Origin of the sequence: Paenibacillus sp. p3-SID867 (assembly GCF_025142895.1) — a bacterium.
Classification (GTDB): Bacteria; Bacillota; Bacilli; order Paenibacillales; family Paenibacillaceae; genus Paenibacillus_AQ.
The window spans coordinates 1-115,343 of sequence record NZ_JAMBDM010000010.1; the positions used below are offsets into that span (position 1 = coordinate 1).

The following is a 115,343-nucleotide window of genomic DNA, read 5'->3' on the forward strand; positions in this document are numbered from 1 at the left end:
CTGGGCGGCGCGGGCTTTGCGCGCCGCCAGCCGCTCGAGGCCGGCGTCACGCCCGGCCTCGCCGGCAGGTACCGGCCGCCTACGGAGCAGGGCGGTCAGCCTAGCGCCGATGGCGCCCCATGGCAGAGCCAGGCGCCGCACGGCGATGTCGGCGACCCACAGCAGCAGGGCCGCCGCCAGCAGCGGATAACTCCAATCATGGAGCTGCATCCGCGAGGCCGCCTGCCGGTCGAACACTTCGGCCGGGTTATCCCAGGATAGTACACGGCCCCCGGTTATCTCGGCCAGCCGCTTCATGGCTTCCTCGCCGCTGCCGGAAGATAGCCGGTATTCCGGCGAATACGGCACAACAAAACCGGTGCCCGGCGCGGCTTGCAGCGGCTCTTCCCCGCTCGCGTCCTCAAGGGACATGAGGAAGGCTCCCGGCTTGGATACGTTGACGAGTCCGGTATAACGGCCGGGCGCCTCCTGAATGAGCTCTACCGTCTGCTCGCCGGCTTCATCGTCCCCGATCACCGCATTCAGCTTCTCCGGCGGATTCTCGCCCTCTGCCATAACATGGAGCTTTACTTGGTTGCCGGCCGTCTCGGTAGTCACTTCATAGGGCGACGACGTAAACTGCGGGAATGTCCACTTCACGATTTCGGTCAACGTGTTGGCAAAGCCGGACCACGATACCCATTCCTTGGACCACTTTCCGCTTAAATCACTCGTCCATGCCACCGTTCGTCCGGATCCGTACTGCCAGCGTGACAGGATCGGGTCCGGCTCCGGACTGGACAGAATCGTCTGGGCGGAAGACTTCGGCGTTGTCGCTACATAACCATACAGCCCCGGAACGCCCTGCTGGAATAGACTTGCCCAATCGCCCGGGTTCTGAACGGCCGGGACAAAGGGTTTATCCACGATATAGGATTTGGCCAGCATGACTGCCTCCCGGCTGAATACCGCCGGCAGCGTCGTTTCATCCTCAACGAAGTAATAACGGCCCTTGGCCGCATCCGCCAAGGATTGAAGCAGGTTGGTATCGGCATCCATCCCGACCGCCACCGAAGACATCGTAATTTTGTTCTCCACCATCGTATCGGTCAGATCCTGATAACCGGAATTCATGGCGGACTGCCCGTCGGTCATCAGAATGATATGTCTGCGCTGGGTTTTAATCTTCAGCATTTCCTCAAGCGCCGAGGAAACGGCAGGATAGATGTTGGTCCCGCCTGCGCTCGGAATCGACTGGATGCTGCTGAGCACCTCTTCCTTGTCCCCGAGCTTCTGCGGCGGAACGACCCACCACGGCTGATCGTCAAAGGCGACAACGCCGACCGTATCCTTGGCTCTCAGCAGCTCCACCGTTCGCATCGCCGATTCCTTGGCCAATTCGATTTTGTTGCCGTCCATGCTCCCCGAACGGTCGATGACGAGTATGAGGCCCAGGGATGGAATCTCCCGCTTGCCTTCCAGCTCCATGGAGACCGGCAGCGCCTTTTCGATCGGGGTTTTAAAATATCCGCCCATCCCGAAGCTGTCCTCGCCGCCCGCCATCATAAACCCGATGCCAAAGCTGCGGACCGCCTGCTCGATCAGATCCATCTGCTTGCCGCCGACGTCACTGCCCGAAACGTTATTAAAGATGATACTGTCGTATACGGCATACTTGGCCGCTTCCAGCGGGAGCAGTTCCGGCGGAATCACCTCGGTGCCGATCATGCCGGACTCGAGGGCTGCCGTGATATTCCCCGACGTTCCCGGGGTTCCTTCCACGATCAGTACGTTCGGCGGACCTTCCACCCGGGTGAAATCGAACGCAGCATTATTGGCGGACGCTTCATCCCCGTCCATGAAGATTTCGGCACGGTAACGGTGAAGTCCCGGACTCTTGGCCAGGCCTTTCACGGCATACCGGTTCTCGCCCGGGGTGACGTCTACGCGTTCCCGGCCGATCTCACGGTTGTCCTCGTAAATGCGCAGCTCACCGGAGGTCTTAAACGTGCTGCGGATCATAACCTCCACATAGAAAGACTCCGCTTGATACAGCTTATCCGGTACTTTCAGTTCCTCCACCGCAACGTCACGGATGGCCTGCTTCGGCGTCGGAAGCACATCAACCGCAATGCCCCGGTCCTTCAGCAGCCTCCCGGCCGCTGCCATGCTGCCTACATTCTCTTCCCCGTCCGAGATCAACACAATTCTGGAATCGCTGTTGCCCTCGAACAGGCTCCCCGCGAGCTGAAGACCGGACTCCAGCCCCGTAAATTGCTGCTCCAGCAGCGCATTAAGAGAGGCTCCTGCATTCTCTGCAGAGGTTAACCGCCGTTCTACAGCGCCCTCAAGCCCCGTAGAAACAACGGCGGTGCCATCCTTCTCGCCTTTTGCCGTGAGAGAATCGTTAATCCAGCTCGCGATCCGGGCTGAATCCCCCATACTGTCGGAACGGTCGGCCAGATATACAACCTGTTTATCTCTCAGGACGGTAAAGCCATGCAAACCCGAAATCATAAGAATCAATAATAGAATGACGCAGGTTCTAAAGAATAAAGCCAGTTTCTTCCGAAAGCCGTTTAATCGAAAATCCGACTTGTATGCATAGTAGAGAAATAATCCTGCCGGAATCAACAGCAGCAGCAACCATGGTTGGCTAAATTGAACGCCCACGCTGGTACACCCCCCATTCTGCTGCGATCACAGCCAGTGCCAAGACAGCAAGCCATGGCATTAACGAGCCGGCGCGGTTTGCGGTTTCGTTGCTGCCGGATGTCCCGGCATGCTCTCCCGCTTCAGACTCATCCAAGTTCGGAGCCGCTTGACTTACGACCGGCCCCTGATCGTTGCTCCAATCCGCCTCGTATGGATCCGCCGTCACGGCCAGCCAGAACCTAAGCTTCTCACCCGCTTCATTTTGCTGTTCAAAAGCGTACAGCCCCGGATATTCCGGCACAAGCTGTACCGGCGATATCCCTTGCTCATTCCGGAGCGCTTCCGCAGCAGGGATGCCGCCAGTAAGAGCAAGACCGCTCGCAGGTACCCATTTTGCCGCTACCGTGTCCGCCGCAATCGGTATATCTGCTTGCGCGCCAGCCATATAGCGGCCAAGGCCGCTTCCCTTGCCCGAGGTCATCCACTCCAGTGCATTGCTGACCATGACCGGGAACTCCGGCGATAACGGAAGATCACTATCCTGTAGCAGGAAATTAAACGACAAGCGCGGTCGCCCGTTTTCGCTTCCCGCATAGACGATCGGTTGATCCCCCAGCTTTATAACGGGCTCTCCCCAGGCAGGGGCCTGTTCCAGTAGCGTGCCAAAATAGACGCCTGACAAGGTTACATAGGCGGTCACTGGATGCTTGGAAAGCACGGCGCGCCCCCCTTGGTTGCCGACTTTAGCACCTTCTCCGCCGATCGTCCAGAGCGGCGTTTTGGAGGCCAGTTCCGCCCACTTCCCTTGCTTGAACCCTTCCGGCACGTCCCCGTCGATGACGAGCAGATCAAATTCGCCTTCAGGCACGGGCGGTACATCCGCAGCTGTGCTGCCCTTACCCGCCTCCTTATCCGTACTGCCATTGTCCTCGGCGGTCTTGTCTTTGGACTCGTCCAAAGCAACCCGGGTGACTTCGGCTCCGCTTAGCTGCAAGGCCTTCTCCAGAAACAAGTTGCCCGAAGTCAGCAGAAGCACGCGCGAAGATCCATGACCCAAACCGAATGCAAAGGATTGATTGTCTGCGGCATATCCGTCATCCTGGGACAACTCGAGCCGGTACACTTCCGCAAACGGCAGATCGGAAAAGGATTCGGTTAATTTTTTACCAGGCTCCAGTTCAAGCATCCTGCTGGTCAATAGCTGTTCATCCCCGTAAAGATTCACTTCAGCCGACATCGATTCCTTGGCATTCGTGCTGAGGACAGACACCGCCCCATAGGATGAACCTGTTTCACCCTTGGGTGAAATGCCGAATTGGTCAATGGACACGTTAAGAGGGGGCTCTCCCTGCACCTTCTCAACAGATACCGGAACCTGAAACGTTATGGGAGCCGTATCCTGCTTCCAGTAGCTGTCCGTAAAAATAACGACCTCTGCATCCCGCTCTTCCCGTGTCAGAGCGGAAGCGAGCGATAAGGTTTCCCTGTAGGATGCCTGGCCGTAATAGGGCCGCAGCCCATCCACAGCCTGATCAATGACGGTGCGGTCGCTTTCATGGGAGACCAGCGTCATGGGACTTGCTCCCACGGACAGGAGGGTGATTTCGCTCCGTCTCCCTTGGTTCTTCACGTATTCCTTTATTCGTTCCTGCATCCATTGCAGCCTGGATGCGGCTTCGCCTTCAGCCGATGGCTGAATCTGCGCGCTCATGCTGCCCGAGGTATCGGCAACGATGACCACGTGGGCGCTGCCTCCGCCAGACACCTGCAGAAAAGGCTGCATCAGTGCGAAGACCATCAACGCAGCAGCAAGCAGCTGAAGCCACAGCAGAAGCCGGTTCTGCAGCTTCTGCCACGGCCTGTTGGCCTCCAGGTTCCGAAGCACCCGCTCCCACAGCAAATGGCTGGGAACGGTTGTATCGACATATTTTCGTTTGAACATATACATAAGCACGATGGCCGGCAGCGTTAAACCGAACCATAGGCTCAGCCAAGATTGAATCCCCAACGTGTCCCCTCCTTACTCCCGTGGACCCTGACTAACACGACTTGGACGTTTTCTCAAAGCATCGGATGAAGGCCTGTCATCTGTTCCTGTTTTATTTCAATGAGTTCTCTTCTTGTTTCTTCTATATAGATCACAGACAGGTGCTCGTGAAGCCCGCATTTCATAGATGTGTATTCACCGGTGTTCCCCTGTCTACCAGCTTCCCCAATACGTATGAAGCTCCTGCAGATGCTTGGATACGGGGCCCTGCATGGGATCCCGCTCTATCCAGTAACCAGGCCGGCTCCCGCAAGCACCCCGAACATCGCATCCGTAAGCGGCATATCCGCCGGAATGAGCACGTAAGACATCCCCCGCTCCGCGCACACGCGGGACAGCATCGTCCGGTACCGCTCCAGCTCCTCTTTGTAAGCATCGAGCACTTTACCCGTAAACGCCACTTCCTTGCCGCTCATCGTTTCACTGTCAACCAATCGCAAATCGCCGGTCAATTTAGGCTCCAGTTCTTCCCTCGACAACACATGCACCAGCACCACTTCCTGCCCGGTGCCGGATAAAAGGGAAAGCGCCCTGAACAACTCCTCCTCGCCGCCCTCGAGCCAAAAATCCGAGAACACCCAGGTCATCCCCGGCTGCCGGGGGAGTGCGCCAGGAACCGCAAGCGCTGCGCCCAAACTGCCCTCGCCTCCCGTTTCTGCCCCTTGCAGGAACGAAAACAGGCGATGGGCCGAGCCCTTTCCTCTCATGATCGGAAGGCGGGCGTTAATCGAACGGCTGTAACAGGCGATCTGCAGCCTGTCGTAAGAGGACAATGCCATGTAGCCGATGCTTGCGGCGAGTTGACGTGCGAGCAGCCATTTCGGACTTTCCTTCGTTCCTGCCGGATCTGCAGCAGATGGTTCGGATGACGATGACATGACAGCCCCCATCGATGCCGAGCAATCCACGAATAGACTGACCGTCAGCTCCTGCTCGTCCATGAATTGACGCACGAATGCTTTTCCCGTACGAGAATAGACGCCCCAGTCAAACCTGCGGACATCATCGCCGGGTGCATACACTCGATAATCGGCAAACTCGAGGGACGATCCGAGCCGGCGGGATCGCCTCTTTCCCTGCAGCGTCCCGGCAACCCGCCGCTTGGCATCCAGGCTCAGCCGCTCCAGACGCGGAAGCCATTCCGGAGGAAGCAGGTGCCCGCCCCCGCTCACGCGGATGCCTCCAGCGCTTGCAGAACCTCCTGAATGACATGGTCTGTCGTAATGCCGAGCGCCTGCCCCTCGAAATTCAGGAACAAACGGTGGCGCAGCGCAGATAAAGCCACGGCGCGAATATCCCCTGTCGATACATGCAACCGCCCGCTGCACAATGCACGGACCTTGCTCACTGATATGATGGACTGAATGCCCCGCGGTCCGGAACCGAACTGGACGTATTTTCGCACCGCCTCCGGGGCCGCTGCCTCTTCGGGATGCGTCATCATGAGCAGACGAACCGCATAGTCCAAAATCTCCTCGGCAACCAGCACTTCCCGGGCTCCGCGCTGGATTTCCAGCAGCTCGTCGCCGGTCATTTGCCGTTCCACCTGGAATTCGTGGGAGGATGTCGTTCGCTTCACGATTTCCTTCAGTTCATCCGCGCTTGGATACGACACTTCGATCTTCAGCAGAAAGCGGTCAAGCTGCGCCTCCGGCAATGGATACGTTCCCTCGTTTTCCAGCGGGTTTTGCGTCGCCAGAACAAAGAAAGGTTTGGGCAGCTGATGGGTTACCCCACCCACCGTGACGGTCTTCTCCTGCATGGCCTCCAGCAAGGCGCTCTGGGTTTTGGGCGTGGCCCGGTTAATTTCGTCGGCCAGCACGATGCTGCTGAACAGCGGACCCTTTTGAAAGGTCATCCCGGTGTCCCCATGCTGCCCGAACGATAGGATATTGGTGCCCGTTATATCGCTCGGCATCAAATCCGGCGTGAACTGTATACGGGAAAAGGATAGCTCCAACGCTTCCGACACCGTGCGGACGAGCATCGTTTTACCGAGACCCGGAATCCCCTCCAGGAGGGCGTGCCCTCCTGCAAAGATACACCAGAGCATTTGCTCCACAACATCCTGCTGCCCGACAATCACCTTGCCGATATGTTCCCGCAGGCCTGATATTTTCTCCATCCATTCCTGTGGTCTCACTGCTATATCCGACATGGACGAAACCTCCATCTTCTTGGTAAAGTTCAAGTACTCATTCTATATAAGTTGAACTAAAGATTCTTAGCCTGAGCATCACTACGAATGCGGATTATTCTTCCGATCGCTGTTGCCCCCAGATTTCTTCTATACATCCATAGCATGGTTAAAATCCGGGGACAGTATATGCTTCCGATGCGAGCTTTCCTTTGGAAAGCTTTCGGGCGACCTCTTCGTTTCTCCAGAATAATTCCGCCTTCTCCGTTGAAGTTCTTCTTTTCTTTAGTTTAATCTATATAGCTTTTCGTTATCGGTTCCTCGATCCCCTACGGATTCGGATTGATCTGTATGAAATATTCCTCGACCAACCCTTGCATCTGGTCAGGCAGCGGATTGCGATCTAACGTTTTGCGCGCTTCGGTCTCATAATCGCGGTACACTTCCTCATAAGGCCTGGACATGCCCGGAACGGTCGGCGAAACGCCGCCCTTCTGAATATCTCCGCCGCTGCCCTTGATCTCGCCGGAATCGTTCTGCACATTGCCGCTGCCCTTGAAATCCCTGGGGATCGTCACAAGCTCGCGACCACCTGAGCCGAGGCCGGCTCCGCTTCCGGTTCCGCTTCCCGATCCTCCGCTGCCGCCTGAGCCGGAGCCTGCTCCTGATCCAGAGCCGCTCCCCGAACCGGAACCACTGCCGGCGGCTTGACCTTGACCGGCCCCGGAGCCACCTTCTCCGGGACTTCCCTCCGAGCCTTCGCCTTCTGCTCCCGAGCCTTCCCCGGATCCCGCCTGCGCCAACGCCTCCGCACTGCCGCCGTTACTCCAGGCATCCGATACCGACATCCCGGCAGCCGTCATCTGATCGGCCAAGCTCAGTCCTTGCGAAGCAAGGGAGGACGCCAGCGAAGCGGCGGATTGCGATTGACTGTCGGATGCGGCTTTAGCTTGAGCCGCTTTAGCCAGCTCCTCGGCCAGCTGCTGGAGCGCTTCTTCCAGCTCTTTCGGCAGCTTGCCTTCCTTCAGCGAGTCTGCCGCTTTCTTGAGCTCTTGCTCGAGCTTCCCGTCCTCCAGTTGCTTGGCTGCTTCCTCTGCCAATTTTTTCAAAGCATCGGCCAACTCGTTCTTCTCTTCCTGGGACATCTTTTTTACCTGCTCGGTGAGTTTCTTCATTTCCTGCTTGAGCTCATCGGCCATGCCCTCGGCAAGCTTTTTCCCTACCTGGGACAACGCCTTCTCCTGCTGCATTTTTTGGGCCAGCTCCGACAATGCCTTCGCTTTTTCCTCCTGCTGTTTCGCCATTTTCTCCAGCTCTTTCATGGCTTCTTCCAGCTTCTCCAGCGCTTGCTCGGGATGCTTCTCAAGCTCCAGCGCTTTTTTCAAGGCATCCAGCTTCTCCTGCAGCTTCTTCCTGTCAGCAGGATCGATCGTTTCTTTCTGGAGTTCTTCCGCCAGCTTTTCGGTTTTGGCTGCCTGCTCCTTCATCCAGCTCTGCGCCTCTTTTGCCGCTTCCACCTTCTTATCCATCGGATTCGGAACAAAAACAAGGATGAGCACGGCAGCCAGCGAAGCGCCACAGATCAAGAGATGTCTTTTACGATTAGGGTAAGGAAGACGCTCCGGCAATTGCTCTGCAAAGCGTGCGCCATAGCGCTCCGCCTGCTCGCGCTGCCATTTTGCAGCCTGCGATTCCTCTTCTTTGAACGATAGTGCCGTCACCATCATGTCACTTCGCTCCGCTTCGTCAGGAACATGATCCATCACAGAAGCAGCCTCTTCGATCGGAACCCGGTGCAGCCATCCCCATAACAAACCTACGAATCCTGCCCCGACAGGAATGGCGACGAATGCAACGGGAAGCCAGGCTATGGGCACGAATCTCCCCAGCACCAGAAGCAGCAGCAGTGCGGCAAACCCTGCCATCAGTCCGTATAAAACATACGTTATGACGCGGAATCGCTGCAGCCGCCGTCTCGCGGCTTCGATAAAACGCATGATGTTGTCCATTGCTCTTCCTCCTTACCCTGCTCTTCTGCTTTAGGTTACGCTTCGTCCCGCGTCATTTCCGATACTTGCGGGAGCTGTTCTTCGTTCTTATCCTTACGCTTCCGCCTGGCGACAGGACGGATATTCCGTACGGCAACCCACAGGGCGAGAACGATCACAACCGAATAGACGATGAAAAATTCCAGCCACAATTCAATGGGAGCCTTGCTGTTCAAGCTTCCTCCGTGGAGCAGGAACACGTCTTTTGAGAAGGACGGGTTAAACAAACTCATCATCGCCCCAGCCGGATTCAAGCCCAGCAAATATCCGACCCAGGAATAGCTGCCTGGCGTTGGCGCCTGCCCGCTTTGATACATATTCTGCTGTTCAATTCCCATGAAGAACAAATACAGAAGTCCTGTTATAAGGAAGATAATCAGTCCCGCACCGTAGGTGACAATAATCGCGACGATGGTTCTTTTGAATAAAGTCGAGAACATCACCCCAAGCGAACCGAGCAGCAGCATCACGAATAAATAAAAAACAAAGACGGATATGAGCTGTTTCGGCGAAATCCCCCCATACAGGAAAACAATGCTGTATACCGGCAGGGTGGCCAGCACGATCAATGTCATGAAGCTGAGCGCCGACACCAGCTTGCTCAGTACAATCGTGGCCGAGCTCTGCTGCGTTGTCAGCAGCATGCTCAGCGTTTGCTTCTCCCGCTCGCTGCTGATGACACCGGCGGTAAGAGCCGGCGCCATGAATGCGATGAGGACAAGCTGGGCAAAACTCAGCACATAGAACATCATTTGGCTCATCTGCGGATCGAATCGCTGTGGTCCCCGCTGTCCCAAATATAAGAAGAGATAAATGAAGCCCATCGCAACGGCTCCGAGAGCCAATACATAAAACAACACCGACAGCATGGAACGCGTAGAACGCATCCGCAGCCGAAATTCCTTGTCAATAACCGGATTAATTAGCTTTCTGCTCCAATTCATTCGCGGGGCCCTCCTTTGGTAATTTCGAGGAATACATCCTCCAGATTGCTCTGCGCTTCCTGAAACGAGACAATCGGAATTTCCCAGGAGACCACCTGCCGAAGCAGAGCGCTTTGCTGCGTGTCATCCCCGCCGTAATGAACATGGACGCCGGTGTTATCCGTTAATACCGACGTGACAAACGGTTCGTCCCGCAGCTTCTCGGCCAGTTCCTCTTCACGCTCGAGCGTGCGGATGTGGATGACTTTTTTCACGCGGAGACGGCTCTGAATATCGGCCACCTTGCCTTGGGCAACCATCTCGCCGTGCTCGATCACGCCGATTTCATCCACCATCTCCGCCAGCTCAGGCAAAATATGCGACGAAATGATGATCGTCTTGCCCATCAGTTTCAATTCCTTCAATATTTCACGCATCTCGATCCGCGCCCGCGGATCCAGCCCCGAAGCCGGCTCATCCAGAATCAAGACGTCCGGATCATGCACCAGGCACCGGGCAAGGCATAACCGCTGCTTCATGCCCCGCGAGAGACTGTCGACGTAGGTATCCGCTTTGTCGCTCAGGTTGACAAGCTCCAGGAGCTGCGGAATGAGCTGTTCCCGCTCGGCGCGCGGAATGCCGTAACTTGCCCCGTAAAAATGCAAATATTCGGTAGACTTCAGCTGGTCATACACGCCAAAGAAATCGGGCATGTAGCCGATCCGCTTGCGGACCTCCTTGGGATGCTGGGTCACGTCGAAGCCGCCGACCTTGGCAACACCCGAGGTTGGCAGCATCAGGGTGGCCAATATGGACATCGTTGTGGATTTGCCGGCTCCGTTCGGACCGACAAATCCAAATACCGTCCCTTTTTCGATATGGAGACTGATGTCCTTCAACGCATGGAACGTTCCGTATTTTTTACTCAGGTTTCTAATCTCGATCATTGAGTGGCCTCCCCCTTCACAGACAGCTCCGGCATCATAAAGTTGGTCTGATCCTTGGCGGTGATCATGAAGCGGATCCGATTCCCCACGATATACTGCTCGGGATTCTTGGTAATGGTAAACACATTGTTCGCGTCTGTAACAGGCTCCCATGCGCTCTTCTTCGAGTTCCAGATCTCCATCGTAACGTTGTTGTTGAATTTGGTGCCTTTCATCGACAGTTCCGAATACTTCACGTTGCCTTCCGATATTAACGGGAATTCGGCGATCAAGCTGCCCTGTCCCATCTCGACCCCATGAGGGTAAACCCCGAACATAGGCGCATTCACCTGCGATATTTCGGGAGACAGGAAGCCGTAAGGAATGTTAATCTCCCCGTTCAGTCCCCAATCCATCTCCACCGGCTGTATCCAGAAATTGAGCTGATCACTGTCCACCTCAGCGCCTTTCAGCGTGTAATTCGTCAAATGGTCCTTGCTCCATCCCAAAATGTAAGCATCCCTGTTGACCATTCTGTTGGAATATCCGTATTGGGACATAATATCGCGCTCACGCTGTTTCGGATCATTCTGCGAATAAGGGTACAGCATCCCGGACAAGTCACCGCCCGTAAACTTGATGATTTGTTTCGGGTCCTGAGGAACGGCTGCAGCATCCCCCTTCTTGATATCTCCCAGCTTGTAGGCTTTGCCCCCGACAACCAGCACAACCTCGGTCAAATCGTTAATCGTGTCATTGGTGACCTTACCGTTTAATTCTCCTTTGGCATCCAGCTTCAAATCCATGCCCAGACGCCCCATCTCCTCGGTTCCTTGACGGTCCACCCAGACCTTGGCTAATGACCATTGGGACATGTCGCGTAGCTCCAGCGTCGTGGACGCCTGCTCCACTCGGACAAAACTCTTATTCTCGCCCATTCCTCCAAACCTGGTCTGGGACTGCCCCGTTTTCAAATACGTATTCTCCGGAAATTCCAAAGCATAGTTCCCGCTTCGAGGCGTGAAAAATGCGGAAGCCGTCGATTTAACCGCATCCCCCTGACCGTTTAGTTCAATCAAGTTGATGGTGTGCGCGAGTTCCCGCGTCTTGTCCGATGAACCGACCACGTAAACGGAACCGCTCGCGATGACGGCAATGATCGGGATCAAGAACCACGCCCATTCCCGCTTGTCCGCCTTCTTCAAGATATAGTAGAGCAGCGGGGCAACGACGACCGCATAAATAATGAGCATCCATAACAACAGGGTGAAGGAAGGCATCTTCAGCGATGGAAAATACTCCAGAACGTAATTCAAACTGTCCATCAGCGAATTGTAGTACATGCCATTCTGCGCGCCCACCATGGGAAGGTTATTGCGCAATATTGATGCCCATGCATCCGGATGGCCTGCCCATGAGCTCACCGGCTCCATAGCCAGATCATAGGCCGCATATTGAACACTCCCTTGGCCATAGGCTTTCGAGGCAAACAAAGGTTGTCCGTCCGCTTCAATTCCGATTTTGGAGCCTTCCACCGCTTTCGCTGTGGAAATGGTAAATGCCCCATCCAGGTTCAGCGGCTTCCCGCCAAGCTTCTCCAGCTCAGCCAGCGAATGAATGGTGGTGGTTCCATCCGCAACGACCGGCGTGATGTCGGCAAACGGCGCCGCTGTTTTGGCATATCCCGCGCCGCCGGCCAGAATCAGGGTGCCGCCGCCATTCACCCAATCTGTAATCGCCTTGCGTTGTGGCTCTGACAGCGTATCGGAAGCAAAATTGTTGATCACGATGGCGTCCAGTCCGTTCAGCAGCATTCCATCCGATGGAACGCTGGCGTTCTTAAGCGGGAACACGTTCACGCTGTTGCCCTTGCCGTTAAGGACATTCATGAAATTCATCGTATCCGGATCATCGGATAACACGGCAATGAGTGCGCCTTGATACGGAGAAGCCTGCACGTAATTTTTACCTGAGGCAAACGGAATCTGCTTCCCCTTGGTATAAGATCCTTCATAGAAGAGGATCTGGTTATTATCTTTATTCAGCACAGCCCCTGGAATGCCGATCACGACTTCCTTCGGCGTATCCTTCGGCAGGTCCACCTGCTGGACGTAGGAGGTTTGATATCCGAAGCCATTGTAGTTCTGAATCTGCACGACCACGTCACCGGATATATCCCGGTCACTGGTTAAGGTCAGTTTGAGCGGATTCCATTTATCATGTTTAATCTTGCCTTGATAACCCATTTCGGATTGAATGCCAATCTTCGCTCCGTCGGCGTAGACGTTTCCGGCCGGGAACGAGAAGGATAACGTTGCAACAATCAGCAGCGCCACCATCGGCAGCAACATCCACGTTTTTTTTGTATAAAACGACAACTGATGATTCCCCTCTCCACATATAAATTGCTTTCTCATGACAAATGACACCTATGTTCAGAAGACGTATGTAAAGGTTCTCTTCACAAGTTCAACTATATTGACGAGTCGAATCTATAAAAAGTTTGACGTTTCCTTCCATAAATAAAAATCCCACTCCAATAAGAGGAGCGGGATCAAGGGGTAATCCATTGCAGCGTTAAAGTGTTGGGCTGCTCCATTGTACTATCTATGATGAATCGTCCGAATACAGCCTCATATCTTACTTGTATCTCAGGCACAGGCCCGGTTACTCTGGCATCGCTCGCCATCGTGTTCGTGCTGTTTCCGAACCTGCTGGCTGTCTTCCTGTCTGATCATACGCACGCTTGCAAATCTTTTGCAGACCGTTAGTTGAATACAACCGTTTTATTGTTATGCACCAGAATCCGATCCTCAACATGCCATTTGACAGCTCTTGCAAGCACCACGCGTTCGATGGTACGGCCAATACGCTTCAACTCATTCACATCATCCCGGTGGCTAACGCGCTGCACGTCCTGCTCAATAATCGGCCCGCCATCCAGCTCTTCGGTTACATAATGGGCAGTTGCTCCGATAATTTTCACGCCGCGGTTATAGGCTTGCGCATAAGGCTTGCCGCCGACAAAGGCCGGAAGGAAGGAATGGTGAATGTTGATAATCCGGTTCCGGTAATGTTCGATAAAGGTTGGCGAAATAATCTGCATGTAACGCGCAAGGATAATCACGTCGATATCATCGCCGATCACATCCAGCTGACGTTGCTCCGCTTGAGGCTTCGTATCCGCCGTAACCGGAATGTGGTGATACGGGATACCGAACGATTCTACGTATTCCTTCATATCCAAGTGGTTGCTTACCACTAACGCAATATCCGCATCCAGATCGCCTGCCTGCCATTGCCACAACAGCTCTACAAGGCAGTGATCTTCTTTTGAAACAAAAATCGCCAGCCGTTTCTTACGGACCGCATGGTAGATATTCCATTCCATACGGAATTGATCCGCAACCTCCCGGAAGGAGTCCTCAAGCTTGGGAAGCTTGCTGTTCAAATCCTCCAGATCAAATTCCACCCGCATAAAAAACATGCCGCCGGCCGGATCCATTGTATATTGATCAGACTGGACAATGTTGGCACCATGCTGGTACAGAAACTGGGAGACCGCCGCCACAATTCCTGGTCCATCCGGACAGGAGATCAGCATGCGGGCACGATTAGGGTACTGACCTGCCGCAGACGACAGATCCTTCTTGATGTGAATTTCCATGAGACTTGGTGATCCTCCTTTTAAATCTGCAATTAACGTCAATCGGCCTCTCAGGAAAACATGCCGCGACTTGCGGACGTTATCCTGAGAATGCCTTAGTATTCTGATTATAAAGCCATTTAATGAAGCTTATGAAGTCAGGGAAACACCGGACAACCAAGCGATCAGGCGCTGATTGATCTGCTCCTCCGAAAGGTCGGACAGCAGGCCGGCTGCCATGACCATATCATACAGACGCTCCATCGGTTCGCGAGGATCCGCCTTTTTGGCTTTGGCATCATTCTTCAGAAGCGTCCAGGTATCCAGCACGAACGAACGGGAGTCGATGCCTTCCTTCGCAAAGAAAGCACCCAGTTCTTCTACTTGCTGAGCAAAAGTCGGCCCGAAACGGCCTTCCACATCCCCGCGCAGAAGCGCAATTTCGATCTCATACATCGGACGCTGCGTTTTCGGATCTTTACCGATCCACGGCGTCTCCAGAATGAACGGTCTGCCCTGAAGCTTCTCATGATGAACCACTCTTTGAATGGCTTCATAGCCGATCCATCCGGTTCCAATCGGCGTATGACGGTCTTTACCCGCTCCACGCGGATTCTTGCTGTCATTCACGTGCACGACCGTTAACCGGTCAAGTCCGATCAGCTTGTCGAACTGCTCCAGCACGCCGTCCAGATCATTTACGATATCGTAACCCGCATCATGAATATGGCAGGTGTCGAGGCAGATGGCCAAGCGGTCATTGTACTTCACCTTATCAATAATGGAAGCAATTTCTTCAAAACTGCGTCCCATCTCGGTGCCTTTACCTGCCATCGTCTCCAGTGCAATCTTCACTTCGGTCTCATCCGTACCGCCGAGCACTTCATTAAGGCCTTCGGCAATTCGGTCGATGCCGTATTCCGCATCCTTATCGGTATACGCACCGGGATGGAGAACGATATTCTTCACGCCGACCGCATGCGTACGGCGAATCTCCTCTTGCAAAAAGCTTACCGCCAGCTCAAACGTGTTGGGCTTGTACGATCCGAGGTTAATAATGTACGGCGCATGGACCACGATCTCCTCAATGCCGCTTTCCTGCATGGCGGCTTTGCCTTCTTCGATAAACATCGAATCGATCGGCTTGCGGCGCGTGTTTTGCGGCGCGCCGGTATATATCATGAACGAGCTTGAGCCATATGACGTGGCTTCAGCCGTCGCAGTCAGCAATCCCTTGTCCGAAAACGACACGTGGGAACCAATTTTCAACATGCTGCATCCCCCTTTTTTAACACACAATTACACCTATTTTAGCTTGTATATCGAAATAAATCTAGAAATGCGTTATAATTCTCATGAAAGTGTCATGTGACAATAATCATTGAGGTGATATACAGATGAAGAGCACAGGGGCCGTCATGGGCTATTTGTCGTCCAGTGCGCCGCCGTCATGGTTCATGAACTCCATTGCATTCTGGGGATGGGTCATGCTTGGGTTGATGGGCATCGGCGGATTTTTCATGTTCCGCAAGTTTCTCAAAGTGCTTCCCAAAGCCGACGGCAAATCAAAGCTCGATTGGCAAAATTACTGGGTAGAGCGAAGCCGCCCGCTATGGACGGATGAATCCAAAGCATTTCTGGACGAACTGGTGCAGCCTGTTCCGGGACCATTCCGGGATATCGCCAAACACTCCATTGCAGCCGAAATCGGCAAAATCGCCGTCGAATCCGGCGCAACCGAGGTAACCCGGGATCACTGCATCAAAGGTTACATCGTGGCAACGCCGAAACGGGATTACAAATTCCTGATGAATTTCCTCCAGAAGAAGGAAATCGACTACAAGCCCTATCAGCATTTGATTAATAAGTAATAATACAACTTCAAATGAAACGACGGTACCTGCCTCATTCAAATGTTCGGACAAACCGTTGGGTCCGAATCATATCTCCCCCTAATCCTCATACAGAGGATCAGGGGGATTCGTTTTTTATTTCGTTAAATTGAAGGGATACGAATGAACTTGGCCTGTTTTTCTCCAAGAAAATCATGGAAATAAATCATAGATCACGTATAATGGAGTGTTATAAGAATTCTAATCCGATAGTCCTAGGAGGAAAGAATGGCGTGAAGTTGAAATTAGCAATTATTATCGTTTTACTTTTTACATGTATCGTGCCGACCGCAGGAGCGGCGCAAGCCAATATCGTCAATGTGGATGGCGTTAAAGTGGGGCTGCGACAGGCCCCTATTTTGCGAGACGGGGTGACCTTGGTACAATTCGCTCCGATATTCAAAAGCTTGGGTCTCTCTGTAAAGTGGGATCCCGCTAAACAGCAGATTACAGGAACTAAAAAAGGGATCAACCTTGTGCTGACCGTTGGCAACAAAAACGCCTATGTAAACGGCTCACGAATGCTGCTCGAATCTCCTCCGGTATCCTTGAACGGAAACATTTTCGTTCCGCTTCGCTTCATTAGCGAAGCCACTGGAGCAACCCTGGCCGTAAATGGAAATACCATCAACATTACCAGTTACAAAGGGACAGAGCCTTTTGTTCCTAAGCCTACACCGATCCCGCCGGTAAAAACGAAAGCCGTAAAAATCGAAGAGGAGTTGGAATCCAAATACTCGAATCTCTCTTTCGGAAAATTGCACCTAAACAACTTAACTTATGGCGTAACCGACGATTCGGATACACTCACCATTGCCGTAGAGATTTCCGATGAACAAACGATGCAGAACATTATCGACACCTTTGACAGCAAACCTTCAACAGGGCATCTGCTGACCAAAAACATTGCCAACCATGTACATAAAAAATATGGCTACAAAAAAGTTAATATCTTTATTATTACTTTTTTTATCCACTCGTCTTATCCAAGCGGATATGATGCACAATATAATATCTTCGTTCCGGAATACAATGTGTACGTTACACGCTGGCCCTTATACGGAGGATCTTATAATTACTCAAAAAAGGTCGCTAACTGGTACCTGGACCCAACCGGAGATACGGAGTACCTGATCTATTCAAGCTCGTTATAAAAATTTCGAACTTACACTTCAATAATAATAAAAAAAGAACCCCGGGTATTATGTTAAGGCAGATGGCTGCCTTTCAAAATCCGGGGTTCTTTATGTACTAAATAATATTAACCCCTTCGCAGGGTAAACGACCATCCGGCAATAATAAAAACATCCCCCTCCATCAGAGGATATTCTTTGTAAGGCACCATGGGTTCCCCCTTCAGCACCGTACCATTTCTCGAACCCAGATCCTTCAGGACGTAACCTCCGCCTTCACGCGAAAGCTCGACATGCGCACGTGAAGTCCCCACACCCTGTGCGACGAATTGGGCTACGTCAGGGGATCGGCCGATGATGAAATGGGGCTGATATAGTTCAATCCGCTGCGGGGCGGCTGCATTCGGTTCGTTTAGCTCGAGGTAAGCACCTGCTGAATACTGCACGGCTGGACGGGCTGCAGCATCCGGACTTAGTAGGACGGTAGCTCCCTCACCTCCAGGGAACGAAAGCACCTCCGTCCGTTGGGACAACTGGGCATAATAATCCCCCACTTCCCCATATGGATCCGCGGCCGCAGCTTCTGCCTCAGATGAACGCGAATAAGCATGGCCCTGCGGAGATTGTGCGGAATATCCCCCTGAATGGTGATCTCTCTCGGAGTTGAATGGAGATTTAGGGGCCCGCCATCTCCAGTTCTCTTTCCCCTCCTCAAGCCCTGCTTCTGCATTTCCAGCGTCTGTTTCCGAGTTATCCCCAAGAAGACCCGATAAAGGGTCCGCCTGAAAACGCGGGACAGACTTCCACTTGGAATGCTCCTGCGGACTAAGCTCTGTTGACTCGAACATGGGCAAGGAACCGGACCAATCGCCGGATCTCCGTGAGAGCAGCTGGAGTTTACCTGTCCAGCCAAGCCAGGTTACCGCAGCAAGCAGAATCGTAATACCTACCGACAACCCCAGCATCAATGGAGTAGGCTGATTCATGTAAAGCAATCTCCAAGCTCCCGCTGCGGCGAGCAAACATCCTAACATAATATAGGTGCGAATCGGCGAAGTCTTCTCATTATCTGAAGCTTCTGAATTTGTCTCATCCGTATGAGGCAGCCACGAAGGAGTGGAACCCAATGGGCTTCGACCCGCATGAGAATTCATTTCCTCGCTCTTGTCTCTCCTCCCGAACATCTCATTCGTACGTTCCTTCAGACCTTGAATTAAACTCTGTTTATCTGTGTAGATGTCACTCTCCGTCTGTGGCACTGCTGTCCGTCCATGAGTCGGTTCTGCAAATGCGAATGCAGGCTTGGAGCGAATGTTGCTTGATTGACTATCGGTATAGGGCGATCCTTGATTCAGACCTGAAGGCACTGCTGCATTTGCTTGAGTTACAGTACGATGGTCTTCACCCTCTCCGGCTAACAGTTCAATCACAAGCTTCTTAAGGCCCGGCAGATTGAAGCTCTGTTCGCTGCAGAACGACATCAGTGCCTGTATCCCTCCCCCTTTTAGCTCCGTCACCGATGCAAGCAACCTTGTCATTAGTTCCTTGAGCATAAGCGGAAGACGAGTGCCGCTTGCTTCGATGGCTGCAACGGGAACATAAGTTAAATATAAAGTGCCAAGATGCAGGGAACCTTCAATAAACAGATAATCCTCATGCAAAATATAATTCTCCGGTTGAAGCATATACAACTTGCTGTCTTCCAGAGCCGTGACGATCTGCAGCAGCAATCCAAAATATTCGGTCAGCGTCATGCGCTCGCTCTTTAACGTTTGAGATAGCATTTTTTTGCCGGTGATATCATACTCCAGCGTTACCTTATAATCGACTTCTTTCATATGCAGCTTCAGAAAATGAGGGATTCTCGACGAACGGATCATCCCTAGCTGTACATGATTAAGTTCTGATGATTGGATTCCTTCAGCCCGATCCAGCACCATAATGGTTCCACCGTTCTGCATAAAATCCGCCTTTAATCCGAGCATAAATTCCCCCTCCTACAAGTGCAGTACCACATACGTGCTGATTACACCAGGAAGGACGGCAATCATAAAAGGGAATCGCAAGTGTTCCTCCTGGCTGTTGCGCCATGGCAACCAGCTCTTCATCACAAAAACGCCGGCGATACTGCCAACGACAGTGCGTATTCGCTTCATCGTTTCCCGACGCCAGAGCAGGATAAGCAAACCGATGACACCGGCAAAAAGGACAGAATACATAATGCCCTGCAAGGTAAACCATAAGCCGGTCCAGGCACCAATGCCCCCAAACAGCTTAACGTCACCCGCTCCTACAGCCCCTATAAAATACATGATCAACAAGATAAGAAATCCGGCTCCAAGCCCCTTCAAAGAAAAGAGCAGCCCCTCCCACCCGTCCAGAACGCCATGATAGACAGGGCCGGACAGCATAGCCGAAACAGTTAAAACATTCGGTATTTTCATGGAGCGAAGGTCTGTAATGAATGCGGCGATCAAATAAACAGCACAAACACCAAAAGCAACGGCCATAAAACATCATAACTCCCTTGCTAAACTATTCACTGGAATAGCCGTGGTAGGATTTTAACTATGGATGCACAACGAACGATTCTTCGAATGACTCTCTTAAACGCTTATTTGAAAGACTTCTTTGAAGCACTTCTCTGAAACGCTTCTTGGAACACTTGGAATCCTTCATTTCGAACTCTTGCTATCAAGCTTCAAGAACCCGACCGCGCGACCACCGTAAACGGCACCTCAATCCGCTGCCCGTCTGCTGTCTCAACGACAAACAGCCACGTTCCCGGCGTTGTATTAAAGCCTACGTTCCATTCCCATTCGATATAGCCGTTCTCGTCCGCGGTCTCCCAACCCAAATATTTAGCCGTACTCTGACCGCTCTTATAATAGACTGACAATTGAGCACTGCTGCCCGGCGCCACTCGTACTTTTACCTTAGCCTGCTTGCTGGCAACGGCCGGATTCGGCTTCTCCAACAGCTCAATCGCCCCGTTTGTCCCGGATCCATCCCCTGAACCCGTCCCTCCTTCACCGGTATCGCCAATCCATAATCTCTCCTGAGCTTTTGCCTGCAGCACGATGCGTTTGTTCAAGAAAGGAACCCGGATCGGAAGGGCGTAATTCACCTCAATGCCGAAATAGGGACTCGCTCCGCTCTTCAAATTGGGAATGTGAACATTGGACACATGGATTCGGTCATAATCCAGAAGGTGGTCAGGCATGAACGGTTTCATCATCGGCTTGACCACGGGATCGAGTACGGCTTCCACGGTTTGGTTCTTAAGCTGCTGCAGCGGCTCCTCGCCTGACGCTACAGCTTGCGTGATCCACTCATTGACAGGAGCAGGAAGAGAGTCGCTGTAATTCGAAACCCAATCAGAAAGTGATAATTTGGGAATCTCCCAATGGGATGTGCTTGGTGACCCTTCTCCTGTTCCATTACCACCAGCATTAGCCTGCACGGCTAGAGAGACAGGATACATATGAGCCGCCACAGTTTTGACCGTATCCGATACGGTACTCTGGAGCGCTGTCGATATCAATGTCATTTGCACGATATAAATGAGAAAAATAACAAAAAACATAAACATCGGCAGCACAAGTGCAGCTTCCACGACCATGCTTCCTTGTTCCGATGACGCTTTACCTTTACGGAGAGGTGTCTGTATTTCCGATAATCGTTTCATTCAACTACCCCTAATCCTAATAGGAAAAATCCGCCTTGCGCTTCACCATGTAACGACTTCCCTGAACTTCGTCCCCATCGCTTCCAAATACAACGCCGATCGCCTTCGTCACCCCTGGAAGAAACCATAAACGCATGGCCGTCCTGACCTCTCCTGAAGCATAGGTAAATCGCTCCGCAGGATTGGTGCCGGTGTTCAATCGAATCAACGCCAACATGCGTGACAGCTTCTTCTCGTTATTGCTGTGAATAAGCAGAAATATTCGCAAATGATCTCTGTAAGTGAGCTCAATGGGGGCATACTTGGATAGCTGAACGCTCCCCTTCTGACACAACTGGATCATATCCTCTATGGCCTTCTCAATCCCATACAGAATGGCCGCCGCCAAAATCGCCAGCGGATTTCCTAATTTACTATTCACAATGAATCCTTCCATCGTCCGGACCGCGAGTCTGGAAGAAAGAATCTCTGCATAGGCCGCAGATATATTCCCAGCGGGGTTATGAAATCCGTATAGAATATACTCCACTTCCTGGTTCCCAATGTCGAATTCCTGGACGACATCTCCGCCGGTGTTGGAACCATCAACCATTCCGGTTAATTTCCCAATATCAAAATGCTGATAATAATGAACGGCGTATTCATTTTGAAACAGTTCATCCCTGACACCGCCAAGTACGTTCCCCATAAATCCAAACATACCGTCCATATTATCCATTGCCTGTTTACCGGCATCATACGGATCATCATCCATAGGCTTTCCCTTACTCATGCTGTCCGCTTCGGCATTAAATTGAAGACTTTCGTCATAGTACTGCTGGAGTTCACGGAACTCATCCATAATCGCCTGATGTTGTCCATTCAACCCGTTAATTGACTCAATGACTTTGGATGCCTGCTTCAGCTTCTGATTGGCCTGCTTCTCCATCGCCTTCCGTTCCTTGTCCGATGTGCGGAACTGTTCCAATGACGCCTGCTGCCGATCTATAATATTCCCACTGCCTGATGCTCCATAATTAGAAACAAAACGCTCTAATGTGCGACTGGCTTCAAGCACCGTTCCCTTCATTCCTTCTCCCCCTAGAGAAGACTGAAGAGTGGTTACTGCACGTCCAACTTGTTGGTATCGACTCTCCTGGCTGTCAATCTCTTGCCGGAAGCCGTTCAAGAATTCATCGCTATGAATCAATTTGTCAGCTTGCTTCCGTATGGATTGAATCATCTCCGCTTCTGCCCCCGAAGAATCGTTAGACCCTGGCGTTACATCATTCGTGACCTGATCATATCCCCTATTAGATGAACGATTCTCGGAATCCTTGATGACCTGCTTCATCTCTTCATTCAGATTCCTTGCTTCCTCCCATAATTGATGTGCATCTGAGAGCAGCTTGTCATTCTCCCTCTGAATTCGGCTGGCCTCCCTCGAAATCTGTGAGCCAATGGAAGAAATTCCGCTCCGGTAAGCCATGAGCAGCAGCGTATACTGTTGTTCCCTGGGAGGCCTGTCCGCATCCTCCTGTTGTTTAGCCTTATAATCCTCGTATTGTGATGCCACATCAGCGGCGGTATACATCCTGCCCCCTAGCGAAGTGTCGGAGATCGATTGTCCCGGCGGATCCATAACCAGCTTCGAAAGCCGGATTGCGCCCTCCCCTGCCTTACGCTGCTTTGCCAGCATCTCATCCAGTGCCGCTTCCCGCTTGTCATACAATTTACGAAGCTTCTTAAGAACATCTACCGTATTGGAAGCTTCCTTCATGGACTGCGATAACGGTTTGAACTTGTTCACTAATTCCAAAGTGAAATCAATCGGCGCTTTATACTTCATATCCTCGATAATCTGCCGGTTGAATATGTCATAGGTCCCTAGCGGACGCTGCAGCTCAAGACCCGAACTATCGAGCTCCATTGCCATTAACCGGAATGCATCGCTCCGTTCTCCCGGATTCATGCTGTCATTCAGCACATTGCCCATAATGAGATCGCCGCTGGTGTCCCCAAGGGCATACAATCCATATTCCTTCTGAAGCTGCGGATCATAGGAGGACATCACGGAGCGTACGGCCGCTCTGGTCAGCCTTTCGCTCTGCACCTTCATCGCTGCTATGCGGGAATAATCAATAAAGATAGCTACAAACATGAATACAGCAGCCAGGGCGATAATCAAAAAAACAGATACAGATCCATCGGAAGATCGGTCGCCCTCTCTCCTTATCCGACTCGACCGTGCTTTCCTATGCTTCGTCATGACTATCGCGAACCTCCGAACTTTTGTAGAACTTCTCCGGCGGCAGCTTTATCCGTTCCGTTTCTCCCGCCTTGAAACTTCGATCCGTAATATCGCATTAGATCCACCGTGCGAATAAATTCAACAGGGTCCACCACGATCGATTGTGCGCTGACCTTGATTTGACCCCCATCGTCCAATATTCGGCTCAATGGCGTCAGAGATACCTGCTCATTTAACGAAGTCGTTACCTTTCGAATCAGCAGCTGATTGGTATAACTCATCTCTCCCGCCATGCTTGTGGGAACAGCCTTGCCGCCCTTGAACATTTTGAGTTCGGGCAGTTTCCCGCCCCCTTCTTCGCCATGCGGCAATGAAATAGACTTCGTTTTCTCACCCCCAGCCAAGTCGAATAGAGTTCCTATAACATGATCATCCGTCAACCGCCAATATAGCGAATCATATTGTCCCTGCTCTACGGATCCCGTGGCTGCATTCTTATGGCTGTTATCCCAGTTATACGCAGTCCGCTCGGATGCTGCAGCTGAAGCTTGGACCAGCAAAGACTGTTGATAGATGTACAAACATAGGAACAGCAGCAATACCGTCACCATCAACACGATGGGAAGAACCAGGGAGGCTTCCACCGTGAAGCTCCCCGTCTCGTCCTTCCATCTTCTCTTAAGCCGATTATTCAAGGAACTCTTTGCTCTTGTTGTTCACGTTTTTAAACAAGTTGTTCACCAAGGCCGTAATCTGATCTTTAAATATAAGGGCGATAATCAAAATAACGACTAGGATCAGGATCATCTCAAGCGTTCCGATCCCTTTCTCATCCTTCCAAAAAGCTTTCATCCCGTTCTTCGCCATGTTTAACATCATATTTCGCACACCGTTCCCTTCTACATGTTCATCATCATAAATGCAGGCGCTCCGAGCAAAACAATCACGATCATGAAGATGACCACCATTGGCAGTACCAGCTTCGAGGAGGCCTGCTCGCCCCTTGTTCTTGCAATGGCCTTGCGCTTCTCCCACAGCACTCGGGACAAATCCCGCAGTGCCAGGACAAAGTCATTCCCGCCGCGCCGAAAATTAAGCAAAACGGTTGTTGTAAATATCGATACTTCCTGAACGCCGCACCGTTTATTGAACTGTTCGAAGGCTTGCTGGAACGGATGGCCTCCCTCCCATTCAAGCACCATTCTCTTCAGCTCAGCATACAGGGGATGGTTTGCGTTCTTGTTCCGTTCCACGCAATGAATGATCGCCCGCTGCACCGTCTCGCCGGCCCCGACAAGCAAAACAATCTTGTTCAGAAGCTCCGGCAGCTCCATCACGATATCCTGCTCACGCAGCGTGACCTTTTTATGGAGGTCCTTCACCAAAGCGACGGGCAGCAATGCCCCCAATGCCAATCCAGCCAGAAGTCCGATTGCATCCCCGGACAGCAACGACCACAAGCAGCCGCCGATCAAAATAAGCCATGTATACGCAAGTGCCTCGGCCATAAACAACAACGTCATTTCCGCGCTGTGCCGCAGACCATGGATCTTCTGGACTGAGCCCTGCATCCGATAGAACACGATCGGAAAACGCATCGGAATCTTTCCCTGCTCCAGCAGGAACAACAGAGGCGGTGTTAACCGCTGCAGCCTGAGCCCATCCATGGGCACTTTGCTGAGACGATGGTATCGTTCGCCGCACATTTGATTCAGCACCACCCAACCACCCACAAGCAGAACCATCAGCGCACCGGATATCCATGTCAGCATCCCCGCCTCACCTCCTTACACCTTGATATTCATCATTTTGGTGATCCATAAGAAACATCCTCCTAAAGCCGCCAATGCAAAAGTAGAGATCATGATCCCCGATCCGCTATACATGGGCTCCATATAATCGGGAGACGTCAGGTTCATGAACAGCAGCAGCAGGAACGGCGCAGCCAGCAGCGCCTTGGATTCGAACCGCTTCTGGGCGATCATCACAGATATCTCCTGCTGAATATCCAGCTTTTCTCCGATGACTGAAGAAGTTCTCCGCACGACTTCAACCAGATCGCCGCCTGTGCGTTTGCAAGTTGAGAAGACATCGGCAAAATTCGTTAGATCCTCCATCCCCGCCCTCTGTGCAAAATCTTGCAGTGCCACTTCGATAGGCTCGCCGTACTCCAAACGGGACACAATGACTTTGAGTTCGAAGATCAGATCGCTACTGCCTCCGGGATCCAGCAGCAGCAAGTCCTGAACGGCATCCCTGAATCCGTTCTCCACGGAGCGGCCGGCCGACAGAGACGAGGACAAGGAGTAGAGAGCTTGCTTGAAGTGAAGATTCAGCGTCCTGCGTCTGCGTTCCAGCATAAACCGTCCCCAAAATTTAGGGATCGTCAGACCTGCCGTTCCAAGCAGCAGCGACAAAATCAGATCGTGATAAAACAGATAACCGATGGAGAAAAACATAAGACCGCCAAGGATAATGCATCCCATTCTCTGTCTCATCGAGAGATGATAGACGCCGTAATCCGGAAGAGTGTTGGTTCCAACTGGAGCAGCTTGCTCACGCTTTCCAGCTCCATTCCTCCTCTTGATCACCCGCTCACCTTGACCCTCTTCCGGGGTCAAGACCGAACCTTCAGATCGCTTCATGACGTCACCTCCATCATCTTCTGCAGCGGCCAAGCCGTAATCCCGGCCATATGAAGCTTGTCCGCCGATTGAAGCGGATTGCCGCAAGGCTCAAGAGACCCAATCACCCGGCCGCCCGATTCGTCCGTTTCACGGAACCGGTACAGCTGATTCAGCACCACCTCGCCATCGCTCATTCCGATCACTTCGCTAATCTCCGTTACGCGTCGCGATCGATCCCTAAGCCGGGATAAATGAACGAAAATATCGATCGCCGAGCTTATCTGCTGACGGACTACACTGATCGGAAGATCCGCGCCGCTCAGCACCATCGTTTCCAAACGGCTGATCATGTCCTGTGTGCTGTTAGCGTGCCCCGTCGACAGACTTCCGTCATGCCCGGTATTCATCGCCTGCAGCATATCCAGCGCCTCGCTTCCCCGCACCTCGCCCACTACGATCCGATTGGGGCGCATCCGCAGCGAGGAACGGATCAGATCGCGTATCGCGATTTCTCCCCGGCCTTCCGTGTTAGCATTCCGGGTCTCCAGCGACACGAGGTTCGGGACCGTCACGATCTTTAATTCCGCCGAATCCTCAATCGTGATGACACGCTCATCAGGCGGAATATACTGCGATAATGCATTCAGGAAAGTCGTCTTCCCCGAACCCGTCCCTCCGCCTATAAAAATGTTGTATTTCCCCTTAACCAGTATCCGAAGCTGCTCCGCTGCCTCCTCTGTCAGGGCGCCCCTTCGTACCAGGTCCTCCATCGTCATCGGCGATTCCGGAAACTTACGGATCGTCATGGTCGGCCCTTTCAGCGCTATGGGAGGAAGCACGATATTTACCCGCGAGCCATCCTTCAATCTGGCGTCAACGATGGGCGTGGATTCGTTCACCACCCGGTTTACCGTACCGACAATGCTCTGAATGATATCCTCCAGGCGGCTCTGCGATTCGAATTGGAGCGGCAGCTTCTTCACCTCCCCATCCTGCTCGATGAATATATCCTGGTGGCTGTTAATCATAATTTCCGTAATTCGAGGATTATCCACTAAGGGTTGAAGCACATCCAACCCACGAAAAGAATCAAATACCCTGCGCACCAGCCGCCGCTTCTCAGCGGCTGTCAGTTCCATGAGCTCGCGTCTTCTCCACACCATTTCCTCGATACGGGCCATTAATTCCGAATTGTTAATGCTCGCACTCATATCAAGCTCGGAACGAACCTGGTCACGAACCGACTTGAACGGATCCTCCATCATCACTGCCCACCACCCGCTTGCAACGCCATGATACCCGAGCCCTCCAGCAGCTGCTGGCAGAGCTTCAATACCTCTCTCTGATAGATGGGTGAGGACAACAGCAGTTCTTCCCGATGAAGCTGTTTCCATGAAGGAATATAAGGCAGTACGCTGTCTATGCTTATATCCTTGCGGGGGAATCCGTTAACAAGTTGTCCTGTGTACCGATTGACAATGAATTGGCTCCGCTTCTTCAGGCTCCCGAAAAGCGCGGGATCCTCAAGCTCCAATTGATCCATCCACACACCGCTCTTATACATACTCATGAGATCATCTAATAAAACCCAGATAAGCACCCCGGCCTGCTCAAGAACCGTCTGCATTCGTTCATCCATGCACCTCTCGGTATCCACGACAATGACATCATATTGATTACACGATACGAGGGAAGCCAGCAGCAAAGCCGTGTCCTCCATGGTCATCTCCGTGATTTCCTTTACATTGAAGCTGGGCTCAAAGGAATCGCACTTCAGGCCATGATGTCTGATGATATAAGGGGTTACTGACAAATCGGTCCCCGAAGCCGTTTCTTGTGAGGCCTTAATGTCGTACAACAATCTTGAAAAGCTCCCCTCCATGCCCACCGAACCGGAAGGAAATAATGCACTGCTGTTCACCGTCTCCAAATTGAGATAGAACACCTTTAATCCCAGCACGCCCAGCTGCTTCGCCATGTTCATTGCTATCGTTGACTTCCCGCTCCCGCTCAGGGGAGATACAATCCCAATCACCGAGGTTGTTCCGACATTCAATTTCTCCAGCGCTCCACCGCTTCGCTTACAGTGGGTGATGATGACTTCCATCAGCTGAGGCAGCGGTTGATACTTGAATGTACTGCTGCCGCCCTCTACAAGAGAAGAAGATGAATGACCTTCACTTAGAAGCAGCCAAGGAACCGAAGTCTCCCCCCGGTTAAGCCAGCTCTCCAGCATTTCCGTATCCCCCACGACCAGATTGGGCACTTCCCCCACTTCCATATAATGTAGAAATGAATCGATGCGGGTAAATGCGGTTACCTGAAGAGCCGATCCGTAAGAACTTCCATGCAAATAACTCAGCAGCGGTTCAACATACCGGGAATCCTGCACTGCCAGCACAAGTCGGGCCGGTATCATAAAGCCAATCCCTCTCTTCTGTAACAACGCCAAAAAGCACCGTCCAAGGCCGCAATATGCGGTCCATGAACGGTGCTTCCGTTGTCTGTTATAATTTGACATTAGAATATCACAGTTGCAGAAGAACGGCAAGATATTATTTTGATATACAGATAGCCCTTATTCACTATTGTCAAAACAAGGATATATGTCCTACTATATAGGCTTAGAACGAATGTTCTCTATATAAGAACTACTTATATAGAACCAACATTACATAAACTCCTAAACCATCTGAACCAAACTTCCAAGCCAGGAGAGTGACAACAAGTGAACAAACGAATGTTAACCGCTGTGCTAACCGCCTTGCTGCTATTATCAGGCTGCAGCCAGCCGCTGATGTCCCCGGCGACATCAAACGAAGGAACCGCAACAAGCGTTAAATCCGAAGCCAAGACCAACAACACCAGTACAACGAATTCCAAACAAACGACCTATCCAACCGATGATCTGAATCTTCCGCGGGCAGCCGTGGAACTGGTCAAAGCCGTTGACGGTGACACCATCAGCGTGATGTTCGAAGGGAAGAAGGAGAATGTCCGGATGCTCCTGATCGATACCCCCGAGACGAGTCATCCGAAGCTGGGCGTACAGCCATTCGGGCCCGAGGCCAAGGCTTTTACGAAGGATCTGGTGGAACAAGCCGACCTTCTTGAATTGGAATTTGATATCGGTCCGAACCGGGATAAATACTCCAGGCTGCTTGCGTATGTATATGCCGACGGAAAAATGGTCCAGGAATCGCTGCTTGAAGAAGGGCTCGCCCGCGTGGCCTATATCTACCCGCCCAACACCCGCTATGTGGACAAATTTGATGATTTGCAGCGGATCAGCCGGGACCAGGCGCTCGGGATATGGAGCGTAGAGAACTATGCCCAGGAAGACGGCTTCCATCCGGAGGAGCAGGACAACACAAACAACAAGAACAACAGTAGCCGTAATAACACAGCGGCAGCCCAAGCTCCGAAAGAGAACAGCCAAGCGTCCAAGCAAGGCTGCGACATCAAGGGCAACATCAACTCGAAGGGCGAGAAAATCTACCATACTCCCGAATCCCCATACTATGAGCGCACGAAGCAGGAGCAGTGGTTCTGCAGCGAGGCAGAAGCCGTCCAGGCCGGTTTCCGGGCCCCGAAGTAAACTCATCTGATATATGAAATGTACTCTCATGTTCATCTTATATAAATTTTAGCTTTAATTGAAAAGGAGCCACCAGCCATGGGGAACAAGAAACCTCCAGCAATCCAACCAAATGAAAGTCAACCGTCAAATCCAAGCTCTGCCGCATGGTACAAAACCGTCTGGAGATGGCATTTCTATGCCGGCATCATTTTTGCTCCCTTTCTGATCATCCTGGCGATCACCGGCTCCGTTTACTTATTTAAGCCTCAGATTGAACAAGCGCTATATCGGGACTACTACACGGTAACCCCTCAGGTTGAACGGGTAACGCCCAGCAAGCTGGTCGGACAAGTGAAAGAGCTCTACCCTGACGCTACGATCACGAAATACCGCCCCGGCGAGTCGGACTCCCGATCTACAGAGATCAGTTTGACCTCAGGGGGCGAATCCATGACCGTCTTCATGGACCCTTATACGGGAGAAAAGATTGGCGAGCTGAAAGACAAAGACCGCATCATGGACAAAATCGAGGAATTCCACGGCGAGCTGATGGTCGGGACCGTGGGGGACCGGATCGTGGAGCTAGCCGCCTGCTGGGCGATCGTGCTGATCATTACCGGATTATTTTTATGGTTTCCGAAAAATAAAAACAAAAGCAAAAAGAAAAGAAGCCTCGCGGGGATCCTGTACCCGAGGCTCGGCAAGGGCAAGCAGATTCTCCGCAGGGACCTGCACGCCGTTCCCGCCTTCTGGATCGCGGCAGGCATGCTGTTTCTCATTATGACCGGCTTGCCCTGGTCAGGCCTGTGGGGCAGCAATTTTCAAACCATGGCAACTAACACCGGCGCTGGTTATCCCCCTTCCATCTGGTCAGGCAGTGCGCCATCCTCCCATGTGGTTCAGACGAAGGAAGTCGCAGAGGTCCCTTGGGCGGCCGAAAATCTGGAGGTACCTAACTCCACCATCTCCGACTTTACGCCGCTTCCAATCGAAGATGTCATGTACGTAGCCCGAAGCGAGGGGATCCATCCTAGCTACACCATCAGCATTCCACAGCAAGCGGACGGGGTGTACACGTTGTCGGCCTATCCGCCGAAAGCCCAAGATGAGGCTACCATGCATATCGACCAGTACAGCGGCGCGGTGTTGGCGGATTATCGCTATGACCATTACGGGGTCGTTGGTAAAGCCGTTGCCCTAGGCATTACACTGCATAAAGGAACCCAATTCGGTATCGTTAACCAAATCTTCAGTTTGCTTATATGCATAGGAATCATTTTCATTGCGGTGAGCGGTCTGTACTTGTGGTGGAAGCGAAAACCGGAGCATGGACTGGGGGCGCCAAAAGCACCCGAGGTTAAAGCCAAGAACATGAAGGTATTCCTTCTGCTTCTCATCGCTTTGGGGATCCTGTTCCCGCTTGTGGGCTTGTCGCTCATCATCGTGTGGATCATCGATTATGTTATCGTTCGGAGGGTACCGGCGATCAAGACATTTCTGAATGCCTGATTCAGTCTATACTCTAACTACAATAAGGGGTGGCGGTTTCATGATCATGAAAAGCCGTTTTATATTATCCGCACTGCTATCGGTCCTGCTGCTGAGCGCTTGTTCGGCCAGTCCCGAAGCAGTCAACCGGTATGAAAAAGAAATCCCGCTGATCGCCGAGGTGAACATTCCGGAGACGTTATATGTTCATCAACCGGAGACCATTGAGATCATTCTCACCCAGGATGGCCAAAGGGTACCTGGTGCGGATTTTGTCCACTACGAACTGTGGAGCCATGACGGCTCCCTGCGGGATCCCATGACGGATGCGGTAGAGGTCGGTGATGGCGTGTATACGGTAACCAAGACCTTCGATAAAGAGGGACTGTATTTCATCAAATTGCACAGCGGCAACAACGGTTCCATCATCATTCCCCAGAAACCGTTCGCCGTCGGCAAACTGTCCGAGGCCGAGCTTGCCTACCTGCAAGCAGGAACTCCGACATTTCAAGAAGGTACGGCAGAACATCATCATTAATACAAGTGGATTAGGACAAGAACCGACGCCGAATGTCCGGCGTCGGGATCATGCATTCACTGGATTGCCCAAACCACCGGTAACGGTTCTTCGCTACCCAGCGGTACACCAGGTTCCGTAAGAACGGGGGAATCAGGATCAGAATATACGACAGCGGCCAAGGAAAGCGAAGACGCCGCGCAATCCGCAGAGCTCCCGTCGACCTTGTGTAATACCTCCCCTGTTCAATCAGCACCATCGTTTCCGTAGTATCTCCACGTAGCCCTCCCTGCCTCAACAGCTCCTGCCCAATCTCGGACTGCAGCGAAGCGAAACGAAAGGCACCAGCAGGATCTCTCTTGATAATGAACTGCGTCAGACCCTGGCACAAATGGCACACGCCATCAATCAGCACAATCGCATAGTCCTCATGATTATCGGTTGCACGATCCTTCATATATTTCCTGGCTCCCTTCAGGCCTAAAACAAGAAAAAACGCAGGAGCCCTCTCCTACGCTTGATCAAGTACGCTTATTGGTTTATTACTCAGCAGCTTTGTTCAGCCACTCGCCGTCTTTCATCTGCTGGTCGAATTCGTTCGAGAATTTCTCCATGCATTTGCATATGAAATCCTTACGACAAACCGGGCAAGGTACTTTCCCAAGTCGGCTAAGCGCAGTCAGTTTCCATTCCGGGAAGCGGTTATAGAATACGCGAATATCCGTTCCGTCAGCCGTGTGGATAATGAATTCGTAAAGCCCTTCTTTTTCATTGCTTCCAGCTGTGGTCACATTTGCAATCTGCGGTCTGTATGGCATGTTCATCACCCGTTTATTTTATTTAAATTCCCTATGACTGGTTTGTACTTTCTGGTACTTAGTCATATTAAAGAATTTTAGGGGTGATGTCAACCGAAGAACACATCCAGGATCGAGCCAAGCTGCCCCCTCTTTTTACCTTCTAATATATCCGGGTTGAACACTTCCACATATCCGCAGTTCGTACAGGAAACAAATAGGAAATGATTGTGCTGAATATCAAACATCTTGCTCAGCCCGGCCCCTGACATCGAGACCTCTTTCGTCTGGCAGTGATTCCCTCCGCATTTGCTGCATACAAACCGTTCCTCTATCATTTGTTCAATACTCATCTTAAGCGCCCCTTTCCAATTCATAGCTTTAACTGAAATACGGAGTATCATGTAAAAAGTTTCATATTCCGCATCGTAAGCCGACAAAAAAGGATGGCCCTCCATTTCAGAGGACCATCCGAATTCCTTTATGGTTAGCTTACGCTTAACTCCACGTCGATGTTGCCTCGGGTAGCCTTGGAATAAGGGCAGAACGCATGCGCCTTCTTCGCGAGGTCCTCCGCCTGGCTTCGTTCGATTCCCGGCATTTCGATCTTCAGCTTCACCGCAAGCTTAAAACCGTCAGCGCCATCGTCCTTTCCGATCATGACCTGAGAATGGATCACGACGTCCTTGAGCTCGATGCCCTCTTTTCGGGCGATATGAGCCAGGGCGCTTTCGTAACAGGCGCCATAGCCGGCCGCAAACAGCTGCTCCGGATTGGTTCCGTCACCGCCCGGTCCTCCAAGCTCCTTCGGCATGCTTAATTTGTGATTAAGAACCCCATCGGTAGATTCAACAGAGCCTTCACGCCCTCCAATGACTTTTACATCTGCTGTGTATAATGGTTTCATGCTCGTTCATCTCCTTCATGCCCTATTATGGTCTCTACATGTACTCTTTAAACTTGCAGCACAAATTGAAACGATAATTGGGCAAATTCGCATAAGAAACAGCATGTCCCAGCTTGCCAAGCAAACAAAAAAGCCGTTTATCAAAGGAAGAATTCCTCTTGATAAACAGCTTCTTCATAAAGTATGCGGTAGAGAGGACTCGAACCTCCACGGGTATACACCCACTACCCCCTCAAGATAGCGTGTCTGCCATTCCACCACTACCGCATGTTATAAGGGATGTTCTGTAGCGAACATTCCCTATTATACTGTTCCGTCACACAAAAGTAAAGATCCAAATTATGGGGGGGCGGTTAGACGCATGAGCAGCTAGGTCTTATCGTTTCGCTTTTCCTTCCGGTATGCTGAAAACTCGATATATTCCCGGATAAACTCCTTCTCATTCTCTGCCAATCCGGACATGAAGGGAAGATCGGATGATCCCGGGTCCACTTCATACTCCCCACGCGCTTCATTGACTCGGGTAGGGTTGCCCTTGCCAATAATCAACCAATCCAAGCTTACGGAAAAGAATGCAGCAATCTCAATCAATTTATTTGTACTCGGCGTTGTTTTCCCCCTCTTCCAATCACCAAAATTTCCTGTGCTGATCCCGAGGGTTTCACAAAACGCCTTCTTGGTCATACCTCGGCTTTCTATGAGATGTTCGATTCGTTGGTAAATAGACTGCATCAAACAACCGCCTTCCTAGTTCTCTTTGAAAGAAAATTACTTATGTACGTATTTTTATCTTGCAAAACCACTTATTTACGTGTATAATCAAATATATATTGCCTAAATTATACCATAGTACTCATGGATCGTTGTATCTTTTACTCATGAGTCTATTCCGTATGAGGAGCGAGTCATTTGCCCTACGATACCATGATCACATCCTGGAATAATGCGGTTCATTCCTTGAACAAAGGATTGATGATCATTACGCCGGATGGCATCATAGACAAAATTAACGATCCACTCATTACCATGGCCGGAAGATATGGTGTTTCCCCTGAGTTTGGATGGCAGGGGGCATCTTTTTTTAATCTCGCTTCCAAGTCCCTGAGTCTGGCTTCATTTGATCACTTTTTCCGTGAGTTGGATTTGCCCTCCGTAAGAGATGTTATGTTGGGGAAGCAATCTGATTATTCCTTTGAATATGCCGTACAATGGAACGGCCAAGAGAATTGGGTTTTATGTGAGGTACTGCCGCTGCTTATCAACAAGGACAGCCGTATTCACGGAGCTATGATATCATTTACGGATATTACGAAGTTCAAACGCAAGGAGCTGCTGCTGGAACAAGCGCTGGCTCACAGCTTTCCCCTTCCCGGGCATATTCCCATCTGCGCCGTATGCAAATACGTTCACCACGCGGAAGAGTGGGAGCCTGTGGAGAGCTATTTGGAGAGCCGCCTCCCCATTGAATTTACCCACGATATCTGTCCGGATTGCATTCGCAGATTATACCCAAAGTACTCTTCCATCCTTGATGATCCGGAAATACACGATTAACTCTCTGCCTATAAACAGCAACGCGGAATAAGCAGCTTCATGATCCGGCTTTATCCCTGGATATGAGGCTGCTTATTCATGCTTAAGGCATTTTTCTCATATTACGCGTTCACAAAACGAAGCAGAGGGCTTACCAGAGCAGGCAGCACCGAGACGTGGCCTTCTCCCTCAATTTCATGAAACGTAGTCTCCAGCACCTCATCATGCCCTTTGAGGAATGCATAGAGTTCCCTGGCGTCTTGAACCATGGACGGCTTCTCCTCAGCTCCAACGTACAGACGCAGCTCTTTACGCTGTCCGCTCTGTTGTAAACGGAGCTGCCCCTCTTCCCAGCGTTTGTACAGCACGTAGTTCTTCCACCATACGGAGGGACAAGCCGCAATATACCGCGAAAAGGCCTCCGGCCTGGTGAATAATGTATACAAGGTGAAAAAACCGCCGAGCGAGTGCCCGAACAGCGCCTGCTTCGAACGATTCACCGCGTATTGCCGCTCCACGGCCGGCTTCAGCTGAAACTCGATGAACGTAAGGAATGCTTCGACGCCGCCTGTTTCCGGCCAATCCAATCCGTTAGGGCGGACCGGCAATTCATGGTCATCAGCATATTCAGTAAAGTTGTAAAAACGCTCGCTGCTCACGATCGGACTGTCACTGTCAAAGCCGATTCCGACAATAAGCGCCGAGGGAATGCCGCGGGGGGTCCGGGATTGCAGTCGGATTGCCTCCGCAAGCGTTCCGAAGGTCGCATTGGCATCCAGCGAATATAATACAGGATAACCGCCTTCAGGTGGCGGTCCCATCGGTTCGGCAATGAAAATACGGTATTCGCGGCCCGTGGCGTCGGATTGCATGGACCATGTCACCGTTCCCGGTATGCAAAACAGAGGATCCTTTTCGAGGTAATTGCAGTTAGCTCGCACCATCTCGGATTCTTGGTCATATTCTTCCTTGACGAACAACCACCGCAGCGCATCCGGAAATCTTCTGGCCATAAAGATGGGATCATGGGTCCCATCAGGATCTACCGCCAGTTGGAGCCGCTCGGGGCTCACCCCTTGTTCGATCCAGAATCGATGGGCCTCGACGTTATTCGGATACATATGTTTCTGCGCATTGTTCTTATATGTGCCTTCCAATTGTCCAACGGACATATACACCCTCTGCCCGGTAGGCAATTCCCCTTGCTCCCTGATGTAATCCATAACCCCGTCATACCATAACGAAGCCGACAGCATTCCGATCCGGCCAAAGGTCTCAGGGCGCCAATACCCCGCGAACATCGAGATCATACCGCCAAAGGAACCACCAATGATGGCTGTATGTTCGGGCGCTGCGAGTGTGCGGTACTGTCTGTCTATGTACGCCTTGATGACATCCGCCACCTCATCGACATAAGTTCTGCCCTCCCCGCCGAAAGGCGGATTGCCCTCCAGCAGCGGCTCGGCCGGCCAAGGCGTGTACTCACGGTTCCGGTTTGTTGACGAAATCCCGACCAGGATGACCTCGACGAGTTGGCCTGCTACAAACAGATGGTTCAGATAGTTGAGACAGTCCGTGAACATATCTCCTTGATCCTGTACGTAGGCAACAGGATAAGAACGGTCCGACTCATGATAGGAAGGAGGCAAATACAGTGTGAGTTCCCTGTCCTCAACCACCAGCTGTTGATAACGATTCATGTGATCCTCCCGAAAGCTGCTTTTATTTTCGCATGCGAATTAATAGATAGATAAAATATGGAACCCCAATCACGGACACGACAATGCCAGCTGCCAGCTCGGCAGGAGCGAATATCGTTCTGCCGATGAAATCGCCTATGACCACAATCGCCATGCCTGCTATACCGCTGATCGGGATGATATGCCTGTGCCGCAGTCCAACCAGCTGCCTCGCCAGATGCGGAGCGATCAGACCGACAAACCCGATGCTGCCGGATACGGCAACACTCGCGCTGACCAAACCGATGCTGCATAGAAGCAATACATTTTTCTCGCGTTCAACGGTTACCCCGACGCTCTTCACGCTTTCCTCGCTCAGCTGGAACAAGTCGAGCACTTGAGAGCGGAGCCAAATGACAGGCGGCAGCAGGATGAGCCAAGGAAGCATCGTGACCACGAACTTCCAGTTAGCACTGTGAAGACTACCGGCCAGCCAAGCTACGGCCATCTCATAATCCGATGGATTCATTTTGAGCGAGAGGAACATCGTAATAGCACCAAAACCCGATGCAATCGCAATCCCCACAAGAATTAGCCGCTGCGGATCCAGCTTTCCGTTTTCTCTGGCGAACATAAATATGGCCGTAGTTGCCGCCAAACCGCCAGCGATACCGAACATCGGCATCATCATAACCCCGAGCCACCCGGTCATCGTGATCTGCCCCTGCAGCAGGAACATAAACAACACAACCGCCATGCCTGCACCTGCATTGATGCCGAGAATGCCCGGATCCGCAAGTCCGTTGCGGGTAACTCCCTGGATAACTGCACCGGCCATACCCAGTGCAAACCCGACGAGAGCGCCAAGCACAATACGAGGCAGCCTGAACTCGAACACAACGAGATCGAAATCCGAATTGGGATTCATCCGGAGCAAAGTTTGAAATACTTCCTTGATGGACATATCAAACGTCCCGTTGGTGAGACTGAAATATACGGCAGTCAGTACAACCAAGACTCCCCCAGTCAGAACCATCGGGAATCGGTAATAGGTGTTACGCACGCTGAGCCCCTCCCCTCGTCTTGATCAAATAGAGGAAGAAAGGAACCCCGATCAACGAAGTTATAACACCCACCGGCGTCTCAAACGGATAATTTACAAACCGTGCGAGAATATCACATAATGCAAGAAACATGCCGCCAAGCACGCCCGACACCGGTATGATCCATCGATAATCCGAGCCGGACAGAAAACGGGCAATATGAGGAATAATCAAACCTACAAAGGCAACCTTACCCGCCAGGGCTACAGATACGCCGGTCAGAATCACAACAGCCACCATCGCAAGGGCTTTAATCAGCCATGTATTCACACCGAGCCCCTTGGCCGTCTCGTCCCCGAGCGACAGCAGCGTGATCGATTTGGATAATACAACGGCAAGACACAAACCAACGATTGCAAACGGAATGCTCAGTTTGATCAGCTCCGGGTCCATGGCATGCAGCCGGGCGTTGTACCAGAAGCTGATATTTTGTGATATCTGAAAATAGGCCGCCAATGCCTCTGCGGTACCGCTAAGAAACGTCCCGATTACGGTTCCGAGAATAGCCAGTCGTACCGGGCTGAGTCCGCCAGGAATAAGCCATGCCAAGCCGAACACCACGGCCGCTCCGATGGCTGAGCCGATCAACGAGCTGACGATATACATATTGGAGCTGGCGTTCGGGATAAATACCATGAACAGTGTCACCGCGAAGACCGAACCATCAGATACCCCCATGATGGATGGGGACGCCAAATAGTTCCTTGTCATTCCTTGCATTAAAGCGCCTGATACCGCGAGAAAAGCGCCGATAAGCATGGCGCCGACAACTCTCGGCAATCGGGAGCTCACAATAATCTGATGATCGATGCTCTCCGAATCAAAAGCAAAGATGGAATACCAAACGGTATCCATCGTAATATTTTTGGCTCCATACAGGATGGAGGCCGCTATGAGCAAGAAACAGACTGCCGGGGCCATCACAAGGATGACAGCCGGCAGTGATTTTTTGAACCTCATGAACAACACGCCTTATAGGTTTATACTGAAATGTTGGATGTTACTTTGTCAGGCTTTCGACTGCAGCTTTCAGAAACTCGATTTTGCTGTACGCGGTTCCGCCTTGAGCCAGTGGATCCACCACGTTGACAAAAGCGGTCCCGTTCTTGAATGCATTCAAGTTCTTCATGATCGGATCATTCTGAAGTTCTTCCAAAGCATTCGGCGTATCCTTATTCTCATCTGGCGAGAATTGGACAAATACGTAATCCGGATTCATCTCTGCAATCTTCTCTTTCGAGATCAGTTCCTGTGCTTTGGCTGCCGCTACTTCAGCCGGTACTTCAAGCCCCAAATCCTCATACAATACCGGGTTAAAAAACACGCCTGCCGGATAGATGTACATCTCGCCCGCACGAATCCGAAGCGCCAGAACTTTCTTGTCCTTCAGGCTATCTCCAATCGTCGCTTTGACTTCTTCCAAGCTCTCTTTATATTTCGCGATTGCCTGTTCCGCTTGTTCCTGTTTGCCGCTTAACTCGCCGAGCAATTTCAGGTTGCTCTCCCAGTTGGTCGATATATGGGAGTACGGAATCGTGGGAGCGATTTTATTTAACTGCTCAATGACTTCAGGCTTGGCTTTGGACGATGCCAAAATCACATCCGGCTTCAAAGACAGGATCGTTTCGAAATTCGGCTCCATTTTCTCGCCAACCGACTGGGCGTTCTTCGTAATCGATTCAAACATCGGCGGGAATTTACCCGAGAAGCTAATGGCCCCAACCGGGTTTACTTCCAGCACAATGGCATCCTCCATGGCTTCAACGGCACCGGTGATAACGATGCGCTCCGTCTTGGCCGGAAGCGTATATTCCTGATCTAGGTATTTCACAACTTTAGTATCGGACGATGCTGGAGCCGCTTCTTCTTTCGCAGCGTTATCCTCCCCGGCTGTGTTCGCGCTCTCTGCTGCATTATTCGCGCTAGCTCCGTCTGTATCTTTAGCCTCGCTGCCTCCACCGCAGGCGGACAGTACCAACGCAAATACCAGCAATAACCCCAAGACCCATTTCATTCGTTTCATCTCTCTCCAATTACCCCTTCCATGATCTATGATCACTCAACAATTGATAATGATTATCATTATTGATCATAGTAAAGGATTTGCTCTCTTAGTACCATGGACAAATCACCGGATTCCTCATGGACAATTTCCGGAAAACAACCGAAAGGCTTCCTCCGCCATCTGCTCCATCGCAATGGGAGAGTACTCGCGCCAAGGGTAAGAGGATAGTTGGTGCAACGTTCCGTCTCGCACCGCAGGAATGGTCATCCACTCCGGCGTTGCCTGCAGTTTTCTCCAATTGGCCAGCGTTTCGGAATCCTGACGGATCAAGAGCAGCATATGGTCTGCCCGGCTCTCCTTGATCTGCTCAATCGTTAAACGTCCAGCCTCCTCCCAGTCCACAGACTTAGCCGGCTGAAAATTAAAATAATCAAATAATAGTTCCTTCATGCCCGGATGACTGTAAGCCATCAATTCATCCTGATGCAGGCGTGCGGTCAAAAGCGTGCGTTCTTCCATCATTTCAGCGGGGAGCTTCCCACGGTAAGTCGATATTTTATGATGAAACGTATCGATCCACTGCTCTGCTTCGGGCAGCTTGTTCAGCAATTTAGCGAGCCCTAACAGATTAAACTGCCACCCTCCCTGCTCTTCCGGCATTTCGTAGAGGGGGGCAATCAGCCGAAGCTGCTCCTTCTCCCAATCTTCCACCCCCTGTGCACAAACGATGAGCTCCGGACGTGCCGAGGCCAGCTTCTCCAGATTCGCATATTTATTATGATTCTGGCGGTATGCATCCAGATGAACGGGGATATCCGGCCCAAGCATGTTATAGTAATGCTGTGACCACTTCGGATGAAGCGGAGCCGCATACGGCGTGAAATCCAGCGGCATGGCGTAACCCAGGAGGGCCGTCGAGCCGTACATCGCCAGTTTATTTTTCCTTGTTTTTATATACACCGAGGGGGATATCCCGAATGTCTTCTTAAACTTGCGGCTAAAATAAAATTCATCCTTATACCCCACCATATGCGCCACTTCACGCAGCAAAGAATCCGAGCCCAGCATCAACTGCTTCGCCTTGTTCAAACGAACATGCGCCAAATAATCCATCGCGCTGTGCCCATACGTCTTCTTATATACTTCAACAAAATATTTGGGACTCAGCTCCGAAAGGCTCGCCAATTGTTCAATCGTTAAATCTTCATCATAATGTTCCTCGATATACTCCTTCACCCGCTCCAGCGCTTGCCGCTTATCATTCTTGGAGTAAGGGCTGCATTCGGCAATCATCGTATATAGCAGCTCTTGAAAATCCAGCTGAACCCTCCACTGCTTCATGGGCTCCTTGCTGTGAAAATCCTTATACATCGACCGGCAGACGAGATTCAAGCGGTCCGGAGAGCTGATGACAAAGATGCCGTCATAGGGCATGAAAGCGACGGAATCCACCTCATGCAATCGACCGCAGCCTGATATCCCTTCCATGAAACTATAATGAAGGATCGCGACCGAGGCCTGCTCGTGTTCGTCTGAACTCTTGTGATCGACACTCGTAATTCCGAAAGTAGTCCCCGCTGCACAACAATAAACACATCCCTTATTCATACGGGTGATTTGCTCTGCCTGTTGTAAACAGGTTTCTCCGCTCAGCGGGATAATCAGGGCTGGCTGCACTGCCAACTGCTGCTCCAGGGAGAGCTCTTGCCCATGAACAATATCCATATTCCATAAACGGGCCGTGAGCCCGCTGTATTCACGCGAATCTTTTTTGCTACTGCTATTCGTCGACAGGTTTAACATATGTACAGACCCCAACCTTAAATGAGAATGGTTATCATTATCATACTATTATCACACACCGTCCCAAAAGTCCAGCACGATCTTCTCTTGTCCACCTTGCCGTATGAGACGTTAGACAAAAAGAAAGCAGCCACGCGCTCCCTGTCAGGGAGACGTAGCTGCTGCTTTTCAAATATGGTCTCAAATGCGCCGGATTGTCATTAGTTCCCCCGCTGGCGCTGTCTTGCTCTTGCCTCGCCGCCTTTGCGGCCCGCTTCTTCACGGCTCATCTTGCCGTCCCCGTTGCTGCCGCTGCCGCTTCTGGCTTCGCCGCCCTGCTGTCCAATCTCTTGATAGAACTCACGTCCGTGGGATTCCGAGGTAGCCTCGCCGCCTTTGCGTCCGATATCCTCATAGAATTCCCTGCCATGGGACTCGGAAGTCGCTTCCCCGCCCTTCTGGCCGATTTCCTGATAAAACTCCTTATCATGGGAGTTTGACGTGGAGTCTCCTCCCTTTTTACCGATGTCCTGATAAAACTCTTTGTCATGGGAACGGGAAGTTGCTTCGCCGCCCTTCCGTCCGATTTCTTGGTAGAACTCTTTGTCATGGTTGTTCGCAGTTGCTTCTCCACCTAAACGTCCTGCTTCTTCACGGCTCATCTTTCCATTGTTGTTATTAGCCATTCTGAATCACTCCTTATAGGTAATTTGAAGTTGTTGCTCGTCCACGTTATGATATTAAACTCCTGACCAGAGATGAAACACTTGTTGTGCATAAATGTGCAATGGAAATCGATCAACACCGTGATGAATCCTATGTAAACCTTGATATAAGAAAAAAACTATCGACGTACATTCATAAGAAGACAGAACTCGTTAGATGTTATTTTCTTGCATATCAGGTAGGCCATGCTTCGAAGTTTATACATTTGAGATCTTAAGCGCAAAAAAAGCCCCGCACAAGGTGCGGAGCTTTTTCTTCATGTTCATATGCGGTAGAGAGGACTCGAACCTCCACGGGTATACACCCACTACCCCCTCAAGATAGCGTGTCTGCCATTCCACCACTACCGCATAATATAAGGAGTACATCGTTTCGTTGCTTTGTAAAAAAAATGGTGAGCCATGAAGGGCTCGAACCTTCGACACCCTGATTAAAAGTCAGGTGCTCTACCAACTGAGCTAATGGCTCTCGATGACAATCGTGCTGCTGCCATATAAGAAAGTTATATAGAAAGTGGTGACCCGTAGGGGATACTCTCTCTTCGTTCGAGACTGCGAAGCTTATCCTAACGATGGTTATGCTCCGACGAACCGACGGGGTTCTCATCCCGAGGTTATATAGAAAGTGGTGACCCGTAGGGGATACTCTCTCTTCGTTCGAGACTGCGAAGCTTATCCTAACGATGATTATGCTCCGACGAACCGACGGGGTTCTCATCCCGAGGTTATATAGAAAGTGGTGACCCGTAGGGGATACTCTCTCTTCGTTCGAGACTGCGAAGCCTATCCTAACGCTGATTATGCTCCGACGAACCGACGGGGTTCTCATCCCGAGGTTATATAGAAAGTGGTGACCCGTAGGGGATTCGAACCCCTGTTACCTCCGTGAAAGGGAGGTGTCTTAACCCCTTGACCAACGGGCCACTTTAACCACGTCGCCGTGACGACAAGATTGAGTATAGCATAATTTCAAAAATGCTGGCAAGCTTTTTTTTCGTAAATTTTAAAATTTATTTTTGGAGCTTTTTCGGCCAATAAATCAGCCTAAAAAGTCCGGTGTTAACTTCTCTTCTTGAACGCTATTTCCTTCGCGCTCCACATGGTATGCATGTGCATTTTCCCTTGAGCTTACGATTCGATCCAACCGTCCGTCCATGAAATGCAATGCAACCCCATCATCAGCAGCATATCCTGCTTGTGCTTCACCTTGAAGCACGAGTTTATGATAGGCAGGTCTTCTTTTGCTCTCACCATCATAATGCGGGCAATGACTGCCTTGTAATATACCCAAACCCTCAAGCTTGTACAAAGGCCCGTTCAACGGGTCCGTCACCCCTTGCTCAAACCAACAAATGGAACCAGCGCTTAACCCGGTTAAGATGACACCCTGTTCATACGCCTCTTTGAGTATCTGATCCAAGCCCCATTCCTTCCACAAGACCAGCATATTCCGGGTATTGCCCCCGCCAACATAAATGATATCCTTCTCGAGTACAAAAGACCGAAGATCGGCAAAGTTCGGCTGAAACAGCGATAGATGACTGGGAATACACGGCAGTGTCCGGAAAGCATGATAGAAACGTTCAACATAACCATCCGCATCCCCGCTTGCCGTCGGAACAAAACACACTTCAGGCAATTCTTTCGATACTTGTGCCAAAACATAGCGATCAAGCAGCAGATTATCCGGTTCCATCGAAAAACCGCCGCCACCCATTGCAATGATCTGCTTCATTGAGCTCTCTTCCCCCATTCACGCTCAACGAAAGAGAGAGGGTACTCTCCCTTCGGTCGAGACTGCGAAGTATTCCTAACGCTGCTTAGGCTCCGACGAACCCTATCCAGGGTTCTCATCCCTATGCAAAAAAAACTCCCGATCACTTGGTGGTGGGAGCTTTCTTCGATGTAACGCTCAACGAAAGAGAGAGGGATACTCTCCCTTCGGTCGAGACTGCGAAGTATTCCTAACGCTGCTTATGCTCCGACGAACCCTATCCAGGGTTCTCATCCCTATGCAAAAAAAAGCTCCCGATCACTTGGTGATGGGAGCTTTCTTCGATGTAACGCTCAACGGAGAGAGAGGGATTCGAACCCTCGCACCGCTTACGCAGTCTAACCCCTTAGCAGAGGGTCCCCTTATAGCCACTTGGGTATCTCTCCATATGGCTCCCCGAACAGGACTCGAACCTGTGACAACTCGATTAACAGTCGAGTGCTCTACCAACTGAGCTATCAGGGAACATTAAGTTGGATATAAATAATTTATCATGACTTTATAGGGGAGTCAAGCTTCAGGAGTGTAAGGCGTCCGCTGCACTTTCCGCACCGATACCGGGCGGGATTCATTTTCCGTTTACGCAGATATTCGGTTCCGCAGACGCTGCAGCGTAGTTTATATCGGTATGGTTCCGGTTGACGCCGGCCCGCGGCCTTGCCCTTCGGCAAGGATTTGCAGAAACGGCTCCCTCCAACGGCTTGCAGCAGGTTTTTGAAATCAGCGTCCCGATGCCGGTATCCCCTGCCCGCGATATGCAGATGATAGTGGCACAGCTCATGCTTGATGATCTTCTCCACCTCTTCCTTACCGTTCGTAGCAAGCTGATGCGGATTGATCTCGATGTTATGGCTTTTCATGAAATAACGGCCGCCTGTTGAAGACAATCGCCGGTTAAACGTAGCCTGATGCCTGAACGGAACCCGGAAGCTTTCCAGCGAGATTTTCTCAACCCATGCCTGCAGTTCTTCGTTACTCATCTCGTTGATCGTCACAATGTCTGATCCTTCCTTTTGCCTTATAAATGCTACTTGAATTTTAACTTCTCTCTGGGCTACACTGTCAAGTAGAAAGTATGGAGGGAGAACCTGCAATCATGTCGAACATGCGCTACGTTATTTTAAAAGGACAGGACGAGCTGTTATTTGTCGAAATGCCCAGTGACTATGCTTACCAGCTCAGTGCTTTAAATTTACGCCTCAATAAGGAAATCGATAAACTCACCGCCGCAGGCAAACCTCAGCTGCCTCTTGCTGTAGCCGAATGCGACAATCTGGATCTGCTTCAGGAATCGCTGAGCATTCAAGGTGGTCTGGAATACATAAATGAGCTTGAGCAGGCCTTTGCTTCCCTTAAGGAAACGGAATATCCGCTCATCTCATTGCTTACCGAAATTCGTGCTCTCCAAGCGCAGCTTGAGCAATGGTACGAGGAAGAAGCGTTATAATCGAGGTAGACCTGCACGCTTTGGGCTTTTTCCCCATATGCTATCCATACAGATGGAATTAGCAAGAGGAGGAGATACCCTTGCCGCAATGGCTCTGCAATCAATTGACACGCGCTTTTCGCAAAAAGGACAGACGTCAGATCAAGCTGTTGAACGAATGCTGGTACTTTTACCGGAATTCCCCGGGCGAAGAAAACTCGAATGCCCGTTAGTGCACTGCAACCGATCCATAGGTATGACAATAAGCCGGACGCCCTGTCCGGCTTATTTTTGCATTTATTATGATGGCTGAATGGACGAATGTTATACTTATAGATCGCTGCGTTTAGCTGGCCAGGAGCCCTGAAGCTTCCGGAGAAAAACAATTTGTCCCGTATGATACGCATCATGCATGATTAAGCTAAGTATTCGCTGCGGCGATTCGATGATCTCCGCCTCCGTCATCTCTTCCATCTTCTGTCGTAAAGCGGCATGAACATCCTGAAGCTGCTCCCGGGCCGTATTCCATGCCCCCTCACTTGTGTCATGAATGAGAAACGTCTCGTCATTGCCGATTCCTTCATTAGGAAGCGGCGTTCCTTCCAATCTCGCGAGCAGACGCTGCTTGTAATACAGCAAATGCTGCACGTTCTCCCAAATGGAATTTGCCGCCTGCCCTTGCGGTTTCCACAAAGCCTGATCAACAGTTACGTCCTTCAGGGCAGGAAGAATCGGCGGATACCAATCCTCCTGCCCCATCGCATAATCCCAGTTTTGAAGCAGCAGTTCCTTCATGTTCATAAACATCGCCTCCGCATTAAATTTGTAACCAGCATAAATTAAATAGAATGTTACATAAAAAATAACACACTTCGGATTCCATTACAAGTAACTAGCAACATTAATATTTACTTGTTACAATATGAGATGAGAAAGGATGAGTTTCATGTTATGGGATGATTTTATAAACAGTGAATGGCATGACTGGAGAGGCAGCGGCCGATCCGAGGACCGGCTTGCCCGAGAGGATTGGCTCACCGATTTCATGAACCAATATCAGCTTCAAGTCAGCCTGCCCCTGACCCCGGATGAGCTGGGGCAGTTGAGGGAGCTTCGTTCCTTCCTGTTAACGTGTGTTCAACACATCGTCGCGGGGGAGTCACCCTCTCCCATGGAGATAGAGCAATTAAACCGCTGGATGGCTGCTGGACCCGTTATTCGTCATCTGGAGATCGATGAGGAACAAAATTTGGCGCTGTCCTATATCCTCCAAAATCCTGGCCTGCAAGCAGCGGCTGCCGAGATTGCCGGCTCCTTTGCGCAAGCCACCCAGCAAGGCGAGTTATCCCGGTTCCGCATCTGCACGAATCCCGATTGCCTCTGGGTATATTACGACGACACGCGTAATCGTTCCAAACGGTACTGCGACGATAAAATGTGCGGCAATCTGATGAAAGTCAGACGATTCCGGGCGAAGAAAAAGCAGCAATCTTCGAACAGCGAGGACTAAGCCGAATGCTTATGCTGCGCGCAGTATACCTCCACATCCATTTTAAAGAAACTGAGGTGAGTAATCATGAGCATCAAAAGGGTGACTCAAGCAGAATTGCCTTGGGTCAATCAACATTACGAGCAGATCGGCTTTCAGCCAAGTTCACTGGACAATGAAATCATTGCCATCGTCATGTCGCAAGACGACTACGCAGGAGTCGGTCGATTGGTTAGACTTAATGAACACGAGGCAGAGCTCGGCGGTATTTATATTCTGGACAAGTTTAGAGGCCAGTCCCTCGCGCACGAAGTCGTCTCGTTTCTGGTGGAAGAATCAAAGAGACTAGGTTTAAAGACGGTTTACTGCATTCCGTTTGAGGAGCTGCAGCATTTCTATAAGAAGTTTGGTTTTCATGAAATCGATGTAAATGCTCCCGCAGTCGAACCCAAAATTTCAGCAAAATATTACTGGTGTCTCGAAAGATACGATAAAAAAGTACTGCTGCTAAAGCTGAACCATGGCTAAGCCTACCGTGAGGACATGCCCCATTAGCTATTGCTCCAGATCAAGAATGATACAAAAAAGAGCCGTTCTCCCCAAAGGGAACTGCGTCTCCAAATGTTAGGTGATCTCTAACAACTGGGGTACAGTTCAAGGAGTTACGGCTCTTTTTCTTTTTTACACAGCAGTTCCTATGACTGATCTTTCGGCTTACGCATCGTCAATCCGACACGGCCTTTCTTCAAATCTACATTCAGCACCCACACGGTAACGTTATCCCCCACAGAGACAACATCCATCGGGTGTTTGACAAATCCATCGCTTAGCTGGGAAATATGCACCAGTCCGTCGCTCTTGATGCCGATATCCACAAAGGCGCCAAAATCGATGACATTGCGTACCGTTCCCTGCAGCTCCATTCCCGGCATGAGATCCTCGATTTTCAGTACGTCCTGACGGAAAATCGGCAGCGGCAATTCCTCCCGCGGATCGCGTCCCGGGCGCTGCAAGCTGTCCAGTATATCGCGCAGCGTCGGCACGCCAACCTCCAGCTTCACGGCAAGGTTCTCCGGCTGCTGGGCATCCAGCAGTTCAGCGAGTTCCTTGCTTCCAAGCTTGTCCAGACTTACCTGAAGCTCTTTGAACAAACGGTCAACCACCGCATAGGATTCCGGGTGAATCGGGGTACGATCCAATATGTTCTCGCCTTCCGAAATCCGCATAAAGCCCACGCACTGCTCATAGGTCTTGGCACCGAGACGCGGAACCTTCTGCAGCTGCTTCCGGCTGACAAACTTCCCATTCTCTTCCCGGTATTTCACGATATTTTTGGCAATCGTGGCATTGATGCCGGCCACATAGGATAGTAGTGACGGCGAAGCCGTATTCACATCCACCCCGACATGGTTAACCGCAGACTCCACGACGGCCTTCAGGCTCTCCTCCAGATGCTTCTGGGTTACGTCATGCTGATATTGGCCCACGCCGATCGATTTCGGATCGATCTTAACCAGCTCGGCCAACGGGTCCTGCACACGGCGGGCAATCGAGGCCGCGCTGCGCTCGGCGACATCCAGGTCCGGGAATTCTTCCTGCGCCAGCTTCGAGGCCGAGTATACGCTTGCTCCCGCTTCATTGACGATGAGGTAGGCCAGCTCAGGGTCAGCAAGTTCCGCAATGACTTCTTCGGCGACGAACTGTTCCGTTTCACGGGATGCCGTACCGTTTCCAATGACAATCAGCTTGATGCCGTATTTGGCAATCAGCTCCTTAAACTTCGCCGCGGCCTCCTGCTTCTTGTTGGCCGGCGGCGTCGGATAGGTTACGGCCACCTCAAGCAGCTTGCCCGTATCATCGACCACCGCAAGCTTACAACCGGTACGGTAAGCCGGGTCAACACCCAGCACACAGCGTCCCTTCACCGGCGGCTGCAGCAGCAGGCTGCGCAGGTTCCCGGCAAAGATGGAGATCGCCTGGTTCTCCCCTTTTTCCGTCAGCTCTCCGCGGACTTCCCGTTCAATCGATGGAGCAATAAGGCGCTTGTATGAATCCTCGATGACCGCCGTAAGAATGTCCGTGACGGCTGATGGACCTTTAAGCACCTGCTTGCCGATGTACGCGTGAATGGATTCGGAAGGAACATCCAGCCCTACCTTCAGAATATTCTCGCGCTCTCCCCGGTTAATGGCCAAAATCCGGTGCGGCGGCATTTTCTTCGCCAATTCCCGGTAATCGTAATAGTTCTCGTATACGGATTCCACTTCGGTATCCTTCGCCTCTGAGGTCAATATGCCGTGGTCCAGGCTGTATCTGCGAACCCAGGAACGAATAGTTGCGTCATCGGCAATGTTTTCAGCCAGTATATCCATCGCGCCTTGCACGGCCTCTTCTGCCGAAGCCACACCCTTCTCCTCATCCACATACTTGGCTGCCTCAACCATCACATCAGCCTGCTTCGGCTGCGACCATATCCACTCCGACAGCGGCTCAAGCCCTTTTTCCTTGGCAACGCTTGCCCGGGTTTTACGCTTTTGCTTATACGGACGGTAGAGATCTTCTACCTCCTGCAGCTTAACGGCGGCCGTAATCGATGCCTTCAGATCTTCCGTCAGCTTGCCTTGCTCCTCTATGATGCGGATGACTTCCCGCTTACGGATCTCCAAATTGCGCAGATAGCCAGTCCGCTCTTCAATATCACGTAATTGGTTCTCATCCAGTTCGCCTGTCATTTCTTTACGGTAACGCGCAATAAACGGTATGGTATTGCCCTCATCCAGAAGTTCAACGGTCGTGCGCACCTGTTTTTCGGACAATTGAAGCTCCTTCGCGATCTGCTTCACGATCCGTTTCGATTCTTCCTTGCGAATCTGTTCCTCATTTACTTCCACAACAGCTTCTAATTCAGACAATGATATCCCTCTTTCTTCAATGAAACTATATTTGCTATTATCCCAAACTTAAGCGCTCATTTCCACTACATCGCTCACTTCATAAGGCTTTAAGCTGCTTTTAATGTCAATTTCATCTGATTTTAAGATTAAATTTATATTCTTAGTGTACGAAAATGCTGCTGCCGGATATCCGCACCTCATTACAATTAGGGGGTCACCTAAGATGAATGACAAACATGCGATTGCCTGGTCCGTTGTCTGCCTTTTGTTTATCGTTGCGGCGGTTACAACGGCCTACATCCTCATACCTACAAACGCGTAAACCGCTACTCTCTTAGTTCATGCATCCATTGCCGTGTCCTTCGAACATACCCTCCATATAAAAACCCTCAAGGATTTAGTCCTTGAGGGTTTTTAGTCATAACATTCTATGTGGAAAACGTTAGCGCTTGAATGGAATCAAAAATCAATCAAGCCCAGACTTATTTGCAGGGAATCATCCACCTTACTCATCATTTCATCATCAAGATGGGTGATTTTGTCGGTTAGCCGCTGCTTATCAATCGTCCGGATCTGCTCTAGCAAAATGACGGAATCCCGGTCAAATCCATGCGACGCCGCGTCGATTTCGACGTGAGTCGGCAGCTTGGCTTTTTGAATCTGTGCCGTAATGGCTGCAACAATCACAGTCGGACTAAACCGGTTGCCGATATCGTTCTGAATGACAAGGACTGGCCTTACGCCGCCCTGCTCAGAACCGACAACAGGTGATAAATCCGCAAAAAATACGTCGCCCCGTTTAACGATCACTGTCTACACCCCGCTTACTAAGCGGTCTAGAGTGTTGTCTGCATCTTCCTCCGCGTGAAACGCCTCAGAAGCCATGGTCAGGTTAATTTTGGCCATTTCCATATAACCCCGCTGCATGGATTCACGAATGTAACGTTTCTTCCGTTCATTCAGGTACAACTTCATGGCTTGCCTAATAAGCTCACTGCGGTTGGAATTTTCCAGCTGAGCGATCCCGTCCACTTCCTGCAAAAGATGATCCGGTAAACTGATCATGATTCGTTTGGTGTTCTGCATATTGGCCACCCTCTATTACACCCCCACAACCTTCTCGCCCTGTGCACCAGTATTACATTATTCAAGGAAAATTATACAAAAGAATATATATGCCGAAGGTATATCAAGTATGCTGCATATCATTATAAACTACAATCGACACTTTCGTACAGACTTAAACGACATATTCCTAATTCGGGAAGGTCTGTACTTATTCCTTCTTTCCTGAATAAATTACTTATGGTGACTTGACTTTTTAAAGGTTGCTCCAGAGTGCATTCACGGTCTTCACGGGTATATCATTGCGTATATACTGACGTGGTACCCGATGGGCAATCATGCAGACGACCTCGTAGTGGATCGTCCCCAGCTTGGACGCCAGCTCATCTGCCGTGATGCATTCGTCAGACTGCTGACCGATGAGTACAACCTCTTCACCAGCTTTAATTTGTTCCGCCTCATCGGCGAAAGGTTTGAGCGATACCATACATTGGTCCATACAGATGGTTCCGACAACAGGGACGCGGCGGCCGCGTATCAGCACTTCCACTTTACCGCTCAGCATACGAGAGAAGCCATCGGCGTAACCGATGGGGAGGGTTCCAATTTGCTCTTCCTCCTCCGTTACATACTTCGTCCCGTAGCTGATACCGGAATGCGGAGGTAAATTTTTGACGTAGACAAGCTTTGTCTTTAACGTCATGACAGGGCGGAGGCTGACTGTCTTTCGATTCACCTCATCCGAAGGATACAGTCCGTACAAGCTGATGCCGACACGAACCATATCATAGGATAATTCGGGTGTATCAATTGCAGCAGCGCTGTTGCCCGTATGTATGAGCGGGATATGGTAGTCCTTATCCCGAAGAGCGTCCGCTACGCCCTGAAAACGGCGGTACTGTCCCAATGTATAGTCTTTGTTCTTTTCATCCGCTCTTGCAAAATGGGTAAACATTCCTTCGACAACAACCTGCGGCAGTGAAAATACTTCTTCTATAAAAGAAATTGCATCTTCGCCTGGAAGCAGGCCCAAACGACCCATTCCGCTGTCAATCTTGATGTGTACCTTGAGTGGCTTCTCCGGCTGGACCGGCAGTGCCTTAATCGCTTGGAGCACTTCCGAACTGAACAGGGTTATGGTTACATCATGCTCATAAGCGATCTCTACAGCCTCCGGTGGTGTATAACCGAGCACCAGGATCGGGCTGGAGATGCCTCCTTGCCGAAGCTCGAGCGCTTCATCCAGGAAAGCTACGCTTAAGTAAGCCGCCCCCAATTGCTGAAGTTCGCGTGCCACTTCTACAGCTCCGTGACCATAGGCGTTAGCCTTCACACAAGCAAGCAATTTCATGTGGCTTGGCAGCGCCTCACGAAAAGCGTTATAGTTGGCGCGCAGATGGTCCAGGTTGATCTCCGCCAGGGTAGGTCGATATATCGCTTGCAATTCCAGTCACCTTCTTACCATTTTGAAAAAAGCATTATGCTTTACATTAGATTAATGGTAATGTTCCCGGGGGCAACTGTCAATTGAGGCAAATTGCTTATTTATGAGGCTCGTGGTTCCCCCCGGGTGCGAAACTTGGTGAAACATCGGAATATCTGCAAGAAATAGTGATGAGCCCACGGATGGAGTGCCTTTATTTGGAAAAGAGGCGAATGGCCTCATTGTCGGAATTTTGCCCTCCTTCAATGCTCGGTATCCGCCTACTTCGTATTATTTACCCGATTCTCCCTGCATGGAAGCAGCGACTTTCTTCATTTCTTCAACAGGCAGATTGGCGCTCGTAATTCGGTATTCCACGCCTTCCGAATTCCAGGTCAGCGTTCTTTGCTGATCGCCGGTGAGCAGGCCAACTGTTGTGAAATCGATATACACGGCCTCGCCCGGTACGAGGGAAACCGCACGATCCACCGGTCTGGATTCCATAATCGTGTATTGATACACGCCGTCATACTTCAGAATAACCGCATGATCCTTGCTCTCCGGAACTTCCATCGTGTCTTTGTTTGTGACCCCTGCAGGCACATATTCCGGATAGATGATGCCGAAGGATCCCATATCGCGACCCGAAGCCGCTTCCGTCAAACCTTCGATTCCCTGAGTGCCGTTACCTTCCGTACTGGAAGCCACCGGTACCCCGTTCTCGTCCACTTCCGCCATGGTCCCCTTCGCATCGTTCATGGCACTTAGATTCTTGTTCGTATCAAATGAATCCTTGGTCAGGTTCGTATCAAAGGTAAAGGTGTTGAATTTCACCTCAACAACCACATTTGCTTCGGAATCCGACACTTGTACCTGTTTCGGCGTGTAGTTGTCCTTGGCGAGCCAAATCTTCTGACGAATCAAGGAATGGCTGTGGTAATTGGCGGCCACATCAAACACGTAACTATCCTTATCCTCGGCAAACTGACGGGTGTTGTCGTTCAGAATGCTGCTAAGCAGCGTTTGGTACAGATATACCTGTCCCTGATTATCCGGCCAGTCGCTCTTGAAGCGGAAGCTCTTGTTTAAGCTCGGCGTCAGAACGAACACGCCGTCATCGTTGCGAAGCACGATTTGCGTAATATCCTTTTGTCCATTGGTTAAGCTGATCCGGTAATAAGATGGAGACTGGTACCATACCTCAACCTGATACTCCTGCGGCGCCGAACCGGTATGTATGGTCATAACGCCCGCTCCCTGGTAAGCGCCCTTGGCACTTTCCAGCTTATCAGCCACCTTGCCCAGATCCTTTACAACGCTGTCTGCATTCTTCTTCCCGCATCCCGCCAGTATTGTTGTTAAGCATAATACTACCGCGAGCAGCACCCATGAAATCCGGCGCATGTCATCATCCCCTTCAACACTTGTTTTGACTTGATTGATACATGTCTATGAGGGACTTGGTCACATTATGCAGACTAGCCTGACAAGCACCGCTGCGTTGGGACTCGGCAGGCGTTTACGCTTCGCTTAAACGAAAAAAGAGCCGAAAATGAATCCGTCGATCGCTGATTCATCCTCGGCTCGATATATGAAAGTAATCAGTACAACCCCTCTTCTTCTTATTGGTCTCTGTAAGTACAGAAGCTGATCGACCTTAGCCAACTCTAAGGGGCTGTGTGCATAGAAACGGACTTCTCAGGAGCCGTATTCGTATAAGGCGCGAACCATTCTTCATCTACATTGTCAGGTGACGGAAGACTACGGGTGGTCGAGTCAAAGATCCAGAAGAACCCTACACAGAACACGGCGATTCCGCATCCCGCGATAATGGAGGAGCTTGCCGCAACCACGCCAAGGGCACCTCCGATCAGGCTGCCAAGCGGCATGGCAATTCCGCTGAGTCCGCTAGCTGCCGCAAACACCGTGCCCAATCTTTTCTCGGGTATTGCCTTCTGAATGACCGAATTGATGATAATGTTCGTAATCCCTCCGGGAAACCATGCCAGACCGTACACCAGAACGACAAGCCAAGTCCAAGGGGTAAATACGCTGAGACACCAGGCAGCGCCCGATAAACAGAACGCTCCGGCAAAAATATATCCAAGGGGCAGGCGCTCCAGCTTCAAATATGGAGCCAGGATCGCTCCCAGCAAACTTCCGAAAGCCTGGGCCATGAGCAATATACCGTAGACGCCGGCTCCGCCGAGGCTGTCGGCAAACGCTGGCATAACCGTAAAGGTAGCGCCGCCCGCAGCATTGATGACAATCATCCCCATTTGTACCCGTGCGAGCGGGGTTGCCAGAATGTAGCGAAGACCTTCCTTCATGTCCGCCCAATAACTTTTAAGGGCATTACGCTTAGGTTTTGAAGTTAAGGTATTGTTCATTGATGTTTTATTATCGTTGTTATCCGAAGTTTTGATAGATTTCTTGATTTTCAGTTGCGAGAATAGCAGCGCTCCGATGAAGAAGCCAATGGAATTCCATAAGTAAAGGGATACTGCGCCCAGCACAATAATCAACACGCCGGATATTGCGTTGCAAGCGACATCGATGCCTTGATAGGCTAAGGAGAACAGCGAGTTGCCTTGCGTCAGCTGCTTTTTATCGAGAATTTTGGGAAGGGCCGACATTTGGGCCGGATATACCCACATATTCAGCGTGGACAGAATCGGTGTAATCGCCAGTACAACGCCGACCGTCAGAAAGTCGAAATAAAATGCAAGCGGAACGATCAACAGAAGAAGCGCCTGAAATAACTGGGTGTACACCAGAAGCCCTCGTATAGGAACGCGGTCAATCATCGGACCGGATAGCAGTTGAATGATTCGGGGAAGAATCGAGAGGAAGCCGGCAAGCCCCGTATACAGCGTCGAGCCTCCGAGATCGTACACCAGCCACATGGCCGCTACCGCGTACAGGCTGTCGCCGATATTCGTAAGAATTCGGCCAACGAACAACACCAGGAAATTGCGATTTTTTAATATTTCCATAGAGGAACACTCCTTGATTAAAAATTTAGTAGTTTTGGAGAGAAGAGGCTAAAGAAGCCCCTTCCTAATCGGACGTTTCCGTCGAAACCACGTTGATCCCGACGGCATACTCCTTGCTGTCTTTCCCTTTGGTCGTGAGGGTCTTGTTCACCCATTTTTCAAGCAGTTCCTTGAATTCCTTTGTCATCTCTTCATATTGGTCTGCGTCCAACTGCAGCCTCAAGCTGATCCTTGTACGGGTCGCCGCTGCATAATCTTCGGCAAGGACCGGGTCCATCGTTTGCGTTCCCTTGGTGTTAAACCACTTCGCTTTGGATTTATAATATTTCTCTACGATGCCGCCAACCGTCCGGGTCTCCACCAAATCTATCAGCCCGCCGTCATATAACTTCTGAATATGATAGTGGATGCTTCCCGGCGAATCTCCCAATTCATCTGCTACTTGCTTTGAGGTTTTGGCCGTATCCAGTATGGTTCCGAGAATTTTCACCCGCTGGGCGCTCCCGAGCAGCTTCGCTTGTTCCACCGATATTTCGATGCTTTGATTTTGATCTTGTTCCATAGCGCAACACTCCATTCTAAATTCATTCTAATTACGTAAATTAAACTGTTATTTTCGTTTATTCCATTTTAATTTATCATTCTAATTTTCTAGATCGGTATGACACAATAATAAACCACCTATTACCATTTGTAAATAGGCGGCTTATGAATTGTTTATTTTTTTTCTAAACGGGTTTGACCATATGATAATAAACATGCCCGTTAATCATGATTTCCTTATCCGTTTTATATCCTCTTCTGTCGTACAAAGAATGAGCGCGATGATTGTCCGTTACCACAGCGAGAGCGATTTTACGATACGTAAGCTCCTTTGCCCGGTTCTCTGCATGATCTATGAGCGCCGAACCGATCCCCTTTCCTCCAAACTGCGGAGAAACGGATAACGTATCGATATAATACTCATCCTCGTCTGCCTCTTTGTCCAGCGCTACGGAAGGGTCATTCTTCAGTTTCCGCAAACGATCCAGAATCGGACGATCCAATTCGGCCGCTTGATCCCCGCCGTAAGCAACGATAATGCCCGCTACCTCGCCGTCGATCTCCTTCACGGCAGCCTGACGGTAACTGAGCCTGCCCTCGTCTGCCCGGAAATATTGCTCCAGCACTTCAAGCACTTTCTCTTCACTGTCTTCCCCTGTTAATTGATGCGCCACATCGTGCAGTGCGTCGTACAGCAGCCTTACCGCTGCAACTGCATCCTGTGGTCTAGCTGATCTGATGCTCATGCCTATTCATCCTCCAATTACAATTCAATGCAATTTCATCATTCAAGTATCCCAGTCCTCAACCTCATAAAACAGCTCCATCTCGGACGATGCTGTAAAAGAACGCCGTTTCACTTCAGGATCCCCGATCTTCTCGTGCAGTCCAAACCCTCTTGATACCTTGAACGTAAAAGACAAGCCATGTGGTACCATTGCACTCCCTCTATATATGCCAACTCCGCAGTACGGAATCTCAAATCCGGCATAGATCGTGGAGGAAGCCGGTGTGGAAGGCGGTACCTTCACCTGAATCGTGACTTTCACAAGCTCAGGCAGCTCTTCTACAATCGTAATCTCTTTATTCGCGATTAAACTTCCCATTTGCAGCGTAATCCGGGTGCTGCCAGGAGTTCGAGGCATCAGCGTTCCATCTGGCAGCAGCGTGAGCAATTCAGGATCCTCAACATGATATGTTCCATTCATCAACGTTTGCACAAATCCGCTGTCGTATGTAATGACCGGATTCAGTTGCTTGACGGGTCCGTTCACCCCTACGACGCCATCTCCATACAGCTTTATCGAGGCTGGTTCTCCAATGTCGCCAAAAAAATACAGTAGCGGCGCTTGCGCTCTGCCTGCCCAGTCGCTTTGGCTGTGAGCCGCTCCCGGATCAAGGAACAGCATGAGATCTTCCCCAGGCACAAACCCGTCTTGGATCAAACGTTCTGCTTCCTCCCGTGCGTATTTTTCCATGAAGACCCCTTCCGCGCCGCCCATATCAAGCCATATCTTAAGATTGGGATGCGTCCCGTATCTTTCATAAAAGGGATGTTCCTTAAGCTCTCCCTGAGCATCAAAATGAGCTTTGACGAAATAAGGCGACATGACCGCAATGCTTCCGAACACGTCCGGTCTTCTAAAGCCGATATTGTAGGTAACGATCCCGCCCGCAGACGAACCCATCATGGCCGTGTGCTGAGGGCCCCTCAACGTGCGAAAGTTCTGGTTGATATAGGGTATAACTTCATCAATAATAAATAATTCGTAGCGTTCACCGGCAAACGGGGGATCAAACACCTCATGCATCTTTGGATTGTCATGGAAGTATTCATTCAGTCTTTGATGGGGAACCGTTGCGATGCCAACGATGATAATCTCCTGCATCCGTCCTTCGGAAACCAGCCGATCGGCGGTGACGTGCATATCCCAAGAACCGCCTCTTTCATCCGCTGAAAATACATGCTGCCCGTCATGCATATAGAGTACGGCATAATGCTTCCCCATATTCTCATGATAACTGGGTGGAAGATATACATACAAACTTCGGGTATTGCCTAAGTTAACCGATGGAAAATCTGCAATTTCTACCATTCTTGAGGACATACTGACCATTCTAACCCCTCCTGACTATTTTTGCACCACATACGCGTGTTTGCGCTTAATCACTCCAGGCGATGCCAGATAACAAAAAAAGGCACAACCCGATAAAATCAGGTTGTACCTCTTGGGTAAGCATTGCCTTACTCCACATTATACTGGGGAATTTCCCCATTTTCAATATCAGGATTCACCTTCAGGCGGTTCTTTCGGCACATACTTAAAGATATCGCCATCCACAAAAGTATCAATCAATCGTTCCAGCCATTTATAGTAAGCAACGGCCTCGCGCATCTTCGCCTGATCCTCTTGCAGCACCGCTGCCAGCTCTTCGTCATCTTCATGCGTTTTACGGAGCTTCTCCGTTTCGTCGAGCGCTTTGCGCAGGACCAGAATGTTGCTCTCCACCGATTTACGCCATTTAATATCGAAGAAATCCAAGAAGGTCTGGTACCAGTCATACTCCACTTCATACAAATCCTTGCGGGAACCCTTCTCCCACACCTTGTTTACCATTTTATAATCGAGCAGCGTCCGCACGCCTGTACTCATGCTGGTCTTGCTCATTTTCATTTCCTGTCCCATTTCATCCAGGTTCATCGGCTTATCCGCAAAATAAAGCAGTCCGTATAAATGTCCCGTTGAGAGTGGAATGCCGTACAAATCCATATTTCGTCCAATATTTTCAATGACACGCTTACGAATCTTATGCACGGCTGCCTGCCGTTCATCATCTAAATGGTACAAGCCCATGCTTGCAGCCTCCTCTATCTGTAGCCATCCAAGAAGTCATGTCAACATAACAAAACTAGGTGGACTCGAAGTGTAGTGTGAACGATCTCCATAAAATCTAAACAAGCCGAATCCACACACATTCTCTGATCTATTGTAGGGAAAGCTATTTTAAAAGTAAAGAAGATCGCTCTAGAGGATATCGGAGTATATGGGAGCATTTTAAAGGATAACTTTGTACAGTTTTTACTGTACGTACTTTACGTACGGATATAACGTTTGATACTTTACGTATCGGTTGTTACAATGGGTGACATGGGTTTACGAGACGACAGGAATAAGAAGACTCGGTCAAATGGACGCGTCTCTATACAATAAAAGGAGGAGTACTTTTGGCTATTCTGCAAGTTAACAAAGTCAGCAAATTGTTCGGCGCGAATCCGGAACAAGGAATTCAATTGCTGGAGCAAGGCTGGAGTAAAGCGCGAATTGCGAAAGAAAAGAACATAACGGTTGGCGTTAACCGTGTCAGCTTCGATATCCACGAGGGCGAGATTTTTGTCATCATGGGGCTGTCAGGCAGCGGTAAATCTACATTGGTCCGTTTGCTAAATCGGTTGATTGAACCAACATCGGGCGAAATATTGATCCACGGCAAGGATCTCCGAAAAATGAACAAGGAACAGCTGCGTGAAGTAAGACGCAAAAAAATCAGCATGGTGTTCCAGAAATTCGCCTTGTTCCCTCATCGTTCGGTTGTAGAGAATGTGGAGTACGGATTGGAAATTCAAAAGGTAGACAAAAGCAAGCGGCACGAAGCGGCCATGAAGTCGCTTGAGCTTGTAGGCTTGAAGGGCTGGGAGGAAAAAATGCCCGATCAGCTTAGCGGCGGCATGCAGCAGCGTGTCGGGCTCGCCCGCGCGCTCGCTAATGATCCCGAGATTCTGCTGATGGATGAGGCTTTCAGCGCACTGGATCCGCTCATTCGCAGAGACATGCAGGACGAATTGATCGAGCTCCAGGATAAAATGAAAAAAACCATCGTGTTTATCACGCATGACCTGGACGAAGCTCTTCGAATCGGCGACCGCATTGCCTTGATGAAGGACGGTTCGATCGTACAGATCGGAACGCCGGAAGAAATCTTGACCCAGCCTGCCAACGATTACGTAGAGCGGTTCGTGGAAGATGTGGATCTGTCCAAGGTGCTTACCGCTTCACGCGTTATGCGCCGTCCGGAGACCATTACGATGGATCGTGGACCTCGCGTTGCGCTGGAGCTTATGCGTGAACGGGGAATCTCGAACCTGTTCGTCATCGACCGTTCCAAGAAGCTGCTTGGCGTCATTACGGCCGAAGATGCTTCGGATGCCATGAAGAATAACCGCAAGCTTGCGGATATTCTTATTACGGACGGTCCGAGTGTCGGACCCGATACATTGCTGAATGAATTGTTTGAGATTACGAGCATGGCTAAAGTACCGTTGGCCGTTGTGGATGAGAATAGCCGATTGATGGGCGTTATCGTCCGCGGTGCTGTTCTTGGTGCCTTGGCCGGAGAAAGCAAGAGCGAGGAGGTGACGCAAGATGCCTAAGATTCCTCTCGCTAGCTGGGTTGATTCCTTGGTTGAATGGATGGGAGACGTCTTTTCCGGGTTCTTTGACGCCATCGCCTTCATCATTGAAAACGTCGTGCAGCTCTTTACGGATTTGTTCATGCTGCCACATCCGTATCTGTTCATTGTCATCCTGGCCGTCATTGCCTACCTATTAGGCCGTCTGCCGTTGACATTGTTCACAGCCATCGGTTTTCTGCTCATCGATAACTTGGGTTACTGGTCACAGACCATGAGCACGCTCAGCCTGGTTATCACGGCAGCCTTGATCTCCGTTATACTGGGTGTTCCGCTAGGTATATGGGCGGCCTACAGCAAGTCGGCATCCCGCGTGATCATTCCGGTTCTAGATTTTATGCAAACCATGCCGGCGTTTGTGTACTTGCTCCCTGCCGTTACATTCTTCAGCTTGGGCGTGGTTCCAGGGGTTATCGCTTCGGTTATTTTCGCCATTCCGCCAACGATTCGCCTGACCCGTCTTGGCATTATGCAAGTATCAGGTGAACTGACGGAGGCTGCGGATGCATTCGGTTCGACTTCCGGACAGAAATTGTTCAAGGTTCAGCTCCCGCTGGCGATGCCAACCTTGATGGCCGGCATTAACCAGACCATCATGCTGTCCTTGTCGATGGTCGTCATCGCTTCGATGATCGGTGCCCAAGGTATCGGTGCCGAGGTCTACCGGGCCGTAACGCAGCTGCAAATTGGTAAAGGGTTTGAAGCTGGCTTGGCTGTCGTCATTTTGGCGATTGTCCTTGACCGCTTTACACAAAATATATTTAAAACGAAAAAAAGGGGTGCTTAATTTGAAGAAACAGAAGTTTTGGTTGCTGCTGAGCTTGGCTGCTATTCTGGTTCTGTCTGCTTGCGGACAGGGCGGAAATGGCGGAACGGATGGAACGACGGACAAAGGGGCTGAAGGCGGTTCAACTGCTTCCCTCGGTGAACAAGTGAAACATGAAATCATCGGTATTGATCCAGGTGCAGGCATTATGAAAGCGACCGCAGCGGCTATTGAGGAATATGGATTGACCGACTGGAAACTGGTCGAAGGCTCCGGAGCTGCCATGACGGCAACCCTTAACAAAGCCATTAAGAATGAGGATCCGATTATTATTACCGGTTGGACTCCGCACTGGATGTTCTCCAAGTATGACCTGAAATATCTGGAAGATCCGAAGAAAGTATTCGGTGAAGCGGAAGAGATTCACACCGTTGTCCGTCTTGGACTGAAAGAAGATCATCCGGAAGCTTACAAATTCCTGAGCAATTTCAAATGGACGTCCGACGATATGGGTCAGATTATGACGGCGATTCAAGAAGGTCAAGACCCTGAAGCTGCCGCGAAGGAATGGGCGGACAACAATGCGGAGAAAGTCGACGCCTGGCTCGAAGGCGTTCAGCCCGTTGACGGCAAAACCTTCAAATTCAGTTATGTCGCTTGGGATTCCGAGATCGCCAGCACCAATCTGCTGAAAGTGATCATGGAAGACAAGCTCGGATACAAAGTTGAGGCGCTTCAAGTCGAAGCAGGCCCAATGTGGACCGGCGTTGCCAACGGTGACGTGGATGCAACCGTAGCAGCATGGCTTCCGTTGACGCATGCAGACTACTGGGATAAGTTCAAGGACCAGGTCGAAGACCTTGGCGCTAACATGGAAGGCGTAAAAACCGGCCTGGTGGTTCCGTCTTACGTGGAAGCCAATTCTATTGAGGATTTGAAGTAACGATGAAAGCCGTCCCATGGTTTGTGGGATGGCTTTCTTTTTTTGGTGGTCAAGATTAGTCGGCCTGTTCTGGGAGGATGTATCCGTTCCGGTCGCTGTTGAAACCAGGAAAACGGGATGATATTCTTGCGGTATTTTCCCGGTTTCAAAGGCGAACGCCAGGTCTCCTCCACGCATACATCCTCTGTTCCTAAGTACGGCCTCCAATCTTTCCACCCACCAAAAGAGAGCCATCCCTTTCGTCTGGGATGGCTTTTTTTGGGGCTGGGCGCGGGAGGGGCTAAGCTGACCACTGCTACACGGTCAGCTGCCTGATTCACTGCCGGACATGCTGTGAATCCTCTTGGAACTCACAGGCTTGCCGACTCGGCTTGAGAGTCTGACCTGCTCAACACGGTCAGACTGGTTTATTGCCGGGCATGCTGTGAATCCCTTTGGGACTCACAGGCTTGTCGGCTTGGCTTGAGAGTCTGACCTGTCCAACACGGTCAGACTGGTTTATTGCCGGGCATGCTGTGAATCCCTTTGGGACTCACAGGCTTGCCGGCTCGGCTTGAGAGTCTGACCTGTTCTACACGGTCAGACTCATTCATTGCCGGACATGCTGTGACTCCTCTGGACTCACAGGCTTGCCGGCTCGGCTTGAGAGTCTGACCTGTTCTACACGGTCAGACTCATTCATTGCCGGGCATGCTGTGACTCCTCTGGACTCACAGGCTTGCCAGGCTAACTTCCTTGCCCTGTCGGGGGCTTGCATCTTTCCCCGTACGGCCTCGACATTGCACTGCTTCAGCTCGTCCCTCGCTCACAAAAACGATCATGCCCACAGATGGGCATGATCGTTTTTCTACTATATAAGCACTACTCTTTTATCGTTACCGTCACGGGAGAGTATTCGGCAATGACGGTTTGTCCATGCACGGATACGCTGCCCTGCGGCGTAAGGTCTTTTTCGGTCATGATCCCCAAAGCGATGGTGAACTTGTTAAACTTGATCGGGATGTTTTTCTCCCGGCGGATCTCCTCGCCGTTCACGTAGAAGATCGCTTCGTCCTCGGCACGGTTATACGTAATTTTGTACGTGTTGAATTCCCGCGGTGTAAAATGCGTATCTTCCTCTTTGAAAATGCAGAAGTAACGGGTCTTGTCCGATTCCGGCACCTGCACGCCCGGGAACGGCAGGACGGCATACACGCTGGCATACTTGTCGTTCGAAGCAAAAAAGTCCAGTGCTGCACCCGTGCTGAAATCAAGCAGATTCAACGATACATAGCCGTCATACAAGTCGCCGGGAACCGTACCCTGGGTGCGTGCCCGAATCTGCAGCTCGAACGTAACCTCGCCGGATTCCGGCACATCCACCTCTTCGTTGGAATAATACATATGCTTTGCATTATCGAGAATTTGGATTTGATCATTCTGGCGGCTGAGCGGCGCCCGCACGTACAGGATTCCGTTGCGGACGATCACGACTGCATTCGGCTCGCGATATTCCCAGAATGAACCGTCCGGCAGCGGAAAACCGCCGATCTTCCAAGTCCCGGTCTCGGACAGGATAGAGTGAAAATCACCAAAAACGCGTTGTTGTTCCATCTAATTCCCCTTCTTCCTTACAAAGTCTGAATGATTCCTTGAATGATCAATGACAGGATCAGCACGCCGCCGCAGCGCATGGTGGTCATCGTTGACGCACCCATCAGCGGTAAATACGCTTCGGAACGGTTGTTGTCCTTCAATCTTCCATAGACAAGATACAACGGAATCATCGTAAGCAGTGCAATCAATGCGTAAGGCGGGAGCGCCCCGGCCAATACGCAGGCTATCAAAGACAAGCAGGCCAGCAGCAGCAGAACTCTCGAGAAGCTCAGCGCTCTTTTTTCACCCCATACCACTACCAGGGTCTTCTTCCCGGCCTGACGATCCGCCTGCCAATGCAAAAAGTGATGATTAAACAAAATCAGCGTTGTCAGCAGCCCAATGGGCAGTGACAGCAGCAGCGCCCGAACATCCATATGTGAGGTTTGAACGTAGTATGCGCCCATCACCGGCAAAATACCAAAGGATAGCAAAATCGCAATCTCGCTGAAACCCTTGCCGCGGTATCCGAATTGAATCGGCGGTGCGACATAGAAATAAGCGATCAGCCCGCCAAGTCCGCCAAAGATGAAGGCCCACCAACCACTAATCAAACTAAGGATAATACCGCTCAGCGCCGCAATCCCAAACAGCGTCCAGGTAACGATCTCGAATTTACGGAGCGACCAGACGCCCTTCGTAAGAAAACCGGAATTCGTGGAGATCGCATCTACATGCTCCTGCGCTTCCGTGTCCGTTCCGTTCTTATAGTCCCACAGATCATTCACCATATTGGAGAACAGATGGGCAGCACCGCTCCCGATCAAGGTCAATAAAAAGAGGCCTATATGAAATTCACCTGTCCATACATAAGCCCCGAGTGCTCCTAAAGCAACCGGAATCAGCATCACGGGAATCACTTTGATTCGGGAAGCTTTTTTAAACTGTTCAAGGGCATCCACTTGGTTATGCTCCTTTCCTTCTATAATACAGAATAGAACGCCTGCAGACGGCTGCAGACGTTAACGTTGTGAAACATGGAACTTGCATAAATAAGAATATCATAATTGTCGAACTTTGTAATCCGTTTGTTAGAACTTGGCTACGCAGCCATTATACCGATGAACGTTCGATCAGCTCGAAGGCAAGCTCCTTGCGAATCGGCTCTTTCCGCTCCCCTTGAATATGCGCATACAGCATTTTGAAGGCCTCCGAACCCATATCAAAGAGTCGGTTATCAATCGTGGTGAGACCCAGCATTTTACCGATCGGCTGGTTATCGAAGCCAATGACAGCGAGCTCTTGCGGAATGGACAGTCCTCTCTTCTCAGCTTCATAGATCAAACCCGCGGCCACATGGTCACCCGTTACCAATAAACTACTTGGACGTTCCTCCATAGCGGACAGCCGATCCATGATTGCCGCACCGTCTTCCAGATCGATACAGCCATCCAAAATCCATTCCTGGCGGTAAGGCTCCCCGATCTCTTTAAGGACTTCTTCATATGCCACTTGGCGTGCTCTCGTGCTCGGACTGTCCAGTCTTCCCACCGTGAAGCCGATGCGTCGATGTCCCCGCTTTATCAAAAATTGCATGGCACTGCGAAATGCCTCAGCATGGTTTATATATATAGAAGAAAATAATCGTTCGCCCGCATCCTGACAGCATACAATCGGTCCATAAGCACAATAGGCTTCGATCTGTTTCGGGGTCACGGCCGATGATAAAATAATAATGCCGTCAATCTCGCGGTTTCGCAGCATCTCCAGCACTTCCACTTCCTTATCCGGCGCATACCCGGTTTGGCACAGGATTAGGCGATAACTAGCAGCAAGCGCTTCTTGGCCGGCTCCCTCCATCAGCAAGGAGAAGTAGGCATGATTAATAAACGGCAGCATAATAGCAATATTCATCGTTTTCCCTGTAATCAGATGAACCGCGTTCATATTCCGGGCGTATTTCAGCTGTTTCATGGTCTCCAACACGCGTGTCCGCTTATCTTCCCTGACATAGGGATGGTTGTTCAGCACCCGGGATACCGTTGACACCGATACGCCTGCCAGCTTGGCAATCTCTTTAATGTTAGCCACAATCCATCAAGCCCCCTTCGTCCACTGGTTCCTTCCTGATACTATCATGATTGCTTTCCCTATTCAAAGGGAGGCAACCCGGAGTAAAGAGCTGTGATGCATACGAGTGCACACAATACCATACATTGCTTTTTTTTGATACGATTACACAATATCACCCCTATGGAGGTATCGGCATGTCAAAACTGTTCAAGACACTGGGAGCTATATGGCTCATCGGCGGTTTTATCGGAGGAGTCATCGTTCATATCATCATGGAAGGCAATTGGTTGACCGGAGCTACTTGGCTCATTAGCGGTGCAATCTTAGGCGCACTATTCTATACAGTAGGTGAAATCCATGAAATCGTGTGGGAAAATAATGCCCTGCTCCGGGAAGTGCTGCACCGTCTTCCCCAGCAGCCTGGCGATCAGAAACCACCCCTTGGTAATTCCAGGGCTAATCTCAGCGCATTGAAGGGTTATAAGATGAATGCAAAAGATGAACAACGATAAAAAGAAGTCTTGATCTGGTATGCTTTTCATACTTTACACTGAGGTTGGGTGGAAACCTTCATTCATTGTCAGCGTGACCGGCAAGGGCGTGATGGCAAGAGCAAGGCTTCTGCCTTTTTAGCATGATACGTGAAACTTGGATCTTGTCCATTACGTTATCCTTGTCAAAAGGAGCTGATGGAAGATGGAGACGTTCGGCAGAGGCTGCCTATACATTATAATGGGTATGGTTGGATTGTTACTGCTTGCCATTCTATTGGGGACGACGATTACGATCCCCTGGTTCATCTTCATTCCGCTTATCATTATTGCCTTTGTTATAGCTGCATCCAAGAGCAAACGCAAGGATGATGATTAAGCGAACCAGCGGATAAGCCGCCGGATGCTAGAGAGGTGCTACGCGTCGTTTTCGGACCCATATACGAGTTTAGACCCGAACAACGCTTCTCTAGCCACTGTGCATGAAAAAGACTCCCTTCATGGGAGCCTTTTTCATTCTATATGATTCGATCATTCTTTATCTTATCGCTTTATTTCGAGATATTCTTGAAAGCCTCTGTCTGCTGCTTAATGCCAACCTCCGTGGCAAAACGTTCGATGCTGGATGCTCCGAAGAATCCCTCCACGCCCTGGGTTCTGGACAATACATAAGCCGCATCTTCAGGTTCTGCAATCGGACCGCCATGGCACAGAATCATAATGTCCGGGTTGACAGCTTTACCGGCATCGCAAATCGCTTGAATCTTGTCCACGCAATCATCGAGCGTCAGCGCTGTTTTCGCGCCAATGGTACCTTTGGTGGTAAGCCCCATATGGGCAACCAGGACATCGGCTCCGGCTTCGGCCATCTTCTTCGCCTGATCGACATCAAACACATACGGGGTGGTCACCATACCCAGCTCATGCGCCTTCTGGATCATCTCAACCTCAAGATCATAACCCATGCCTGTCTCTTCCAGATTGGCCCGGAATACGCCGTCAATCAAGCCCACCGTCGGAAAGTTCTGTACGCCCGCAAAGCCCTGCTCCTGAAGCTGCTTCAGAAAAATATCCATGATCCGAAACGGATCCGTGCCGCATACACCCGCCAATACCGGCGTATGCTTCACGACCGGCAGCACCTCATTCCCCATATCCACCACGATCTGATTCGCATCCCCGTACGCCATCAATCCTGCGAGCGAGCCGCGCCCCGCCATCCGGTAACGGCCCGAGTTATAAATAATGATCAAGTCTACGCCGCCGGCTTCGGCGCTCTTGGCCGAAATTCCTGTTCCTGCTCCCGCTCCCAATAACACCTTACCCGCTGCTACCTCTGATTTTAACTTTGCTAATACTTCTGTTCTTGTTTGCATAGCCATGATATATGTTCCTCCTTCAGTATAAATACTTGGTGCGTTTGGCTTCCCCTTCTCACTGCCGATTCATTAGCTCCATCAACTTATCGGCCGCAGCCACGGCAAAAGCTTGGTCATTGATGTCCGTATTCATCTCGATCAACTCAACGTTGTTACGGTCTATGCGTTGTCTTAACGTATCAAACAGCATCTTATCCTCTTCAGGTCCATGGAATGCTTCACCTTCTACATCAAGCATCGATACGCCCTTCAAAGGGAGCATCAGCGCCGTAGGCCCTTGCGAATCATTCAGCTTCTCCGCAATCTTCTCGCCAAGCTGTCGGTTCTCCTCAACCGTGGTCCGCATCAGCGTAACCGAGGGGTTATGCTTGTACAGATTCCGTTCCCGGAATGTCTCCGGCACGGTTTCATATGGACCGAAATTGACCATATCCAGCGCTCCGGTCGATACGACCTGCGGTACCTTGCAGCGACCGGCTGCTTCTAGCCGATGCGGACCGGCCGCCAAAACGCCGCCCACCAGCTCATCGCACCATTCCGTTGTCGTCAAATCCAGCACACCGTCTATATATCCGGCCTCAATAAGGCTTTCCATCGTTTGTCCGCCCGTACCTGTGGCGTGAAATACAAGCACTTCGTAACCATGCAGCTCCAGATGCGTCCTGGCATAATCGATGCAAGGGGTCGTAACTCCAAACATCGTCGCTGCAACCAACGGCTTTTTATCCATCGGGGGCGCCGATTCGAACTGAACCATGCCGGCGATCGCATGTGCCGCGTTCGTGAATATTTTGGTGGAAAACGAGTTCAGTCCGGATACATCCACGATGGACGGGAACATGATAATATCACTTGTCCCCACATAAGGTGCCGTATTGCCCGATGCGACCGTGGACACCATCAGTTTCGGAACGCCAATCGGCAATGCCCTCATCCCCGCTGTGACGATCGAAGTACCTCCAGTACCGCCGAATGACAGCATGGCGTCAAATTTGCCCTCGGCATACAGCCTCGGTACGACTTTTTCCATTCCTTGAGCCAATGCTTCAGTCCCTGCCGCCCGGTCCTTTCGGGCCGCGATCTCGAGTATATCCACTCCAGCTGCCGCTGCAACCTCGATGTTGGATACATCCGGCGTGAACATCGGCTCAAACACACCGCTATGGATCGTAAACGTCTTTAGCCCCAAGCTCTCGATGACGGATTTAACATATGAAAACTCGGCACCCTTCGAATCAAATGTCCCTGCAATAGCTACCGTCTTCACCGTGCAGACCTCCTCCATATCTCATCTAAAGGATCGCTTGCACCAGTCCTGACTGGTCCGGCATAGGATCCCTACAAGACTATAATACAGCGCTTTCATATAAAAAAGATCGTATCGATGTACGATCTTTATGTATATTTGTCTTTCAGATGCTGACGATAGGATTGAGGAGAAGTTCCCGCGTATTTCTTGAAGGTTTTGCTGAAATGAACATAGTCAGGGTAGCCTACCAATTCGGCTATTCTGCCCAGGGACAGCTTGCTGTGCTTCATGATTTCCTGAGCCTTGTGAATACGATATTTGGCTATATATTCCGGAAAGCTGCATCCCACTTCCCTGTTAAAAAGCGCGCTCAGATGCGTTCGTGAAACATGAATTCGCTCTGCCAGCTCGGTCATTGAAATCGGGCCCGTGTAATTCTCAGCAACATATTCCTTCACAAATGCAACATAATCCATCGGCTCTTCGAGCCCCGAGAGCTTCTCCATCAGCTGTCGATCCTGCTCCAGATAGCCTGTTGCCTTAAAACGATGTGTTGCATCCACGATGGCCTCTTCCGTCGGTGTTCGTTCAAAGCTCGAACCGCCCACGTAACCCATGGCTTACGTGTTGTCATACATATACTGAACATCGATCGGCGTATGGACCGGGCCGCCATATACCAGCTTGATCGGCCGCCTACGAGAAGCGTCACATACTTCAAATATGTCTCTGGCGATTTGCGCACCCTTCTCCAGCGACCATGCTTTTGTGGTGCCCATCAACCCGCCCGCCGTGACACCCAAATGGGCGCAGATGATATCGGCTCCCGCATCCAGCATCCACTTCGTCTGCTCCGGAGTAAAAACAAAGGCCATCGTAAACATATCCTGATCATGAGCAGCCCGGATGGCCTCCACCTCCTGCAGATAGGTGATGCCTTCTTCCTCCAAGGCTTCACGGAACTGTCCATCAATCAGTCCCACGGTCGGATAGTTGATAATGCCGGCAAAACCGCTGCCGCGGATGAATGCCAAGTAATCAGGAAGCTGAATGGTTGGATCTGTCCCGCATAAGCCGAAGATCACCGGTATGTCACCAACCACCGAAAGAATCTCCCGCGAGCCGAATTCCATCACCATTTCATTGCAGTTCGCATAGGGCATGAAACCCGCCAAGGAGCCAAGCCCCATCTGCCGAAAACGGCCCGAATTCAGGGCCAGTATAAGATCAGCCCCGCCCTTAACCGCATATTTTGCCGAGATTCCTGCCCCTGCCGCAACGCCAATCAATCGCTCCTGCGTCTGTATTCCTTTATGTAATCGGTCTAAAATTTGTTCTCTGGTCGTTATCAAAGCTATTGGTCCCCTTATCTTCAATCTGACCATCATATTACCATCGTTGCTAATCCTATTATAAATGAATATCAATAGAGACGCTTGTCGTAACTGTCCTGTAATCCCCGAGTAACCGACTCCTCCGTCACACTATCTTGATTCACATGATCTGTAATGATCCGGGACGGATTCGGCAGTTGTTCGTCTGGTATCCAGGAATCAGGATTCCATGCTTGGGAGCGTATGAAGGCTTTTGCGCAGTGAATATAGCATTCTTCAACCCGTACTCCGATGCCAAGCCATGGCCGTTTGCCCTGTACGCTGAGCTGCTCCAAAATGTTTTCGTCCCTTACCAGAACGGCACTGCCGTTGACTCGCAGGGTCTCCTTCAAACCCGGTATGACAAACACGATGCCAACCCTCGGGTTGGTCAGGATATTTCGCAGCGAATCAAAGCGGCGATTGCCCGGCCGTTCCGGAATAACCAAACAGGATTCATCCATCACATGTACAAACCCCGGTGCATCTCCCCTGGGCGAAACATCGCAGTAACCGGATTCGTCCGAAGTCGCCATAAATAGCAGCGGACTCTTGTCTATGAAGTCTTTACAGTGATGATCCAATCGATCAATAGCTTTATGTTTGACCACGTGATTGGACTCGCCGAACAGGTCCCGAAGCTCCTCCTCCGATGTAATAATGGACTGAAAAGGACTTTTTGTCATCAAAATCACCCTCCTTTTTATTTCCCCCTCAAACCTGTTTCTTATAACCAATCCGATTCTGGTTCTTGTCCTCTCCGCTCGTATGAAAAGAAGCCCCCCGCAAGTTCCAAGAACCTGTGGGAAGCCATACTCCATTCTTATAAGAAGACAAGCAGCAAAATACCGACGACAAAGCAATAATAGGCGAAATATTTCAGGTTTCCGCGCGCCATGATATTCATGAGCCATTTCATCGCAACATAGGTACAGATCAGCGTAGCAATGAACGCGATCAGATAAGGAATTAGCAGCGAAGAAAAGTCGGGGTCCGATGTGATGTCCGATACGCCCAGCACCATACCGCCGAGACTTATAGGGATATAGAGCATGAAGGAAAACCGAAGCGCTGTCTCCTGCTTCATCCCGACAGCAATCGACGTAATGACGGTTGAGCCGGATCGGCTAATACCCGGGATCAGTGCAACCGCCTGGGCCAAACCTACGATAAGTGCGTCCTTGAATGATAGATCATTGTCCAGCTTGCGGCCGCGAAGATTCCTTATCAGCCAAAGGGCGACCCCCGTGAACAGAAGCGCAATACCAACCGTATGTACAGAAGCAAATATTTCTTCGATCTGATCTTTGAACAACAGACCGATAATGACAGCCGGAATCGTACCTATAACAATATACAGAATGAACAAGAAATCGGATTTATACTCCGGTTTTCGTGTGCGCAAATAATTTAGGCCGTTCACGATCAGTCTCTGCAAATCCTTGCGATAGATAAACGCAATTGCAATCAACGAGGCCGCATTGGTTAACATTTCGAATGACAGCCCATTCTGCTCCATGCCCATGAGTCTCTGGGCGACAATCAAATGACCGCTGGAGGATACCGGAATCGGCTCCGTAACCCCTTGCACAATACCCAGCAGCAAGTACTTCAACCACAAGATGACATCTTCCATAACTCTCCTACTCTCTTTACAACATTTGTATGGCTTATAAAAAACACTAGTCTATCATAGCCCAAAAAAATAGCAACAATCAAACCACGCGCGGGCCAAAAAAGGTAGGTAAACAAGAGAAGCCCCTCTAACCACGGAATTAGAGGGGCTCCTAATCTATTGTTAAGAGGTGATTCCATCATAAGGTCTGCAGCTTAATGAAACCTTAAAGCTTCATTAGGGGGACATAAAAAGTTGTAAGCACACCAGTGATCAGTTCTTATTTCCCTGGCCGAAATACACATCGTAGATGATAACGATAACTCCATTATCGGTTTTTACGCCCACACTACCGGTGATATTCTGCAAGATGATTACGTCACGATGCGAGGAGTGCCGGCAACATTTTATTCATTTGAAAATATAGGTGGCGGAACCACGAATTCCGTTCTTATCGGTGTGTCCACGATTGAGAAAACGGAATCGTTTGTTTCGTATAGATGCTCAATTATACGGTGATACCTGGACATAAAGAAAAGCACCTTTAGCGGTGCTTTTCTTTATTCTTTATAAATGACCAAAATATCGTACGTTCCGTCGGCAGACGAAAGCTTAACATCCTTGACATCATCAGGATAGATATTATACAGGAACTCATTAACCTGTTCTTGCAAATCGTCCAGATTGGAATCGCTAAAGAGCTCGACTTTCAACGTTTTCAGCATGTAAGCACCCCCCCCATCAAACTTCGACATAAAGTGGGTTTTTCCCTGCTGGAGTTAAGTAAACCGGGCGTTTCATCCCTCTAAGATACACTGGCCCTTTTAACGCCTGGTTTCTCATACACGGCTTATCAACATCTAAATTATGGTATATTGGTGGAGTCGTTGTTCGATTTTAGAGGAATTATGATAAAAACATTTTTGGTGGTGGTACAGGATTATGCAAGTCAAACACAAACGAATCATTGGGATTACTGCCTTACTGATGTTACTTTCTACCGTTCTCTTCTACGCCATAATTTATATGATGGAACGCCCTGGAGGATTGTCGGATCGGCGCATGTCCCGCGCGCTCGGGCAAAAAGTTACCCTTCATATCCCACTCGGGAAGACCCCGGATAAAGCGGTCGAACGGTTTAGAGGTCCATCGTCGATGGAAGTCATTCACCGAGAACCTGTTAAAGGGGGCACCCTTATATTTATGAGACGATATAATCAAACGGATAGCAGCAATCTACAGGTAGAGTATGTGCGAAAAACATGGATTGGATGGAAGTGGGTTTGGGGCGGGGGATTCGGGATCAGTGAATCCCTACAATCAAAATCATCATTCAACTATATGAGCATGCCTAAACTAGATCATATCTCAACCCCCTTTCCCATGGTTTTTGGAGATATTCTGAATCCTTCGATCAAGCATGTAACTGTCAAGAGTCAGAATAATGGTACATATCAAGCTAAACTGGCGACCGTGGGAAATGAAAAAATGATCTGGTTCGTGTTTTTGCCCACGGCCATTTCCACACCTTTTGCTATCGAGGGCTTCAATGAAGAAGGAGATCTCATAGCTCGCAAAACAATAACCGACCCGAGAGACAGCGGCTCGGTCAATTTAGAAAATGATTAGAAGTTAGTCCGGTGATATTAAGGATGTATGATACTTTTGATTCGACACTCGTTAATGAAGTCGCAGCTAAGCAGATCAAGCTCATACCTATTTAATCGAATTTTGTACCCTGTCCGTTTTAGCAGATGCTGAAAAATAACTCATTTCCACGACGGAAATGGGTTTTGTTTTTGCTTTCTCCTTTTCTTCTTCTAAAGCCTCACCTTGACTTTGTTCTGAGCTTTCCCGGCGAGGTCTCCCTTCCTTCAGCTTGATATCAATAAAATCAACGATCTGCTGAAGTGAGGAGATTTGATTCACGATATTTTCACGGTGGCTTCTTAATTGATCCACCAACTCCGTATATTCCACGGAATCCGTGTTGGCTGAGGCCGCCAAAAACGGCCGCATCGCCTCGAGCGGCATGCCCGTTTTTTTAAGGCAAGATATCAGCTTGAACATATAAATGTCTTCTTTTCTATAGAGGCGATGCCCGTTTTCCTTCCGGTCCGCCCGAGGTAGTAGCTTAATCTTTTCGTAATATCGAATCGTATCCTCGGAAATTCCGGTTTGCTCGGCGATTTGCTTGATCGTATATATTAGTTCTTCCACTGCGTCCCCTCCCGAAATTGCATTTTGACCATTATACATCCTGGATCCGACTCCAAGTCAAACTTATTCTCCTATCTCTTTTCCCCAAGGCACCTCTTTTGTTTTCGCATCTTGACTTGGATTCGACTCCAACTTTTATGATGAGCTCTAACAGGAGAAATCTCCTGACCATATAAAGGAGGAAATGTATATTGGACTTGAATCGACGCGACATTTCACGCGGTTAACCGCGCCTAGTGCCCGCATCAGATTGGAACTGCAATGATTAAAAAATAGGAGTGGACATCTATGGATCGTAAATATCAGCCTTTAATGGAGCCGTATCGTTTTAAGAATGGTATCCAAGCAAAAAACCGTATCGTTCATGCACCGATGACAATATCTTATTCTAAGCAAGACGGTACAGTATCTGATGAGTTAATCGCATATTACGAAAGTCGTTCAAATGGAGTTGGAATCGTTGTCACTGGGAGCGCCATAATCACACCCAACTCCAAGGTATTTGGCGGCGAATTAGCGGCTGATCGAGATGATGTGATCCCAAGTTTACAACGCCTGGCAAAAGCCATTAAGAAGCGCGGGGCAAAAGCCATTCTGCAAATCTTTCATGGTGGTCGCGAAAGTTCGCCAGAATGGGTACCGAACCGTGAGATTGTCAGTGCGAGTGCGGTTGCTAAAGAAGCATCGAGCGTGATCCCTCAAGAACTCCAAGAGAAAGAAATTGTGGACATTATTCGAGCATTTGGCGATAGCACTCGAAGGGCAATCGAGGCTGGTTTCGACGGGGTGGAAATTCATGGGGCAAACCGATTTCTTATTCAACAATTCTTCTCCCCACACACAAACCGACGCGATGATCGATGGGGAGGAAATATAGACAAACGTATGGCATTTCCACTCGCTGTTGTAGATACAGTAATAAAAGTGGCGGATGAGTATGCAAAACAGCCGTTTCTTGTGGGGTATCGGTTATCGCCAGAAGAAGAGTTGACGCCCGGTATTACCATGGCCGACACACTTATATTGGTGGACGCCCTGGCAAATAAAGATTTGGATTATTTGCATGTCTCTTTAATGGATTTTTGGTCTAAACCTAGACGTGGCGTAGAGGACAATCGCTCCAGAATGGAGATTATTAACGAGCTCGTGAAACAAAGAGTTCCCATTATCGGCGTAGGATCGATCCGTACGCCCGACGAGGCGCTTAGAGCGTTACAATCGGGAGTTCCATTTATTGCGCTTGGACGAGAACTGATTATCGATCCAGATTGGGTTGAAAAAGTAACTCTGGGTAAGGAAAACGAAATTCGTACAGAGTTAACTTTGAATGATCAAGCAAAATTAGGGATTGCTCATTCGTTATGGCTGAAAATCATCAATACTCCAGGATGGTTCCCTATCTCAACTAAAATTTAACAGACTGTAGCTACATCACAGTGTAAATGCAACTGCTCTTAAAGACATATATACGATTGTGACCTGATACAAGAAAAGAGACCCCGAGGGGTCCCTTTTCATTGATATGACAGGCTTTAGGGGCCTATTGTTACATCATGCCGCCCATTCCACCCATGCCGCCCATATCAGGCATAGCTGGTTTTTCTGGTTCTGGCTTGTCAGCGATAACCGCTTCGGTTGTCAGGAACATCGCCGCAACGGAAGCTGCGTTTTGAAGAGCGGAACGCGTTACTTTCGCAGGGTCAACGATACCTGCTTCGAACATGTTCACCCACTCATCCGTAGCAGCGTTGTAGCCGATACCGATCTCTTCTTTTTTCAGACGCTCTACGATAACGGAACCTTCTTTGCCAGCGTTTGCTGCAATCGTGCGGATTGGCTCTTCCAGAGCGCGCAGAACGATATTCACGCCTGTTTTCTCGTCGCCTTCTACTTGAACAGCAGAAACAGCGTTGTATACGTTAACGAGCGCCGTACCACCACCGGATACCATACCTTCTTCAACCGCAGCGCGAGTTGCGTTCAGGGCATCTTCAATGCGCAGTTTGCGTTCTTTCAATTCCGTTTCAGTAGCCGCGCCGACTTTGATAACCGCTACGCCGCCAGCCAATTTAGCCAGACGCTCTTGCAGTTTTTCTTTATCGAAATCGGAAGTGGTTTCTTCCAATTGGTTGCGGATTTGCTTCACGCGAGCTTCGATGTCTTCTTTGTTGCCAGCGCCATCCACGATGATTGTGTTCTCTTTGGTTACGCGCACTTGACGAGCGGTACCCAATTGATCGATGGAAGCTGTTTTCAGGTCGAGACCGAGCTCTTCCGTAATCACTTGGCCGCCAGTCAATGCAGCGATATCTTGCAGCATCGCTTTACGACGGTCACCGAAGCCAGGAGCTTTAACAGCGACAGCGTTGAACGTTCCACGCAGTTTGTTCACGATCAGCATCGCTTGCGCTTCGCCTTCGATGTCTTCCGCGATCAGAACGAGCGGTTTGCCTTGCTGTACGATTTTTTCAAGGATCGGCAGGATCTCTTGCGTGTTGGTTACTTTTTTATCGGTGATCAGGATGTATGGATTCTCAAGAACAGCTTCCATTTTATCCGTATCGGTAATCATGTATGGAGAGATGTAGCCGCGGTCGAATTGCATACCTTCTACAACTTCCAGCTCCGTCAAGAAACCGCGGGATTCTTCAACGGTGATGACGCCGTCTTTGCCCACTTTATCCATCGCTTCTGCAATCAGTTGACCAACTTCATCGTCAGCTGCGGATACGGAAGCGACTTGAGCGATTTCCTGGTGGTTCTTAACTTCTTTTGCGATGTTTTGAAGTTCAGCCACAGCTGCTTTAACCGCTTTGTCGATACCCTTGCGGATGATCATTGGGTTTGCGCCAGCTGTTACGTTCTTCAGACCTTCACGGATCATAGCTTGAGCCAGAACCGTTGCCGTTGTTGTACCGTCACCGGCAACATCGTTGGTTTTGGTAGCTACTTCTTTAACAAGCTGAGCACCCATGTTCTCGAATGCATCTTCCAGCTCGATTTCTTTAGCGATGGTTACACCGTCATTCGTGATAAGCGGGCTTCCGAATTTCTTCTCAAGAACCACGTTACGGCCTTTCGGTCCGAGTGTTACTTTAACTGCATTTGCCAAAGCGTCTACACCGCGAAGCATCGAGCGACGGGCGTCTTCACTGAACTTAATGTCTTTTGCCATGGTATTACATACCTCCCTAGTGGATTATGAAATAGTGAAACAAAGATATATTCAGGCGTTCATTAGCCTAAGATCGCGTGGATGTCGCTTTCTTTCATAATCAAATATTCTTTACCTTCGTATTTGATTTCTGTTCCAGCGTATTTGGAGAAAATAACGCGGTCGCCTTCTTTAACTTCCAAAGGTACACGTGCGCCGTCTTTCAGGGAGCCACTGCCTACAGCAATAACTTTACCTTCTTGCGGCTTTTCTTTAGCAGAGTCAGGAAGTACAATCCCGAATGCCGTAGTTTCTTCTTGTTCGATCGGTTCTACCAATACGCGTTCACCTAAAGGTCTGATCATGAAAAAATAGCCTCCTTTAAATATGTTGTGATGCTTTTTTCAAAGCTTTATGTATTAGCACTCGACAACCCTCAGTGCTAACAACCAACTTTATGATACTCAAGTTGTCTTAAAATTTCAAGTCCTTTGCATGATTTTTTGATCATTTTTTTGCAATCCGGACTTAGGGAGGGGTTGTCCCCAAACCCCCTTCTCCATTGTATCCATGACCAGCCAAAATATGCCTGAGTCTTAAGGGACGCTGTACGGCTGGAACTATTGATCCAGTCATCATTCTACGAAAATAAAACAGCCCGAAATCAGGGCCTTCCCTTGGGAAGGGTCCCTCTTTCAGACTGTTTAACGTTCAGCGAAATATCCATCCCCTTCGGATTAAAGCCTAGGGTCGATTTCTTTTTCTTTCTCCATCTCGAACAGCAGCTGCATCGCAACCTCTTGGTAATCCCCGTGGCTCGGGGAAATCTCGTCATACTTTACCCCAAGCAGGAGCTTTCCAAGCTGATGCTCGGCGATCGAAGTGCGGAGCTTCTTGTGTGTGTTTTTTTGTTTCAACAGCTTCGCGTATTTGTGCGGAAACCGGTAATCGTAACCGTAAATGATCGAGAGGTATTCGGGATTTCGCACCTTCAGGTAAGGGGCAGCGTTCTCCCGCTCCTCTTCCGGTTTGATCACAACGCCTTCCATTCGGTTCCGGGTCGTCAACGTGGAGAAGAACGCCTCCGCCTGTTCATAGCTCTCCCGCTCGCGCAAATCCAGAACCAGAATCTTGTCGTCATTCAGGAAACGGAACATGGCCGAGGTATTCATATCAGGCGTGACTTCTTCTCCGGTATCCCGAATTTGTTTCAGAATGGCGAACGGCTTGTAGTCCAATTCCGCGTCCCCCGCATAAAGTTCGAGCTGCTTCTTGTACATGCGATAAGCTTCCTCATGCTTCTCGAGCGGCACATAAGCTTTCCGAACATCCCGTATATATTTATACGATTGATAGCTGCTCGAGCCGTGCTTCTCTATAAGCGCGGATTTGGATAGTCGAAACTGTTCATGCTCAAAGCCGCTTGCGTCATAGGCTGTGAGCAGCTGAGCGTAAGCCTCTTCAAAACCCGTCTCTTTCAGAAACCTTGTTTCCGACTCAAGCGCAGCCGCAATCGGTTGAAACTGCCTGTCGATCAGGCCTTTCCCGAGTGCCTTCCATGGCAGCAGCTCCCCATCCAAAAGCATCATCTCGATGCCTTCGGTCTGCATATGAGGCGAGAATCTCTCCAGCAGCCGTTCGTACACCGAAGATAAATCAATCCCGCTGATTCGGTAACCGTTACGGCTGGCGGCATAACAGCGCTCCAGGTCCCGGAACAGATAGATGCTGCATCTGGAGCCCATGTATTTAGGCTGGAGCACCACATGTTCAATCCCTTGGTCCTTGTAATAATCGAGTCCTCTTGCAAGGGACTCCAGTTCTCCAGTAGCCAAATCCTTATCCGCCGGCGACATCGTTCCGGAAATAAAATTGATTTTATGCTCCGCGCAATACAACAATCTTCGCTGGGCTTCGCGGTCTAAATCCCGGAGATCGATGCTGCTGCGCTCTGATCTGGCAAACAAATCCGGTAATTGTTCATGAAGGAACGCAGGATCTTGTTCCCTAAACGGCGACTTAAAGCTGCGATAGACCGGTTTTTGGCCGATTTGAACGGCCGTCAGCATATGCCCGTGCACGCTTCCCGTATCGATATGAATTTTGTTCTTGATCCGAAACGGTCTCACCGCGGCGACATGACCGAACACATGGTAAGGATGATTGCTGACCGCTTCTTCGCTTAAGAATAGAAGCTGCTGCTCTGTCGTGACTTCCGGGTTGCTCCGATCCAGACGGAAGGAACGCTGATGGCGCAGGGAATTCGAGTCGAGTTTGCCGACATATTTATTCCGGCAAGGAGCATGGGTTACGTAATAGGAAGGTCCGTGCTGACCCACATATCGATAAAATGGCTTAGCCCGGCCGACAAGTTCATCGAAGCGCTGGCGCAGCGCTTCATCTTGGCCTAACGTTTCCGTAGAATCAAAGTAGGAACGAAGCAGCTCCGGCTCGGCCCCCTTGATCTCTCCCTTCAGGTACTTATAAACGAAGTTCTCATGATTCCCCATAACGAAAAGGAAATGCTCCATATTGTCGTAGAGGAAATCGATCATGGCCCGGGTTTGCTTCCCTTTGTCGATCCAATCCCCGGCCAGAATGATCCGGGTGTTTCGCAGTTTCTCCGGAACGGATAACTTTCCGTCGATCGTCCCGTAACCATAACTCCTCAAAAGCCCCTGAAGCGCGTCTACACGCTCGTGCACGTCTCCGATCACAATGTATTCCATATCCTGGGTCAGAATCGAGGACAGATACTCCTCTTTATTGTCCACAATCACTTCGTAAGCGGGTTTCGCCAACCCCTCTTTGTCAAGGAAATCCTTCGTACGCACTTTATGAATGGCATCGTATCCTTCCCGTGCGAGGACGGGGAGCACCTCCTTTTTCAAGCGGCTAATATGCGTGGATATCAGCTTCTTGGAGCGATCGGAGGCGTAATAATCCTCCCGTTTCCGGTAATCAAACAGAATGGCTTCCACACGGTAGTTGTTCTCATGCGCGATTTCAAGAACCTTGCTCCGGAAATCATCGGCCAATGCCGTTGTATCCACTACAACAAAGTCAGCCTGAATCGGAAAAGAAGTTGTCAATCTAAGCCGCTCAAATAATAACTGAAACGCATGCGAGCTCGCCTCCAGCATCACCTGATCGTATTTATCATAATCATAACCGAGCAGCTCCTGACGAATGGCGTCCGATGATAGGTACTGGACATTGCTCCTGTAGTTGCGCTCGGGGTATTCCCACTGCAAGGATGGAATCAGGATTTCCTTCGCAAACGTCGTTTTTCCGCACTCCGTCGGACCGACCAGCATAAAAATCGTGTGCATTTTGGTATGCAATTCCATAGCCTTACTCCCCCTTCCTCGTAACAATCATTCCCTGCGTTGTATGCATGCCGTCCACACTGTCACCGATCATCACATACTCATATTGAACGCCCAGATTCTGCAGGATTTCGTCACACCACGATCTAAACTTCTCCTGCCCCATTTCCCACTTATGATCATCATGCCTGAAACCATCGAGCTCATAATACGGGTTGAAATCGGCATTGGGCGTCGTAAGGATCAGCTTCTCGAACCGGATCTCCTGCACGACTTGGCGAATGAGGTCCGCCGCTTCCGCTTCCGGCATATGCTCGATCACTTCGGTCAAAATAACGTCTACGGACTCATCGTCATACCCCTCAAGAAAGTGAGCGATCGATGGAAAGGTCACCAGATTGTCCAGCCCCTTCGCTTCCGCTTTACGCTCTACCACTTCCAGCAAAGCTTCATTAATATCTACCGCATAATAGGTTTCCTCTATTTTTCTGGCAAAAGAAAGGGCGTAAAAGCCTTCACCGCAGCCGATATCCAATATCGGCTTGTTGAATGGCAGCACTTGAGCGATGTAACTTCTGCGCTGCATAGCCGTGTTTCCATATGCAAAATTGATGCTGTATCTAGGCGTAAACTCAAGCTCCTGCTTGAACTGCTTGAATCGATCCCGATTATTCAGAAAATTGCGCACGAACAGACTTCGTATGTAATAGGGGGCATCGATGACATTCAGACTGCGAATGTGCTTTTCAAGCACTTTATCCGAGGTATCGAGATACTCGCTCCCGAACATTGCCAGGAACAGGCACAGCACATTGACCGTATGCAGCAGATGGTACAGGCTCTTCCCGGTGGTTATGGTGAGGGTATAGCTTTTATGGGCCTCGTGCCGAAGCGAGAACGAGTATTCCTCGAGATGCTTTTGAAAAAATTCAATATAACGCGTCTTCTCAATATGAATGAGATTGATGTAAAAAACATGCTCGTGTCCCTCCGTGTCCCGTTCATCGTGCTTTTTGAAGGGAGCTGCAAAAAACTCATTAATGGCAGCCAGCGGAAACAAAGGTGTGTTATAACGGGACACGTTCAAATACTCGAAGCTCTCCCCGTGGTGCTGTTTGAAGGATATCTCGTTATCCGCATCCTTGAAGTAGACGTTAAACGCAGCTGACTCGGAATACCATCCGTATGCCGTTCCTTGCCTCACGCTCCGAAGCTGCATGCCGGAGTTCGGGTTCTTCTTCATGAGAAACGAAAACTGCGGATTCGTTGATGTAACCTGTATAATTGCCAAAATGACTCTCTCCTTTCGTCAAACCGTGAATGACTGCGGTCCGCCGGTTCTCCATGCTTCAACCAGGGCGTCCCGAAACAAAGCATCCAGCCTTTGATCCAGATCCGAATCTTGATGCTTCTTATCCTTGGCTAGCAGCTCATATTTGTTCAATTTCTCTTCAATGAATGCATGTATGTTAGGAAGCTTCGGCTCAACATCCATCTCTTCACCTGAACGTTTGCGGAGAAGCAATTGATCAATCTCCTGTTTCAGCGCACTTCCCTGATCTAATAGGCGATTCGTAAGCAGCTCGAATTCCATGGGAGGCATCTCGTTGTAGGTTTGAATCCAGCCGCATGCCAGGATCGGACGCAGGACATAGAAATATTTTTTGATCTTAACGTCTCCCCCTTGCAAATACATCCGGTAATTGCCTTTAGCCATGTTCAGGTAGTGGTGCATGCAAGATTTAGGCGAGAACGCAAGCGGAGATATGCTGCGGATTTGCTGGGCGATGCCAAGCGTCTCCTTATACTTGATGGGGGACTCCAGCCATTCGAGCAGGGGCGGATTCGACTTGCGAAAAAGCCCCAGCGCTTTTTTCAAATCCCAACCGCTTATATCCAGCCTGTCGCTGATCGGCCGCTCAATCACATCTCGCTTGTCGAAGATCGATAAATACCACTCCATGGGTCTGATATAGATAAACCTTACATCATAATCGCTGTCTGTCGACGGAAAGCCCCAGGCCCTGCTGCCTGATTCGCAGGCATACAGGATAAGGACGCCTTCCTCCCGCTCAATTCGCTCAAGTTCTTGCTGAATCGTCGAATTCATTTCCTGCGATATATTCATATCTGGTATCTCTCCTTCTGTAGCTGCCGTCTGATTTCCGATAACCTTATTGTCCTCCACACGTTCCAATTTCAACAGGGCGAAAGTATGGCGATACCAAAAAGATGTTATAATTTCCATCCTTTATGCAGTTCCCTTTCCTTGCTACAATAGTTACAGACAGCATCACGTACGATCTAATATATGACTTGAAGGAGGGCGCCATGGCTCGGGAAAGCTTCGATAAAGAAATCCAGTTCCTTCGCATTCTGGCGCTGGCCGGAGGAGCATACAACCGGCAACAACTGGCCGATCGACTCGGTATTTCGGTACATACCTATGACAAAACGCTTCGAAATTTAAAAAATAGGATTGAATCGCTTCAGCCGCAGCTCTCGGAAGAACAAAGTCTCACCCTATCCGAAGGCCTGCGCTATTCATACTATGAAACCGCAGATCCGCTCCTGCTGCTGCTGTTCCGCGGCAAATCGCTTAAGGCATCGGAAAGCTTGAGGCTGTCCACGATCCTCACCCAGCTGCAGCATCAGCAGTTAACCGCCAAAGAACTAATCGACCTATGCGGCGATCACTTGCCTGACGGGGAGTCTCTGCCGGATGAGAAGACGATCCGCGGAGATCTCAGATACCTGGAGGAAGTCGGAGTCATCGTGAAGACAGGCACAGACCGGCCTTACCGTTACAGGGGCGCCTGTGATCTGATCGATTCGTTGTCGGATGACGAGCTGCTTGATCTCTACGACTATGTGGACGTCATGTCGAATACGCAGCTCCCGTCCGTGCAGGGTTATATGCTCAGGGATAACTTAAAGCGGGCTTTGCGGAAGCGTGACATCGCTGCGCACTCAACCGCTGCTTATATTTATAAATATCATTATCCTTCACGCATATTGGACGAAGCGCATCTGCATACCATTTTTCAGGCCATTACCAAAAGAGCTAGAATCCGTTTCCTGTACTTATCACCCAAAAGCACTTCACGCTATGCTTCCCAAAATACGAATCCGCTGTTCCACAGGGAGTCCAAAGGGCTTCGGGAAACGGTGCTGCCGCTGCGCGTGATATATGACCATCAATACGGCCGTTGGTATCTGATCGGTTATAACGGCAGACAAGGTCTCATGAAGTTTCGTATGGAGGGATTGACTCAGATCGAAGAAGGCGATGTGGTTGAGGAAGAGGTCTTCCAGCAGCGCCTAGAGGAAGTGCTGGCCGAATTCGAGAATAGTTGGGTTACTGATACCCGTAATCCCACCAAGGTTGTGGCCAGATTTTTTAACCCGGCGGACAGCAAAGTGAATTTCGTGCTGAACCGGGTTAAGGCGCAAGGGCAATGGGGGACCGTTACGATAGAATCCGACGATTCATTTCTATATGAAATCGAAGTGAACGGCACCAGCGAAATCAAGCCCTGGCTCCGGAGCTTCGGCTCCAGCTGCGAGGTGCTCAAGCCCCGCTCCCTTCGCCTGGAGTTCATCAAGGAATGGAAGGAGATTGCCGCTTACTATGAGCCAGAATCCGTTCGAGAAAATTTTTAATTATCAGATTATGACGCGGCTTGAGGAAACCGACTCGATTGCCATAACCGCTCAAGAACGGGGATGGCTCAAGATGATGCTGGTGCATCCTGAGGCAGCTAACGCCTTTACGCCTGAAACCTTAAAGCGTCTCGAACAAATCCTTCACTTGGAGCATAGCGGTGCCGAGATGAAGGAGATTATCCTGGAGAAGGCCAAGGGACAGGAACGAAGTGTGTATCACCCGCATCTTCGCATCTTGCGAAGAATGATCATGCAGGATCAGGGCTTTCGCTTAAGCTATCGAACGAAGCTCGGAGAAACGCGCAGCAATCAGTCCGGTTTCCCGTTCAAATTAGAGTATTCCATGATCAAACGGGAATGGATGCTGATCTGGTACAGCAAAAGCCGAAGAGGACTCATGTACACAAAGCTCGATCATATTCTATATATCCAAGGGACATCACTTCCGTCTTTTCGAATCGATCGCATCAAGGAACGGCTGCAGAATCTGATGGAGAATCGCGAGAAGCAAGCCCTTATTGAAATCCATCGGCGATACAATGGGGAATTGTCACGGATTCTGTACGCTTTCTCCTGTTTTGACAAGACCGTCCATTATGATGAAGATTCCGACACCTACCGCATTAAAGTCTGCTATTTGAAGGATGAGTGCGACTTTCTGCTCTCCCGTATTCGCTTTCTCGGACTGCGGGTGAAAGTCGTGAAAGGTAGCACGCTGCAGGCCAGAATGCAGGAAACCGCAGCGATGGCGCTGGCGAGATATGCTCAAGAGGAAAGTTAGGACGATATGAATAGATCCCTTTGAGACCTGGGCGAATGCACTTATGAAATTGATTACTAACCATTCGATCCTTGAACCAAAAAACAACCCGCAAACCATACTCCCGTGGAGTGGGTTCATGCGGGTTGTTCTTATTCTATACGATCCTATTTTGCAAAAAAAACGTCACTGTCCATCCTCTTCATCTACCCGTATGTACCGGCTGTCCCGTTCCATATCCGCCTCTAACTGCTTGCGGTAAATCACGGAGGACAGAAACACGCTGAATTCGTACAGCAGCAGCAGTGGAATCGTGACCAGGAAATCCGATATGAAGTCCGGCGGCGTAATGACAACCGCGATGAATACGAGCGCGAAATACGCGAGTTTGCGCATTTTTCGAAGCCGCAGCGGATTCAGAATGTGAATTTTCGTTAAGAACATCACCACAAGCGGCAGTTCAAACAGCAAGGCCAGCGGCAATACGAGATTGAACATAAAATTCAAGTAATTGGTAATTCCGTAGGTTTCCTGAAGCCCCATGCTCTGGGTAATCGTTGTCGTGAATGACAGCGTCATCGGAAACACGACGTAATATCCGAACGTGATCCCTACAATGAACAGAAGAAACGCATAAGGCACGTAACGAATGGCCGCTTTCTGCTCTTCTTTGCGAAGTCCCGGCTTGACGAACGCCCACAGCTGATAGAAGATCAGCGGAACGGAAATGACAAGCGAGAAAATGGCAGCGATTTTCATATAGATCCCGATACCATCCCAGAAGGAGAAGGCGTGCAGTTCAAAGTTCTTGGCTTCTTCAGCCGCCGTCAAATAATGATAGATCGGGTCCGCAACAAAAAGCCCGCCGATCAAACCCGCTACGAATACCACGAGCACAATAATAATTCGTTTGCGGAGCTCGCCCAAATGCTCAACAAGCGCCATATCTTTCACTTGCTCCGACAAGTTAACCACCACCCTGTATGTGACCCTGACAAAACAAAATCCCTCCCGAAGGAAGGGACTTCAAGCCTTGCTTTATTTCTATTCCGGAAGACGCTTGTCTTCAACCTTGGTTGGCTCAGCGACAACGGCTTGTTGGGGAGCCTCTTCTTTCTTCTTCGCCGGTGCATCGTCAGCAATAATCTCCCGCGCACCGTCCTTAAACTCACGGAATGTTCTTCCGACCGCACGTCCAAGTTCAGGAAGCTTGTTCGGTCCGAACAAGAGCAGCGCCAAAATAACGAGCAAAATAATACCCGGCACTCCAATTCCACTCATATCTATTCTCCTCCTCGTCCTGCTCAATGCCTTTAAAAGGACTTCAGGATGATCTAAATCCGTCATGCCTTGCACTACAACAGGTGTTAACTAATGACCATAATCCGACTACAGCAGTTGAAACAAGCTCATATACCGCCATCATACCATAATGTAAATCACATATACAGTCTAGAAACGTGACAGATTATTTACATAATTATCTAATAAGATGTCCCTTAGAACTGCTCCCGGTACTGGCCCGTTACCATTAGCAGCGCCTCCGGAAGCTGATCCATAACCGCCGCCAAATTCTCGTGCACGCCTTTTGGCGAACCCGGGAGATTGACAATCAAGGTACGGCCGCGGACGCCGCATACGCCCCGAAACAGCATCGCACTCCGATTCTTCTGCATGACGGTAGCGCGCATCGCTTCCGCAATGCCCGGCACTTCGCGTTCGATGACCCGCTTGGTCGCCTCTGGCGTAACATCCCGGACCGCCAGCTCTGTTCCACCAGTCGTGAGGACAAGGTCCACTTGATAATAATCCGTAAGTTCGATCAATGCCGCAATAATTTCATCCGGCTCGTCCGGTACGATCCGGTATTCAATAATTTCTCCGCTCAGCTCTTCCTCCACCAATTCCCGGATCACTTGAGCGCTCGTATCCTCGCGTTCCCCCCGCGAACCTTTGTCGCTCGCCGTCAGGATCGCCGTTTTCCACACCATCTGCCCTCTCTCCTTCCCACTCGTCCGAATCTCCTATCTCTATGCAATCCTATGTTGTTTCTTGTATGTAATCCCCGCTCTTCCCTCCGGTTTTGCTTACCAGGTAGGTCGGGCCGATGACCATGTCTTTTTGCAAGGCTTTGCACATGTCATAGACCGTCAGCGCAGCGGCGGAAGCTGCTGTCAAAGCTTCCATTTCAACACCGGTTTTGCCTGTGGTCTTCACAGTCGTTTCTATATATAACTCATCTCTAGCATTATCGCTGAACTCCACATTCACGCCGGTCAACGGCAGCGGATGACACATGGGAATCCAGTTTGACGTGTTTTTGGCAGCCATGATAGCCGCAACCTGCGCTACGGCAAGCACATCTCCCTTGCCGATCTTCCCTTCCTGGATGCGAATCAGCGTATCCGGGTGCATACGAACCGTAGTCTTCGCTACCGCTGTCCGGGCGGTTACATCTTTATCACTGACATCCACCATGCGTGCTCTGCCTTGGCCGTTAAAATGACTCAATTCCATCTCTTATCCCTCCGCTGCAGGTCTGGCTGTTTCCGAATGTCCCAGTTCCGTAACCAAACCGCCCAATACCCGATCATGTTCTTCCATAGGGACATGCTCCAAGACTTGAACCTCGTAGCCAATTCCCATCCACAAAGGTTCACCGATCTGAGCGTTGTCTTGTGCTCCCTGACTAAGCCTGTCCGAGAGCCGGTCATAATAACCGCCTCCGTATCCAAGTCTTCCGCCCTTCCTGTCAAACGCAAGCCCGGGCACCCAGATGATATCAGGTCCGGGATGATTCCATTTCTGCGACCGCAACGGATCTGGCTCTGGAATACCGTAAGCTCCGGGAATCAGCTCATTCCATGCCTGAAGCTTATACAATTCCATCGAACGGTCTTGGGTCAGACTTCGGGGAACGATAACCTGAATTCCCTGCTTCCACGCCCATTCAACCAGCGGCCGGGAATCCAGTTCGGAGCGAAAGGGGACATAAACCATCATGCTCTGAAATTGAAACCGATTCATGACCTCTGAAGCAAACTTGCAGGCTTGCTTCGAACGCTTCGAACGCTCTTGCCCGGATAACTCATCCCTGCGTAATGTCATCACTTTGCGCAGGGCTTTCTTTGCGGATACCCGCTTCAATTCTTCCTCAGGGTTCAACACGTGATCTTTCCTCTCACGCTTATAATTAATTTTAGTTTACCACTGTTCCTTCCTTTAGCCAAGAATGCCGGAAGTCGCCAATCATGGTCGATTGTTCGGCCATTTTCATGTACACTTACTTTAAGATATCAGAACGTATACACTTCAAAGCATGACCACACTGAGAATGTACGTCGGTAAACGTTTTTCTTAAGAGATAAGATTGTTTATACATCAGAGGCTACCTCCTTATCTCGCAAGAAAAACTTCCGCTATATGCGGTCTATCTACTAGGAATGTACGTCGGTAAACGTTTTTCTTAAGAGATAAGAATGTATACACATCAGTAGCTACCTTCCTTATCTCTTAAGAAAAACTTCCGCTATATGCGGTCTATCTACTAGGAATGTACGTCGGTAAACGTTTTTCTTATAATGAAGAATTAATGGTACAAACATATAGAATGATGGAGGTTTCACATAACATGCTGCTGCAAGCCAATGGCATTACGAAATTATACGGAGTTACGCCCGTCCTTGACGGGATCAATCTGCAGGTGCTTGAACGCGAAAGAATCGGTCTTGTCGGAGTCAATGGAGCCGGGAAATCGACCCTGCTCAAAATTTTGGCAGGCGAGATGTCTTATGATGGCGGACAAATCTTCAAGGCTAAGGAAACCACCGTTGGTTATCTTGCCCAGAACAGCGGGCTTCAGTCCGATTCGTCGATATGGAACGAGATGCTGGATGTCTTCGCTCCCCTTTTGGAGATGGAGCGCGAGCTGCGTCAGATGGAGGAACAAATTGCCGACCCGAAGTTGAGCGAGGATCCGAAGAAATATCAGGAGCTTCTGGATCGTTATGCGATCCGTTCGGACTGGTTCAAGGATCAGGGCGGTTATGAGATCGAAACACGTATCCGCAGCGTCCTTCACGGCATGGGATTTGGCAGTTTTTCGCCGGACACCTCCATTGCCACATTAAGCGGCGGGCAGAAGACAAGGCTGGCCCTTGCAAAAATATTGCTGCAGGCACCTGATCTGCTCATGCTGGATGAACCGACGAACCATCTGGATATCGCGACCCTCACCTGGCTGGAGGATTATCTGCGTGGCTATTCCGGTTCCTTGCTGGTCGTTTCCCACGACCGCTATTTCCTGGATCGGCTGGTAACGACTATCGTTGAGATCGAACGCCGTCATTCCAAAAAATATACGGGCAACTACAGCCGGTATATTGAGCTGAAGGCAGCGGAATACGAATCCCAACTAAAGCAGTACGAGAAGCAGCAGGATGAGATTTCCCGGATGGAGACCTTCATTCAGCGGAATCTGGTCCGGGCCTCTACGACCAAGCGCGCACAGAGCCGTCGCAAAGCGCTGGATAAAATGGAACGGCTGGACAAACCGCTGGGAGATTTGAAGAAAGCACACTTTTCTTTTGAAGCCGAGTATATGTCAGGTAAGGATGTGCTTCATGTGCGGGATCTGGCGCTTTCGTTCGAGCAGGACAAGCCATTGTTCCGTCAGGTTTCCTTTGATCTCAGCCGCGGGGAAACCGTAGCTTTGATCGGACCCAACGGAGTGGGCAAATCGACGCTCCTGAAATGCCTGATCGGTACCATGAAGCCAACGGCGGGATCGCTGCAATGGGGTACAAAAGTCAAGATCGGCTATTACGATCAAGAGCAATCCGAGCTGAATCCAAGCAATACGGTTCTGGAAGAGCTATGGGGCACCTATCCGCATATGGAGGAAGCCCGCATCCGCACCGTTCTGGGCAACTTCCTCTTCAGCGGCGAAGATGTCCTCAAGAAGATCAGTTCCTTAAGCGGAGGGGAAAAGGCCCGCGTATCGCTTGCCAAGCTGATGCTCCTGGAAGCCAACATGCTCATCTTGGATGAGCCGACGAACCATCTGGACTTATTTGCCAAAGAGGTTCTTGAATCAGCACTCATGGATTACGAAGGCACTTTATTGTTCATATCCCATGACCGTTACTTCCTTAACAAAATGGCCGAGCGCATCATCGAGCTTCATCCGGCCGGCATTCAACATTTCCTGGGTAATTATGACGACTATACGGAGAAAAAGCAGGAAATTATCGATATGAATGACGAACCTTCCGAGCCGTTTGCTCGTCACACCCTGAAACAGGAAGGAAAAGCTGAAGCTTCCGTCGAGAAACAGGGAGCCGTTTCCTTTGAAGCCGAGAAGCAAGCCAAACGGGAGGAGCGGAACCGTCAGCGCAAGCTCGCAAGTCTGGAAGAGCAAATCCATGCTTTGGAATCGGACATAACCGAGTTAGAGGCCGAGATGACCCTGCCGGAGATCTATCAGGATTATATGGCACTCCAAGAACGCCAGCAGTCGTTAGAGGAGAAAAAGAGTCAGCTTGAGCAAATTTTTGCCGAATGGGAGTCATTGCTGGAAGATTAAAAAAAGTTCACAAAAGTGTTTCAAATGGAGTTTTGCATTTATACACAAACTTATCCCCAAGAATGGTGCATAAGTTTACCATGAAAATGGCCGAAACGGCCATTTTTTTGTTGTTATACGCGCACTCCTGGTCCTATATCCAGCTTTATCCACTAAGTTATTCACATTATCCACAGTTTCCACCGGAAAATTTGAAAATCCTGTCCCCTCTTTTCAGCGTCTTGCAAAAGACCGATTTAACGACATTTTTCTCGCTTATGCACATTTTTTGGCGAATATGTGGATAACGTTGTTCACAACTTGACAGAGTTATATGTCTTATATAATGGACTTCTATATAGACTTATCTCTTGTTATCTGCAAGTTTTTATCGAGCTTGATTATGAAAAAAAGCGACCCTCCTCCATCCGGTTCGGAAGGTCGCTTGTGCCATCAATCATAGAAGCGTTAGACGCTAAGGTTCCCTATTCAGCTTTTCTCCTAGACCGACATCAACGCCGAGTTGCATGCAGCAACGTATGCCAGGCCTGCCGCCATAACGATATCCTGATGCACAGCCGTTCCGCGGAAGATCTTGCCCGCCTTCTCAACCGTGACCGCCGCTTCGGCATGCGCGTCTTCGCCGCTGCTTAACGAGTGGAGCTCCAGATCGCCAAAGCGGATATCGCTGCTAATTCCTTGGCTGATTGCCGAGATAACGGCTTGCACCGGACCGTCCGCCACGCTGGAGTAAGTGGCTTCCGTTTGCTCGCTCAGATGACGCAGCGTGACGGCTGCGACCCTGCTGCTGCCCGTTCCCGAGATGACCTGGGCCTCGGTCAGCTCATATACTTGGGCTGGTTTGCCCAAAGTGCTGCTCACCATTTGCAGCAGCTGATCATCGCTGACCACCTTCTGACGATCAGCCGTCTCCTTGAAGGTATCGTACAAGGACTCCATCTCGTCTCCATCAAGCTGAACACCGTACCGGGCAAGACGATCCTTCAGCGCATGACGACCGGAATGCTTGCCCAGCACAATCATGCTCCGCGGAATCCCCAGCTTCTCCGGATCCATAATCTCGTAGGTGCTTCGATCCTTCAGCAGACCGTCCTGGTGGATGCCGGACTCATGCTGGAAGGCGTTCCTGCCGACTACAGGTTTATTAAAAGCGATCGGAAAATGCATCGCGCCACTAACGAGACGAGATACTTCATACAGCTTCTCGGCCGTAATGCCCGTCTCTGCCCGCAGCATGTCACCCCGGGTAGATAGAGCCATGACCAGCTCCTCCAGTGCGCAGTTGCCTGTACGCTCGCCTACCCCATTCACGGTAACCTCGATTTGGCTGGCGCCATTCTCAATCGCGGCCAGGCTGTTGGCCACAGCCAAACCAAGATCATTGTGGCAGTGGGCGCTATAGGCGACCGTCTTTCCGCCACGAGCGCCTTCCCGCACACGTCGGAACATCTCGCCGTATTCATTCGGAAGCGCATATCCCACCGTATCGGGCAGATTGATTATCGTTGCACCCTCTTCAATGACGGCCTCCACCATCTCAATCAAGTCGTCAATACCGGTACGCGAGGCATCCATCGCCGTAAATTCCACCACGTCGCTGAACTGCTTCGCATAAGCTGTCATCTCACGTGCCCTTGCCACTACATCCGGACGACTCATGCGCAGCTGGTGGCGAAGATGGATGTCGGAAGACGAAATAAACAGATGGATTCGCCTTCTGGCCGCATCCTGGGTGGCCTTGACGGCAGCATCAATATCCCCTTTAACGGCCCGTGCGAATCCGCATATCTCGACCTGCTGCAGCTGTCTCGAGATGGCCTGCACAGCGGCAAACTCCCCGGGACTGGACACCGGAAATCCGGGTTCCATCACATCAACGCCCAGCTCAGCCAGCTTTCCGGCCAGCGCAATTTTCTGTTCTGGCTGCAGGCTTGCTCCCGGGGCCTGTTCCCCGTCCCGCAACGTTGTATCGAATATTTGGATGGTTCTCATGGATTCACTCATTTTGCATACTCCTCCTTGGTATTGGTATAACCCGATTTCCTACGGGAACGTTGTTTAATCTGTTCCATATGTTCGCTTTACGTCCGCACGTCGACTTGCGTCCGCATCCCACCCTGCTGCTGCCGGCAGCAAAAAAGCCCGCCATCTCTTCATATAAGAGACGACGGGCTTAGACCCTCCGTGGTACCACTCTAATTGACGCGCCTAAGTTCGCAGCTGTTCTTCCGCGACATATACACGTCCACTCATGTCCATCTCCTCATACCGGCCGGTCATGAAGAGAATGGACGTCCTGATGACGGAGGAAACTCCGTAAGAGAGTACAGCTGCATTCAGGGTCGTTGGGCTGACTAACTCCATCAACCGATGCTTGCTGCTGTTCCCCTCTTCCGCTCCCGGGCGAGATTCGAAGGTTGCTGCCGCTGCGTTACACCAAACTCGCAGCTCTCTGTAGACGGCTCCCTTTTACTGCTCCCGTTCATTGCGTTTATTCGATATGTTGTTATGCTGACTATCATATCCTTCGGATCACTATATCCGGAGATTCCGCTTTTATCTGCGGATTGGAAGTGAAGCTCTTTATCAGATTGATTAGCATTTAGCTGTCCAAGCATGCAAAAAAGCCTGCCATCTCTTATTCAAGAGACGACAGGCTATCCTATCGCGGTACCACTCTTGTTGACTCTAAGCTCCCGGGAACATCCTGCTGTCTCCCGGACCTAAAGCCCCCTCAGATCGCCAAATCACAAATGATCTGTGCGCAGCCATTCTCACGGAGGCCATCCCGTAGCAAGGTCAAACTCCGCAATCCAATCCGTGCCTGACCGGCACTTCACTGCGCAAGGTTCCCCAGCTCCGCTCCCAGGTGAGTTCAGGTCCCTCTCGTCTGCGTTGCACCGTCCCGCAGCTCTCTTCATCCAAGGTTCACCTTACTGGTCCTGTTCTTCGCGTTTCAACATTCTGGAATTTGATCAAGATTATACGTCCTATACAAAGACGTGTCAAGCGTCTCTAGTTTGACGGCTCCGCCCATAGCTCCAGCGACATTTGCGGGTCGGCTTTCATATCGAGCGGCGTAAAGCTCTCCTGCTTCCATTTCAGATGCGCCGCGGCAGCAATCATCGCTCCGTTATCGGTACAATACTGAAATGGCGGGATCGTCAGCAATATCCCTTCCTGCTCGCAGCGTTCAGCCAAGGCTTTACGGAGTCCGCGATTGGCGGCAACGCCGCCGCACAGCAGCAGCTGCTTGGCATCATATGCTCTGACCGCACGAACCGCCTTTTCCACGAGCACTTCGACCACGGATTCCTGGAAACCCCGGGCTATCGCTTCCGTCCGGACTTCCTCACCACGCATTTTGCTCTGATTGACGACATTTAATACAGCCGATTTCAGACCGCTGAAACTGAAGTCGTAGGAATCCGGCTCCAGCCATACGCGGGGAAGCTCTACGACCTCCTCAGCCTCCAATGCCATTCGGTCGACATGCGGACCCCCGGGATACGGGAAGCCAAGCGCCCTGGCCACCTTGTCGTACGCTTCGCCAACCGCATCATCCCGCGTCCTGCCGATCAACTCAAAGCTGCCTTCGTCTTTCATGTAGACCAGCTCGGTGTGACCGCCGGAAACAACCAGCGCCATGCAAGGGTAAGCGATATCGCCCACAAAACGATTGGCATAGATATGACCCGCAATATGATGTGTTCCAATCAGCGGCTTGCCAAGCGCAAACGCCAGGCTTTTAGCAGCCATAACGCCAACGAGAAGCGCTCCAACCAGGCCAGGACCCTGTGTTACGGCGATCGCCGACAAATCCTTCATTTCAATGCCGGCCTCAGCTACGGCTTGTTCAATAATGAGCGTGATACTCTCCACATGCTTGCGGGAAGCCACCTCGGGGACCACCCCGCCAAAAGCTTTATGCGTCTCAATCTGGCTGGCAATGACACTGGACAAAACCTCGCAGCCATCCTTCACAACGGCAACCGAGGTTTCATCGCAGCTCGTTTCTATCGCCAATATGCAGCTGTGCTGCCGGTCTACTCTTTCTTCATTCATGATAGCCTTTGACTTCCTTCCTCGCCATCGTCCTCCCGATAAGGGGGCAGATCTGCCCACATGATGAGTGCGTCTTCCTGATTATCGGAATAATACCCCTTCCGGACACCGGCTGGTTTAAACCCTTTTTTGATATATAAGTGCTGGGCCACGTGATTGGATACCCGGACTTCCAGCGTCATTTTCTCCATTCCCATATAGGCAGCCGTCTTCATCAATTCCGTAAGCAGACGATCGCCCCACTTGCGTCCGCGGTACTGCTCCAGCAGCGCAATATTTGTAACGTGCGCTTCATCCACGATCGTCCACATGCCTGCATATCCTACCGTTTTGCCTTCGTACTCCATAATCATATAACGTGCAAAATGATTCAGTTTCAGCTCATTGTGAAAAGCTTCCTCGGTCCAGGGCACGGTGAACGCTTCGCGCTCCACCACGAGAACCTCCGGAATATCCTCCAGGGTCATCAACCGAAAGGACAAACCGTCTTCACCATCTACCGGCTTCTTCTGCTGATCCATGACGAATCCTACGCTCCCTTCACCGCTTACGCAGCAGGTTCGCTTCCGCTTCGGAAAGCTGTGTATAATTGGGTACCAGCGTATGCACATCATCCGTTTCACCGGCGAGCAGCCTCGCTGCGCCCAAGTACCCCATCCAGCGGCCTTCGAGCGAGTACGGATAAATATGCAGCCGTTCTCCGAACCCCGGCTCAAGCCTGCGGGCGGTTTCGGCATGGAGTTCCACTTCCCCAATAAACCAAAGGCAGATCGGGCGTTCCTCTTCAGGCAGCTTGCTGATGCGTTCCTTAATGGCTTCCACCCAGGATTGCATCAGGCGAATACCGTCTGCCTCCAGACGTATCGGCGCACTCTCCTGACTCTCTGAATCGGCAGCGAATAATGCCGTGTACACCTGCCCCCGTCTTGCATCCAGCAGCGGAATGATCCAGTGGACTCCCGCCTTTGGCTCGGCTTCGTTCCATCCTGACTTCAGGCCCCCCCATGCAAGGGCATGCAGGCTGGATACCCCGACAAGCGGGATGCGATTAGCCCATGCCAATGTTTTGGCAGCCGTTACCGCAATCCGGATCCCTGTATAAGATCCCGGCCCTACTCCCACGGCAATGCCGTCCATCTGGTCCATGCCGAGGCCTGCTTCAGCAAGCGCCTGTGCCATCACCGGATGCAGATGCACCGAGTGATTGCGGTCTGCATTCGTGTTCACTTCCGACAGCAGCTTGTCCTGCTCCATCACGGATACCGCCAGCGATGCCGTAGACGTATCCAGCGCCAAAAACCGCTGCTGCGGCTTCGTGTCATTGTTGTTCATTCCAGCTACCCCATTTTTCATTCAAATCCCGGCACCACTCGCCATAGGGCTCGCCCTGGCTTGAAAGTGTGATGGTCCGGTGCGTTTCACCTGTTGTTTCAAGCTGGATATGCAGATACCGCTCAGGCAACAGCTCAGTGATCAGACTGCTCCATTCCACGAGACAAACCCCTTCGCCAAAAAAATACTCATCCAACCCGAGCTCATCCGCTTCATCGACCGACAAACGGTACACATCCATATGGTAGAGCGGCAAACGCCCCTCATATTCTTTAATAATCGTAAATGTCGGGCTATTCACAACCCCGTTCACACCAAGATGCTGTGCAAATTGTTTGGAGAATGCCGTTTTTCCTGCTCCAAGATCCCCGTCCAGTCCGATGACAGTCCCTGGCTCCGCTCTAGCGGCCAGCCAAGCAGCAAGCTGCCCCGTCTCCTCCAGACTGCTTGAAATCATTCGAAACTGGCCCTCCGTACGGCCATTGTTCACTGATAACCCACCCTTTACTTAGTTTGCCCATATCTCAAAATACTTGATCTTCATTATATCGGTCCTCCCAACCCGCTGCAAGAACATGAGTTTCGCCTTCATAACTCAATTGACAAAAGAAACGCCAAACCAGGTTTCAAACACTGACACTATGTAGTCAATCATCAGACATTATAGTGAAACCATAACGATGATAAAAAGATTTGAGGAGGATTATAATGAACCCCACGAATGTATCGAATACAGCCCCATTTTCTGAAGAAACCATACTTCCATTTCGCATTCAAATTCCAGAGTCGGACCTGCTTGACCTTAAGGAACGTTTGACCCGCACTCGCTGGCCTGATGACCTGGAGGATCATCACTGGGAATATGGCACGCCGCTGTCTTACCTGAAAGAGTTATCAACCTATTGGAAGGATGTTTACGATTGGCGTAAATATGAAGCCATGTTGAATGAATTCCCTCAATATACGACCACCATCGATGGGCAAAACATTCACTTCCTGCATGTTCGCTCCCCTGAGCCTGAAGCACTTCCTCTAATCATAACCCATGGCTGGCCCGGATCGATTGTAGAGTTCACGCGTATGATGGAACCGCTCACCAATCCCGGCAAGTACGGTGGGAATTCGTCCGATGCATTTCATCTCGTAATCCCGTCCCTCCCGGGCTTCGGCTTCTCCGGGCATACAACCGAACGCGGATGGAATATCGAGCGTGTCGCTAAAGCGTGGGATGAATTAATGCGCCGCCTGGGCTATGAACGATATGGAGCACAGGGGGGAGATACCGGGAGCATGGTTTCAACGGAACTTGGCCGGATCGCTGCAGAGCGAATCGTTGGCGTACATTGTAACGGTCTGTCTGTGTTTCCAACCGGAGATCCGGCTGAAAGCGAGAACCTTACAGCTGTAGAGAAACTTCGCTATGATGAATTAGCCGGTGGTGGATTTGAAGGGTCCGGATATGCCATCCTTCAGGCGACCAGACCCCAGACGCTTTCCTACGGCTTAACGGATTCCCCTGTTGGGCAGCTTGCATGGATAGTAGAGAAGTTTAAGGAGTGGACCGATCCAACGGCCGATCTTCCCGAGGATGCGGTAGACCTTGAGCTCCTTCTTACGAATGTCTCGATCTATTGGCTGTCAGCAACGGCAGGCTCCTCCGCAAGAATCTATAAAGAAAGCTCGAACAATTGGGGAGCACCGGCACCATATTCCTCGGTACCTACCGGTGTGGCAGTCTTTCCCAACGATCTCTCCATTCGCAGTATGGTCAAGCAGCAGTACAATGTCGTCCATTGGTCAGAGTTCGACCGCGGCGGCCATTTCGCCGCATTGGAAGCTCCTGATCTGCTGACTGAAGATATCCGGTTATTTTTCAGAGAGATTCGTTAACGGCAGGGTCAACACAAACACACCTTATCCGGGTTCCAACTTACGGAGTCCCGAGTAAGGTGTATTTTTTCGTGTTTATTAAACAGTTTCCCGGAAAACTAGAGGCCCTGCAATAAGCTATTCGCCTTCTTTTAGCCGGTCTACGTCTACAGTCAGCGTATTGGTCGGACGGGAGCCGACCTGGACGGTGGCCATTCCGTTCTGCTGATCCACATGCTCGATCCACACGGACTCCCCTTCCAGGTTGACCTTGTAAATATCCTTGGAGTTGAAAATCTCTACGGCGCGCTGTATCTCCATACGTTTAATCCTCCTTCTCCCTATTTCTTGGCGATTCGTCCACGATGTCCATCGTATCGGTTGTGGAAGGGCCGATCAGCCCATTATCTATGGTGACATTGCCTCCGCCAAGGCCTTCGTTGATCATCCGGTCAATATCGAACATCGTAGATTCCCGAGAGATCTCGCTCTCCTCCGAGGTCAGGCTGTTCCAATCCACCATGTCCCCGTTCACCGATTCTGCAGCGGAATGATCCGAGGCCCTGTCCTTCTGTATCTCTTCCGACGTGTGGGTTTCTCTAGGCTCCGTCATGACGAAAATTACCTCCTTATACAGGCAGCGTTCAACGTCAATATGCCACAAACAGGTTCTAATTATGCAATCCTGAGCTATAACTCATACTAGAGTCTTTTTTTGGGCACACTGATAGAGGTAGTACAAAAAGTCATAGTAGTCGTTTATTACGTTTACTACACGGTCATACCCAAACATATTAGAATTTGATAGGAGGTTTCATAGAATGCATACGGTATGGAAGGGCGCGATCAGCTTTGGTCTGGTGCACGTCCCTGTCAAGATGTTCTCGGCCACGGAAGATAAGGATATTTCGATGCGGTACATTCACAAGGAGTGCGGCAGCCCGCTCTCTTACATCCGCAAATGTCCGGTATGTGAAGAGGAAGTGGCCTGGGAGGAAATTACGAAGGGATACGAGTATGAGAAGGGGAAATTCGTGCTGTTCGAAAAAGAGGAATTGGAGCAGCTGGCGGAACAGAACAGCAAAAATATAACGATTCTGGACTTTGTGGATCTGACCGAAATTGACCCGATTTATTTTCAAAAGACGTACTACCTCTCGCCGGATCAAGCAGGCGCAAACGCATATCGGCTCCTGCTGGAAGCGATGAAGCAGTCCGGCAAAATCGGCATCGCCAAAATCGCCATTCGCTCGAAGAGCAGTTTGGCGGCGATCCGGGTGCTCGATGAATGCTTGTCGATTGAGACGATTTTCTACCCGGATGAGATCCGGCCAATCTCCCAGGTCCCGAATTTGCCTGAAAGAACCGAGGTCAACTCCAAGGAACTCGATATGGCCAAATTGCTGATTGACCAGTTGTCGACTCCCTTTGATCCTGAGAAATACACGGATGATTATCGCGAACGTCTGCTGGATCTGATCAACAGTAAAGTATCCGGTGAAGAAATCAAAATTGCCCCTGCTCGTCAGGAGACCAACGTTGTCGATCTGATGGCTGCCCTCCAGGCAAGCATCGAGGCTGTAAAGCCGATCGGAACGGATCCGGGCACCAAACCGAAGCCGCGTAAAACGACCCGGAAGACGGCAGCCAAAGAACCTGCTGCCAAGGTCAGCGGCGGAGAAGGCGAGCTTGACGCACCGAAGCCGAAGCGCCGAACAACCAAATCCAAGAAATCCGACTCCACATCCTAATCCGTATGGGACAAATGCAGAATCTGCTGCCCAAAGAGCCGATGGCACCGATCTCGACGGATCAAATCACGACGGGCGAGGATTGGGGTTATCAACTGAAATGGGATGGTGTGCGCATACTCGCCGGACTTGACCAAAACCGCGTATCGCTATATTCCCGCAAGCTGCTCGATAAAACGTCGCTGTATCCCGAAGTCGTTCAGGCATTATCGGGCTTGCATGAACGGCGTCTTCTTTTGGATGGTGAGGTTGTCTATTTTCATCCGGAGCTGGGTCGTCCCGTGTTTCAGAAGGTACTTCAGCGGGAGCGTTCGCGTGCGATCAGCACGAACGCTCCCCTGTTTACTTATGTTCTCTTCGATATTCTGGTGGACGGCGACCAAGACTTGCGTAAGCTGCCCTATCTTGAACGTCACCACCGCCTGAAGGAGATTGTTTCCGATACGCCGGGCCTGCTGACCGCGGATCTGTTTCTTGAAGGCGAGCGTTTATGGAATTGGGCCGAAGCACGGGGATGGGAAGGCATTGTAATGAAGCGCCTTTCCTCTCCTTATCGTGAAGGCAAGAAACACCAGGATTGGTACAAGAAAAAGATTGCCGTGAACATGACAGCCACCGCCGTCGCCATGATCATCAGGGAAGGCCGTGTGGCCAGCCTTGTCATTGCCGATGACGATGGCAATTACATCGGCCGTGCTTCCCTGGGACTGAATGAGCAGACGAAGAAGAGGCTGCTGCAATATGCCGAAATGCATCGTGCTGACGCGGTATGGAGTATGCTCCATACCGACCTGAAGAAGGAACAGCTGGCCTGGCTTAGCCAGCCGCTTTCAGTTCAGGTCACATTTCTCGAGTGGAGTCAGGATGGCATGATGCGCCATCCCAAACTCGTATCGATTGAGGGGGTGTAAACCATATGGCTCGTACCGTCAAAGGCACCCTGACGATCGAGGGACAGGAGATTCAAATTACGAATCCAGACAAACCGCTTTGGCCGGAAGTCGGCATTACCAAAGCGATGTATCTGCAAAAGCTTGCGGCCATCTCCCCGTTCCTGCTCCGGTACTGCCGAGGCAGGCTGCTCACGACCATCCGGTATCCGCACGGAGCCGAAGGCGAATCCTTCTATCAGAAAAATGCGCCGGAGCCGCTGCCTCCTTTTGTTCAGACCTATGTGCACGAAAATATTAACTACGTGCTGCTCAACGGACTGCCGGAGCTGCTCTGGCTGGGGAACCTGGCTGCGCTTGAGTTTCACCCTTCACTGCACCTCGCAGGCAGCAATCTGCCCTGCGAATGGATGATTGATCTGGATCCCACGCTGCCGGAGGAGCCGCGCATCATGGAGGCGACTGCCATTGTGGGGGACGTACTGAGCTCGTTGGGTCTGTCCTCCGTCCCGAAAACATCAGGTGCTACCGGGGTCCAGATCATCGTTCCCATTCAGGAAGGCATTACGTTCGATGAACTTCGAACGGTCGGCCAATTCGTGGGGCAATATGTAACCGAGAAATTCCCCAAGCTGTTCACTATTGAACGGCTGAAGAAGAACCGCGGCGATAAAATCTACTTCGATTATCTTCAGCATTACAGCGGAAGGACACTCGCCGCTCCTTATACCCCGCGGGCCCGGCGGCTGGGGACCGTCTCTACGCCGCTCACTTGGGACGAGGTCCGTCAGGACGTTTCTCCCACGGAGTTTCATCTGCTGAACATCGAGGAACGATTAAGAGAGAAGGGGGACCTGCTGCAGACCCTGCCTCCTCAACCGATAGAGAACGTCATCCGACATCTGAAGCCTCAAGGAAAGGCAGCGTCAAAAAGGAAAGGATAGCTGCTCAACATCCGGCATAAGCTCCTCCCCGGAGACCGGTGCGGCCGGTTGCGGCAGCTTCCTTGGCTTCACAGAAACAGCAGCCAAATCTTGCGCTGAACGAAGATGATCGCGAGCGCCTTCCACCTGCGCCCCGTCCTCTTGAGAAGTCCCGCTTCCGATCGTCCCGGACTGGCTCACGCCAGCAGCAGATGCCCCCGGGGTCAGTCCATTCAGTTCACATTCGTTCAGCAGCCTAGCTGCCATCGACTTGAAGGAGCGTACGTAATGCTCTTCGGCATATGCGCCCTGCGCATATAACTCACGGTAAGGCTGAACCACTTCAGGAAACTGGTGTTTCAGTGTTTCGATATACCATTTCTTCACATCGCGTGAGAGTCTCAGCAGCGAGATCATGGCAAAGGAAACGCCCCTTACCTTCGCCTGCGACAAGAGCTCCCTCAGCTCCGATTCCTTATCCGTCAAAAAAGGCAGCACAGGCGCCACAAACAAACCCGTTCTTATGCCTGCAGCCGATAATCGGTGGATCGTATCGAGCCTGCCCTCCGGATGAGGCGATGCCGGCTCCAGCTTCCGGATGATGTCCCCATTCAGCGTGTTGAGGCTCATGTTGACAGATACATTCTCCATCCGGGACAATATGTCCATATCCCTGAGCACGAGCGGAGATCGCGTTGTAATGCTCGTGGAAATGCGGTATTTAGCTAGCAGCTTCAGGCACTCCCGCGTAATGCCCTCCTTGCTCTCGATCGGCTGATACGGATCGGTTGCCGTACCGATCGTAACCTGTCCTATTGATCTTTGCATCGCTTCAATATCATGATCAAACTTCTTCGCTGCACTCGATAACTGCTTCTCCAGCGCTTCCGCTGCATTCGACTTCATAAAGATATGATGCTGAAACTCATCCTCCGCCCCCATGCCGATGAAGGATTGGAAAGCGCGAGCATAACAAAAGCTGCAGCCATGCCCGCACCCGCGGTACGGATTGATGGACCAATCGAAGGGCATCCTCTCTTCCTTCACTCTGTTTAAAGTCTGTTTGGTGGTTATACGTTCATAATGCGTACGAGCCATTCCTCTTCCTCCCCTCTGATCCTGTATTACTATCTTGAATTATTTCATATTTTAACAAACATATGTTCTTATTATAAGTGGATTTTACTGGATTTACAAACCAACCTTCAGCGCACCACATGATAATCGGTTGAACTCCGTCCATTTAAGCTTTATAATCATTAAATATCATGTGATATGTATCAACTGTTCCACATATAAATTATCTAAGGAGTTGCAGACAGTCATGGCACCGAAAACGAGATTCACCAAACAAGATATCGTGCTAGCCGCATTTGACATTGCCCAGACCGATGGGATCGAGTCCATTACGATTCGTAAAGTAGCTGAACGTCTGGGCAGCTCCATCGCGCCGATCTATGTCAATTTCAACGATGCTGAAGAACTGATTCAACAGGTCGTCGATAAGACCTTCCAGGTAGCCCGTGGATTGATTACAGAGCAGAAGTCCGGTCAGCCTTTCCGGGATATCGGCATGGCAAGTCTCCGATTCGCCAAGGAATACCCTGTGCTCTACCGGGATTTGATAATGAAGAACAATCCCCACATGAAGAATACCCCCGAACAAATTCGTGAGGTTATCGGGTTAATGAAGTTAGATCCGGAGCTTGCGGGATTTTCTGATCAGGAGCTGCAATCTATTTTATTGAAAATGCAAACCTTTCAGACAGGTCTCTGTATCATGCTAGCCAATGATCTGTTCACGGAGAGCGTTGATGACGACAAGATGATCCATATGATGGACGAGGCTGCTCAAGATTTCATACGTGCCGCTCGCTTGCGGAAACAGCAAGAGAAATGAATCTGCGTTAGGTGTCGATACATTTCGATCTATAGGAGGTATACGGAGAATGGGAAGAGCCCTGGAGCAGTCGCTTCTGGATGAATGGTTGGAACAGATCGCCAATAAAAAGAATGTGTTTAGCACGGTTCTGTGCGTCGAGGACCAGGAGCAATCACTATCCCTTGTCAGCAGCGGCGGGGCAATGAAGACTGAAGACCGCTATTTCATTGCCAGCGTGACCAAATTGTACGTGACAGCCGTAATATTGAAATTACGATCCGAGCAGCGGATTGGGCTCGATGATCCTATCGGCAAGTACCTCCCCGAAGAGATCATGGCGGGACTGCATATGGTGGAGAACAAGGATTACTCTGAAGAAATCACCGTCAAACAGTTAATGTCCAACACGTCAGGCATCCCGGACTATTTTTCTGGAAAGGTCTTCTCCGACCTCATCGCCGGGCATGATCAGGCTTGGAGTCTGGACAAAACATTGGATGCCGCCAGACGGCAAAAGCCCAGATTCAAACCTGGCCAGAGAAATAAAGCCCAATATTCCGACACCAATTACCGGCTGCTTGGCCGAATAATCGAGAATATCAAGGGCGAACCCATTCAGAACGTATTCAAGGAGTACATTTTCGACAGGCTGAATCTGATGCAGACGTATTTTTTTCATGATCCCGAGGATACCAGCCCCGTTCCTTTCTATTATAAGAAAAAGCGTTTGGATCTTCCTCTGTACATGGCGTCAATCGGAGCGGAAGGCGGCATCGTCTCAACGGCAAGGGAAACGATGATGTTCCTGCGCTCCTTTTTTAACGGGAAACTGTTTCCGATAGGTGATCTGGATGAACTCCAGCGACAATGGAACTTTCTCTGGGCACCGGGCCCCTTTTTCTATGGCACCGGCATTTCAAGACAGCCGCTATCTCCAATCAGCCTGGGACGGGGACTCATCGGTCACTGGGGTCAATCCGGCGCATTTGCCTTCCATCATCCTGAATCAGGACTCTATTTCACCGGAACCGTGAACCAGGCTGTCGGTCAATCCGCGGCTGTGCAGGCAATGACAATAATCATTCGCCATTATGGGCGGGAGAAGAAGACGCTTCACTTGCGCTCAGACACCCCTTAAACAAAAAAATGCTCCACCCGTGTTAACTCTGAACATGGGTGGAACATAGCACTTCATGGTGATTAATGTATGGCCTTCTTCTTAAAGCGGCCGCCCTTCACATCATGGATGTTACCGATGGCAACAAAAGCCTGGGAATCCCAATCTTCCACGATGGATTTGAGTTTCGCTTCTTCCAAACGGGTGATGACAACAAAGATAACCTTCTTGCTGTCCCCGGAATAAGCACCCTCTCCATCCAGATAGGTTACGCCGCGTCCCAAACGTTGGGTTAACGCATCACCGATCTCCTTATGCTTATCACTGATAATCCATACCGATTTGGATTGATCGATGCCTTCGATTGTAATGTCAATCAGTTTAAACGCCAGGTAATAAGCAATGAGCGAGTACATGGCATGATCCCAACCGAAAATAAATCCAGCACTGCCCAGAATAAATACGTTAATGAACATCACGATTTCCCCAACAGAGAACGGTGTCTTCTTGTTGATCAGAATGGCTACGATTTCCGTGCCGTCCAAGGAGCCGCCGGACCGGATTACAAGACCAACCCCGACCCCGAGCAGAACGCCGCCGAACACGGCCGCTAGCAGCGGATCGATGGTAATCGGATCGACGGGATGCAGAAAATAAGTTCCAATGGACATGATCACTACAGCGAACAGCGTGGATAATGCAAAAGTTTTCCCGATATGTTTATATCCCATAAACAAAAATGGAAGGTTGAATAAGGTCAGGAATATACCAAGCGGAAAATCCGTGATATGGGAAACCATAATGGATATCCCGGTAATGCCTCCGTCAATAATTTTGTTGGGCACCAGAAAGATCTCCAGCCCTACTGCCATTAGTACCGCACCGAAAGTTAAGAACACCAGACGACGGAGAAGCTTCAAGGTGGTTGAGCCTGCCTTGGGATTCTCCGGCTTCTGCTGCTCCGCTTTCACTTGTGCAAGAATCTTCACATCACTTGACATAAATCTCCCCCGTTCAACTTATGAAAAATAAGCTAATTTATATTTATAAGTGAAAACCTTATAAATATTCTATCATATAAACAAATGCTGGACATAGAACTTTCAGGCTTCTTCCTGAATTTCACTTTACCCTGCATTCCGCGTAAGATGTTAAAGCTAAAGCATGGGAGACAGCATCCTACATAATATTTCGGCAGCTTTCTGCCATCTTCCGCGCTGACGAAACACCTCCGGATCCATAAGCCTGCTCTGTTTAAGATCCTCCTTAAAATCCGCAACCAACCGCTCTATAGGCAGCTGATCAAACAGCACGGCGGTCAGCTCGAAATTACAGAAAAAACTCCGCATATCCATATTCGCCGTACCGACCGAGCCGAGAAGCTCGTCCACAATGAGCACCTTGGCATGGATGAATCCTTTTTCATACTCGTAGAAGGTAACTCCCGCTGCCAACAGCTCTTCCACATAGGACAAGCTCGCCATTTTTACAAAACGGGAATCGGCACGATCCGGAATAATGATGCGTACATCCACACCACTCACCGCCGCCGTCTTCAGCGCTTCATATATTCCTTCATCCGGAATGAAATAAGGCGTAGTGATCCATATCCGTTCTTTGGCTACGGATATCGCCCCAAAGCACATCTCCTGGATGGCATTCCAGTTCAGATCCGGTCCGCTGCTCAATATTTGCACTTGTTCATCCCCGGTGCATTGATGCTCCGGGAACAGCCCGAAATCCGCAATGCGTTCTCCGGATGCGAGCTTCCAATCATGCAAAAACACATTTTGCAGGAAGTAGACCGCATCTCCCTTTACCTCCAGATGCGTGTCGCGCCAGTAGCCCATTTTCGGATATTCGCCCAGATAGTCGTCCCCGACGTTAATCCCGCCAAGAAAACCGATTATCCCATCCACCACGACGATTTTACGGTGATTCCGGTAATTGATTCTGCGGCTGAACATCGAAACCATGGCGGGCAGGAAGAAATAGAACTCCACTCCCGATTCCTTGAACCGCCGAATGAACGTTTTCTTAAGTTTATAACTGCCAAGCCCGTCACAAACCAGGCGTACCTTGACGCCTTCTTGCGCCTTTCGGATCATGACCTCCTGAAACTTCGTGCCGATCCGGTCATGACGAAAGATATAGAACTCCACATGGATGTGGTCTTTGGCCTGTTCCATAGCACGCAGCATGGCATCGTAAGTCTCTTCTCCATCCGTCAACACGCGGCTCTGATTACAGCCTGTAATCGGACTCTCCGACAAGTGATTGAGCAGATTGAACAAACGGTCATTATGATGAAATTCCGCATTGTTCATGCCTTCCTTGTTCCAAACAACGGCGGCCCGATCCCACAGGTGTCCCCTAAGCTCCTGAAACAGTCTGGAGCCCCGCTTGCGAATCTTCAATCGCTTCTGATAGTCCCTAGCCACAAAGAAATAGAGTACAAACCCGATCAATGGGAGGCAAAATAAAATAAACAGCCAGGCCACGGCCTTGGACGGATTCCGAAACTCCAGCAACAGCACTGCAACCATCTGCAAAATAAAAGTAATAAGTGCAACCAGAAGCCACACCATACCGGCAGCCTCCTCACCATGAATAATAGTCGTATTTTGAATCGATTAACTACACTACATCATTGACCAATTCCATATGTATTTATTCAATTACCCAATGGCGCACCATACTGAATAAATTCTCTTAATTAATATTTTTTGACATGTTCTTCGAAAGAATAGAATACATACTAGATAAGGAGCTGGCCAAGTCTAGCGGGTACCATGATCCATAAACGATGTATGGAAGGGAGATGCCATGAAAACCACACACCGTAAACAACGCTTAACCTTGCTGGTGCTTCGGGATGCCCAGCATTCAGTCAAACAGATCCATCTGTCCAAGCCTCTAATGATAGCGGTGCCCGCGGCCGCTATTTTGTCCATCGCCGGACTGATCGTTTCCCTGCAGATCCAGTCGGCCCAGACGATCTCGGGGCTGGAGCAGCAGCTGATGCTCAAAAACCTGGAAGCCTTAAAGATGGAAGTGACGGTTACCGACAAGGAAGAAGCCATAGAACGTCTAAACAAAGCCATCATTCAGCTGTCGGGCGAAGCAGAGCAAACGAAGGTCCAGATGGAGCGCGTTCAGCAGCTGGAGCAGGAGCTTCAGCAGTTTATTCAGAAGCACGGCAGCTTGTCAGGACAGACCTCCTCCATCACGGCTGAGGATAAGCAGCATGTCGGAGGGGAATTCATTGCCGTTCATGAGAATGGAATGTTAAGTCTCGCGAAGGAGACTCAGGATGATTTTGAAGAGATTCAGCAGTTGATTTCTCGCATGGAGCAGCATATTCCGCGTACGCTGGATCAGGCTCAGGAAACCCAAGAGAAACGTGAAGGCACACCCTCTCTATGGCCGACCACCTCTAAGCGGCTGACATCGAATTTTGGTTATCGGAGCGATCCTTTTACCGGGCGTTCGGCCTATCATGCCGGCATCGATATTGCCGGTAAAACCGGCGATCCGATCTATGCCGCCGGTGCCGGTGAGGTGACGGCAGCGGAACGCAGCGGAGCTCGAGGGCTTTATATCGTCGTCAAACATCCAAATGGACTGGAGACCTGGTACATGCATCTAAACAGCCTGGACGTGTCGGTAGGCGATTATGTCGATCAAGGTGATACCATCGGCAAGCTGGGTTCCTCCGGGCGAAGCACAGGCCCTCATCTTCATTTTCAGGTCGTCAAAAACAACCAGACGATTGACCCGTTGCCTTATCTGCAGTAACAACATCCAATCTTGGTGAGGAGGAATATAATATGAAAAAGAAAAACAAGAACAAGCGGGCTTCAGAGAGAACGGATACGCTGATTGGGCCGGGAAGCGAAGTGGAAGGTGTGCTTCAATGCGAAGAAAACCTGCGGATTGACGGCCGCTTTAACGGCTCCATCGAAAGCCAAGGCTGTGTCACGATCGGCGAAGAAGCCATTGCCCGCTCCAATATCTCCGCTCGGGAGGTCATCGTGGCCGGCAAGGTGTATGGCGATGTAACGGCAGAAAACAAACTGACCATTACGCCTACGGGACAAATGTACGGGGATGTTTACGCCGCTTCCCTGATCGTTATGGAAGGCGGACTCCTGAATGGGGCTAGCCGAATGGACCATCCAACCTCCAATCAAGATGCTGCAGAGTCAACGGACACCACACTGCCGCTTCAGCGTTCGGAAGCAGGTTAACCTAAGCGTATGGACGACCACTCGAACCCGGCAGTTTTATATAGAGCGGCTAGTTCTTTCAGCCGACATCATCAAAGAGCCCCTTCCCATCCATGTTCACACGGGCAGAAGGAGCTCTTTTCTTATTCATAAAATTAAGCTGCAACGTCTCTCCTCGTAAAGGCCAACCAAGAGATGAGCATGAACAACAAACTATAAACAACCAGAATGGTGATGGAGAACCCGAGCCCCACTCCCCCCGGTCCGACCGGCGACTGAATGTAACCGCTCAGGTCGGTGTGGAGAAAGAGTAAGTACTTCGCCCATGCAAACCGCTCCGGATTAAAGATAAAGCCGAAAATATCCTTGGTGAACAGCACCAGCAGCGATAAGCCAATCGCCAAACCGCCAGAACGAAACACCGTAGAAAGCATAAACGCAATCAGCGAGATGACCAGCGCCTGGGTCGTATCGGTCAGCAGGAGAAGCAGCGAATTGTTCATCGAAGATCCCTCGAATCCGCCCGACAATCCGGTATTTCCGGAGAATAACAGCAGCGACATAGCGATCCCTACCACAGCCGTGATTCCTGCACAGAGCAGACCGAATAGAATCAGAGCGGTGAATTTGGACAACAGAATCTTCCCTCGGCTCCATGGCCGAATCAGCAGCAATTTGATCGTCCCTCCGGCAAACTCCCCTGCCACGATATCCGCCGCGATGATCACGGTGAAGATCGTACTCAGGTAGATGGTGAAACTCTCCGTCCATGTGAATACGGTCCAGACATCCATCGGCGCATTCGTAAAGTACAGCATGGTAGGCATAGCCACATTAAACAAGAGAAGAATCGCCAGCATGACCCATGTCCGTACGCGATAATAAATTTTCATATTCTCATTGGCTACAAGACGGGTAAATTTATTCAACAACGAATCCCCCTCCCGTCATTTCCAAGAATTGATCCTCAAGGGAACGGGTCACCGGCTGTATGGCATAGACGCGTATGCCGGCTCCGACCAATGTCGCGTTGATATCCGCAATCATATTCTCGTCACCACGGACAATGATTCGGTGATCGCGGGCTGACGCTTGGAATTCTTGGAGCAGCGCCGCCGCTGCTTCCGCGTCATTGACGGTAAACGCCGTCTCTTCAAACACACGCTCTCCCTCAGCCGTCCGCAGCTGCCGGATATCAATCAGCTTGCCGTGGCGTATAATGCCAACGGTATCACACATTAGCTCCATCTCGGACAGCAAATGACTGGAGACGAATACGGTCGTCCCTTCCTCCTGCGTCAATCTGCGCAAATAATCTCGCAGCTCCCGAATGCCCTGCGGGTCCAATCCATTCGTAGGCTCGTCCAGGATCAGAAGCTTCGGCCGGTGCAGCAGTGCCTGCGCCACGCCGAGCCGTTGGCGCATCCCCAGCGAATAGGTCTGCACTTTCTCATGAATCCGATTCCCGAGCCCTACGAGTTCCACCACCTCATCGATACGTTCCTTGGTAATGCCCTGCATCATGCGCGCAAAATGCTTCAGGTTGTTATAACCAGACAAAAATTTATACATCTCCGGGTTCTCGACAATCGCGCCAATCTGGGCGGCTGCCTGCTCATAATTCTTCTGTATGCTGTAACCCCCGATGGTAATATCCCCTTGAGTGATGGACATCAGCCCGACCATCATGCGAATGGTTGTTGTCTTGCCAGCCCCGTTCGGTCCAAGAAACCCGAAGATTTGCCCAGATGGGATATCTAAAGTCACATTATCCACCAAAACCTTGGACGAGATTTTCTTCGTAACCCCGAGCAGTCTTACCAGCGGTTCCTGCTTCATGTAATCTATTCTCCTTTGCCCTTGTATCATGCAATCTCCACAATTATACAATACTAGAGCAAAGGACAAAATTGTTGAATGCATGACCCCTATATTTGCTGTTATTGGAGCCGTCTACTCGCGATGCACCAACAAAGCCGATTGACACGCCTTGCAGACTCCCGCCGGAACATTATGCTTATAGAATCCGGTTTTATACAAGCTGTGGCTTTGTGCAATAGGAAGCATCCGACAGCAACTGACGCAATACATCATCACTTCTTTCATCCCGTCATCTCCTCTTTCGGGATAGATGCATCTATATCTATGCACAGTATGATACAAAATGTATCCACTACAAAAATTCTATATAAATTGTTACTCTTTGTCAAACCTAAATCAAGCAAATTATGATAAGACTACAGGACCTGGGATAGCCATGATTATCGGAAAGATAAAGATACATTTTTTTCTAAATTTTTAATAAATGATACAATATGTATTGACGATCGATGGAATTTAAGATACATTTTGTATCATATTAGATGTTTTATATGATGTAGGTTTGCTCTAAATTAATGGAACTTGTAGAGAGGTGATTGTGAATGTCATATGGATCTCGCATTGCAAAATTGCGGGAGCAAAAAGGTTGGACCCAGGAAGAGCTATCCGAACGTATTGGTATCAGTCGGGCTTCTTTATCACATTATGAGAAAGATCGCAGAGAACCAAACTTGGAAACGCTAACAAGATTAGCGGACGTATTTCAAACCACGATTGATCAAATCATTGGAAGATAGTCTGTTCAATCCCCCCACTAAAAAATAATCAAAATAACCTAAAACTTCGATATTCTACTCCACACACAAAAACCCCCTTTACTCAAAAAGGGGGTTTTGTGTTGAGAATCATTCCATATACGCTTGTAACGTAGACGTTATCTTTTCTCTTTCTTGATCACCGACGATATAATACCATATTCCATTCATTTTTTGTCCATGGCCTGCGATTTCAACCTGCTCAACCTTTTTCAGTTTTTGACGGTACTCTGTTACAAACATCTTCATCTCTTCAAACGAAATATCCGTTTTGACGCTGTTTCCAACGTTATCCAAAAGCGATTCCAGTTTAAAAACAGTCGAAATCCTTATCAGCTTATTTAAGATCCCCTTCAGAACCTCCCGTTGCCTTGCATTCCTGCCTAAATCCCCCTTAGGATCTTCAAACCGCATACGCGAGAATGCCAATGCTTCCTCACCGTTTAAGTTCAACTTCCCTTGATCAAAGTCATAGCCTGCATATTCGAACCGCATATGGTTATCCACGGTGACTCCACCCAATGAATCTACAATGCTGGAGAAGCCCTCCATGTCCACTTTAATGTAGTAATCGATAGGGAATTGCAAAAAATTCTCCACGCTGCTGATCGACATCTCAACGCCTCCAAAGGCATAGGCATGGTTAATTTTATCCACCGTTCCATGTCCTACGATATCAGTCCTGGTATCACGTGGAATATTAAAAATAAGTACTGACCCCTTTGCAGGGTTTACTGCCATTAATATCATGACGTCGGATCGTCCACGATCATAGGGCCTTTGGTCTACGCCCATAACCAGAACAGTAAATGGATCAGCGTCCTTCATGTTTTTCTCTCCGACCTGAACAGTCGTCCGATCATGTACGAATGTTGGAACTACAGGCGAAGGCTCCCGCTCTTCGTAGATCCGAACCGCTGTCGACTTAATGGATTGATACGTATACAGAAGATAAGCTGAAGGCAGCAGTATAAGAATAGCCAGCAGCCACAGGACCCATTTCCTTGTCATTTTCATCCAGTGATGCCTCCATTGCGTTGACCTTATACTGTCCCGTTAAAGGTCGATGTTGAATCACGACTTAAAGCATAAATAAATACAGTGAAATCATCTTGAACAAAGATTAGGAGAAGGGAAACCAGCAGAAATATGTATCGAGGATGTTTCTTGATTACAATGAACTAAATATACAACTCCGATTCGAGATTAGATAAAAATCCACATATGAAATTATATAATGAAGTCTCATTATTAGTAGGAGAAAAACAATGATATTCTAAACCTATCCCTCATCATGCATACGGATTTAAGGTAAAAGAACTAATGACCAAGCAACGTAAATATAGTAGAATAGCAATAAACCATGATAATGATGCATCGGGATTCCCTGTTCGCTGCAGGCTATCCATGAATTACGTTTCAGTTATAGAGACTCATTTTATTCGACTCGCTGTGACTGAACATCATTCGGTTCAACATACCCACGATACGGGTCTTTTTATCGCCGTCTGTATGGAATTCAGTATGATACAATTGGCGTCCATAAAAGAGCCCCCTTGATTCAATGTGGCCCGAAAGCAGAATATGATCCACATTATCATCAATTTCGTAACCCAATATAATACTAGAATGAATCGGTATTTCCCAAGGACATAGGAATACAAGACCACTGGGCAGCAGCTCTAGCGGTGTAACGGAATGACTTTTCCCATGAATGGTTAATTGCCCGATCTGCATGACTCTAATCCTTACCGTAATTTGGTGTTGGCGTTCTCGTAACATTGGAGGTAACCCATCCGCTCCTTATTATAATTTTTTGGTATGGGACATTTCTGCACTGGATAAAATGATACTAACTGTACCCAAACCTTTACATTGCAGATACAATATGTATCTCGTTAATGTTTATAATACGATACACATTGTATCTAGTCAATAAAAAGTAGTCTTTTTATGTATATAATAAATCGGCAGTTTTAACTTTATTGATCTATTCAATTAACTTCTATAGATACAAGCCATTCGAAAGGGGGATCAATGCGTGAACTACGGAGAACGAATATCTGAATTACGTGAACAGCATGGGTGGACTCAGGAAGAGCTCGCTACCTCTGTCGGTATTACACGTGCTGCACTATCCCATTATGAAAAAAATCGGCGCAAGCCCGATTTCGAAACATTGACCCGCCTGGCAGATCTGTTTGACGTATCCATAGATTATCTGATCGGGAGAACGACACAGGAAAAAACGGTGCTTGATACGGAAGTTCGATCGTTTGTGGACGGACTTGAACTATCCGATGAGGATTTATTGGAACGCTTTAACCTTACGGTGGACGGTCGCAAGCTAACCGAAGATGAAGCCAAGCGATTTATTGCATTTGTTCGCATGGAACGAGCCATGAAATAATGCTCATGCCCAAGAACTACAAAATCCCCGCCGTGTAGGATACGTTCATCGCTACATGCCGGGGATTTTATTGTCTTCATAAGATCATATCTAATCTTTTCTTAATTCCTCCATTTGCAGCCATTTATCAGGATGGATTCCCAATTGAGTCATGAGCTTATTGATGTCGATGTTCGTTTTCTGCTGGTCAAGCCGCTGCTCGGTGCTTCCGGAGCCTCTCTCCTTGTCCACACTCATTTCCACAACTACCTCGCTTATCTATAATTTCCTCTCCATCCCAGCTGCCAATGCTTGTTGAAATTACCATGTATACAGCAACAACCTATTAAACAACTTACTTACCAATATTATAACGAACGAATCCACATGATGCTGTCGTCTTATGGAGCCTTTGTCCTATGCTTCCGGTTCTAATTTTGTCGAATTTTCTTTTTGAATATTTTGTTGAATATTCAAATTTCTCAATGATACTAGCGTAACTTACTTATATATGAAAAAAAACCACATTGCATTCATTAAAGAACACAATGTGGTTTCAGCTGATATAACGTCAGATATTAGTTCCCTGTACGAGCCAGCTCTTTCATATTCGCCTCAAATGCGGCGAGAAGCGCAGCTTCACCTGCCAGCCCTTGGTCTTGAGCCTTCTCGATATGGAGCAGCATGCGTTTGTAATCCTTCGGAATGATACGGACAAAGCGGCTCAGCGCCTGATCCCAATCCCCTAGAATTTGCTGTGCAGGCACACTGCCCGTGTACTGCTCATGCTGCCGAATAAGATGATGGAGTGCTTCCGCTTCTGCGGTTTCCTCTACGCGCTCAAGGAGTACCATCTCCAGATTGCAGCGAGCCACAAAAGTTCCTTCAGGATCATAGACGTAGGCCACGCCGCCGGACATCCCAGCCGCGAAGTTCCGTCCGGTTTCACCGAGAACAACTACCCGGCCGCCGGTCATGTATTCACAGCCATGATCGCCGACGCCTTCAACCACAATGCTCGCACCCGAGTTACGAACGGCAAAGCGCTCGCCGGCAATGCCTCTTACATAGGCTTCGCCGCCTGTAGCACCATAAAACGCAGTATTACCGGCAATGATATTCTCCTCGGCTTTGAAGGTTGCTTTCGGTGAAGGCTTCACGATCAGTTTGCCGCCGGAAAGGCCTTTACCGATATAGTCATTCGCATCTCCTTCAACCGTCAGTGTCATCCCTTTCGGCACAAAGGCACCAAAGCTCTGGCCTGCGGACCCCACGAAGTTAAAACGAATCGTGTCTTCCGGCAATCCGGCAGCGCCGTATTTGCGCGTGACTTCACTGCCTAGAATCGTACCCACTGCACGATCCACGTTTGTGATCGGGAAGGTGCCTTCCACCGCCGCTCCCGATTCCAATGCAGGCGCAGCGCTGCCAAGCAGCGAACGCATATCCAGCGTTTCTTCCAGGCCATGATTCTGTCTTTGACTGCGATAGCGAGTGCTGCCTTCCGGAAGCTCCGGCGTATACAGCAATGCGGAGATATCCACGCCTTGCTTCTTCCAGTGATGATCTGCTTTGACGGCATCCAGGCAGTCGGTACGTCCAATCATCTCATTAATGGTGCGGAAACCCAGCTCTGCCATCAGCTCGCGCATGTCTTGAGCGACAAAGCGCATAAAGTTGGCAACATGCTCCGGATCTCCTGTAAAGTTCTTACGCAGCTCCGGATTCTGAGTGGCTACGCCAACCGGGCAGGTGTCCATTTGACAGACACGCATCATGATACATCCGATGGCAACCAATGGTGCCGTAGAGAACCCATACTCTTCGGCTCCAAGCAGAGCCGCTACCACCAAGTCGCGCCCGTTCAGCATTTTGCCATCCGTCTCGAGCACGACGCGGTCACGCAGATTGTTCATGATGAGCGTCTGATGGGTTTCGGCAAGGCCAAGCTCCCAAGG

110 protein-coding genes, 6 tRNA genes, 1 pseudogene and 1 other annotated feature (1 of these 118 running past the window's edge) are annotated in these 115,343 nt (G+C 50.1%); of the genes and pseudogenes, 30 read left to right on the top strand and 87 right to left on the bottom strand.

Annotated elements, in window-relative coordinates; translation table 11 throughout:
• From M4D81_RS20340 to M4D81_RS20385, 10 genes are all read right to left on the bottom strand, one after another.
• Positions 1-2,652, bottom strand: a 2,652-nt coding sequence (locus M4D81_RS20340) for a VWA domain-containing protein (RefSeq protein WP_260067880.1), incomplete at its 3' end; no start/stop codon positions are given.
• Positions 2,636-4,642 carry a vWA domain-containing protein gene (locus M4D81_RS20345; protein WP_260067881.1) on the bottom strand — a complete coding sequence of 669 codons (2,007 nt, stop codon included), beginning with the start codon at positions 4,640-4,642 and terminating at the stop codon, positions 2,636-2,638. The genes M4D81_RS20345 and M4D81_RS20340, both read right to left, overlap by 17 nt.
• A gap of 263 nt (positions 4,643-4,905) precedes the next feature.
• Positions 4,906-5,853 carry a DUF58 domain-containing protein gene (locus tag M4D81_RS20350; RefSeq protein ID WP_260067882.1) on the bottom strand — a complete coding sequence of 316 codons (948 nt, stop codon included), beginning with the start codon at positions 5,851-5,853 and terminating at the stop codon, positions 4,906-4,908.
• Entirely contained in the window at positions 5,850-6,839 is a 990-nt protein-coding gene (locus M4D81_RS20355) for an AAA family ATPase (RefSeq protein WP_260067883.1), read from the bottom strand. Before M4D81_RS20355 ends, M4D81_RS20350 begins: the two co-directional genes overlap by 4 nt.
• Positions 6,840-7,147: 308 nt before the next feature.
• Positions 7,148-8,827 carry a phage tail tape measure protein gene (locus tag M4D81_RS20360; RefSeq protein ID WP_260067884.1) on the bottom strand — a complete coding sequence of 560 codons (1,680 nt, stop codon included), beginning with the start codon at positions 8,825-8,827 and terminating at the stop codon, positions 7,148-7,150.
• Positions 8,828-8,862: 35 nt separating this feature from the next.
• A complete protein-coding gene (locus tag M4D81_RS20365) occupies positions 8,863-9,810 on the bottom strand; it encodes an ABC transporter permease (RefSeq protein ID WP_071222604.1) in 948 nt (315 codons plus the stop codon).
• Positions 9,807-10,736: an ABC transporter ATP-binding protein gene (locus tag M4D81_RS20370; protein ID WP_071222603.1), complete on the bottom strand. Its 930-nt coding sequence runs from the start codon at positions 10,734-10,736 to the stop codon at positions 9,807-9,809. The genes M4D81_RS20365 and M4D81_RS20370 overlap by 4 nt, the downstream gene beginning before the upstream one ends.
• Positions 10,733-13,132, bottom strand: coding sequence for a hypothetical protein (locus tag M4D81_RS20375; RefSeq protein WP_260067885.1), 2,400 nt, complete (start codon positions 13,130-13,132; stop codon positions 10,733-10,735). Before M4D81_RS20375 ends, M4D81_RS20370 begins: the two co-directional genes overlap by 4 nt.
• Positions 13,133-13,482: 350 nt before the next feature.
• Complete coding sequence (gene purU / locus M4D81_RS20380; protein ID WP_260067886.1) at positions 13,483-14,382, bottom strand: formyltetrahydrofolate deformylase; 900 nt, start codon at positions 14,380-14,382, stop codon at positions 13,483-13,485.
• 129 nt (positions 14,383-14,511) lie between these two features.
• A complete protein-coding gene (locus tag M4D81_RS20385) occupies positions 14,512-15,633 on the bottom strand; it encodes a deoxyribonuclease IV (RefSeq protein ID WP_260067887.1) in 1,122 nt (373 codons plus the stop codon).
• A 125-nt stretch (positions 15,634-15,758) separates the two neighbouring features.
• Between M4D81_RS20385 and M4D81_RS20390 the strand changes: the two genes are divergently transcribed.
• Entirely contained in the window at positions 15,759-16,232 is a 474-nt protein-coding gene (locus M4D81_RS20390; protein WP_009594427.1) for a DUF2621 domain-containing protein, read from the top strand.
• 254 nt (positions 16,233-16,486) lie between these two features.
• The gene (locus tag M4D81_RS20395; RefSeq protein ID WP_260067888.1) at positions 16,487-17,407 is read left to right on the top strand and encodes a copper amine oxidase N-terminal domain-containing protein; all 921 of its coding nucleotides are present in this window, start codon (positions 16,487-16,489) and stop codon (positions 17,405-17,407) included.
• Positions 17,408-17,514: 107 nt separating this feature from the next.
• Here the strand turns inward: M4D81_RS20395 and M4D81_RS20400 are convergent, their stop codons facing one another.
• The 10 genes from M4D81_RS20400 to M4D81_RS20445 all read right to left on the bottom strand — a co-directional run bounded on the left by M4D81_RS20400 (position 17,515) and on the right by M4D81_RS20445 (position 28,350).
• Positions 17,515-19,371: an FHA domain-containing protein gene (locus M4D81_RS20400; protein ID WP_260067889.1), complete on the bottom strand. Its 1,857-nt coding sequence runs from the start codon at positions 19,369-19,371 to the stop codon at positions 17,515-17,517.
• Positions 19,372-19,383: 12 nt separating this feature from the next.
• Positions 19,384-19,896 (bottom strand): A24 family peptidase, encoded by a 513-nt coding sequence (locus M4D81_RS20405; protein WP_071222597.1) that lies wholly within the window; start codon positions 19,894-19,896, stop codon positions 19,384-19,386.
• A gap of 191 nt (positions 19,897-20,087) precedes the next feature.
• Positions 20,088-21,074, bottom strand: coding sequence for a TadE/TadG family type IV pilus assembly protein (locus M4D81_RS20410; RefSeq protein ID WP_397376766.1), 987 nt, complete (start codon positions 21,072-21,074; stop codon positions 20,088-20,090).
• 16 nt (positions 21,075-21,090) lie between these two features.
• Complete coding sequence (locus M4D81_RS20415) at positions 21,091-23,322, bottom strand: TadE/TadG family type IV pilus assembly protein (protein ID WP_260067890.1); 2,232 nt, start codon at positions 23,320-23,322, stop codon at positions 21,091-21,093.
• 2 nt (positions 23,323-23,324) lie between these two features.
• Positions 23,325-23,999, bottom strand: a complete 675-nt coding sequence (locus M4D81_RS20420) for a TadE family protein (RefSeq protein ID WP_260067891.1) — start codon at positions 23,997-23,999, stop codon at positions 23,325-23,327.
• On the bottom strand, positions 23,992-24,183 hold the full coding sequence (locus M4D81_RS20425; RefSeq protein ID WP_015737227.1) for a Flp1 family type IVb pilin: 192 nt from the start codon (positions 24,181-24,183) through the stop codon (positions 23,992-23,994). The genes M4D81_RS20420 and M4D81_RS20425 overlap by 8 nt, the downstream gene beginning before the upstream one ends.
• A gap of 20 nt (positions 24,184-24,203) precedes the next feature.
• Complete coding sequence (locus M4D81_RS20430) at positions 24,204-25,076, bottom strand: type II secretion system F family protein (protein WP_071222593.1); 873 nt, start codon at positions 25,074-25,076, stop codon at positions 24,204-24,206.
• A gap of 15 nt (positions 25,077-25,091) precedes the next feature.
• Entirely contained in the window at positions 25,092-25,949 is an 858-nt protein-coding gene (locus M4D81_RS20435; RefSeq protein ID WP_071222592.1) for a type II secretion system F family protein, read from the bottom strand.
• Positions 25,946-27,196 (bottom strand): TadA family conjugal transfer-associated ATPase, encoded by a 1,251-nt coding sequence (locus M4D81_RS20440; RefSeq protein WP_260067892.1) that lies wholly within the window; start codon positions 27,194-27,196, stop codon positions 25,946-25,948. The genes M4D81_RS20435 and M4D81_RS20440 overlap by 4 nt, the downstream gene beginning before the upstream one ends.
• Positions 27,196-28,350, bottom strand: coding sequence for a P-loop NTPase family protein (locus M4D81_RS20445; RefSeq protein WP_260067893.1), 1,155 nt, complete (start codon positions 28,348-28,350; stop codon positions 27,196-27,198). The genes M4D81_RS20440 and M4D81_RS20445 overlap by 1 nt, the downstream gene beginning before the upstream one ends.
• 309 nt (positions 28,351-28,659) lie before the next feature.
• Here M4D81_RS20445 and M4D81_RS20450 point away from each other — a divergent pair, with 309 nt between their 5' ends.
• From M4D81_RS20450 to M4D81_RS20460, 3 genes are all read left to right on the top strand, one after another.
• The gene (locus M4D81_RS20450; RefSeq protein ID WP_071222589.1) at positions 28,660-29,529 is read left to right on the top strand and encodes a thermonuclease family protein; all 870 of its coding nucleotides are present in this window, start codon (positions 28,660-28,662) and stop codon (positions 29,527-29,529) included.
• A gap of 78 nt (positions 29,530-29,607) precedes the next feature.
• The gene (locus M4D81_RS20455; protein WP_260067894.1) at positions 29,608-31,020 is read left to right on the top strand and encodes a PepSY-associated TM helix domain-containing protein; all 1,413 of its coding nucleotides are present in this window, start codon (positions 29,608-29,610) and stop codon (positions 31,018-31,020) included.
• A 40-nt stretch (positions 31,021-31,060) separates the two neighbouring features.
• Positions 31,061-31,537, top strand: coding sequence for a FixH family protein (locus M4D81_RS20460; RefSeq protein WP_071222587.1), 477 nt, complete (start codon positions 31,061-31,063; stop codon positions 31,535-31,537).
• A 10-nt stretch (positions 31,538-31,547) separates the two neighbouring features.
• Here M4D81_RS20460 and M4D81_RS20465 read toward each other — a convergent pair whose 3' ends face one another.
• The 6 genes from M4D81_RS20465 to M4D81_RS20490 all read right to left on the bottom strand — a co-directional run bounded on the left by M4D81_RS20465 (position 31,548) and on the right by M4D81_RS20490 (position 33,952).
• Complete coding sequence (locus M4D81_RS20465) at positions 31,548-31,973, bottom strand: thiol-disulfide oxidoreductase DCC family protein (protein ID WP_260067895.1); 426 nt, start codon at positions 31,971-31,973, stop codon at positions 31,548-31,550.
• Positions 31,974-32,058: 85 nt separating this feature from the next.
• Positions 32,059-32,334 carry a hypothetical protein gene (locus M4D81_RS20470; protein ID WP_076324660.1) on the bottom strand — a complete coding sequence of 92 codons (276 nt, stop codon included), beginning with the start codon at positions 32,332-32,334 and terminating at the stop codon, positions 32,059-32,061.
• A gap of 89 nt (positions 32,335-32,423) precedes the next feature.
• Positions 32,424-32,666 carry a zinc ribbon domain-containing protein gene (locus M4D81_RS20475; protein WP_071222731.1) on the bottom strand — a complete coding sequence of 81 codons (243 nt, stop codon included), beginning with the start codon at positions 32,664-32,666 and terminating at the stop codon, positions 32,424-32,426.
• Between the two features lie 134 nt (positions 32,667-32,800).
• Positions 32,801-33,220 carry an organic hydroperoxide resistance protein gene (locus M4D81_RS20480; protein WP_220683988.1) on the bottom strand — a complete coding sequence of 140 codons (420 nt, stop codon included), beginning with the start codon at positions 33,218-33,220 and terminating at the stop codon, positions 32,801-32,803.
• A 184-nt stretch (positions 33,221-33,404) separates the two neighbouring features.
• Positions 33,405-33,487 (bottom strand) — tRNA-Leu (locus tag M4D81_RS20485).
• Positions 33,488-33,589: 102 nt separating this feature from the next.
• Positions 33,590-33,952 carry a helix-turn-helix domain-containing protein gene (locus tag M4D81_RS20490; protein WP_260067896.1) on the bottom strand — a complete coding sequence of 121 codons (363 nt, stop codon included), beginning with the start codon at positions 33,950-33,952 and terminating at the stop codon, positions 33,590-33,592.
• 177 nt (positions 33,953-34,129) lie between these two features.
• On the opposite strand from M4D81_RS20490, the gene M4D81_RS20495 reads away from it, so the two are divergent.
• Positions 34,130-34,774 carry a PAS domain-containing protein gene (locus tag M4D81_RS20495; RefSeq protein ID WP_260067897.1) on the top strand — a complete coding sequence of 215 codons (645 nt, stop codon included), beginning with the start codon at positions 34,130-34,132 and terminating at the stop codon, positions 34,772-34,774.
• 101 nt (positions 34,775-34,875) lie between these two features.
• Here M4D81_RS20495 and M4D81_RS20500 read toward each other — a convergent pair whose 3' ends face one another.
• From M4D81_RS20500 to M4D81_RS20560, 13 genes are all read right to left on the bottom strand, one after another.
• Positions 34,876-36,453 carry an alpha/beta hydrolase gene (locus M4D81_RS20500; protein ID WP_260067898.1) on the bottom strand — a complete coding sequence of 526 codons (1,578 nt, stop codon included), beginning with the start codon at positions 36,451-36,453 and terminating at the stop codon, positions 34,876-34,878.
• A gap of 22 nt (positions 36,454-36,475) precedes the next feature.
• The gene (locus tag M4D81_RS20505; RefSeq protein ID WP_260068025.1) at positions 36,476-37,468 is read right to left on the bottom strand and encodes a FecCD family ABC transporter permease; all 993 of its coding nucleotides are present in this window, start codon (positions 37,466-37,468) and stop codon (positions 36,476-36,478) included.
• A gap of 19 nt (positions 37,469-37,487) precedes the next feature.
• Positions 37,488-38,495, bottom strand: coding sequence for a FecCD family ABC transporter permease (locus M4D81_RS20510; protein ID WP_260067899.1), 1,008 nt, complete (start codon positions 38,493-38,495; stop codon positions 37,488-37,490).
• 40 nt (positions 38,496-38,535) lie between these two features.
• Positions 38,536-39,558 carry an ABC transporter substrate-binding protein gene (locus M4D81_RS20515; RefSeq protein WP_260067900.1) on the bottom strand — a complete coding sequence of 341 codons (1,023 nt, stop codon included), beginning with the start codon at positions 39,556-39,558 and terminating at the stop codon, positions 38,536-38,538.
• A gap of 117 nt (positions 39,559-39,675) precedes the next feature.
• Positions 39,676-41,343 carry an AraC family transcriptional regulator gene (locus tag M4D81_RS20520; protein ID WP_260067901.1) on the bottom strand — a complete coding sequence of 556 codons (1,668 nt, stop codon included), beginning with the start codon at positions 41,341-41,343 and terminating at the stop codon, positions 39,676-39,678.
• A 200-nt stretch (positions 41,344-41,543) separates the two neighbouring features.
• Positions 41,544-42,008, bottom strand: coding sequence for a KGG domain-containing protein (locus tag M4D81_RS20525; protein ID WP_260067902.1), 465 nt, complete (start codon positions 42,006-42,008; stop codon positions 41,544-41,546).
• A gap of 307 nt (positions 42,009-42,315) precedes the next feature.
• Positions 42,316-42,398 (bottom strand) — tRNA-Leu (locus M4D81_RS20530).
• Positions 42,399-42,440: 42 nt separating this feature from the next.
• A tRNA-Lys gene (locus M4D81_RS20535) sits at positions 42,441-42,516 on the bottom strand.
• 379 nt (positions 42,517-42,895) lie between these two features.
• Positions 42,896-42,970, bottom strand: a tRNA-Glu gene (locus M4D81_RS20540).
• A gap of 116 nt (positions 42,971-43,086) precedes the next feature.
• A complete protein-coding gene (locus tag M4D81_RS20545) occupies positions 43,087-43,782 on the bottom strand; it encodes a Type 1 glutamine amidotransferase-like domain-containing protein (protein WP_260067903.1) in 696 nt (231 codons plus the stop codon).
• 336 nt (positions 43,783-44,118) lie between these two features.
• A tRNA-Ser gene (locus M4D81_RS20550) sits at positions 44,119-44,207 on the bottom strand.
• 3 nt (positions 44,208-44,210) lie between these two features.
• Positions 44,211-44,286, bottom strand: a tRNA-Asn gene (locus M4D81_RS20555).
• Between the two features lie 26 nt (positions 44,287-44,312).
• A complete protein-coding gene (locus M4D81_RS20560; protein WP_260068026.1) occupies positions 44,313-44,801 on the bottom strand; it encodes a SprT family protein in 489 nt (162 codons plus the stop codon).
• Between the two features lie 116 nt (positions 44,802-44,917).
• Between M4D81_RS20560 and M4D81_RS20565 the strand changes: the two genes are divergently transcribed.
• Both M4D81_RS20565 and cmpA read left to right on the top strand, forming a co-directional pair.
• A complete protein-coding gene (locus tag M4D81_RS20565; protein WP_260067904.1) occupies positions 44,918-45,268 on the top strand; it encodes a hydrolase/acyltransferase in 351 nt (116 codons plus the stop codon).
• A gap of 80 nt (positions 45,269-45,348) precedes the next feature.
• On the top strand, positions 45,349-45,480 hold the full coding sequence (gene cmpA, locus M4D81_RS20570; RefSeq protein WP_015737250.1) for a cortex morphogenetic protein CmpA: 132 nt from the start codon (positions 45,349-45,351) through the stop codon (positions 45,478-45,480).
• 97 nt (positions 45,481-45,577) lie between these two features.
• On the opposite strand, the gene M4D81_RS20575 is transcribed toward cmpA, so the two are convergent.
• A complete protein-coding gene (locus M4D81_RS20575; RefSeq protein WP_260067905.1) occupies positions 45,578-46,048 on the bottom strand; it encodes a DinB family protein in 471 nt (156 codons plus the stop codon).
• 145 nt (positions 46,049-46,193) lie between these two features.
• Here M4D81_RS20575 and M4D81_RS20580 point away from each other — a divergent pair, with 145 nt between their 5' ends.
• Together M4D81_RS20580 and M4D81_RS20585 are read left to right on the top strand one after the other, a co-directional pair.
• Positions 46,194-46,757, top strand: a complete 564-nt coding sequence (locus tag M4D81_RS20580) for a CGNR zinc finger domain-containing protein (RefSeq protein WP_260067906.1) — start codon at positions 46,194-46,196, stop codon at positions 46,755-46,757.
• Positions 46,758-46,823: 66 nt separating this feature from the next.
• On the top strand, positions 46,824-47,264 hold the full coding sequence (locus tag M4D81_RS20585; protein WP_260067907.1) for a GNAT family N-acetyltransferase: 441 nt from the start codon (positions 46,824-46,826) through the stop codon (positions 47,262-47,264).
• Between the two features lie 167 nt (positions 47,265-47,431).
• On the opposite strand, the gene M4D81_RS20590 is transcribed toward M4D81_RS20585, so the two are convergent.
• The 10 genes from M4D81_RS20590 to M4D81_RS20635 form a co-directional block, all read right to left on the bottom strand.
• Complete coding sequence (locus M4D81_RS20590; RefSeq protein WP_071222572.1) at positions 47,432-49,648, bottom strand: Tex family protein; 2,217 nt, start codon at positions 49,646-49,648, stop codon at positions 47,432-47,434.
• Between the two features lie 441 nt (positions 49,649-50,089).
• A complete protein-coding gene (locus M4D81_RS20595; protein WP_006212388.1) occupies positions 50,090-50,440 on the bottom strand; it encodes a type II toxin-antitoxin system PemK/MazF family toxin in 351 nt (116 codons plus the stop codon).
• A 3-nt stretch (positions 50,441-50,443) separates the two neighbouring features.
• On the bottom strand, positions 50,444-50,725 hold the full coding sequence (locus tag M4D81_RS20600; protein WP_028406492.1) for a CopG family ribbon-helix-helix protein: 282 nt from the start codon (positions 50,723-50,725) through the stop codon (positions 50,444-50,446).
• A 226-nt stretch (positions 50,726-50,951) separates the two neighbouring features.
• Positions 50,952-52,139, bottom strand: coding sequence for an alanine racemase (alr, locus tag M4D81_RS20605; protein WP_071222571.1), 1,188 nt, complete (start codon positions 52,137-52,139; stop codon positions 50,952-50,954).
• A 270-nt stretch (positions 52,140-52,409) separates the two neighbouring features.
• Positions 52,410-53,522, bottom strand: a complete 1,113-nt coding sequence (locus tag M4D81_RS20610; RefSeq protein ID WP_260067908.1) for an outer membrane lipoprotein-sorting protein — start codon at positions 53,520-53,522, stop codon at positions 52,410-52,412.
• Positions 53,523-53,785: 263 nt separating this feature from the next.
• Positions 53,786-55,114 (bottom strand): MFS transporter, encoded by a 1,329-nt coding sequence (locus M4D81_RS20615; protein WP_260067909.1) that lies wholly within the window; start codon positions 55,112-55,114, stop codon positions 53,786-53,788.
• 64 nt (positions 55,115-55,178) lie between these two features.
• Entirely contained in the window at positions 55,179-55,676 is a 498-nt protein-coding gene (locus M4D81_RS20620) for a winged helix-turn-helix domain-containing protein (RefSeq protein WP_071222568.1), read from the bottom strand.
• Positions 55,677-55,842: 166 nt separating this feature from the next.
• Entirely contained in the window at positions 55,843-56,403 is a 561-nt protein-coding gene (locus M4D81_RS20625; protein WP_071222567.1) for a GNAT family N-acetyltransferase, read from the bottom strand.
• Between the two features lie 42 nt (positions 56,404-56,445).
• The gene (locus tag M4D81_RS20630) at positions 56,446-57,774 is read right to left on the bottom strand and encodes an alpha/beta hydrolase (protein WP_260067910.1); all 1,329 of its coding nucleotides are present in this window, start codon (positions 57,772-57,774) and stop codon (positions 56,446-56,448) included.
• A gap of 168 nt (positions 57,775-57,942) precedes the next feature.
• Complete coding sequence (locus M4D81_RS20635) at positions 57,943-58,512, bottom strand: GbsR/MarR family transcriptional regulator (protein WP_071222565.1); 570 nt, start codon at positions 58,510-58,512, stop codon at positions 57,943-57,945.
• A gap of 371 nt (positions 58,513-58,883) precedes the next feature.
• Between M4D81_RS20635 and M4D81_RS20640 the strand changes: the two genes are divergently transcribed.
• From M4D81_RS20640 to M4D81_RS20650, 3 genes are read left to right on the top strand one after another with little or no spacing between them, the layout of a single operon-like run.
• Positions 58,884-60,086, top strand: a complete 1,203-nt coding sequence (locus M4D81_RS20640; RefSeq protein WP_071222564.1) for a quaternary amine ABC transporter ATP-binding protein — start codon at positions 58,884-58,886, stop codon at positions 60,084-60,086.
• The gene (locus tag M4D81_RS20645) at positions 60,079-60,912 is read left to right on the top strand and encodes an ABC transporter permease (RefSeq protein ID WP_260067911.1); all 834 of its coding nucleotides are present in this window, start codon (positions 60,079-60,081) and stop codon (positions 60,910-60,912) included. Before M4D81_RS20640 ends, M4D81_RS20645 begins: the two co-directional genes overlap by 8 nt.
• A gap of 1 nt (position 60,913) precedes the next feature.
• Positions 60,914-61,834: a glycine betaine ABC transporter substrate-binding protein gene (locus M4D81_RS20650; RefSeq protein WP_071222562.1), complete on the top strand. Its 921-nt coding sequence runs from the start codon at positions 60,914-60,916 to the stop codon at positions 61,832-61,834.
• 861 nt (positions 61,835-62,695) lie between these two features.
• On the opposite strand, the gene M4D81_RS20655 is transcribed toward M4D81_RS20650, so the two are convergent.
• The 3 genes from M4D81_RS20655 to M4D81_RS20665 all read right to left on the bottom strand — a co-directional run bounded on the left by M4D81_RS20655 (position 62,696) and on the right by M4D81_RS20665 (position 65,500).
• The gene (locus M4D81_RS20655) at positions 62,696-63,427 is read right to left on the bottom strand and encodes a DUF6081 family protein (protein ID WP_071222560.1); all 732 of its coding nucleotides are present in this window, start codon (positions 63,425-63,427) and stop codon (positions 62,696-62,698) included.
• Between the two features lie 17 nt (positions 63,428-63,444).
• Positions 63,445-64,371 carry a prenyltransferase gene (locus tag M4D81_RS20660; RefSeq protein ID WP_260067912.1) on the bottom strand — a complete coding sequence of 309 codons (927 nt, stop codon included), beginning with the start codon at positions 64,369-64,371 and terminating at the stop codon, positions 63,445-63,447.
• Between the two features lie 151 nt (positions 64,372-64,522).
• Positions 64,523-65,500: a LacI family DNA-binding transcriptional regulator gene (locus M4D81_RS20665; protein WP_071222556.1), complete on the bottom strand. Its 978-nt coding sequence runs from the start codon at positions 65,498-65,500 to the stop codon at positions 64,523-64,525.
• A 176-nt stretch (positions 65,501-65,676) separates the two neighbouring features.
• Between M4D81_RS20665 and M4D81_RS20670 the strand changes: the two genes are divergently transcribed.
• Positions 65,677-65,994 carry a hypothetical protein gene (locus M4D81_RS20670; protein ID WP_260067913.1) on the top strand — a complete coding sequence of 106 codons (318 nt, stop codon included), beginning with the start codon at positions 65,677-65,679 and terminating at the stop codon, positions 65,992-65,994.
• Positions 65,995-66,178: 184 nt separating this feature from the next.
• On the top strand, positions 66,179-66,352 hold the full coding sequence (locus M4D81_RS20675) for a hypothetical protein (RefSeq protein WP_260067914.1): 174 nt from the start codon (positions 66,179-66,181) through the stop codon (positions 66,350-66,352).
• Between the two features lie 172 nt (positions 66,353-66,524).
• Here the strand turns inward: M4D81_RS20675 and M4D81_RS20680 are convergent, their stop codons facing one another.
• From M4D81_RS20680 to M4D81_RS20710, 7 genes are all read right to left on the bottom strand, one after another.
• On the bottom strand, positions 66,525-67,355 hold the full coding sequence (locus M4D81_RS20680) for a phosphoenolpyruvate hydrolase family protein (RefSeq protein ID WP_260067915.1): 831 nt from the start codon (positions 67,353-67,355) through the stop codon (positions 66,525-66,527).
• A 52-nt stretch (positions 67,356-67,407) separates the two neighbouring features.
• The gene (locus M4D81_RS20685) at positions 67,408-68,619 is read right to left on the bottom strand and encodes a Tm-1-like ATP-binding domain-containing protein (protein ID WP_260067916.1); all 1,212 of its coding nucleotides are present in this window, start codon (positions 68,617-68,619) and stop codon (positions 67,408-67,410) included.
• Positions 68,620-68,747: 128 nt separating this feature from the next.
• A complete protein-coding gene (locus M4D81_RS20690; RefSeq protein WP_260067917.1) occupies positions 68,748-69,164 on the bottom strand; it encodes a helix-turn-helix transcriptional regulator in 417 nt (138 codons plus the stop codon).
• A gap of 57 nt (positions 69,165-69,221) precedes the next feature.
• Entirely contained in the window at positions 69,222-69,953 is a 732-nt protein-coding gene (locus M4D81_RS20695; RefSeq protein WP_260067918.1) for a phosphoenolpyruvate hydrolase family protein, read from the bottom strand.
• Between the two features lie 71 nt (positions 69,954-70,024).
• Positions 70,025-70,660, bottom strand: a complete 636-nt coding sequence (locus M4D81_RS20700) for a pyridoxamine 5'-phosphate oxidase family protein (protein ID WP_071222548.1) — start codon at positions 70,658-70,660, stop codon at positions 70,025-70,027.
• 137 nt (positions 70,661-70,797) lie between these two features.
• A complete protein-coding gene (locus tag M4D81_RS20705; protein ID WP_071222546.1) occupies positions 70,798-71,610 on the bottom strand; it encodes an undecaprenyl-diphosphate phosphatase in 813 nt (270 codons plus the stop codon).
• 539 nt (positions 71,611-72,149) lie between these two features.
• Positions 72,150-72,314 carry a sporulation protein Cse60 gene (locus M4D81_RS20710; RefSeq protein WP_260067919.1) on the bottom strand — a complete coding sequence of 55 codons (165 nt, stop codon included), beginning with the start codon at positions 72,312-72,314 and terminating at the stop codon, positions 72,150-72,152.
• 217 nt (positions 72,315-72,531) lie between these two features.
• Here M4D81_RS20710 and M4D81_RS20715 point away from each other — a divergent pair, with 217 nt between their 5' ends.
• Positions 72,532-73,218, top strand: coding sequence for a DUF2909 domain-containing protein (locus tag M4D81_RS20715; RefSeq protein ID WP_260067920.1), 687 nt, complete (start codon positions 72,532-72,534; stop codon positions 73,216-73,218).
• Between the two features lie 87 nt (positions 73,219-73,305).
• On the opposite strand, the gene M4D81_RS20720 is transcribed toward M4D81_RS20715, so the two are convergent.
• Entirely contained in the window at positions 73,306-73,809 is a 504-nt protein-coding gene (locus tag M4D81_RS20720; protein ID WP_397376767.1) for a MerR family transcriptional regulator, read from the bottom strand.
• A gap of 288 nt (positions 73,810-74,097) precedes the next feature.
• Between M4D81_RS20720 and M4D81_RS20725 the strand changes: the two genes are divergently transcribed.
• Positions 74,098-75,225, top strand: a complete 1,128-nt coding sequence (locus M4D81_RS20725) for an NADH-dependent flavin oxidoreductase (RefSeq protein WP_260067922.1) — start codon at positions 74,098-74,100, stop codon at positions 75,223-75,225.
• Positions 75,226-75,355: 130 nt separating this feature from the next.
• Here M4D81_RS20725 and groL read toward each other — a convergent pair whose 3' ends face one another.
• The 5 genes from groL to M4D81_RS20750 all read right to left on the bottom strand — a co-directional run bounded on the left by groL (position 75,356) and on the right by M4D81_RS20750 (position 82,420).
• On the bottom strand, positions 75,356-76,984 hold the full coding sequence (groL, locus tag M4D81_RS20730) for a chaperonin GroEL (RefSeq protein ID WP_071222540.1): 1,629 nt from the start codon (positions 76,982-76,984) through the stop codon (positions 75,356-75,358).
• 62 nt (positions 76,985-77,046) lie between these two features.
• Positions 77,047-77,328, bottom strand: coding sequence for a co-chaperone GroES (groES, locus tag M4D81_RS20735; RefSeq protein WP_006212454.1), 282 nt, complete (start codon positions 77,326-77,328; stop codon positions 77,047-77,049).
• Positions 77,329-77,700: 372 nt separating this feature from the next.
• On the bottom strand, positions 77,701-80,313 hold the full coding sequence (locus tag M4D81_RS20740; protein WP_260067923.1) for a metallophosphoesterase: 2,613 nt from the start codon (positions 80,311-80,313) through the stop codon (positions 77,701-77,703).
• Positions 80,314-80,317: 4 nt separating this feature from the next.
• Positions 80,318-81,583 (bottom strand): methyltransferase domain-containing protein, encoded by a 1,266-nt coding sequence (locus tag M4D81_RS20745; RefSeq protein ID WP_260067924.1) that lies wholly within the window; start codon positions 81,581-81,583, stop codon positions 80,318-80,320.
• 18 nt (positions 81,584-81,601) lie between these two features.
• Entirely contained in the window at positions 81,602-82,420 is an 819-nt protein-coding gene (locus M4D81_RS20750; RefSeq protein ID WP_260067925.1) for a nucleotidyltransferase domain-containing protein, read from the bottom strand.
• A gap of 203 nt (positions 82,421-82,623) precedes the next feature.
• Here M4D81_RS20750 and M4D81_RS20755 point away from each other — a divergent pair, with 203 nt between their 5' ends.
• Positions 82,624-83,955 carry a helix-turn-helix transcriptional regulator gene (locus tag M4D81_RS20755; protein ID WP_071222534.1) on the top strand — a complete coding sequence of 444 codons (1,332 nt, stop codon included), beginning with the start codon at positions 82,624-82,626 and terminating at the stop codon, positions 83,953-83,955.
• On the top strand, positions 83,924-84,739 hold the full coding sequence (locus M4D81_RS20760; RefSeq protein WP_260067926.1) for a WYL domain-containing protein: 816 nt from the start codon (positions 83,924-83,926) through the stop codon (positions 84,737-84,739). Before M4D81_RS20755 ends, M4D81_RS20760 begins: the two co-directional genes overlap by 32 nt.
• 165 nt (positions 84,740-84,904) lie before the next feature.
• Here the strand turns inward: M4D81_RS20760 and tatC are convergent, their stop codons facing one another.
• The 5 genes from tatC to M4D81_RS20785 all read right to left on the bottom strand — a co-directional run bounded on the left by tatC (position 84,905) and on the right by M4D81_RS20785 (position 87,886).
• Entirely contained in the window at positions 84,905-85,684 is a 780-nt protein-coding gene (gene tatC, locus M4D81_RS20765) for a twin-arginine translocase subunit TatC (protein WP_260067927.1), read from the bottom strand.
• Positions 85,685-85,762: 78 nt separating this feature from the next.
• Entirely contained in the window at positions 85,763-85,999 is a 237-nt protein-coding gene (locus tag M4D81_RS20770; RefSeq protein WP_071222526.1) for a twin-arginine translocase TatA/TatE family subunit, read from the bottom strand.
• 218 nt (positions 86,000-86,217) lie between these two features.
• Positions 86,218-86,709 (bottom strand): MogA/MoaB family molybdenum cofactor biosynthesis protein, encoded by a 492-nt coding sequence (locus M4D81_RS20775; RefSeq protein WP_260067928.1) that lies wholly within the window; start codon positions 86,707-86,709, stop codon positions 86,218-86,220.
• 49 nt (positions 86,710-86,758) lie between these two features.
• Positions 86,759-87,235 carry a cyclic pyranopterin monophosphate synthase MoaC gene (gene moaC, locus M4D81_RS20780; protein ID WP_071222520.1) on the bottom strand — a complete coding sequence of 159 codons (477 nt, stop codon included), beginning with the start codon at positions 87,233-87,235 and terminating at the stop codon, positions 86,759-86,761.
• 3 nt (positions 87,236-87,238) lie between these two features.
• A complete protein-coding gene (locus tag M4D81_RS20785) occupies positions 87,239-87,886 on the bottom strand; it encodes a 5-formyltetrahydrofolate cyclo-ligase (RefSeq protein ID WP_260067929.1) in 648 nt (215 codons plus the stop codon).
• 463 nt (positions 87,887-88,349) lie between these two features.
• On the opposite strand from M4D81_RS20785, the gene M4D81_RS20790 reads away from it, so the two are divergent.
• Complete coding sequence (locus tag M4D81_RS20790) at positions 88,350-90,302, top strand: ABC-F family ATP-binding cassette domain-containing protein (RefSeq protein ID WP_260067930.1); 1,953 nt, start codon at positions 88,350-88,352, stop codon at positions 90,300-90,302.
• A 480-nt stretch (positions 90,303-90,782) separates the two neighbouring features.
• Here the strand turns inward: M4D81_RS20790 and M4D81_RS20795 are convergent, their stop codons facing one another.
• The 5 genes from M4D81_RS20795 to tsaE form a co-directional block, all read right to left on the bottom strand.
• A complete protein-coding gene (locus M4D81_RS20795) occupies positions 90,783-92,306 on the bottom strand; it encodes a 2-isopropylmalate synthase (protein WP_260067931.1) in 1,524 nt (507 codons plus the stop codon).
• 153 nt (positions 92,307-92,459) lie between these two features.
• Positions 92,460-92,797, bottom strand: a binding site (T-box leader).
• Between the two features lie 520 nt (positions 92,798-93,317).
• A complete protein-coding gene (gene tsaD / locus M4D81_RS20800; protein WP_071222512.1) occupies positions 93,318-94,367 on the bottom strand; it encodes a tRNA (adenosine(37)-N6)-threonylcarbamoyltransferase complex transferase subunit TsaD in 1,050 nt (349 codons plus the stop codon).
• Positions 94,364-94,888: a ribosomal protein S18-alanine N-acetyltransferase gene (gene rimI / locus M4D81_RS20805; protein ID WP_071222510.1), complete on the bottom strand. Its 525-nt coding sequence runs from the start codon at positions 94,886-94,888 to the stop codon at positions 94,364-94,366. The genes tsaD and rimI overlap by 4 nt, the downstream gene beginning before the upstream one ends.
• A 19-nt stretch (positions 94,889-94,907) precedes the next feature.
• Entirely contained in the window at positions 94,908-95,699 is a 792-nt protein-coding gene (gene tsaB, locus M4D81_RS20810; RefSeq protein ID WP_260067932.1) for a tRNA (adenosine(37)-N6)-threonylcarbamoyltransferase complex dimerization subunit type 1 TsaB, read from the bottom strand.
• On the bottom strand, positions 95,686-96,156 hold the full coding sequence (gene tsaE, locus M4D81_RS20815; RefSeq protein WP_260068027.1) for a tRNA (adenosine(37)-N6)-threonylcarbamoyltransferase complex ATPase subunit type 1 TsaE: 471 nt from the start codon (positions 96,154-96,156) through the stop codon (positions 95,686-95,688). The genes tsaB and tsaE overlap by 14 nt, the downstream gene beginning before the upstream one ends.
• 251 nt (positions 96,157-96,407) lie before the next feature.
• Between tsaE and M4D81_RS20820 the strand changes: the two genes are divergently transcribed.
• Positions 96,408-97,589 (top strand): epoxide hydrolase family protein, encoded by a 1,182-nt coding sequence (locus M4D81_RS20820; RefSeq protein WP_260067933.1) that lies wholly within the window; start codon positions 96,408-96,410, stop codon positions 97,587-97,589.
• Positions 97,590-97,706: 117 nt separating this feature from the next.
• Here M4D81_RS20820 and M4D81_RS20825 read toward each other — a convergent pair whose 3' ends face one another.
• Both M4D81_RS20825 and M4D81_RS20830 read right to left on the bottom strand, forming a co-directional pair.
• Complete coding sequence (locus M4D81_RS20825) at positions 97,707-97,889, bottom strand: H-type small acid-soluble spore protein (protein WP_071222503.1); 183 nt, start codon at positions 97,887-97,889, stop codon at positions 97,707-97,709.
• Between the two features lie 4 nt (positions 97,890-97,893).
• On the bottom strand, positions 97,894-98,181 hold the full coding sequence (locus tag M4D81_RS20830) for a hypothetical protein (RefSeq protein WP_162487646.1): 288 nt from the start codon (positions 98,179-98,181) through the stop codon (positions 97,894-97,896).
• A gap of 208 nt (positions 98,182-98,389) precedes the next feature.
• Here M4D81_RS20830 and ku point away from each other — a divergent pair, with 208 nt between their 5' ends.
• The 3 genes from ku to ligD are packed head-to-tail and all read left to right on the top strand — an operon-like array spanning position 98,390 to position 101,153.
• Entirely contained in the window at positions 98,390-99,319 is a 930-nt protein-coding gene (gene ku, locus M4D81_RS20835; protein WP_071222501.1) for a non-homologous end joining protein Ku, read from the top strand.
• A 14-nt stretch (positions 99,320-99,333) separates the two neighbouring features.
• Positions 99,334-100,230, top strand: a complete 897-nt coding sequence (locus tag M4D81_RS20840) for an ATP-dependent DNA ligase (protein WP_260067934.1) — start codon at positions 99,334-99,336, stop codon at positions 100,228-100,230.
• Between the two features lie 5 nt (positions 100,231-100,235).
• Positions 100,236-101,153, top strand: a complete 918-nt coding sequence (gene ligD, locus M4D81_RS20845) for a non-homologous end-joining DNA ligase (RefSeq protein WP_260067935.1) — start codon at positions 100,236-100,238, stop codon at positions 101,151-101,153.
• Here ligD and M4D81_RS20850 read toward each other — a convergent pair.
• A complete protein-coding gene (locus M4D81_RS20850) occupies positions 101,136-102,230 on the bottom strand; it encodes an SPL family radical SAM protein (RefSeq protein ID WP_260067936.1) in 1,095 nt (364 codons plus the stop codon). The genes ligD and M4D81_RS20850 overlap by 18 nt on opposite strands.
• Positions 102,231-102,456: 226 nt before the next feature.
• Here M4D81_RS20850 and M4D81_RS20855 point away from each other — a divergent pair, with 226 nt between their 5' ends.
• Together M4D81_RS20855 and M4D81_RS20860 are read left to right on the top strand one after the other, a co-directional pair.
• Complete coding sequence (locus tag M4D81_RS20855) at positions 102,457-103,032, top strand: TetR/AcrR family transcriptional regulator (protein WP_071222497.1); 576 nt, start codon at positions 102,457-102,459, stop codon at positions 103,030-103,032.
• Between the two features lie 49 nt (positions 103,033-103,081).
• Entirely contained in the window at positions 103,082-104,152 is a 1,071-nt protein-coding gene (locus tag M4D81_RS20860; protein ID WP_260067937.1) for a serine hydrolase domain-containing protein, read from the top strand.
• Positions 104,153-104,214: 62 nt separating this feature from the next.
• Here the strand turns inward: M4D81_RS20860 and M4D81_RS20865 are convergent, their stop codons facing one another.
• Positions 104,215-105,132, bottom strand: a complete 918-nt coding sequence (locus tag M4D81_RS20865) for a YitT family protein (protein WP_071222495.1) — start codon at positions 105,130-105,132, stop codon at positions 104,215-104,217.
• 156 nt (positions 105,133-105,288) lie between these two features.
• Complete coding sequence (gene cls, locus M4D81_RS20870; RefSeq protein ID WP_260067938.1) at positions 105,289-106,719, bottom strand: cardiolipin synthase; 1,431 nt, start codon at positions 106,717-106,719, stop codon at positions 105,289-105,291.
• A gap of 238 nt (positions 106,720-106,957) precedes the next feature.
• Here cls and M4D81_RS20875 point away from each other — a divergent pair, with 238 nt between their 5' ends.
• Positions 106,958-107,929, top strand: a complete 972-nt coding sequence (locus tag M4D81_RS20875; protein ID WP_260067939.1) for a M23 family metallopeptidase — start codon at positions 106,958-106,960, stop codon at positions 107,927-107,929.
• Positions 107,930-107,961: 32 nt separating this feature from the next.
• Entirely contained in the window at positions 107,962-108,381 is a 420-nt protein-coding gene (locus M4D81_RS20880; RefSeq protein WP_071222492.1) for a bactofilin family protein, read from the top strand.
• Positions 108,382-108,515: 134 nt separating this feature from the next.
• Here M4D81_RS20880 and M4D81_RS20885 read toward each other — a convergent pair whose 3' ends face one another.
• On the bottom strand, positions 108,516-109,289 hold the full coding sequence (locus M4D81_RS20885; RefSeq protein WP_260067940.1) for an ABC transporter permease: 774 nt from the start codon (positions 109,287-109,289) through the stop codon (positions 108,516-108,518).
• Positions 109,282-110,199: an ABC transporter ATP-binding protein gene (locus M4D81_RS20890; protein ID WP_071222490.1), complete on the bottom strand. Its 918-nt coding sequence runs from the start codon at positions 110,197-110,199 to the stop codon at positions 109,282-109,284. Before M4D81_RS20890 ends, M4D81_RS20885 begins: the two co-directional genes overlap by 8 nt.
• 584 nt (positions 110,200-110,783) lie before the next feature.
• Between M4D81_RS20890 and M4D81_RS20895 the strand changes: the two are divergent.
• Positions 110,784-110,975: pseudogene (locus M4D81_RS20895) on the top strand (helix-turn-helix domain-containing protein); the annotation flags it as partial.
• Positions 110,976-111,086: 111 nt separating this feature from the next.
• Here the strand turns inward: M4D81_RS20895 and M4D81_RS20900 are convergent.
• Positions 111,087-112,013 carry an LCP family glycopolymer transferase gene (locus M4D81_RS20900; protein ID WP_071222488.1) on the bottom strand — a complete coding sequence of 309 codons (927 nt, stop codon included), beginning with the start codon at positions 112,011-112,013 and terminating at the stop codon, positions 111,087-111,089.
• A gap of 402 nt (positions 112,014-112,415) precedes the next feature.
• Positions 112,416-112,733 carry a hypothetical protein gene (locus M4D81_RS20905; RefSeq protein WP_260067941.1) on the bottom strand — a complete coding sequence of 106 codons (318 nt, stop codon included), beginning with the start codon at positions 112,731-112,733 and terminating at the stop codon, positions 112,416-112,418.
• A gap of 304 nt (positions 112,734-113,037) precedes the next feature.
• On the opposite strand from M4D81_RS20905, the gene M4D81_RS20910 reads away from it, so the two are divergent.
• Complete coding sequence (locus M4D81_RS20910) at positions 113,038-113,406, top strand: helix-turn-helix domain-containing protein (protein ID WP_071222486.1); 369 nt, start codon at positions 113,038-113,040, stop codon at positions 113,404-113,406.
• 90 nt (positions 113,407-113,496) lie between these two features.
• Here M4D81_RS20910 and M4D81_RS20915 read toward each other — a convergent pair whose 3' ends face one another.
• A complete protein-coding gene (locus M4D81_RS20915; protein ID WP_179090689.1) occupies positions 113,497-113,643 on the bottom strand; it encodes a hypothetical protein in 147 nt (48 codons plus the stop codon).
• Between the two features lie 320 nt (positions 113,644-113,963).
• Positions 113,964-115,343, bottom strand: the end of a protein-coding gene (gene gltB / locus M4D81_RS20920; RefSeq protein WP_260067942.1) for a glutamate synthase large subunit. The gene runs 3,216 nt beyond the window's last position; the window shows 1,380 of its 4,596 coding nt (coding positions 3,217-4,596); the start codon falls outside the window, past its right edge; its stop codon occupies positions 113,964-113,966.

Coding starts and splice junctions, on each gene's coding strand:
- M4D81_RS20355 (WP_260067883.1), bottom strand. CDS start 6,839: ATGTCGGATATAGCAGTGAGACCACAGGAATGGATGGAGAAAATATCA.
- M4D81_RS20360 (WP_260067884.1), bottom strand. CDS start 8,827: ATGGACAACATCATGCGTTTTATCGAAGCCGCGAGACGGCGGCTGCAG.
- M4D81_RS20365 (WP_071222604.1), bottom strand. CDS start 9,810: ATGAATTGGAGCAGAAAGCTAATTAATCCGGTTATTGACAAGGAATTT.
- M4D81_RS20370 (WP_071222603.1), bottom strand. CDS start 10,736: ATGATCGAGATTAGAAACCTGAGTAAAAAATACGGAACGTTCCATGCG.
- M4D81_RS20375 (WP_260067885.1), bottom strand. CDS start 13,132: ATGAGAAAGCAATTTATATGTGGAGAGGGGAATCATCAGTTGTCGTTT.
- purU (WP_260067886.1), bottom strand. CDS start 14,382: ATGGAAATTCACATCAAGAAGGATCTGTCGTCTGCGGCAGGTCAGTAC.
- M4D81_RS20385 (WP_260067887.1), bottom strand. CDS start 15,633: ATGTTGAAAATTGGTTCCCACGTGTCGTTTTCGGACAAGGGATTGCTG.
- M4D81_RS20390 (WP_009594427.1), top strand. CDS start 15,759: ATGAAGAGCACAGGGGCCGTCATGGGCTATTTGTCGTCCAGTGCGCCG.
- M4D81_RS20400 (WP_260067889.1), bottom strand. CDS start 19,371: ATGCTCGGATTAAAGGCGGATTTTATGCAGAACGGTGGAACCATTATG.
- M4D81_RS20405 (WP_071222597.1), bottom strand. CDS start 19,896: ATGGCCGTTGCTTTTGGTGTTTGTGCTGTTTATTTGATCGCCGCATTC.
- M4D81_RS20410 (WP_397376766.1), bottom strand. CDS start 21,074: ATGAAACGATTATCGGAAATACAGACACCTCTCCGTAAAGGTAAAGCG.
- M4D81_RS20415 (WP_260067890.1), bottom strand. CDS start 23,322: ATGACGAAGCATAGGAAAGCACGGTCGAGTCGGATAAGGAGAGAGGGC.
- M4D81_RS20425 (WP_015737227.1), bottom strand. CDS start 24,183: ATGATGTTAAACATGGCGAAGAACGGGATGAAAGCTTTTTGGAAGGAT.
- M4D81_RS20430 (WP_071222593.1), bottom strand. CDS start 25,076: ATGCTGACATGGATATCCGGTGCGCTGATGGTTCTGCTTGTGGGTGGT.
- M4D81_RS20435 (WP_071222592.1), bottom strand. CDS start 25,949: ATGAAGCGATCTGAAGGTTCGGTCTTGACCCCGGAAGAGGGTCAAGGT.
- M4D81_RS20440 (WP_260067892.1), bottom strand. CDS start 27,196: ATGATGGAGGATCCGTTCAAGTCGGTTCGTGACCAGGTTCGTTCCGAG.
- M4D81_RS20445 (WP_260067893.1), bottom strand. CDS start 28,350: ATGATACCGGCCCGACTTGTGCTGGCAGTGCAGGATTCCCGGTATGTT.
- M4D81_RS20455 (WP_260067894.1), top strand. CDS start 29,608: ATGGGGAACAAGAAACCTCCAGCAATCCAACCAAATGAAAGTCAACCG.
- M4D81_RS20460 (WP_071222587.1), top strand. CDS start 31,061: ATGATCATGAAAAGCCGTTTTATATTATCCGCACTGCTATCGGTCCTG.
- M4D81_RS20465 (WP_260067895.1), bottom strand. CDS start 31,973: ATGAAGGATCGTGCAACCGATAATCATGAGGACTATGCGATTGTGCTG.
- M4D81_RS20470 (WP_076324660.1), bottom strand. CDS start 32,334: ATGCCATACAGACCGCAGATTGCAAATGTGACCACAGCTGGAAGCAAT.
- M4D81_RS20475 (WP_071222731.1), bottom strand. CDS start 32,666: ATGAGTATTGAACAAATGATAGAGGAACGGTTTGTATGCAGCAAATGC.
- M4D81_RS20480 (WP_220683988.1), bottom strand. CDS start 33,220: ATGAAACCATTATACACAGCAGATGTAAAAGTCATTGGAGGGCGTGAA.
- M4D81_RS20490 (WP_260067896.1), bottom strand. CDS start 33,952: ATGCAGTCTATTTACCAACGAATCGAACATCTCATAGAAAGCCGAGGT.
- M4D81_RS20500 (WP_260067898.1), bottom strand. CDS start 36,453: ATGAATCGTTATCAACAGCTGGTGGTTGAGGACAGGGAACTCACACTG.
- M4D81_RS20505 (WP_260068025.1), bottom strand. CDS start 37,468: ATGGTTCTGACTGGGGGAGTCTTGGTTGTACTGACTGCCGTATATTTC.
- M4D81_RS20510 (WP_260067899.1), bottom strand. CDS start 38,495: ATGAGGTTCAAAAAATCACTGCCGGCTGTCATCCTTGTGATGGCCCCG.
- M4D81_RS20515 (WP_260067900.1), bottom strand. CDS start 39,558: ATGAAACGAATGAAATGGGTCTTGGGGTTATTGCTGGTATTTGCGTTG.
- M4D81_RS20520 (WP_260067901.1), bottom strand. CDS start 41,343: ATGTTAAACCTGTCGACGAATAGCAGTAGCAAAAAAGATTCGCGTGAA.
- M4D81_RS20525 (WP_260067902.1), bottom strand. CDS start 42,008: ATGGCTAATAACAACAATGGAAAGATGAGCCGTGAAGAAGCAGGACGT.
- M4D81_RS20545 (WP_260067903.1), bottom strand. CDS start 43,782: ATGAAGCAGATCATTGCAATGGGTGGCGGCGGTTTTTCGATGGAACCG.
- M4D81_RS20560 (WP_260068026.1), bottom strand. CDS start 44,801: ATGAGTAACGAAGAACTGCAGGCATGGGTTGAGAAAATCTCGCTGGAA.
- M4D81_RS20565 (WP_260067904.1), top strand. CDS start 44,918: ATGTCGAACATGCGCTACGTTATTTTAAAAGGACAGGACGAGCTGTTA.
- M4D81_RS20575 (WP_260067905.1), bottom strand. CDS start 46,048: ATGAACATGAAGGAACTGCTGCTTCAAAACTGGGATTATGCGATGGGG.
- M4D81_RS20580 (WP_260067906.1), top strand. CDS start 46,194: ATGTTATGGGATGATTTTATAAACAGTGAATGGCATGACTGGAGAGGC.
- M4D81_RS20585 (WP_260067907.1), top strand. CDS start 46,824: ATGAGCATCAAAAGGGTGACTCAAGCAGAATTGCCTTGGGTCAATCAA.
- M4D81_RS20610 (WP_260067908.1), bottom strand. CDS start 53,522: ATGCGCCGGATTTCATGGGTGCTGCTCGCGGTAGTATTATGCTTAACA.
- M4D81_RS20615 (WP_260067909.1), bottom strand. CDS start 55,114: ATGGAAATATTAAAAAATCGCAATTTCCTGGTGTTGTTCGTTGGCCGA.
- M4D81_RS20620 (WP_071222568.1), bottom strand. CDS start 55,676: ATGGAACAAGATCAAAATCAAAGCATCGAAATATCGGTGGAACAAGCG.
- M4D81_RS20625 (WP_071222567.1), bottom strand. CDS start 56,403: ATGAGCATCAGATCAGCTAGACCACAGGATGCAGTTGCAGCGGTAAGG.
- M4D81_RS20630 (WP_260067910.1), bottom strand. CDS start 57,774: ATGGTCAGTATGTCCTCAAGAATGGTAGAAATTGCAGATTTTCCATCG.
- M4D81_RS20635 (WP_071222565.1), bottom strand. CDS start 58,512: ATGGGCTTGTACCATTTAGATGATGAACGGCAGGCAGCCGTGCATAAG.
- M4D81_RS20645 (WP_260067911.1), top strand. CDS start 60,079: ATGCCTAAGATTCCTCTCGCTAGCTGGGTTGATTCCTTGGTTGAATGG.
- M4D81_RS20655 (WP_071222560.1), bottom strand. CDS start 63,427: ATGGAACAACAACGCGTTTTTGGTGATTTTCACTCTATCCTGTCCGAG.
- M4D81_RS20670 (WP_260067913.1), top strand. CDS start 65,677: ATGTCAAAACTGTTCAAGACACTGGGAGCTATATGGCTCATCGGCGGT.
- M4D81_RS20675 (WP_260067914.1), top strand. CDS start 66,179: ATGGAGACGTTCGGCAGAGGCTGCCTATACATTATAATGGGTATGGTT.
- M4D81_RS20680 (WP_260067915.1), bottom strand. CDS start 67,355: ATGGCTATGCAAACAAGAACAGAAGTATTAGCAAAGTTAAAATCAGAG.
- M4D81_RS20700 (WP_071222548.1), bottom strand. CDS start 70,660: ATGACAAAAAGTCCTTTTCAGTCCATTATTACATCGGAGGAGGAGCTT.
- M4D81_RS20705 (WP_071222546.1), bottom strand. CDS start 71,610: ATGGAAGATGTCATCTTGTGGTTGAAGTACTTGCTGCTGGGTATTGTG.
- M4D81_RS20710 (WP_260067919.1), bottom strand. CDS start 72,314: ATGCTGAAAACGTTGAAAGTCGAGCTCTTTAGCGATTCCAATCTGGAC.
- M4D81_RS20715 (WP_260067920.1), top strand. CDS start 72,532: ATGCAAGTCAAACACAAACGAATCATTGGGATTACTGCCTTACTGATG.
- M4D81_RS20725 (WP_260067922.1), top strand. CDS start 74,098: ATGGATCGTAAATATCAGCCTTTAATGGAGCCGTATCGTTTTAAGAAT.
- groL (WP_071222540.1), bottom strand. CDS start 76,984: ATGGCAAAAGACATTAAGTTCAGTGAAGACGCCCGTCGCTCGATGCTT.
- groES (WP_006212454.1), bottom strand. CDS start 77,328: ATGATCAGACCTTTAGGTGAACGCGTATTGGTAGAACCGATCGAACAA.
- M4D81_RS20740 (WP_260067923.1), bottom strand. CDS start 80,313: ATGGAATTGCATACCAAAATGCACACGATTTTTATGCTGGTCGGTCCG.
- M4D81_RS20750 (WP_260067925.1), bottom strand. CDS start 82,420: ATGAATATATCGCAGGAAATGAATTCGACGATTCAGCAAGAACTTGAG.
- M4D81_RS20755 (WP_071222534.1), top strand. CDS start 82,624: ATGGCTCGGGAAAGCTTCGATAAAGAAATCCAGTTCCTTCGCATTCTG.
- M4D81_RS20760 (WP_260067926.1), top strand. CDS start 83,924: ATGAGCCAGAATCCGTTCGAGAAAATTTTTAATTATCAGATTATGACG.
- M4D81_RS20770 (WP_071222526.1), bottom strand. CDS start 85,999: ATGAGTGGAATTGGAGTGCCGGGTATTATTTTGCTCGTTATTTTGGCG.
- M4D81_RS20775 (WP_260067928.1), bottom strand. CDS start 86,709: ATGGTGTGGAAAACGGCGATCCTGACGGCGAGCGACAAAGGTTCGCGG.
- moaC (WP_071222520.1), bottom strand. CDS start 87,235: ATGGAATTGAGTCATTTTAACGGCCAAGGCAGAGCACGCATGGTGGAT.
- M4D81_RS20790 (WP_260067930.1), top strand. CDS start 88,350: ATGCTGCTGCAAGCCAATGGCATTACGAAATTATACGGAGTTACGCCC.
- M4D81_RS20795 (WP_260067931.1), bottom strand. CDS start 92,306: ATGAGTGAATCCATGAGAACCATCCAAATATTCGATACAACGTTGCGG.
- tsaD (WP_071222512.1), bottom strand. CDS start 94,367: ATGAATGAAGAAAGAGTAGACCGGCAGCACAGCTGCATATTGGCGATA.
- rimI (WP_071222510.1), bottom strand. CDS start 94,888: ATGGATCAGCAGAAGAAGCCGGTAGATGGTGAAGACGGTTTGTCCTTT.
- tsaB (WP_260067932.1), bottom strand. CDS start 95,699: ATGAACAACAATGACACGAAGCCGCAGCAGCGGTTTTTGGCGCTGGAT.
- tsaE (WP_260068027.1), bottom strand. CDS start 96,156: ATGATTTCAAGCAGTCTGGAGGAGACGGGGCAGCTTGCTGCTTGGCTG.
- M4D81_RS20820 (WP_260067933.1), top strand. CDS start 96,408: ATGAACCCCACGAATGTATCGAATACAGCCCCATTTTCTGAAGAAACC.
- M4D81_RS20825 (WP_071222503.1), bottom strand. CDS start 97,889: ATGGAGATACAGCGCGCCGTAGAGATTTTCAACTCCAAGGATATTTAC.
- M4D81_RS20830 (WP_162487646.1), bottom strand. CDS start 98,181: ATGACGGAGCCTAGAGAAACCCACACGTCGGAAGAGATACAGAAGGAC.
- ku (WP_071222501.1), top strand. CDS start 98,390: ATGCATACGGTATGGAAGGGCGCGATCAGCTTTGGTCTGGTGCACGTC.
- M4D81_RS20840 (WP_260067934.1), top strand. CDS start 99,334: ATGCAGAATCTGCTGCCCAAAGAGCCGATGGCACCGATCTCGACGGAT.
- ligD (WP_260067935.1), top strand. CDS start 100,236: ATGGCTCGTACCGTCAAAGGCACCCTGACGATCGAGGGACAGGAGATT.
- M4D81_RS20850 (WP_260067936.1), bottom strand. CDS start 102,230: ATGGCTCGTACGCATTATGAACGTATAACCACCAAACAGACTTTAAAC.
- M4D81_RS20855 (WP_071222497.1), top strand. CDS start 102,457: ATGGCACCGAAAACGAGATTCACCAAACAAGATATCGTGCTAGCCGCA.
- M4D81_RS20860 (WP_260067937.1), top strand. CDS start 103,082: ATGGGAAGAGCCCTGGAGCAGTCGCTTCTGGATGAATGGTTGGAACAG.
- M4D81_RS20865 (WP_071222495.1), bottom strand. CDS start 105,132: ATGTCAAGTGATGTGAAGATTCTTGCACAAGTGAAAGCGGAGCAGCAG.
- cls (WP_260067938.1), bottom strand. CDS start 106,719: ATGGTGTGGCTTCTGGTTGCACTTATTACTTTTATTTTGCAGATGGTT.
- M4D81_RS20875 (WP_260067939.1), top strand. CDS start 106,958: ATGAAAACCACACACCGTAAACAACGCTTAACCTTGCTGGTGCTTCGG.
- M4D81_RS20880 (WP_071222492.1), top strand. CDS start 107,962: ATGAAAAAGAAAAACAAGAACAAGCGGGCTTCAGAGAGAACGGATACG.
- M4D81_RS20890 (WP_071222490.1), bottom strand. CDS start 110,199: ATGAAGCAGGAACCGCTGGTAAGACTGCTCGGGGTTACGAAGAAAATC.
- M4D81_RS20900 (WP_071222488.1), bottom strand. CDS start 112,013: ATGAAAATGACAAGGAAATGGGTCCTGTGGCTGCTGGCTATTCTTATA.
- M4D81_RS20905 (WP_260067941.1), bottom strand. CDS start 112,733: ATGCAGATCGGGCAATTAACCATTCATGGGAAAAGTCATTCCGTTACA.
- M4D81_RS20915 (WP_179090689.1), bottom strand. CDS start 113,643: ATGAGTGTGGACAAGGAGAGAGGCTCCGGAAGCACCGAGCAGCGGCTT.